Annotated in this window: 105 protein-coding genes and 2 pseudogenes (1 of these 107 running past the window's edge); 53 read left to right on the forward strand and 54 right to left on the reverse strand. The window is 42.7% G+C overall.

Annotated features, from left to right (window positions below; genetic code table 11):
- The 15 genes from MSI_RS14620 to MSI_RS00075 all read left to right on the forward strand — a co-directional run.
- On the forward strand, positions 1 to 440 hold a 440-nt coding region (locus tag MSI_RS14620; RefSeq protein WP_039923766.1), incomplete at its 5' end, for a hypothetical protein.
- Complete coding sequence (locus MSI_RS00010; RefSeq protein ID WP_009102305.1) at positions 430 to 2,133, forward strand: S1C family serine protease; 1,704 nt, start codon at positions 430 to 432, stop codon at positions 2,131 to 2,133. The genes MSI_RS14620 and MSI_RS00010, both read left to right, overlap by 11 nt.
- A gap of 35 nt (positions 2,134 to 2,168) precedes the next feature.
- The gene (gene lepA, locus MSI_RS00015; RefSeq protein WP_009102308.1) at positions 2,169 to 3,974 is read left to right on the forward strand and encodes a translation elongation factor 4; all 1,806 of its coding nucleotides are present in this window, start codon (positions 2,169 to 2,171) and stop codon (positions 3,972 to 3,974) included.
- 110 nt (positions 3,975 to 4,084) lie between these two features.
- Positions 4,085 to 4,798 (forward strand): hypothetical protein, encoded by a 714-nt coding sequence (locus MSI_RS00020; protein ID WP_009102310.1) that lies wholly within the window; start codon positions 4,085 to 4,087, stop codon positions 4,796 to 4,798.
- Between the two features lie 12 nt (positions 4,799 to 4,810).
- A complete protein-coding gene (locus MSI_RS00025; protein WP_009102311.1) occupies positions 4,811 to 5,410 on the forward strand; it encodes a hypothetical protein in 600 nt (199 codons plus the stop codon).
- A gap of 152 nt (positions 5,411 to 5,562) precedes the next feature.
- Positions 5,563 to 6,966, forward strand: a complete 1,404-nt coding sequence (locus tag MSI_RS00030) for a hypothetical protein (RefSeq protein ID WP_039923770.1) — start codon at positions 5,563 to 5,565, stop codon at positions 6,964 to 6,966.
- On the forward strand, positions 6,954 to 8,024 hold the full coding sequence (locus tag MSI_RS00035; RefSeq protein ID WP_009102317.1) for an LPP20 family lipoprotein: 1,071 nt from the start codon (positions 6,954 to 6,956) through the stop codon (positions 8,022 to 8,024). The genes MSI_RS00030 and MSI_RS00035 overlap by 13 nt, the downstream gene beginning before the upstream one ends.
- Positions 8,021 to 8,389 carry a hypothetical protein gene (locus tag MSI_RS00040; RefSeq protein ID WP_009102320.1) on the forward strand — a complete coding sequence of 123 codons (369 nt, stop codon included), beginning with the start codon at positions 8,021 to 8,023 and terminating at the stop codon, positions 8,387 to 8,389. The genes MSI_RS00035 and MSI_RS00040 overlap by 4 nt, the downstream gene beginning before the upstream one ends.
- A gap of 173 nt (positions 8,390 to 8,562) precedes the next feature.
- A complete protein-coding gene (gene panB / locus MSI_RS00045; protein WP_009102322.1) occupies positions 8,563 to 9,345 on the forward strand; it encodes a 3-methyl-2-oxobutanoate hydroxymethyltransferase in 783 nt (260 codons plus the stop codon).
- 109 nt (positions 9,346 to 9,454) lie between these two features.
- The gene (panC, locus tag MSI_RS00050) at positions 9,455 to 10,210 is read left to right on the forward strand and encodes a pantoate--beta-alanine ligase (RefSeq protein WP_009102324.1); all 756 of its coding nucleotides are present in this window, start codon (positions 9,455 to 9,457) and stop codon (positions 10,208 to 10,210) included.
- Positions 10,211 to 10,407: 197 nt separating this feature from the next.
- Positions 10,408 to 10,947 (forward strand): flavoprotein, encoded by a 540-nt coding sequence (locus tag MSI_RS00055; protein ID WP_009102326.1) that lies wholly within the window; start codon positions 10,408 to 10,410, stop codon positions 10,945 to 10,947.
- 194 nt (positions 10,948 to 11,141) lie between these two features.
- A complete protein-coding gene (locus tag MSI_RS00060; protein WP_009102328.1) occupies positions 11,142 to 11,819 on the forward strand; it encodes a phosphopantothenoylcysteine decarboxylase in 678 nt (225 codons plus the stop codon).
- Entirely contained in the window at positions 11,816 to 12,583 is a 768-nt protein-coding gene (locus tag MSI_RS00065; RefSeq protein ID WP_009102330.1) for a type III pantothenate kinase, read from the forward strand. The genes MSI_RS00060 and MSI_RS00065 overlap by 4 nt, the downstream gene beginning before the upstream one ends.
- A gap of 101 nt (positions 12,584 to 12,684) precedes the next feature.
- The gene (gene panD / locus MSI_RS00070) at positions 12,685 to 13,038 is read left to right on the forward strand and encodes an aspartate 1-decarboxylase (protein WP_009102331.1); all 354 of its coding nucleotides are present in this window, start codon (positions 12,685 to 12,687) and stop codon (positions 13,036 to 13,038) included.
- 16 nt (positions 13,039 to 13,054) lie between these two features.
- Positions 13,055 to 13,765 carry a DNA alkylation repair protein gene (locus MSI_RS00075; RefSeq protein ID WP_009102332.1) on the forward strand — a complete coding sequence of 237 codons (711 nt, stop codon included), beginning with the start codon at positions 13,055 to 13,057 and terminating at the stop codon, positions 13,763 to 13,765.
- A gap of 4 nt (positions 13,766 to 13,769) precedes the next feature.
- Here MSI_RS00075 and MSI_RS00080 read toward each other — a convergent pair whose 3' ends face one another.
- The 7 genes from MSI_RS00080 to MSI_RS00110 all read right to left on the reverse strand — a co-directional run bounded on the left by MSI_RS00080 (position 13,770) and on the right by MSI_RS00110 (position 20,733).
- Positions 13,770 to 14,393, reverse strand: a complete 624-nt coding sequence (locus MSI_RS00080) for a DUF2271 domain-containing protein (RefSeq protein WP_009102334.1) — start codon at positions 14,391 to 14,393, stop codon at positions 13,770 to 13,772.
- A complete protein-coding gene (locus MSI_RS00085; protein ID WP_009102336.1) occupies positions 14,390 to 14,944 on the reverse strand; it encodes a flavodoxin family protein in 555 nt (184 codons plus the stop codon). The genes MSI_RS00080 and MSI_RS00085 overlap by 4 nt, the downstream gene beginning before the upstream one ends.
- Complete coding sequence (locus tag MSI_RS00090; protein WP_009102338.1) at positions 14,941 to 15,531, reverse strand: TetR/AcrR family transcriptional regulator; 591 nt, start codon at positions 15,529 to 15,531, stop codon at positions 14,941 to 14,943. The genes MSI_RS00085 and MSI_RS00090 overlap by 4 nt, the downstream gene beginning before the upstream one ends.
- 99 nt (positions 15,532 to 15,630) lie before the next feature.
- Positions 15,631 to 17,433, reverse strand: coding sequence for an MATE family efflux transporter (locus MSI_RS00095; RefSeq protein ID WP_039923773.1), 1,803 nt, complete (start codon positions 17,431 to 17,433; stop codon positions 15,631 to 15,633).
- An 85-nt stretch (positions 17,434 to 17,518) separates the two neighbouring features.
- Positions 17,519 to 18,415, reverse strand: coding sequence for a prephenate dehydrogenase (locus MSI_RS00100; RefSeq protein WP_009102343.1), 897 nt, complete (start codon positions 18,413 to 18,415; stop codon positions 17,519 to 17,521).
- A 191-nt stretch (positions 18,416 to 18,606) separates the two neighbouring features.
- Positions 18,607 to 19,641, reverse strand: a complete 1,035-nt coding sequence (gene aroF / locus MSI_RS00105; protein ID WP_009102346.1) for a 3-deoxy-7-phosphoheptulonate synthase — start codon at positions 19,639 to 19,641, stop codon at positions 18,607 to 18,609.
- A 351-nt stretch (positions 19,642 to 19,992) separates the two neighbouring features.
- Positions 19,993 to 20,733 carry an RNA methyltransferase gene (locus tag MSI_RS00110; protein WP_009102348.1) on the reverse strand — a complete coding sequence of 247 codons (741 nt, stop codon included), beginning with the start codon at positions 20,731 to 20,733 and terminating at the stop codon, positions 19,993 to 19,995.
- A 51-nt stretch (positions 20,734 to 20,784) separates the two neighbouring features.
- On the opposite strand from MSI_RS00110, the gene MSI_RS00115 reads away from it, so the two are divergent.
- Positions 20,785 to 22,101: a PP2C family protein-serine/threonine phosphatase gene (locus MSI_RS00115; RefSeq protein WP_009102349.1), complete on the forward strand. Its 1,317-nt coding sequence runs from the start codon at positions 20,785 to 20,787 to the stop codon at positions 22,099 to 22,101.
- 24 nt (positions 22,102 to 22,125) lie between these two features.
- Here the strand turns inward: MSI_RS00115 and MSI_RS00120 are convergent, their stop codons facing one another.
- The 7 genes from MSI_RS00120 to MSI_RS00150 are packed head-to-tail and all read right to left on the reverse strand — an operon-like array spanning position 22,126 to position 27,853.
- A complete protein-coding gene (locus MSI_RS00120; RefSeq protein WP_009102350.1) occupies positions 22,126 to 22,788 on the reverse strand; it encodes a P-II family nitrogen regulator in 663 nt (220 codons plus the stop codon).
- On the reverse strand, positions 22,781 to 24,346 hold the full coding sequence (locus MSI_RS00125; RefSeq protein WP_009102351.1) for a DUF1538 domain-containing protein: 1,566 nt from the start codon (positions 24,344 to 24,346) through the stop codon (positions 22,781 to 22,783). The genes MSI_RS00120 and MSI_RS00125 overlap by 8 nt, the downstream gene beginning before the upstream one ends.
- A gap of 8 nt (positions 24,347 to 24,354) precedes the next feature.
- Positions 24,355 to 25,056 carry a 5'-methylthioadenosine/adenosylhomocysteine nucleosidase gene (locus MSI_RS00130; protein ID WP_009102352.1) on the reverse strand — a complete coding sequence of 234 codons (702 nt, stop codon included), beginning with the start codon at positions 25,054 to 25,056 and terminating at the stop codon, positions 24,355 to 24,357.
- 9 nt (positions 25,057 to 25,065) lie between these two features.
- A complete protein-coding gene (locus MSI_RS00135) occupies positions 25,066 to 25,443 on the reverse strand; it encodes a hypothetical protein (RefSeq protein WP_009102354.1) in 378 nt (125 codons plus the stop codon).
- Complete coding sequence (gene lspA / locus MSI_RS00140) at positions 25,444 to 25,968, reverse strand: signal peptidase II (protein ID WP_009102355.1); 525 nt, start codon at positions 25,966 to 25,968, stop codon at positions 25,444 to 25,446.
- Positions 25,969 to 25,998: 30 nt separating this feature from the next.
- Positions 25,999 to 26,772, reverse strand: coding sequence for a Nif3-like dinuclear metal center hexameric protein (locus MSI_RS00145; RefSeq protein ID WP_009102356.1), 774 nt, complete (start codon positions 26,770 to 26,772; stop codon positions 25,999 to 26,001).
- The gene (locus MSI_RS00150) at positions 26,750 to 27,853 is read right to left on the reverse strand and encodes a hypothetical protein (RefSeq protein ID WP_009102357.1); all 1,104 of its coding nucleotides are present in this window, start codon (positions 27,851 to 27,853) and stop codon (positions 26,750 to 26,752) included. Before MSI_RS00150 ends, MSI_RS00145 begins: the two co-directional genes overlap by 23 nt.
- A gap of 245 nt (positions 27,854 to 28,098) precedes the next feature.
- Here MSI_RS00150 and dnaX point away from each other — a divergent pair, with 245 nt between their 5' ends.
- The 7 genes from dnaX to mmsB all read left to right on the forward strand — a co-directional run bounded on the left by dnaX (position 28,099) and on the right by mmsB (position 36,010).
- Positions 28,099 to 30,312 (forward strand): DNA polymerase III subunit gamma/tau, encoded by a 2,214-nt coding sequence (gene dnaX / locus MSI_RS00155; RefSeq protein WP_009102358.1) that lies wholly within the window; start codon positions 28,099 to 28,101, stop codon positions 30,310 to 30,312.
- Positions 30,313 to 30,329: 17 nt separating this feature from the next.
- A complete protein-coding gene (locus tag MSI_RS00160; protein ID WP_009102359.1) occupies positions 30,330 to 30,641 on the forward strand; it encodes a YbaB/EbfC family nucleoid-associated protein in 312 nt (103 codons plus the stop codon).
- Positions 30,641 to 31,258, forward strand: a complete 618-nt coding sequence (gene recR / locus MSI_RS00165; RefSeq protein WP_009102360.1) for a recombination mediator RecR — start codon at positions 30,641 to 30,643, stop codon at positions 31,256 to 31,258. The genes MSI_RS00160 and recR overlap by 1 nt, the downstream gene beginning before the upstream one ends.
- A gap of 70 nt (positions 31,259 to 31,328) precedes the next feature.
- Positions 31,329 to 31,886 carry an STAS domain-containing protein gene (locus tag MSI_RS00170; RefSeq protein ID WP_009102362.1) on the forward strand — a complete coding sequence of 186 codons (558 nt, stop codon included), beginning with the start codon at positions 31,329 to 31,331 and terminating at the stop codon, positions 31,884 to 31,886.
- A gap of 201 nt (positions 31,887 to 32,087) precedes the next feature.
- Positions 32,088 to 33,170 carry a sugar-binding protein gene (locus tag MSI_RS00175; RefSeq protein ID WP_009102363.1) on the forward strand — a complete coding sequence of 361 codons (1,083 nt, stop codon included), beginning with the start codon at positions 32,088 to 32,090 and terminating at the stop codon, positions 33,168 to 33,170.
- 111 nt (positions 33,171 to 33,281) lie between these two features.
- A complete protein-coding gene (gene mmsA, locus MSI_RS00180; RefSeq protein WP_009102365.1) occupies positions 33,282 to 34,826 on the forward strand; it encodes a multiple monosaccharide ABC transporter ATP-binding protein in 1,545 nt (514 codons plus the stop codon).
- Positions 34,827 to 34,843: 17 nt separating this feature from the next.
- Positions 34,844 to 36,010, forward strand: a complete 1,167-nt coding sequence (mmsB, locus tag MSI_RS00185) for a multiple monosaccharide ABC transporter permease (protein ID WP_009102368.1) — start codon at positions 34,844 to 34,846, stop codon at positions 36,008 to 36,010.
- Positions 36,011 to 36,182: 172 nt separating this feature from the next.
- Here mmsB and MSI_RS00190 read toward each other — a convergent pair whose 3' ends face one another.
- The 7 genes from MSI_RS00190 to MSI_RS13675 all read right to left on the reverse strand — a co-directional run bounded on the left by MSI_RS00190 (position 36,183) and on the right by MSI_RS13675 (position 47,330).
- Positions 36,183 to 36,887, reverse strand: coding sequence for an FAD-dependent thymidylate synthase (locus MSI_RS00190; RefSeq protein ID WP_009102370.1), 705 nt, complete (start codon positions 36,885 to 36,887; stop codon positions 36,183 to 36,185).
- Positions 36,888 to 36,959: 72 nt separating this feature from the next.
- Positions 36,960 to 37,622 (reverse strand): hypothetical protein, encoded by a 663-nt coding sequence (locus tag MSI_RS00195; RefSeq protein ID WP_009102371.1) that lies wholly within the window; start codon positions 37,620 to 37,622, stop codon positions 36,960 to 36,962.
- A gap of 65 nt (positions 37,623 to 37,687) precedes the next feature.
- Positions 37,688 to 38,662: an SAM-dependent methyltransferase gene (locus tag MSI_RS00200; protein WP_009102373.1), complete on the reverse strand. Its 975-nt coding sequence runs from the start codon at positions 38,660 to 38,662 to the stop codon at positions 37,688 to 37,690.
- 4 nt (positions 38,663 to 38,666) lie between these two features.
- The gene (locus MSI_RS00205) at positions 38,667 to 39,023 is read right to left on the reverse strand and encodes a PilZ domain-containing protein (RefSeq protein ID WP_009102376.1); all 357 of its coding nucleotides are present in this window, start codon (positions 39,021 to 39,023) and stop codon (positions 38,667 to 38,669) included.
- Positions 39,024 to 39,054: 31 nt separating this feature from the next.
- Entirely contained in the window at positions 39,055 to 46,212 is a 7,158-nt protein-coding gene (locus MSI_RS00210) for a FlgD immunoglobulin-like domain containing protein (RefSeq protein ID WP_039923785.1), read from the reverse strand.
- A gap of 157 nt (positions 46,213 to 46,369) precedes the next feature.
- Positions 46,370 to 46,801: a PIN domain-containing protein gene (locus MSI_RS00215; RefSeq protein ID WP_009102383.1), complete on the reverse strand. Its 432-nt coding sequence runs from the start codon at positions 46,799 to 46,801 to the stop codon at positions 46,370 to 46,372.
- On the reverse strand, positions 46,779 to 47,330 hold the full coding sequence (locus tag MSI_RS13675) for a helix-turn-helix transcriptional regulator (protein WP_009102384.1): 552 nt from the start codon (positions 47,328 to 47,330) through the stop codon (positions 46,779 to 46,781). Before MSI_RS13675 ends, MSI_RS00215 begins: the two co-directional genes overlap by 23 nt.
- A gap of 222 nt (positions 47,331 to 47,552) precedes the next feature.
- Between MSI_RS13675 and MSI_RS00225 the strand changes: the two genes are divergently transcribed.
- The 13 genes from MSI_RS00225 (at position 47,553) to MSI_RS00285 (ending at position 60,123) form a co-directional block, all read left to right on the forward strand.
- On the forward strand, positions 47,553 to 49,181 hold the full coding sequence (locus tag MSI_RS00225; protein WP_155815444.1) for a family 43 glycosylhydrolase: 1,629 nt from the start codon (positions 47,553 to 47,555) through the stop codon (positions 49,179 to 49,181).
- Positions 49,182 to 49,319: 138 nt separating this feature from the next.
- Positions 49,320 to 49,940, forward strand: coding sequence for an ATP-dependent Clp protease proteolytic subunit (locus MSI_RS00230; RefSeq protein ID WP_009102388.1), 621 nt, complete (start codon positions 49,320 to 49,322; stop codon positions 49,938 to 49,940).
- A 2-nt stretch (positions 49,941 to 49,942) separates the two neighbouring features.
- Positions 49,943 to 50,839, forward strand: coding sequence for a GNAT family N-acetyltransferase (locus MSI_RS00235; RefSeq protein WP_009102390.1), 897 nt, complete (start codon positions 49,943 to 49,945; stop codon positions 50,837 to 50,839).
- 51 nt (positions 50,840 to 50,890) lie between these two features.
- A complete protein-coding gene (locus MSI_RS00240; RefSeq protein WP_009102393.1) occupies positions 50,891 to 51,715 on the forward strand; it encodes a DbpA RNA binding domain-containing protein in 825 nt (274 codons plus the stop codon).
- A gap of 144 nt (positions 51,716 to 51,859) precedes the next feature.
- The gene (locus MSI_RS13680) at positions 51,860 to 52,543 is read left to right on the forward strand and encodes an MBL fold metallo-hydrolase (protein ID WP_009102397.1); all 684 of its coding nucleotides are present in this window, start codon (positions 51,860 to 51,862) and stop codon (positions 52,541 to 52,543) included.
- Between the two features lie 9 nt (positions 52,544 to 52,552).
- Positions 52,553 to 53,509: an ABC transporter ATP-binding protein gene (locus tag MSI_RS00250; protein ID WP_009102399.1), complete on the forward strand. Its 957-nt coding sequence runs from the start codon at positions 52,553 to 52,555 to the stop codon at positions 53,507 to 53,509.
- A 15-nt stretch (positions 53,510 to 53,524) separates the two neighbouring features.
- Positions 53,525 to 54,247, forward strand: coding sequence for an ABC transporter permease (locus MSI_RS00255; RefSeq protein ID WP_009102402.1), 723 nt, complete (start codon positions 53,525 to 53,527; stop codon positions 54,245 to 54,247).
- A 1-nt stretch (position 54,248) separates the two neighbouring features.
- Positions 54,249 to 56,360 carry a GldG family protein gene (locus tag MSI_RS00260; RefSeq protein ID WP_009102404.1) on the forward strand — a complete coding sequence of 704 codons (2,112 nt, stop codon included), beginning with the start codon at positions 54,249 to 54,251 and terminating at the stop codon, positions 56,358 to 56,360.
- Positions 56,361 to 57,287 carry a DUF4340 domain-containing protein gene (locus MSI_RS00265; RefSeq protein WP_009102406.1) on the forward strand — a complete coding sequence of 309 codons (927 nt, stop codon included), beginning with the start codon at positions 56,361 to 56,363 and terminating at the stop codon, positions 57,285 to 57,287.
- Positions 57,284 to 57,940 carry an aminoacyl-tRNA hydrolase gene (gene pth, locus MSI_RS00270; protein ID WP_009102408.1) on the forward strand — a complete coding sequence of 219 codons (657 nt, stop codon included), beginning with the start codon at positions 57,284 to 57,286 and terminating at the stop codon, positions 57,938 to 57,940. The genes MSI_RS00265 and pth overlap by 4 nt, the downstream gene beginning before the upstream one ends.
- Before the next feature lie 91 nt (positions 57,941 to 58,031).
- Entirely contained in the window at positions 58,032 to 58,436 is a 405-nt protein-coding gene (locus tag MSI_RS00275) for an Rrf2 family transcriptional regulator (protein WP_009102410.1), read from the forward strand.
- A gap of 15 nt (positions 58,437 to 58,451) precedes the next feature.
- Positions 58,452 to 59,624: a tRNA 2-thiouridine(34) synthase MnmA gene (gene mnmA / locus MSI_RS00280; protein WP_009102414.1), complete on the forward strand. Its 1,173-nt coding sequence runs from the start codon at positions 58,452 to 58,454 to the stop codon at positions 59,622 to 59,624.
- A 70-nt stretch (positions 59,625 to 59,694) separates the two neighbouring features.
- Positions 59,695 to 60,123 carry a hypothetical protein gene (locus MSI_RS00285; RefSeq protein ID WP_009102416.1) on the forward strand — a complete coding sequence of 143 codons (429 nt, stop codon included), beginning with the start codon at positions 59,695 to 59,697 and terminating at the stop codon, positions 60,121 to 60,123.
- Positions 60,124 to 60,204: 81 nt separating this feature from the next.
- On the opposite strand, the gene MSI_RS00290 is transcribed toward MSI_RS00285, so the two are convergent.
- Genes MSI_RS00290 through MSI_RS00305 form a run of 4 tightly spaced genes read right to left on the reverse strand, consistent with a single transcriptional unit; the run spans position 60,205 to position 64,212 of the window.
- Positions 60,205 to 61,089, reverse strand: coding sequence for an alpha/beta hydrolase (locus MSI_RS00290; protein WP_009102418.1), 885 nt, complete (start codon positions 61,087 to 61,089; stop codon positions 60,205 to 60,207).
- Positions 61,089 to 61,769 carry a beta-ketoacyl synthase chain length factor gene (locus MSI_RS13685; RefSeq protein ID WP_009102420.1) on the reverse strand — a complete coding sequence of 227 codons (681 nt, stop codon included), beginning with the start codon at positions 61,767 to 61,769 and terminating at the stop codon, positions 61,089 to 61,091. The genes MSI_RS00290 and MSI_RS13685 overlap by 1 nt, the downstream gene beginning before the upstream one ends.
- A gap of 16 nt (positions 61,770 to 61,785) precedes the next feature.
- The gene (locus tag MSI_RS00300; protein WP_009102422.1) at positions 61,786 to 62,925 is read right to left on the reverse strand and encodes a methyltransferase; all 1,140 of its coding nucleotides are present in this window, start codon (positions 62,923 to 62,925) and stop codon (positions 61,786 to 61,788) included.
- A gap of 9 nt (positions 62,926 to 62,934) precedes the next feature.
- Entirely contained in the window at positions 62,935 to 64,212 is a 1,278-nt protein-coding gene (locus MSI_RS00305; protein WP_009102425.1) for a beta-ketoacyl synthase N-terminal-like domain-containing protein, read from the reverse strand.
- 67 nt (positions 64,213 to 64,279) lie between these two features.
- On the opposite strand from MSI_RS00305, the gene MSI_RS00310 reads away from it, so the two are divergent.
- The gene (locus MSI_RS00310) at positions 64,280 to 65,359 is read left to right on the forward strand and encodes a M15 family metallopeptidase (RefSeq protein WP_009102427.1); all 1,080 of its coding nucleotides are present in this window, start codon (positions 64,280 to 64,282) and stop codon (positions 65,357 to 65,359) included.
- Between the two features lie 172 nt (positions 65,360 to 65,531).
- Here MSI_RS00310 and MSI_RS00315 read toward each other — a convergent pair whose 3' ends face one another.
- Genes MSI_RS00315 through hisIE form a run of 8 tightly spaced genes read right to left on the reverse strand, consistent with a single transcriptional unit; the run spans position 65,532 to position 74,561 of the window.
- Entirely contained in the window at positions 65,532 to 66,884 is a 1,353-nt protein-coding gene (locus MSI_RS00315; protein ID WP_009102429.1) for an RluA family pseudouridine synthase, read from the reverse strand.
- 3 nt (positions 66,885 to 66,887) lie between these two features.
- On the reverse strand, positions 66,888 to 67,610 hold the full coding sequence (rpiA, locus tag MSI_RS00320; RefSeq protein WP_009102432.1) for a ribose-5-phosphate isomerase RpiA: 723 nt from the start codon (positions 67,608 to 67,610) through the stop codon (positions 66,888 to 66,890).
- Entirely contained in the window at positions 67,610 to 69,106 is a 1,497-nt protein-coding gene (locus MSI_RS00325; protein ID WP_009102434.1) for a type I 3-dehydroquinate dehydratase, read from the reverse strand. The genes rpiA and MSI_RS00325 overlap by 1 nt, the downstream gene beginning before the upstream one ends.
- Positions 69,106 to 70,287: a PASTA domain-containing protein gene (locus MSI_RS00330; RefSeq protein WP_009102435.1), complete on the reverse strand. Its 1,182-nt coding sequence runs from the start codon at positions 70,285 to 70,287 to the stop codon at positions 69,106 to 69,108. Before MSI_RS00330 ends, MSI_RS00325 begins: the two co-directional genes overlap by 1 nt.
- Before the next feature lie 42 nt (positions 70,288 to 70,329).
- Positions 70,330 to 71,283, reverse strand: a complete 954-nt coding sequence (fmt, locus tag MSI_RS00335) for a methionyl-tRNA formyltransferase (protein ID WP_009102436.1) — start codon at positions 71,281 to 71,283, stop codon at positions 70,330 to 70,332.
- Between the two features lie 9 nt (positions 71,284 to 71,292).
- Positions 71,293 to 71,868 carry a peptide deformylase gene (gene def / locus MSI_RS00340; RefSeq protein ID WP_009102438.1) on the reverse strand — a complete coding sequence of 192 codons (576 nt, stop codon included), beginning with the start codon at positions 71,866 to 71,868 and terminating at the stop codon, positions 71,293 to 71,295.
- Positions 71,869 to 71,877: 9 nt separating this feature from the next.
- Complete coding sequence (hisD, locus tag MSI_RS00345; protein WP_009102440.1) at positions 71,878 to 73,248, reverse strand: histidinol dehydrogenase; 1,371 nt, start codon at positions 73,246 to 73,248, stop codon at positions 71,878 to 71,880.
- A gap of 20 nt (positions 73,249 to 73,268) precedes the next feature.
- Complete coding sequence (gene hisIE, locus MSI_RS00350) at positions 73,269 to 74,561, reverse strand: bifunctional phosphoribosyl-AMP cyclohydrolase/phosphoribosyl-ATP diphosphatase HisIE (protein ID WP_009102442.1); 1,293 nt, start codon at positions 74,559 to 74,561, stop codon at positions 73,269 to 73,271.
- Positions 74,562 to 74,660: 99 nt separating this feature from the next.
- On the opposite strand from hisIE, the gene MSI_RS00355 reads away from it, so the two are divergent.
- Together MSI_RS00355 and MSI_RS00360 are read left to right on the forward strand one after the other, a co-directional pair.
- Positions 74,661 to 76,040, forward strand: coding sequence for an MATE family efflux transporter (locus MSI_RS00355; RefSeq protein WP_009102444.1), 1,380 nt, complete (start codon positions 74,661 to 74,663; stop codon positions 76,038 to 76,040).
- Between the two features lie 105 nt (positions 76,041 to 76,145).
- A complete protein-coding gene (locus MSI_RS00360) occupies positions 76,146 to 76,610 on the forward strand; it encodes a low molecular weight protein-tyrosine-phosphatase (RefSeq protein WP_009102446.1) in 465 nt (154 codons plus the stop codon).
- 241 nt (positions 76,611 to 76,851) lie between these two features.
- Here MSI_RS00360 and MSI_RS15165 read toward each other — a convergent pair whose 3' ends face one another.
- Positions 76,852 to 77,223: a homoserine O-succinyltransferase gene (locus MSI_RS15165; protein ID WP_369759155.1), complete on the reverse strand. Its 372-nt coding sequence runs from the start codon at positions 77,221 to 77,223 to the stop codon at positions 76,852 to 76,854.
- Positions 77,210 to 77,761 carry a homoserine O-succinyltransferase gene (locus MSI_RS15170; RefSeq protein WP_009102451.1) on the reverse strand — a complete coding sequence of 184 codons (552 nt, stop codon included), beginning with the start codon at positions 77,759 to 77,761 and terminating at the stop codon, positions 77,210 to 77,212. Before MSI_RS15170 ends, MSI_RS15165 begins: the two co-directional genes overlap by 14 nt.
- A gap of 67 nt (positions 77,762 to 77,828) precedes the next feature.
- Between MSI_RS15170 and MSI_RS00370 the strand changes: the two genes are divergently transcribed.
- Genes MSI_RS00370 through MSI_RS00385 form a run of 4 tightly spaced genes read left to right on the forward strand, consistent with a single transcriptional unit; the run spans position 77,829 to position 82,004 of the window.
- Complete coding sequence (locus tag MSI_RS00370; protein WP_009102453.1) at positions 77,829 to 78,842, forward strand: alpha/beta hydrolase; 1,014 nt, start codon at positions 77,829 to 77,831, stop codon at positions 78,840 to 78,842.
- 28 nt (positions 78,843 to 78,870) lie between these two features.
- Positions 78,871 to 80,385 carry a peptidase U32 family protein gene (locus tag MSI_RS00375; RefSeq protein ID WP_039923791.1) on the forward strand — a complete coding sequence of 505 codons (1,515 nt, stop codon included), beginning with the start codon at positions 78,871 to 78,873 and terminating at the stop codon, positions 80,383 to 80,385.
- A gap of 3 nt (positions 80,386 to 80,388) precedes the next feature.
- Complete coding sequence (locus MSI_RS00380; RefSeq protein WP_009102457.1) at positions 80,389 to 81,123, forward strand: hypothetical protein; 735 nt, start codon at positions 80,389 to 80,391, stop codon at positions 81,121 to 81,123.
- Between the two features lie 8 nt (positions 81,124 to 81,131).
- Positions 81,132 to 82,004: a metallophosphoesterase gene (locus tag MSI_RS00385; protein WP_050983870.1), complete on the forward strand. Its 873-nt coding sequence runs from the start codon at positions 81,132 to 81,134 to the stop codon at positions 82,002 to 82,004.
- A 76-nt stretch (positions 82,005 to 82,080) separates the two neighbouring features.
- Here the strand turns inward: MSI_RS00385 and MSI_RS14940 are convergent, their stop codons facing one another.
- From MSI_RS14940 to MSI_RS14950, 3 genes and pseudogenes are all read right to left on the reverse strand, one after another.
- A complete protein-coding gene (locus tag MSI_RS14940) occupies positions 82,081 to 82,458 on the reverse strand; it encodes a bifunctional (p)ppGpp synthetase/guanosine-3',5'-bis(diphosphate) 3'-pyrophosphohydrolase (RefSeq protein WP_009102461.1) in 378 nt (125 codons plus the stop codon).
- Between the two features lie 141 nt (positions 82,459 to 82,599).
- Positions 82,600 to 82,710: pseudogene (locus tag MSI_RS15175) on the reverse strand (TGS domain-containing protein); the annotation flags it as partial.
- Positions 82,711 to 82,901: 191 nt separating this feature from the next.
- A pseudogene (locus tag MSI_RS14950) lies at positions 82,902 to 83,936 on the reverse strand (HD domain-containing protein); the annotation flags it as partial.
- Between the two features lie 117 nt (positions 83,937 to 84,053).
- Between MSI_RS14950 and MSI_RS00395 the strand changes: the two are divergent.
- The 4 genes from MSI_RS00395 to MSI_RS00410 are packed head-to-tail and all read left to right on the forward strand — an operon-like array spanning position 84,054 to position 89,828.
- Positions 84,054 to 85,349, forward strand: coding sequence for a TolC family protein (locus MSI_RS00395; RefSeq protein WP_009102464.1), 1,296 nt, complete (start codon positions 84,054 to 84,056; stop codon positions 85,347 to 85,349).
- A 20-nt stretch (positions 85,350 to 85,369) separates the two neighbouring features.
- The gene (locus MSI_RS00400; protein WP_009102466.1) at positions 85,370 to 86,407 is read left to right on the forward strand and encodes an efflux RND transporter periplasmic adaptor subunit; all 1,038 of its coding nucleotides are present in this window, start codon (positions 85,370 to 85,372) and stop codon (positions 86,405 to 86,407) included.
- Positions 86,404 to 89,520 carry an efflux RND transporter permease subunit gene (locus MSI_RS00405; RefSeq protein WP_009102468.1) on the forward strand — a complete coding sequence of 1,039 codons (3,117 nt, stop codon included), beginning with the start codon at positions 86,404 to 86,406 and terminating at the stop codon, positions 89,518 to 89,520. Before MSI_RS00400 ends, MSI_RS00405 begins: the two co-directional genes overlap by 4 nt.
- Before the next feature lie 2 nt (positions 89,521 to 89,522).
- Entirely contained in the window at positions 89,523 to 89,828 is a 306-nt protein-coding gene (locus MSI_RS00410; RefSeq protein WP_009102471.1) for a PG0541 family transporter-associated protein, read from the forward strand.
- 5 nt (positions 89,829 to 89,833) lie between these two features.
- On the opposite strand, the gene prmC is transcribed toward MSI_RS00410, so the two are convergent.
- On the reverse strand, positions 89,834 to 90,784 hold the full coding sequence (gene prmC, locus MSI_RS00415; RefSeq protein ID WP_009102473.1) for a peptide chain release factor N(5)-glutamine methyltransferase: 951 nt from the start codon (positions 90,782 to 90,784) through the stop codon (positions 89,834 to 89,836).
- A gap of 140 nt (positions 90,785 to 90,924) precedes the next feature.
- Positions 90,925 to 92,007: a peptide chain release factor 1 gene (prfA, locus tag MSI_RS00420; RefSeq protein WP_009102477.1), complete on the reverse strand. Its 1,083-nt coding sequence runs from the start codon at positions 92,005 to 92,007 to the stop codon at positions 90,925 to 90,927.
- Positions 92,008 to 92,368: 361 nt separating this feature from the next.
- On the opposite strand from prfA, the gene MSI_RS00425 reads away from it, so the two are divergent.
- Positions 92,369 to 92,980 carry a hypothetical protein gene (locus tag MSI_RS00425; protein WP_009102479.1) on the forward strand — a complete coding sequence of 204 codons (612 nt, stop codon included), beginning with the start codon at positions 92,369 to 92,371 and terminating at the stop codon, positions 92,978 to 92,980.
- A 221-nt stretch (positions 92,981 to 93,201) separates the two neighbouring features.
- Positions 93,202 to 94,743, forward strand: coding sequence for a DUF4832 domain-containing protein (locus tag MSI_RS00430; RefSeq protein WP_039923795.1), 1,542 nt, complete (start codon positions 93,202 to 93,204; stop codon positions 94,741 to 94,743).
- Here the strand turns inward: MSI_RS00430 and MSI_RS00435 are convergent.
- The 3 genes from MSI_RS00435 to MSI_RS00445 form a co-directional block, all read right to left on the reverse strand.
- Positions 94,740 to 95,549, reverse strand: coding sequence for a PGAP1-like protein (locus MSI_RS00435; protein WP_009102483.1), 810 nt, complete (start codon positions 95,547 to 95,549; stop codon positions 94,740 to 94,742). The genes MSI_RS00430 and MSI_RS00435 overlap by 4 nt on opposite strands.
- 192 nt (positions 95,550 to 95,741) lie before the next feature.
- Positions 95,742 to 96,407, reverse strand: coding sequence for an HAD family hydrolase (locus MSI_RS00440; RefSeq protein ID WP_009102486.1), 666 nt, complete (start codon positions 96,405 to 96,407; stop codon positions 95,742 to 95,744).
- 11 nt (positions 96,408 to 96,418) lie between these two features.
- Complete coding sequence (locus tag MSI_RS00445) at positions 96,419 to 97,894, reverse strand: 4Fe-4S dicluster domain-containing protein (RefSeq protein ID WP_009102488.1); 1,476 nt, start codon at positions 97,892 to 97,894, stop codon at positions 96,419 to 96,421.
- 122 nt (positions 97,895 to 98,016) lie between these two features.
- Between MSI_RS00445 and MSI_RS13690 the strand changes: the two genes are divergently transcribed.
- From MSI_RS13690 to MSI_RS00460, 3 genes are all read left to right on the forward strand, one after another.
- Complete coding sequence (locus MSI_RS13690; RefSeq protein ID WP_050983871.1) at positions 98,017 to 99,858, forward strand: diguanylate cyclase domain-containing protein; 1,842 nt, start codon at positions 98,017 to 98,019, stop codon at positions 99,856 to 99,858.
- Positions 99,859 to 99,889: 31 nt separating this feature from the next.
- Positions 99,890 to 101,980, forward strand: coding sequence for a tRNA uridine-5-carboxymethylaminomethyl(34) synthesis enzyme MnmG (locus MSI_RS00455; RefSeq protein ID WP_009102493.1), 2,091 nt, complete (start codon positions 99,890 to 99,892; stop codon positions 101,978 to 101,980).
- A 100-nt stretch (positions 101,981 to 102,080) separates the two neighbouring features.
- On the forward strand, positions 102,081 to 102,644 hold the full coding sequence (locus tag MSI_RS00460) for an anti-sigma factor antagonist (RefSeq protein ID WP_009102495.1): 564 nt from the start codon (positions 102,081 to 102,083) through the stop codon (positions 102,642 to 102,644).
- On the opposite strand, the gene MSI_RS00465 is transcribed toward MSI_RS00460, so the two are convergent.
- The 9 genes from MSI_RS00465 to MSI_RS00505 form a co-directional block, all read right to left on the reverse strand.
- Positions 102,604 to 103,656, reverse strand: a complete 1,053-nt coding sequence (locus MSI_RS00465) for a Gfo/Idh/MocA family protein (RefSeq protein WP_009102498.1) — start codon at positions 103,654 to 103,656, stop codon at positions 102,604 to 102,606. The two genes, MSI_RS00460 and MSI_RS00465, sit on opposite strands and share 41 nt — an antisense overlap.
- Positions 103,653 to 104,435 carry a class I SAM-dependent methyltransferase gene (locus MSI_RS00470; protein WP_009102502.1) on the reverse strand — a complete coding sequence of 261 codons (783 nt, stop codon included), beginning with the start codon at positions 104,433 to 104,435 and terminating at the stop codon, positions 103,653 to 103,655. Before MSI_RS00470 ends, MSI_RS00465 begins: the two co-directional genes overlap by 4 nt.
- A gap of 26 nt (positions 104,436 to 104,461) precedes the next feature.
- Complete coding sequence (gene add / locus MSI_RS00475) at positions 104,462 to 105,490, reverse strand: adenosine deaminase (protein WP_009102505.1); 1,029 nt, start codon at positions 105,488 to 105,490, stop codon at positions 104,462 to 104,464.
- 58 nt (positions 105,491 to 105,548) lie between these two features.
- Positions 105,549 to 107,351 (reverse strand): oligoendopeptidase F, encoded by a 1,803-nt coding sequence (gene pepF, locus MSI_RS00480; RefSeq protein WP_009102507.1) that lies wholly within the window; start codon positions 107,349 to 107,351, stop codon positions 105,549 to 105,551.
- A 69-nt stretch (positions 107,352 to 107,420) separates the two neighbouring features.
- Positions 107,421 to 108,233 (reverse strand): ABC transporter permease, encoded by an 813-nt coding sequence (locus tag MSI_RS00485; protein ID WP_009102509.1) that lies wholly within the window; start codon positions 108,231 to 108,233, stop codon positions 107,421 to 107,423.
- Positions 108,220 to 109,131 carry an ABC transporter permease gene (locus MSI_RS00490; RefSeq protein ID WP_009102511.1) on the reverse strand — a complete coding sequence of 304 codons (912 nt, stop codon included), beginning with the start codon at positions 109,129 to 109,131 and terminating at the stop codon, positions 108,220 to 108,222. Before MSI_RS00490 ends, MSI_RS00485 begins: the two co-directional genes overlap by 14 nt.
- Positions 109,128 to 110,543 (reverse strand): ATP-binding cassette domain-containing protein, encoded by a 1,416-nt coding sequence (locus tag MSI_RS00495; protein ID WP_009102513.1) that lies wholly within the window; start codon positions 110,541 to 110,543, stop codon positions 109,128 to 109,130. The genes MSI_RS00490 and MSI_RS00495 overlap by 4 nt, the downstream gene beginning before the upstream one ends.
- A complete protein-coding gene (locus MSI_RS00500; RefSeq protein WP_009102521.1) occupies positions 110,543 to 111,544 on the reverse strand; it encodes a BMP family ABC transporter substrate-binding protein in 1,002 nt (333 codons plus the stop codon). The genes MSI_RS00495 and MSI_RS00500 overlap by 1 nt, the downstream gene beginning before the upstream one ends.
- A 37-nt stretch (positions 111,545 to 111,581) precedes the next feature.
- A complete protein-coding gene (locus MSI_RS00505) occupies positions 111,582 to 112,019 on the reverse strand; it encodes a MarR family winged helix-turn-helix transcriptional regulator (protein WP_009102525.1) in 438 nt (145 codons plus the stop codon).
- Between the two features lie 68 nt (positions 112,020 to 112,087).
- Here MSI_RS00505 and MSI_RS00510 point away from each other — a divergent pair, with 68 nt between their 5' ends.
- Positions 112,088 to 112,879 carry a hypothetical protein gene (locus tag MSI_RS00510; RefSeq protein WP_009102527.1) on the forward strand — a complete coding sequence of 264 codons (792 nt, stop codon included), beginning with the start codon at positions 112,088 to 112,090 and terminating at the stop codon, positions 112,877 to 112,879.
- 178 nt (positions 112,880 to 113,057) lie between these two features.
- Here the strand turns inward: MSI_RS00510 and MSI_RS00515 are convergent, their stop codons facing one another.
- Positions 113,058 to 113,720, reverse strand: coding sequence for a circadian clock protein KaiC (locus MSI_RS00515; protein WP_009102529.1), 663 nt, complete (start codon positions 113,718 to 113,720; stop codon positions 113,058 to 113,060).
- 156 nt (positions 113,721 to 113,876) lie between these two features.
- A protein-coding gene (fusA, locus tag MSI_RS00520) for an elongation factor G (RefSeq protein ID WP_009102531.1) crosses the window boundary here: on the reverse strand, positions 113,877 to 115,343 show its 3' portion. The gene runs 630 nt beyond the window's last position; 1,467 of the gene's 2,097 nt are visible here — the last part of the coding sequence; its start codon lies beyond the right edge, outside the window; it ends in the stop codon at positions 113,877 to 113,879.

The following is a 115,343-nucleotide window of genomic DNA, read 5'->3' on the forward strand; positions in this document are numbered from 1 at the left end:
ATGATGAAAACGGGGATATTACTACTGTCTGGGATTCAAATGATGACGGCGTAACTGACTGCAAATTTGTAAAATATGCTCCAGAAGAGGGAGAAGCGGTAAAAGACCTTACAGTTTATTATGATAAGAAGGGCAGGGAAACTATTTCCATGATCTGTCTGGATGATATTCCTGTAAAGCTGACAGAAAATCAGAATCATGAACTGATTATTTATGCCGGAAAATTTGGTGAAGTATACTGGATTGAAAATCAGGGTGAAGAAGAACTTGAATCAAAAATCCTTGATAAGCTTGGACAGGAATTCGGTACGGAAATTACACAGGGTAAAACCTTCCTTTTGCAGATGGACGAGACAAGAGTTTCTGTTATTAGAGTTGGAAGTAAGCTCTTTTTCAGAATTGTACCTGAAGAGGATTTGGTGAAGAAAAATGAAAATTAATATAGAAAGAAAATGTTTTTTTAAGGCTTTTACGGCTCTGCTTTTTTGCGGGGCTTTTTCTGCTTCACTTCTGACTTCCTGCAGAAGCCTTCAGCAGCCGGATAATATTGAAGGTCCTATTGATTATTCTAACTATGATGTTGTAGAAGCGGAAATTAAGCGAATCCGTGATTTTATGGAAGAGGAACCTGTTAGGGCTCTCTGGCGGGCTGAACTTTTGGGACGCGAAGATGTAAAGGCTGAATGCCTGGACGAGGTTTATAAGAAATTTAAGGTAGCCTTGTACGACAAAAATACACTTCTTGCTTCTAAATATTATACAAGTCTGAAGTCGGCAAAGCATACTTTTACAAGGGAAGAGGAAGTAAAGTATAAGGAAATCTATCTTTCTTCTGTTCCGGGGCTTAGCGGAAAAAATTCTAAGGCGCCTAAGACAGTTTCTGACTGTATGCATGCAACTGTTACAATCTGGGTTGACCGGGGAATTAAGGTTCGCAATGGTGCCGGTTATCCTGATATCATCATTGGTTCGGGCTTTTTTATTGACGAGCGGGGATATCTTGTAACAAATCATCATGTAATTGAGTCCATGGTGGATTCAAAATATGAGGGCTATTCGCGTCTTTACGTTAAGTTGCTTTCAGATCCTGATACAAAGATTCCTGCCAAGGTTATCGGTTATGATTCAGTTCTGGATCTGGCATTGCTTAAGGTTGAAATTGAGCCGGATTTTGTTCTTAGTCTTGGTTCCAGCAGTGATTTGAGCATTGGTGATAAGGTAAGCGCAATTGGTACTCCAATCGGACTTGAAGGAACTTTGACTTCAGGAATTATTTCTTCTACAGACCGAAAGCTTGAAACTCTTGGAAATGTATTTCAGATTGATGCGGCTGTAAACTCTGGAAACAGCGGTGGTCCTTTAATTGACCAGAATATGAAGGTTCAGGCTATTGTTTTTGCCGGAATGCTTCAGTATCAGGGACTGAACTTTGCAATTCCTGTTGAATATTTAAAACTTCTTCTTCCTTATATGTATCGTCCGGAAGTTCCAAAGGATGAAAAGCAGCTTGAAGACGAACCTGAATCACTGCAGGTTATGCATCCCTGGATTTGTGCTTATGGACATACAATGCGGGTTGGAAATAAAAAGACAGGTCTTGAGGTTCAGTATGTAATGCCGGGTGGTTCTGCGGCACTCAGCGGTCTTAAAATGGGAGATGTAATTACAGAAATTGACGGAAATCCAATCAAAACTATAGAAGATTTCCAGCTTTATGAGATTTCTGCCCAGCCAGGAACTATGGTTTCCTGTAAATATAAAACTCAGGGGGCAGAGGGCGATAGTGAAGAAAAATCCTGTCTGCTCCTTTTTGAAGAACGCCCTGAATCACCTCTTACTTTGATTTATAAGAGTGATTTTGTGGACAATTCTTTTATTCCGATTTATGGTATGCAGGTTACCCGCGCTTCTTCAGAAAGCAAGAAGATTTACAAAATCACTAAGGTTATCCGCGGAACTGTTGCTGATGAAATGAGTTTTTCTGAAAATGATCAGCTGGGACTTTACGGTGTTAAATTTGATAATGAAAATAAATTTATTATGACTCAAATTATGATTCAGAGAAAAAAGAAGGGATTGATTGATGTGGGAATGGTGCTGACTGCCCCTTATGATAATCCTTATTATTTTTAATGTGCCGTCTGCCGGTGCTCTAGGAGAATTAAATTATGGATATGAAATATAAGCGCAACTTCTGTATTGTTGCACATATTGACCACGGAAAGTCTACTCTTTCTGACCGCCTTATTCAGAAGGCTAAAATCATCGATGACAGAAAGATGATGAACCAGATTCTTGATAACATGGATATTGAACGCGAACGCGGAATTACAATCAAGAGTCAGGCAGTAACAATTCCTTATCACGCAAAAGACGGAAACGACTACGAACTGAACTTTGTAGATACTCCGGGCCACGTAGACTTTTCTTACGAAGTAAGTCGCGCTATTGCTTCCTGCGAAGGTGCCCTGCTTTTGATAGATGCTACTCAGGGGGTTGAAAGCCAGACGGTTTCTAATATGTATATGGCGCTGGAACAGGATTTAAGAATTGTTCCGGTAATCAATAAAATTGACCTTGCTTCGGCAGATATTCCTTCCTGCAAGCACCAGATTGATAAAGAACTTGGCCTTGATTCAGAGGAGACTCAGCTTGTTTCTGCCAAAACAGGAGAAGGAATTGATGAACTTCTGGAAGCTATTGTAACAAAGTTCCCCGCTCCTACCGGCGACCCAAGCGGAAAACTTGCTGCCCTTATTTTTGACTGCCACTACGATGCCTACCGCGGTGTAATTGTGCACGTGCGAATGAAGGAAGGTACTGTAAAAACCGGCGACGTTATCAAAATGATGAGTTCCGGCGCTGAATATAAGGTAGAGCAGTGCGGTGTATTTAAGATTAATTACGAAGAAACCGGAAAGCTAGAAGCCGGCGATGTCGGTTACATTATTGCGGGAATTAAAACTGTAAGCGACGTTCGCGTTGGTGATACTATTACCAGTGCGGTAGACGGCCTTGAAGAACCTCTTCCTGGATTTAAGGAAGTTAAACCTGTTGTTTATTCTTCTATCTATCCTATGGATTCAAACGACTACGAAGAGCTTAAAGTCAGCATGGAAAAACTTAAGCTTAACGATGCCAGCCTTATTTACGAAAAGGATAATTCCCTTGCCCTTGGTAACGGTTTCCGCTGTGGTTTTTTGGGACTTTTACATCTGGAAATTATTCAGGAACGTCTGGAGCGCGACTTTGACCAGGCTGTAATTTTTACAGCGCCTTCTGTTCGTTACAAGCTGGAATTGACGACTGGTGAAGAGACTTACATTGATAATCCGTCTGAATACCCTCAGGGACGAATCCGCTCTGCAGAAGAGCCTTACATTAAGGCAAGCGTAATTACTCCTGCAGAATATATTGGTTCAATCATGTCTCTTTGTACAGAAAAACGCGGAATGCAGACCAACATGCAGTATCTTGATGAAAAACGCGTTGAACTTACTTACGAAATGCCGCTTGCCGAAGTTCTTTTTGATTTTTACGACAAGCTTAAGAGTTATAGCCGTGGTTATGCTTCTTTTGATTACGAAGTTATCGGTTACCGTCCTACAGAACTTGTAAAGGTTGATATTCTTTTGAACGGAAAAATGGTCGATGCCCTTTCTCAGCTTACCTTTAAGCAGAATGCCGTTGACCGTGCCCGCAAATTCTGTGAGCGTTTAAAGGACGAAATCAGCCGCCAGCAGTTTAAGGTTGCAATTCAGGGTGCAATTGGAAGTCAGATTATTGCCCGCGAGACAGTAAATCCTGTTCGTAAGGATGTTCTTGCAAAGTGTTACGGTGGTGATATTACCCGTAAACGCAAGCTTCTTGAAAAACAGAAGGAAGGTAAAAAGAAGATGAAGATGATTGGTGACGTTGAACTTCCTCAGAGCGCCTTCCTTGCAGTTCTGAAAGACCGCGAAGATGAAAAATAGGCTTGAGTTCTGCGATGATAAATAATTTGCTTTTATGCTGAAGTGAAATTATAATCATTTAAATAACATTTATTTATTGATTGATGTTTTATGCATCATTGGAGGATTTTATGAAAAGAAAACTAATTGCTGTCTCTGCGCTTCTTGCGCTTTGTCTGACATCAAATGTTTTTGCAGCTAAGGCAAAGCAGGCAAAGGTGAAGATTGAGATAGTAAACCGTCCTGGAATGGCTTTGGGTACAGATATTCCAAACTGGGTACAGGCTGTTTTGGAAGGTGACAATAAAACTATTGCTAAATCTCTTAAAATTGATTTAAAAGAGCATCAGATTTTTGTTTTCTCTAATCAGGGAACTGATCTCGAATTTTTGAAGACATGGACTGATCAGGTTGATGTACAGCGTCAGGTTGCAAACTCCTTCTCTCTTGCAGTAGGACAGTCTGCAAATGCTGTATTCCAGGGTTCTTCTGGGGAAGAAAATAAAAAGCAGATGGCAATTGATCAGACAATCAAGGCTCTTTCTGCTATTGAAATCAACGGACTTCTTAAAGAATCTCAGTATTGGATTCAGTTCAGAAAGCCAAAACAGGGTGTAAAAATTACTAAAAAATCACCTGACAGCGCTTATGAATATTACTATGAATACTATGTTGTATTTACAATGAGCCGTGACATTTACGATGCTCAGCTTGATGCTGCTTTGAATGGTATTGAAGACAATGCTTCTGAAACTGCCATTTTGAAGAAAGCTTTGAGCGAAAATCTTCGTGCGCCTTTGCTTGATAAGGCTGCTGACGAAAGTGTTGAATATGTAGAAGAATAATCAGGGGGATATATGAAAAAAATTATTATTTGTTTACTTGCTGCTCTTACAATCTGCAGTTCTGCATTTTCAAAAGCTGTAAAACGTGGTGGAGCCGGAGATCTTACTCCTTATTTGAGCGAAACTGATAGCCGTGAAATCAGTAAGGATATCGTGGATCAGATTATTAAAAATCCTAGAGTTGCAAAATTTGAGGATAAAAACGGACGTCCTCCTGTAGTTACAATCGGAAAGATTAAAGATGAAACAGGTGAGTTCTTTGATACTCAGATTATTGCAAACAGTTTGAAAACTGCGGTTTTGAACAGCGGCGTTCTTGAGTTTATGGCTAACTCAGATGTTCGTGAGCAGATGCGCGATGAAGTAATCATGCAGCAGGATCATTCTGCTGAAGAGCTTGCAAAAACTCTTGATATTGAAGATGCTGCGGACTATATGATTACAGGTTCTGTAAAACTTATGGTTCAGAATAACGGCAAAAAGCAGGAGCGAACTTACATTGTAAATATCGAACTTACAGATTTGCAGACACATAGAACTGTGGCAATGTTTGAACCTTCAGAAGAAACAAAGGATTTCTTAAAGAAAACTGCTTCTGTTAAGAGCAGATAGTTTTTCTTTATTATTGATGGCTGTCCTGTGAAAAATTCTTTTTCCGGGGCAGCTGTTTTTTTTAGGAGTATTTATGAAAAAACTAATCAGAGGTCTTGCAGCTTCTTTTCTGCTTGTAAGTCTCTTTGCAGCCTGTGCCACAACTTCTGCTGTTGATAACGAAGCCGCTGAAAAAAACAGAGAAAACTGAAACTCAGGAGAAGAAAAAGCCTGTATCCAAAAACAAAAAAAAGAAATTTGATCAGGAAGCCTATAATTCAGCCTTTGAATCGGGTGATTATGAAACCTGTATTTCCATGCTGAATGAAAAAAATGCAAAAAAGGAACTGAAAAATACAGTTCGAAATGAACTTGATATAGATATGCTTATCTATTTATCAAAGGATTATACTGGGGCCGGAAAAGCTTTTCTTGATACCTACTATCAGATGCAGCAGCTGAGCGCAAATATGACTGTCGGTGATATAATGAAGGCTTCTCTTGTAAGCGAAAATTCTGTTACCTATTCAGGTGCAGAATACGAACGCTATTTAGTCTGGTCTATGCGCCTTTCGTCAGCCCTGAATACAAATCAGAATGATGTTGCCTACGGTATTATGAAAGATTACGTCGGAACATTTATGGATGAAATTCAGGCTTTGCGTCAAAAGAATAAAGAACTTGCCGAAGCATCTGCAAAAAAACTTGATAGTGATGAATTTGCAGATGCAAAATCATCTCTTGCAGAAGCTGGGGCAAACTTCAATTTTGGAGAAAAACCAAAAATCACCGGTAAAACAAGTTATGAAAATTCACCTTTCTTTAATTATCTTGGAACTCTTGCTTATGCTGTAAATAATGATTTTGATCACGCTTACGAATTTGCTTCAACTTACAGAGTTAATAACGTAAAAGATGTGATTAACGTTCCTGAAGGAAAAGGCCGCCTTGAAGTTGTTGCTCTTTCCGGCATAATCGGAAAACGAAGCGATGCTGGCGAAGGAGTTGAGCCTATTGGAATTCATATTCCGATTAATGGAAACCTCTTCTCTATTTATGGTAAGGTTGCTTATCCTGTTTTTAATCCTCCTGAGCATTTGATTAATAATGTTCGCGTAACTCTTTCTGACGGAAGCTGGGCAAGTGCCCTTCTTATTGAAGATTTTGATGAGGCTGTCAAAATTGACGTTAATCAGAAGGCTCCGGGAGCTTTCAGCCGTTCGGTATTCCGAAATATCGTAAAGAATTCTGTTTCTGTTGGTAGTGTAATTGCGGCTAGTGAAAGTTTGAAGCATGCTGATGGTAATCCTATTGCCCTTGCGGCAGCCAGAATCAGTTTTAATGTTGCAGTTGATATTGCGGCAAAAGCTGTTATAAAAGCTGAAAAAGCTGATATCAGACAGGGAGAACTTTTTCCTCATAAGGCAAGTGCAGCAGGCTTTTCTTTAGCGCCAGGTTCCTATACTGTACAAATTGATTACTGTCATGATAATACGGTTATAGAATCTAAGACTATTGAAAATGTTCTTGTAAAAGCTGGAAAAGTAAGCGTGGCGGTATCACAATGCGAAAAATAAAAAAAGGATTTATTAAAGCTCTTTGCTGTCTGCTTGTAATTCAGGCAGGCGGCATGGTAATGGCTGCTTCAAAAAAATCTTCCTCAAAAAAGAAGGCTATGCCGGAATGGGTAACTCAGCCTTCTGCGGTTTATCCGAATCCTTCATATATTACATATGTTGGAAATGGAGCAGACAGAAATATAAGTGAAATAAATGCGCTTCAGGGCTTGGCTTCGGTTTTCGGGCAGTCAATAAAGTCTGATTCAACAGCTTCCAGCAGACTGACTCAGGCAAAAGAAAATGGACTGGTTGCAAATACCAATACTCAGGTTTTTAGTCAGGAAGTAAAACGCAAGGTTGATGTTGATTCATTAATAGGTGTTGAGGTAAAAGAATTCTGGTTTGATGATAAGGATACCTGGTATGCAATTGCAGTTCTTGATAAATCAAAGGCAACAGAGCTTTATTCAGACATGATTAAGAAAAATGCTGCTGCCATTGAAACTGTAATTAAGAACGGTGAAAAAGATTTATATTCCTTCGACGGTTTTGGTGCATATGATTTTGCAGAAGATATAGCCCTGGAGAATGAAAATCATCTTAAGAAACTTGCTGTAATAAATCCGCCGGTCGTGGATGATTTAAAATCTTTCTGTCCTTCATCAAAGAAATTGCATGCAAAAAAGATGGAAATTGCAAAGCAGATTCCAATTTGTATTCAGACTTCTAATGATGAAAATGGCAGATATAAGGATGCATTTAGTCAGGCAGTGGCAGAAGCCGGATTTAAGGCAACTGCTGATACTTCTGCGCGATACCAGCTTCTTGCAAAATTTGACTTTGAACGTTCTGATACTAGTGACAAAAAGACGGTTCGCTGTCGTTACAATGCTGAAAGCTACATCCTAGATAACAAAACATCTCATCAATTAGTTCCATTTTCAATAAAAGGCCGCGAGGCTCATGTAGATTATGATGAAGCAAAGCATAAAGCAGAGACTTCCCTGACAAACAAAATCAAAAAAGATTTTTCCAAAGCCTTTTATGATTATATAAGGTCGTCTGTAACAGAATGAAGAAAATAACTCTTTTTACAATCGTTAGTTTTCTCATTTCATTCCATGCCTTTTCAGAAATTGTAAAATGGAAAGGTATGGAAATGGGACTGCCTCAGAATCCAAAGTGGCTTGAAACCTATATTTTAAACCATAATGAAAAGCTATTACGAAAGAAATTGGGTATAGCAAAAGACGAATGTGTTCTTGTTGGAGTTGGATGTGCCGCTGATTTAGAAACTGCAAGAAGTCTTTCTCAGCTGGATGGGCAAAATAAAGCTTCTGACTTACAAAAAGACAAAAAAAATCGCCTTGTTCCCGTGTATGAATACTGGGAAGAAGACGATGAAAAGGGCTTTAGCGTTTATTCTGTTTACACTTATTAAAAACCCATTTTTTTGTAAAAAATTCCTAGTTATTGCACAATTTTCCACATAATTCTATTATATAGTAACGAACTTAGACCTTTGCGGCTGAGATTTGTGTGGCTTGGTCAAATTGCACCAGGTATTTCTTTCTTATCATTAATATAGACGTGATCCAATGGAGGACAGGTACTATGACTACTCTTGATTTCCCTAAGTGGAAAAGTGAAAATCGTAAAATTTCTATGGTGACTTGTTATGATTCGACTTTTGCGCGGATTATTAACGATTCTGACATTGACTGTATTTTGATTGGCGACAGCTGTTCTATGGTTATGCACGGCGAAAAGACTACTGTGCCTGCAAAAATGGAATGGATGGTTGAGCATACCAGAAGCGTTCGCAACGGGGCGCCGGACAAGTACATTGTTGCTGATATGCCATTTTTGACTACCCGCAAGGGAATTGAATATGCAACTGACTGCGCTGGTCAGCTTCTGGTTGCGGGTGCTAACTCTGTAAAAATTGAAGGTATGTACGGGCAGGAAGATGTTGTTGCCCACATCGTTCAGAGCGGTATTCCTGTTATGGCTCATCTGGGCTTGACTCCGCAGTTTTATAACGCATTCGGCGGCCACAAGATGCAGGGTAAAACTGAAGAAGCTGCTGAAAAAATAATTGAAGAAGCAAAAATTGCGGAAAAGCTTGGCTGCTATGCTATCGTTCTGGAATGTATTCCGGCGGCTCTTGCGGCAAAAATCACTAAGGCGGTTTCGATTCCGACTATTGGAATTGGAGCGGGCGTAGAGTGTGATGGTCAGGTGCTGGTTCTGTTTGATATGCTTGGCATGAGCGGATTTAAGATTCGCTTTGTTCGCCAGTATTTGAACGGACTTGAATTGATTAAGGGCGCCCTGAATCAGTACAGTGCGGATGTACATTCGGGAGAGTTCCCTAAGGGCGACGAAATAAAGTAATAACGGGGCGTTGCGGGGTGTCCCCGCAGAGAGGGTGGTGGAAGACTGCGAAGCAGGCTGGAACCAGGGGGAGACTTCCCCCTCCCAATTAAATATATCGAGGCGAAATATGAAAATTATTAAGACGGTTGAAGAATTTAAGGAAATTAGAAAAACTTTTGGCGATAAGAGCGTGGGTTTTGTGCCGACTATGGGCGGACTTCATAAGGGGCATTTATCGCTGATGAAGAGGGCGATTGCGGAAAACGACATCAGCGTGGCCAGCGTTTATCTGAATCCGACTCAGTTTAACGACAAGAAGGATCTGGAAACTTACCCTGCTAACTTTGCAGATGACTGCGCGCTTTTGGAAAAGGCCGGCGTGGACTATCTTTTTGCGCCGACTTACCCGGTTATGTACCCGGATGACTATGCTTACATGCTGACAGAAAAGCGTTTCAGCAAGGAATTGTGCGGTGCTAAACGACCGGGACATTTTGACGGCGTTTTGACTGTTGTAATGAAGTTTTTCAATATTGTGCGTCCGACCCGCGCTTATTTTGGCGAAAAGGACTTCCAGCAGTATAAGCTTCTGGACGGAATGGTTAAGGCTTTCTTTATGGATATTGAGCTTATTCCTTGTCCGATTGTTCGCGAAGATAACGGCCTTGCAATTTCAAGCCGTAACAGAAAATTGAGCCCAGCTGGTCTTGCCCTTGCTCCTAAGTTCCATGAGATTCTTGCGGGCGGCGGTTCGGAAGAAGAAATTGCGGCTAAGCTTGAGGCTGCTGGATTTAAGGTAGATTACGTTACTAAGAAGGATGACAGACTGTATGCAGCTGTGTTCTTAGAGGAAGTAAGACTTATTGATAATGTGGCAATTTAAGTTGTAAAGCAAAAATGACGCGAGGGAGCGGTGCGTGGTGCGAAAACACTCTGATTGTTGTGACCGCTTGAGCGGTCAAATCTATAGTTACTTTGCAACAATCAGCGTGTAGCGCGATATCGCGCGGTTTCGCATCACACACCGCGACCGGAAGTCTTTTTTGCTTTGGAAGGTTGATTTCTACAGGAGTATAAATTATGGGAAAGAATATATTACTTCATGTAACCGGCAGTATCAGCTGTTATAAGGCTTGTGCGCTTACGAGTCTGCTGACTAAAAACGGTTATAATGTGCGCGTTATTGCAAGCGAGGATGCGCTGAAGTTTGTGGGGGCCGCAAGTTTTGAAGGACTTAGCCATAACAAGCTAGAAACTTCTATGTTTGGAAACGACGACCCGATTCCTCACATTCATCTTGCGCAGAACTGGGCTGATTTGATTATTTCTTACCCTTGCAGTGCAAATACAATTAACCGATTGGCTGCCGGCCTTGCTGATGATTTGTTTGGCGCTGTCTGTCTTGCAAATAATTTCCAGAAGCCGCTTTTGATTGCCCCTGCTATGAATACAAATATGTTCCGTCATCCGTCTGTTCAGGAAGGCTTGAAAAAGCTGGAAGGCTGGGGAGCAAAGATTCTTCCTTGCGGGGAAGGTGAACTTGCCTGCGGTACTACAGGAGTTGGAAGACTGCTTGAGCCGGCGGAGGCATTGGAATATATAGAAAAAGCTATTTCATAAGGAAAAGACATAGCAAAAAAAGGCGTGAGGGAGCAGGGCGTTTGGCAAAAACATTCTATTTTTGTCTGCCGCGCTAGCGGCGCATTTAATAGTTTCAATACAAAAATAGCATGTAGCGCCTTATGGCGCGGTTTTGACAAATGCCCTGCGACCGGAAGCCTTTTTTAGGTGAACTCGTTTATTAATGAGGTTTTATGAAGATTTTAATTACTGGCGGCGGTTCGGAAGAGCCTATTGATAACGTGCGCGCTGTCTGCAATTTTTCTACCGGGCGTACTTCGGCTTTTCTGGCGGATTTTTTTGCGGATGTAGGGCACGAAGTAACGGAAATTGTTTCTGAGCGTGCGGTAAAGGCCCAGAAAGCCCGCCTTCTGACCTATAAAACTTTTGCCCAGCTGGCTTCTGCTTTGGAAAGTGAATGCCGTAACGGCGCTTATGATTTGATTGTTCATGCGGCGGCTGTGAGCGACTACTCGCCTTATCAGATTATAGTTGACGGAAAAGAATACGAGTGCGGTTCGGTAAGCAAAGTGCCTGCCGGTGTAGAACTTGTGGTAAAGATGAAGAAGAATCCCAAGCTGGTAGATAGTCTGAAGTTTTGGAGTGGAGATAAGACAAGAGTTATCGCTTTTAAGCTGACTTCAAATGCGAGCGTGGGCGAGCGGAAGGTGGCGGTGAAAAAGGTGTTTGACGCTAACGAAAATTATCTTTTATCTCCTGATTTTGTGGTGTCGAACGATTTGAGCGAGATTAAGGGAGCTGTCCATCCCTGTGTGATTTACGGACGGGCAATGGAAGAAGCGGCGAGGGCAGGCGACCTTGCGGGGCTTGGTAAGGCGATTTTGAATCTGGCAGGAGAAAGTGAAAAATGATATTAACAGTTGATGTTGGAAATACACAGATTACGGGCGGTCTTTTTGAGGACGGAAAGCTTGTGCTTCAGTTCCGCCAGACGACCAGTGCTAAGACGACTTCGGATGAAATCGGGCTTTTTTTCCGCTCGGTGATTCGCGAGAATGGCTTTCGCTGGCAGAAGGTTGAGAGAATCGGTGTCTGCTCGGTTGTTCCTTCTATTAATTATTCGCTTTCAAGCGCTTTTACAAAATATTTTAATCAGAAGGCGCTTTTTATTCAGGCGGGAATTAAGACCGGTTTGAAATTGAAGTATGCCAATCCTAAGGAAATCGGTGCTGACCGAATTGCGGCTGCCATTGGTGCCATGTCGCTGCATCCGGGAAAAAATCTGATTGTAATTGATATGGGAACGGCTACGACGATTGATGTTGTGACCAGCGGAAAAGAGTATCTTGGCGGTGCCATTATGCCGGGTATGAAAATCAGTGTGGAAGCACTGGCTAGTGGTACGGCAAAGCTTCCGATTGTAGAAATTGTCCGCCCGGAACATGCCTGCGGAACTTCTACAATTGAGGCGATTCAGTCGGGCTTGTATTGGGGAAATCTTGGTGCTGTCAAGGAACTGACCCGCCAGTACGAGCGCACTATTTTCAAAGGTGAAAAACCTTATATAATTGGAACCGGCGGATTTTCGCGCATTTTTGACGGCGAGTCCCTTTTTGACGAAATGTGCCCGGAGCTGGTGCTTCTGGGAATTAAATGCGCATTGGATATGAACTAAAACGGGGCGTTGCGGGGTGTCCCCGCAGAAGGGGTGGCGAGCAACAAAGTGCGAGCCAGGGGAAGGCTTTCCCCTCCTGAAATAGATTTTTGAGGTGAAATATGGATATTACAGTTTTGAAGGCTAAATTACACAGAGCGACTGTTACGGACGCTAATTTGAATTACGAGGGGTCAATCAGCATTGATACTGAACTTTGTAAGGCGGCTGGAATGCACAACTGGGAAAAAGTTGACATTCTGAACGTAAATAACGGCGAGCGCTTTTCGACTTACATCATTCCAGGAAAAAAAGGCGAGATTTGTCTGAACGGGGCCGCTGCCCGCAAAGCCTGCGTGGGAGACAAGGTGATTATTGTAACTTACACCACGATTGAGGAAAAAGACGCCGACAGCTGGCAGCCGAAGGTTGTGCTGCTCGGGGAAGACAATTCAATAAAAGCTGTGAAAAACTAAGTCCCCAGGAGGGCCTATGACAAAAGAAGAAATCACTGGGCGGCTTTTTGAGCTTCAGGATACAAAATACCGCGACTTTCAGGCTAAGCTGATTCCTAACATCGCTGCTGACAGCGTGATTGGGGTAAGGACTCCGGCTCTTAAGGCTTTTGCAAAAGAATTGCACAAGGCCGCCTCCAGCGACGAAAAGGCAGCCCTGGCAGTCAGCGATTTTCTTTCTTCTCTCCCCCACAAATATTTTGACCAGAATCAGCTTCACGCCTTTTTAATCAACGAAGAAAAGGATTTTGAAAAGTGTATTTCCCAGGTAGAAGCTTTTTTGCCTTATGTTGATAACTGGGCGACCTGCGACCAGGCTTCTACAAAGGCTTTTCAGAAGCATAAAAATGAACTTTTGCCTTACATCTTCCGCTGGATAAAATCTGAACACACTTACACCGTGCGTTTTGCAATCGGAAAACTTATGCAGCTTTTCCTGGACGAGGATTTTAAGCCGGAATATCTGGAAATGGTTGCCGCCGTCCACTCGGAAGAATATTACATCAACATGATGATTGCCTGGTATTTTGCCACCGCCCTTGCCAAGCAGTACGAGGCCACCCTCCCTTACATAGAAAAAAATCGCCTTGAAAAATGGACTCACAATAAGGCCATCCAGAAGGCGATTGAAAGTTACCGAATTACTGATGAGCAGAAAGCGTATTTGAGGACGTTAAAGATAAAGTAAGCCTTTAGTTTAACTTTACCGTAACCGCCTTTACAATCTTCTTTGCCGTCGTAAGATTTTCCGTGCTTTTATTGATTTTGCCGTCTTCGCCTGTCAGCGAGCCGGTGCCTTCAAATTCCAGTGTGATTTCCTGCCCGGGCGCAAGTTCTGCCGGGATTTTTGCAGTGTAAACTACCGAGGGCTGGCCGTTTACGCCGGAAGTTTTCTTGGTGTAAAAATCGTTGTAGTCAAAGCTGTTGTTGAATTCGGCTTTTATGATGTAGTCACGGACTTCGATTTGCGCGGTAAGAGTAAGGGCGGATTTTGGAGTGGCCCCTGTGACGGCATCGAGATTGTGGGACACTGTCACTTTGTCAGATGCACTTTCATTTTTAGACGCCCCATACCAAACCGGCAGAGACTCCGGTCTTCCTTCCTTAGGACCAAAAATCCAGCTTTTGTGACTGGCTCGTTCAGTAACATAAAGCGTGCGTATATAATTTCCCTTTTCATCTTCCAGCCAGACAGCCACCTGAGGCTCCCGTTTTTCCTTCCAGTGTTCGCCCGGACTTACCTTTACCGAAATCTCCTTTGCAAAGGCCCCCGCAAAGCTAAATAAAATTAAAATAGCGCTGATAAATTTTTTCATAATCCTCTCCGTTTCGTATTTGATATATTCACCTTTCTAACAACCTTAAATCCCGAAGATTTCAGAATTTCCTTCACCGCGCGAACTGCCCCTATAGACTGTCCGCAAATGTAATTAAAAGGAAAGGGCGTTGTACAGCTGGTAACGATTACCGCCTTTTTCCCCTTGTGAATCGGGCGAGGAATCCCCATTTTTGATTCAGCCATCATAACGCCAACAAGCCTGTCAAAAAGCGATTTTAATTTTCCGTTCATGTTGCCCCAGTAAACAGGCGTTCCCACAAAAATCATATCGCAGTTTTTGATTTCGCAGGCGATTTTGTGAGCGTCATCAAGCTGCATAACACAGTCAGATTTCGACCGGCAGGCCATACAGCCCTTACAAAAATCAAAAGACAAATCGCAAACGTCTTCCCAAATCACCTGACAACCGCCCTCATTTGAGTCTGTGCCGGCAGCCACACTAGCAGTAAGCTTTTCCAGCTGCCGTCGCAGAGTCTTAGCCACATTTCCATTTTTCCGCGGGCTGCCATTCAAAACTAAAATATTCATTCAGTGAAAATCCCCTTACACCACAAGTCAACAAAGCGTCCGGTAAAATCCTTCCTGTTTTCCCAGTATTCTGGTTCACTTTTTTTCAGAAGCACCGCCTCGATGCAGCCCCAAAGCCCCGACACAAGAATATCGATATCAAGCCGCACGTTATCCGATTTTGCCAGCCCCAGACTCACAGCCCGCGACAAAAGCTCTCCGCCCGTTCGGTTACACACATAAAAGGCTTCAATCATTTCCTCGCTCGCGTCGTCCGCCGATTTTATTCCCTGCATAACAAGCAGAGCCCGCCGCGGATTTTCAAAACACCAGTCCTCAAAAGTGCCGATTGCGTTCAGAATATCTTCCCTGATATCCCCGCCTTTGACACTCTCCTTAATCCGCCCGTTCAGCTCATTAAGACAATCCAACGACACCGCCTGAAAAAGCCTGTCCTTATCCTTGTAGTAATGATATATATTCGTCGCCGTAATCCCGCATTCCGCCGCAATATCCCTCATCCCGATCTGCTCCGGATTTTTTTTCATCAAAAGCCCCAGCGTCTTTTCTTTGATAAGCGCTGTAATCTGCGTATTCGGATTTCGCATAATTCCCCCGTGGAAAATAATATCTAACAGTGATATTTTAACAGTGTTATATTATAAAGTCAAGAAGAATAAAAAAAAGAGGGGGAATCCTCCCCCTGCCTATTCCTTCTTAATCTCAAACTCCATAAAAATAGTATTAGTTTCAAAAGAATAAACGTATTTGAAATTATCTGTCAGCTTTAGGGCAACCCAGGTTCCAAGATTTGCAAGTTTGTCTGCCTCTTTAGATTTATTTAGAGCCGCAATTCGTTTTCCTACATCATATTTAGGGCAGTTATCCTGCAGGCGGATAATCAGTTTATTATCAGAAAAGACAGCACGAACATCTATCAGAGGAGTTCGCTTTCTTTGCAGAGGAAATCCGTGCTTGACCGTATTAGAAGCCATTTCTTCAAAGCAGACAGCCGCCCGGTTGGCAATTTTTTCATCAAGCTTGTGACCGATGCAAAAAGCACTCAGCATTTCTGATGTTAAAGCAACATCTTCCATATTCCTTATATCCAGGGCAATAATGTCTCCCGGCGGAATCTGAAAGTCATCAGGCAGATTAAGATAATCTTCTGCCTTTGGCCTGAAATGGCGCTGCTTAATTACATAATAAAGCCAGATGCTTACAAGCGAAAGCAAATCGCTTAGAGTGTAACAGAGCAAAACTCCGTAAACTCCAAAGAAAAATCCAAGAAGAAGGCTGCTTACAATAGGGAAGACCACAGTAGATGTGATAATCATAATTCTCATGTTACCCATCTGCTGAACCCTCTGTAAGTAGCTGATTCTGGAGCGGACAAGCGCCTGTAAAGGAGTCTGCAGGGCAACGCCGATTATCGTAATCCAGATAAAATGAGTAACCTGACCGCCCTCCGGCGAATAGAAAACCGAAATCGGCCATGAAAGCAGCAGCAGAATGATGCTGACGGCACCGCAGAAAATTCCGCAGGTAGTATGAACTTTTTTTCCAAGTATAAGCTCGGCCTCTGAATTTTTCTCGCCGTAGTAAATTCCTGCCAGCAGCCCCACAGTATCGGCAAGACCAACCGCAAAAATCTCAGAAAGCTCACAGAGATTTGCGCGGACAGACATAGCTGTCATGGCCATCGTACCGCCGTAAAACAAAACAAGCTTATTTACAAATACCGGCCTGATAACATTTCCCAGCCTGCGCCAGGCCTTTTCTGTTCCATAAGAAAGCCAGTGAAAAAATTCAGAGAAATTTGTTTTGAGCGCAACAAAATGCAGATAATGAGACTTTCCAAGAAAATGAAGCATAAGAATTATCAGTCGTACATATCTTGCAGCCGACGATGCCAGACCTATTCCAAAAAGTCCCAGTCCCATTTTGACCGCAGCAAAGTCCAGAATGATATCAAGAACAGCATCTACGTTTGATGAAATTACCACGCGTCTGCGTCCGTTATCAATCTGAAGTGCCGGAGCCAGCACCGCACAAAGAATAAAGGCTGGTATGCCGATTCCGATTCCCCGGATATAATCCGAAGCTCCGGCAAGTAGAACGACATCATTTCCCGAAGCTCCAAAAGCTGTCGCAACCCCTTTTGAATAAATCACGACCCCCGCCATCGAAATCAGCGAAAAAATACCGGAAATATAAAATACCGTGCAGAAAATCCGGTTGTATTCCCCAACATTACCCCGTCCCAGTTCCTGAGAACAGATAGTAGACATTCCGGTCGCAAAAAGCCCAAAGAAAATCGCAATAATACTGAAAATCGGTTGTGCAATACCAAAAGAAGCCATTGCCTGCGCAGACATCAAGCGGCTTACAACAATACCGTCAATCAGCATGCTTCCTACCGCTGACAGCTCAATAAAAGACGCCGCGAGAAAGTTATCCATAAAAATCTTGTTTATAATATTCCAGCGGTTATAGCCATTGTTTTTCATTATCCTGCTTACCCTTATCATGTTAATTTTATCCTATTTATCAGAGTAAACAAGAGAATTTTTTTAGGAAGGAATAAAGTAAAATTTATTTTACAACCGTTCTAATGCTTCCCATCTTCATGCGCTTCTCGCGGGTGTCTTCCAGGAGAGCCTTGAGAGTTTCGGCGTCTTCGTTCTGGATGGCGGTGCGGAAGCTGGTCATCATTTTCTGGAAGTTGTCGATGTGCTGAACAAGTTTTTCTTTGTTGCTGATGAAAAGCTCGGTCCAGAGAGGGGCGTTTATCATGGCGATGCGGGTCAGGTCTTCGAAGCTGCCGCCGCCGAAGGCTGTGATTCCTTCATCCTGGGCGCTTTCTACAAGGGCGCTGGCAATTACGTGGCAGAGCTGGCTGGTAAATCCGATTTTGTAGTCGTGGGTATCGCAGGTAGTTTCGGTGATTCTTGTAAAGCCCATCAGGGTGATGAGGTTTCTCATTACATCAAGATTTTCGGGCTTGTTGTAGTCTTGCGGAATCAAAATGTAGTTGTGGTTTACGAAAAACTGGGCAGATGAGTGAGCGTAGCCTTCTTTTTCGCCGCCGGCCATAGGGTGACCGATGATAAAATCTACATCCGGGCGGAGAATGTCCGGCATGGATTTTTCAAAAATGCCTTTTACACCGCTGATATCGGTGATGATTGAACCTGATTTGAAGTAGTCGCGGTTGTCGCGGATAAAATCCAGGGTGGCGTGAGGGTAAAGGCAGATAAAAAGTACGTCGCAGAGGGGAAGCATTTCCTTTACTTCATCGGAGGTGTAGATGCCGTCTACAATGCCATCGGCGGTTGCCTGGGCAAGGCAGGCTGTACTTCGGTTGCAGGCGAGTATCTGGCCCTGAGAGCCGTTCTGCCAGAGGATGTTCTGACGGATGGCTTTAGCAATTGAGCCTCCCATAATGCCGAGGCCGACAATGCCGTATGTAAGTGTGTTTAATGCTTTCATAAAAATTCCCCTTAGGAAAAATGCTCCCGCAAGGAACCGTCATTTACTCCGCCGAGAACGAGGTAAGGTATTTTATTATACCGCAAGCCTGCTTACAGCAGCCTTGCTCTTCCCTCGTTCAATGCTCCGCAAATGACGAACCCTTGCTCCGCATTTTTCAAAAACTTTATCTTCCTAAATCATTATTCAAACTACAGCGTGCGTCCTTCTACTGCAGCGTACTTTCTCATCTTATCCATGAGCTCTTCGAAGAGGGCTGGTGTAAGCTGCTGGCTGGCGTCGCTCAGGGCTTTTTCCGGGTTGCAGTGAACTTCGATTTCCAGACCATCGGCGCCGGCTGCAATTGAAGAGCAGGCGAGGGTGCCTACCATCCAGCGGATTCCGCAGGCATGGCTTGGGTCCAGCACTACCGGAAGGTGTGTGTATTTGTGGAGGTATGGAACGGCGCTTACGTCCAGGCAGTTACGGGTGTAGCCGTCGAAGGTGCGGATTCCGCGTTCGCAGAGGATTACGTTTTCATTGCCGTTTGCCATGATGTATTCGGCGCTCATCAAAAGTTCCTGGATTGTGCCGGAAAGACCGCGTTTAAGGAGAACTGGCTTGTGTGTTTTTCCAACTTCCTTAAGAAGGTCGAAGTTCTGGAAGTTGCGGGCACCAATCTGAATCATATCTACGTTTTCAAAGTATTTGAGTTCGCTGGCGCTCATAAGCTCTGTGCAGATTGGAAGTCCTGTTTCGGCTTTGGCTTTTTCAAGGAGCTTGATTCCTTCTGCGCCCAGACCCTGGAAGCTGTAAGGAGAAGTGCGTGGCTTGTAAGCGCCTCCGCGGAGAATTGTTGCGCCTGCTTTTTTTACGGCGCGGGCAGCGTCCATAATCTGCTCTTCGTTTTCTACAGAACAAGGACCGGCGATAATTACAACTGATTTTCCGTCGCCGATTGTGCATGGTGTTACACCTGCCTGACCGCCACCAACTTCGATTACAGTGTTATGCGGGTGGAAGGCGCGGCTTGCCATTTTATAAGGAGCCGATACGCGTTCAGCTTTTTCTACAATGTCCATACCCAAAAAGTCATCAGGGTCAACTTTTGAAGTGTCGCCCAGCAGACCCAAGATGGTCATGCTTTCACCTTTTGAAACGTGGACTCCAAAGCCTTTTTCCTTGAGGCTGGCAATAAGTCCGTCTGTCTGTGCCTGTGTGGCTTCCTTTTTCAATGTGATAATCATAAAATGCTCCTGTGTAAGCGAGCCGGTCAGAGCTCGCGGTGTGCAATAGCAAAGCGTTAAGAAAAATTGCGATGCAGCAATTTTTTAGCTTTACCACATATATATAAAAAAAGGGAACTCTTTTTAGAGTTCCCTTGTATTTACCTTAATTTAATGAAGTTTCATTTATATTAACGGCACATACCAAAGAACCCAGAAGAGAAGAAATAATACCAGTAATAGTAAAAGTAAGCCAGCTTTGTGCCGTATTTCTGAGAAGTCTGAAATGTGAAGTTTAAGTTTGCCTTCATATTTTTAATATATATTAAGTTCAAAAATTATGCAAGTGTTTTTATGCATAGAAACACTTATTTATTCTTGGGAATTCGTATTTACCCCGTTTCGTGCTGCCAAGCCAGCCATTTTTGTAAAGGTTTTTTCTATATATTGTGCCTCGCTTTCGGAGAGGGCAGCACGGGCCAGAAGACTGCGCCAGAAGCGTTCCATATCCGGGCGGCCTGCAAGCTTAAAAAAGCCGATTTTCTGAAGGTTATCGGTAATGTTTGCAACGGTTTTGTCCAGGCGTGAGAGCGAAAGCGGAGTATAGCCTGCGTCAGTTTTTCCGCTGGCCTTCATATTCTGGCGGAAAAGATGATAGCAGATAATCTGAACGGCGTGAGAAAGATTAAGAGAGCCAAACTCCTTCGAGGATGGAATTGCAACTCCCAGTGTGCACATATCAAGCTGCTCGTCTGTAAGACCGGTTCTTTCGTTTCCAAAGATTATGGCAACCTTGCCGCTTTCTGCAATCTCTGCAAATTCTTCAGGCAGTAAAAGTTTTCCCTTGCGGTTTTTTCCCCGGCGTCGGGTAGTTCCGGCACTCAAAGAGCAGTCTGCGGTGGCGGCATTTATATCCTCATAAAACTTAGCCTTATCAAAAATATAGGCCGCGTGAATTGCCAGTACGTGAACTTTTTCCACATCATAATCTTCACGCTTTCCTACAATTCGCAGTTCCTTAATGTCATTATTAGCCATGGCACGGCAGGCGGCCCCGATATTTCTGGCTTCATCAGGATGATCCAAAACAATAACAATATTTTCCAAATTCATGCAATAATTTTATCGTTTTATTTAAAAAATGTGTTAAAATATTCAGGCTAAATGTTTTTTAATTTAATAAATCATGAAAAATTGACTACTTCTCACGGGCGTTCTGAACTCATTGCCTTTTTTACAACGCTTTGTGCCCTTATCTATCATGCAGGGGTTCTGGTAGTTTTTGGAATTCTTCGTGTTTATCCTATGTTCTTTTTCAACATTTTTAGCGTCAGTCTTTTTACAGTTCTTCTGATTTTAATTCCCCGCCATCATTCTTATGTGCTACTTTATCTTATTGCTTCGGTTGAAGTTACAGTTCATCAGATTTTTGCCGAATACTGTCTTGGTTCCTATACAAACTTTAAATTTTTCGTCTTTTTGATGGGAACCCTTCCATATCTGGTTTTTGAAGAGAATTTTAAGATTTCAGCGATCTTCACTTCTATAACAACCACAATTTTCTTTGCCTTGAATTTTATAAATTTTAAGAGCCGCTTTATTCTTCATCCTAATGCTCTTTTGACCTTCCGAATGGTGAATATCATTTTGAGCCTTACGATGATTATTCTGGTTATCTTGATTTATACCTATGTCGTCCATTCGGTAGAGGTCGAACTGAAGCAGCACGGCGAAAATCTTGAAAAGGAAATCCGTCTGGCTGCCTTTATCCAGCAGAATTTCTACCGTCATGATTCTGTTGTAATTCCCGGCTGGGATGTTGCCTATTACAACCGTCCTCTTGCGGGAGTTTCCGGCGACCTTTATGATTTTTATAATACCCCGGACGGTACAAACGGAGTGGGACTTTTTGATGTTTCGGGGCACGGAATTTCCAGCGGTCTTGTAACTATGCTGGTAAAAAACATTATCCAGCAGGAGTTTACAAATCAGCAGGATTATGAACTTTGGGAAATAATGAATATCATTAATGACCGCGTTATTACGGAAAAGGGTAAGATTCAGAATTATCTTACAGGTATTTTAATGCGCATTAAGGATAGTGAAATTGAAATTGTAAATGCAGGTCATCCTTATCCTATTATTTACAGAAAGGATTCCGGAATATCTGCCTTTTTAGAAAAGTCTGGAGAATTTGCCGGCGGTTCAATTGGTATTTCCGGTTTCCCGGCTTATTATTATTCCCAGTTTGTTCATTTTGACCGGGGTGATGAAATCGTTCTTTATACTGATGGAATTTCTGATTGTGAAAATTTTGAAGGCGAGCGTTTTATAACAAGAGCCTTTATGGAACAGGTAAATAACTGCGCAAATCTTCCTCTGCAAGAGCAGATAAAGCAAATTAATCGATATCTTAAGCAGTTCCGTGCAGACGGTGAAATTAAAGACGATATGACTATGATTATTCTGAGGAAAAAATAGGGAAAGTCATGCTGACCCCAGGCCTTATTTTTTTCCAAGCAGAGTAAAGTCGTGGGCTTTGCTGCAGAAAATAATTCCGCTTCCGGCCTTCTGCATGCATGGAAGTTCCTTTATTGCCTGAACAACCTGATCTGCATTTTCAGCCGGTACAACAATCATCAAAAGGTCTTTTTCCGGCACAATTTCCATTCCTAAGAATTTTGCATCGCCTTCTTTTGCAGTTCCGCGGGCACTTAAAATTGTTCCGCCACCGGCACCTGCCTTTCTTGCTGCTGCCATTGCGTCGTCTGCATAGCCTTTATTTACGATTACGTTTATTACAGTGTATTTCATTTCTTCTCCTTCCTTGTCCTTGTTGACTGTTTTTTCTGTGGACGCTGAATCTTCTGTATGGCCAGCCTTAATAAAGTCCCCTATGTTTATGCTGAAAAGAACGCCAAAGCTTTTTTTCTTGTTTTCTGTGGCGGAAATTATTTCTTTGCGCACATCATCATAAATTGAATCATCTACAATTACGTAGGCAATATCCTTAGAGGTGTCGCCAAGTCCCAGAAGCTGAATGATATTGCTTTGTGCGGTTCCGCGCGCCATCATGATTGTTCCGCCGCCAGCGCCTTTTGCCGCCGCTGCGCCTGTAATCAGTTCGCCGCAGTCATGCGGAACAATGCTTACTATCAGTTTAAACATGCTCAACTTCTCCTTCTGTTTTTTTCTGCTTCATCTTAAAGACAATTCCCATAATCTGAATTGCAATCAAAGGCATCATGGCAACCAGTGCAATTACTCCGAAAGATTCACTGCCGCCCGAACCTCCGCTCGCAGCTCCAATCGTAAAGGAAAGTACAAAAGTGGAGGTAAGAGGCCCCGATGCAACTCCGCCTGAATCAAAAGCAATTCCTGAAAACATAGCCGGGCAGAAAAGCATTAAAAGCATGGCAAGAAGGTAGCCCGGAATAAGCACAGACTTCAGGCTAAAGCCGCTGACAGCCCGCCAGAGGGCAATTCCAATTGCAATTGCCGTTCCCACCGAAAGAAAGACCAGCAGCATTTTTCGCTTGATTGTACCACCCGAAACCTGCTCCACCTGTTCGCTTAAAACCCAGACCGCAGGCTCAGCGCAGACAATAATGGCGCCGAGAATTAAACCTGTTACAATCAAAAGTAAGTACCAGGCTCCTCCTGCGCTCAGTGCCTTCTGCCCAAGAATGCGTCCAAGTTCCGCTCCCGCATCAGAAAATCCGCCGTGAACTCCCAGCAGAAAAATTATCAGGCCGGTAAAAGAATAAATAAAACCAATTACAATTCTTGTAACCTGTCTGGCAGTCATTTTCAAAAGCCAGATCTGAAAAATTACAAAAAGAGCAAAAATCGGAAGAATAGAAAAAAGCGCCTCGTGGAAAATTTCTCCAAATACGCTTGCAAAAGGCTTAAAAAGATTTCCTGTCAAAGATGATTCGGTGGCGGCTGCAAAATCAAGTGCCGTACAGTCACCCGCAATTTCCACACCACTTTCTGCAAGGGAAGCAGCCGCCCCCGCTGCCGCCTCCGAGCCTGCGGAAGATGTAAAGCTTACAATTCCATAAATTAAAACCGCAAGAACAGGTCCTATGCTTGCAATTCCTGTAAGTCCAAAGCTGGAGTTTTCATCTTTAGAAGTCATTACGCGGGCAACACCAATTCCCAGTGACATAATGAAAGGAACTGTCATTGGTCCTGTTGTTGCTCCTCCCGAGTCAAAAGCGATTCCTATAAAGGCATTTGGAACAAAAAAGGAAACTGCAAAAAGAATTATGTAGGAAATTAAAAGGGTTATTTTAAGTGGCAGTTTTAAAACCGTGCGTAAGAGGCCAATCATAATAAAAATGCCTACGCCGACTGCAATTGCAAAGGTGAAGCTGGTTTTATTTACAAAATGAAATACGCTTTTTACCTGGCTTCCGAATACCTGAATATCAGGTTCAGCGGCTGTTACAATAAAACCAATTACAAAGGCTGTTATCAAAAGAAGGGGAAGGCTTTTTTTTGCTGTAAGTGCCGCGCCGGAACGCTCTCCCATGGGCTGAATGCTAAGGTCTACGCCAAGCAAAAAGAGGGTTAGCCCGAAAATCAAAAGAAGGCCGCTTATTACAAAGCGAAGCAGAAAAATTTTTTCCAGGGGGGCAACAGTAAGTCCCAGTGCCAGTACAATCAGAATGACCGGCAGAACTGAGACTGCTGTTTCTTTGAATTTGAATAATATATTCATCTATTAAATTAAATGAGTTTGATAAGCTCCAGAACAAGCTGAGCACTTGCTTCTGCTGCAGAATCCTCGTTGAAGTTGTAAGTATTTTCGCCTGCATCATCAGCCATGTCGCTCATACAGCGTAGAATAAGGAAAGGTACTTTGTTAAGAGTGCAGGCATGGGCAATAGCGGCTCCTTCCATTTCTACACAAAGAGGATTGAAAACTTCCTTAATATGATTTTTTACGGCTGAATCAGAAATAAACTGATCGCCGGAAGCAATTCTTCCCTGAAGAATTTTATGCTCGGCTGCGAATTTTGTATTTGCAAAGGCTTTTACAGCGGCGTCTGCCATTGTCTTGTCTGCTGTAAAAAATGGTTCCATTCCCGGAACCTGACCAGGTTTATAGCCAAAGAATTCAATATTCAGGTCGTGGTAAACAGCTTCTGTAGAGGCAACAAAGTCAAAAATCTTAAGTCCGCCGCCTGTTGCTCCGGCAATACCAGTATTGATGATTTTAGCAACACCGAATTTAAGGGCAAGTGCCTGAGCACAGAGAGCAGCGTTTACCTTTCCAACGCCACTTCTTACAATCACAAGATTCTTGCCGTTTATAGTGCCTTCAAAAAAAGTAAGTCCTGCAAAATCTGTACTTACCGGGTTTTCAAGTTTTGAACGGAGCATTTTTACTTCTGTTTCCATTGCTCCGATAATTCCAATTTTTGACATCTGAAACTCCTACTTCTTTCTTTTGATGAATTTATAGTGTTCAATAGTAGTATCAAGCAGTTTTCCGCTTAAGTCAAACTTTGTTACAATAAATTTCATTGTGTATTTGTAGGCAAAAAATCCAAGTACAAGGCCGACAAAAAATAAAATGAAGAAAGAAAGCTGAAGAATTGTTGGGCCGCTTTCGTCATTAATCTTTATAACCTTGAACATAATCATCAGGTCTGACCAGAGAAGAATACAAAGAATAATCAAAGTTTCAATAATCTGGATTAAAGTTGAAGCAAGAATAAAAATATTTGATGCCCGCTGCTTTTTGCGGTATTCAATTTTATCGTGCTTACGGCGTTCAAGTTCTTCCGGTGAAAAATCTGCGTTTTCAATCATTTAGGCTGTCTCCTGTGTTTTCTTTTTTTCATTAAAAATAAATGATGCAAAAAGTAAAATTCCGCATACTACAACGGCAGCATCTGCAACGTTAAAGGTTGGCCAGCGTTCTAAGCCGAAAAGTCCGTAGAATTTTACATCAATAAAATCTACAACGCCTTCCGGGCGGAAAATGCGGTCAATAATGTTACCAAGGCCACCGCCTACAATTCCCATGATTGTCCAGCGCTGAAGCTGAGTAAAATCCTTGTTGCGGAAATAAACGCGGACAACAATTATTACCACTAAAAGCGGCATGAGGGAAAATACAAGCTGACGAAGGCGCTGTCCCCAGCTGGCACCCAGACTGAAGGCTACACCCTTATTTGAAACATGAATTATGCGGAGAAAATCTCCGAAAAACTGAGCTCCGATTGTGTAAGGGGGAATATTTTTTACAATCAGTATCTTTGTAATCTGGTCTAAAATAATTACAAGCAGGGCAAGTGATACAGGAATAAGCTTATTTTTTAATTCTTTTGTCATAAGTTTAATATAACCTCTTTTTGCTTTACTTTAAAGTTTTGTCGGTAAATCAATAAAAATACATTCAATGTCAGTCTCTTTTTCAAGTTTTTCTTTTACAAGATTTACTCCAAGAGTTTCTGTCTGGTAGTGGCCGCCTGAAATCATGTTGATTCCACATTCTTCAACATAGTGGTAGAGTTCGTGGCTTGTTTCGCCAGTGATGTAGGCGTCAAGGCCAAGTTGGATTGCTGCCTCAACGTCTTCTGTGGCACCGCCAGAACAAACTCCAACCGTGCGGATTTCTTTTTTTCCAAAAGGAAGGATTGCCAGAGGTTTTTCTCCCGGCGCCAGGGCTTTTTTTGCCAGCTCTTCAACGGACACAGGAGCAGGAAGCTCTCCCCAGAGTCCTATTTCCATCCCGAGCCATTCAGCGAATCTTTGAACCTTTTCCAGATCCAGTCCGATACGCGCCGCAAGGCCGGCATTGTTTCCGTAAGGAATGTTTGCGTCCAGGGGAATGTGGTAGGCAATAAGGGCTAAATCATTGTTTATAAAAGTAGAAATACGCTTGTAAAAGCTTCCTGTGATTGTCTGACAGCCGCCCCAGAAAAGTCCGTGGTGAACAAAAAGAGCATCGGCTCCCGCTTCTGCAGCAAGGCGGGCAGTAGCTTCGCAGGCATCAACTGCAAAGGCAACTTTCTTTATTTCTTTTTTATCAGGTTCTTTATTCTGAATCTGGATTCCGTTCAGCGAAACGTCACGGCTGAACTCTTCCTCTTTTAAAAATGCGTTGAAATAATCATTCAGCTGATTTAAGGTCATCAAGTTTCTCCTTTGTTAAAATTGCAGCACGCTTTGAATTATCGCCGCTTTTATCCCGGTCAATTTCAAAAACTGCTGCCAGAAGAGGATCTGTGTAGTCTACAAAACCGTAGCCAGCTGTCTTGTAAACTGATGAATCAAGTTCATTCATATAGAAAAGACCTGCAATTTCTTCCGGGTGGGTTTTCTGATAATCCTGAATTGCAGTATTTGCCATAAAATCACTGGCAAGAATGTATTTTGTTTCTGGCGGGAATTTCTCCTTTAATAGCTTTAAAACGGCCTCGCATTCAAGGGAATAATTGTAGGTGTAAAATTCTGCCTGTGAATTGAAGTAAAACTTGTCGCGCAGGCTTGCCACTATCATTCCAAAGCGGCGGAAAGACTTTTTATCAAAGAAATTGTGGAGCCAGAGACTGTCTTTGGTGTTTATGTCCGAGCTGATAACTGTATAACCAAGTTGAGCCAGCTGCAGGAGATAGGGTATATAATGGTAAGTTTCTGCCCTTTTATCCGGAAAGAATACAAAAACCGGCGTTTGTAAGAGATTTTGCGAGTTAATGACTGAATAATCCCCCGGCGCCGAAGGCGTTTTTTCATCCTTTATAAAAGTATGAAGTGCCAGATTTGTCTTCTGCAGGGGAGATGCTTCTGTAAAGCCGCTTCTGAAATCACCGGTATAACGTTCTGTGCTTATTTTGATGTTGGGTGCGCTTGTGTTTACGTGGCGGTTTGTAAGCGGAGTTGAAGGGGCAAAATAAATCAAAAATACAAGACTTGCGGCGCTTATAAGGGTTGTTGAAATTGCCCATATGTACATTCTTACGGTGTAGTGGTCAACGTAGAGGCGTTCAAAATAGCGGTAAAGGGCGTGGAAGTTGGAAAGCAAAACCAGAAGGGCGAGCACGAACCCCAGGCCTGTAAAAATATCAAAGCCCCAGGAAACAATCTGAAAAATGGAAAGGATAAAGGCGACTGGTGAAAGCAGTACGATGGAGTCTTTGCGCTGTTCTACAAAAAAAACGCGGCCGTTGGTTATAAGCAATAGTAAGAAGATAAGGAATTCACCGGAAGTTTTCATAAGTACATAATATAGTAAATGATTAAAAGCGACTACTAAAAATGCTTCCGGTCGCAGAGCCTGCTTCAAAACCGCGCAATAATGCGCTACACGTTGTTTGTGGTTTAGAAACTATTTGACTGGCCGCTTTCGCGACCGCCACAAACAAAGTGTTTTTGAATCACGCTCTGCTCCCTTGCGCATTTTTTGCCTACATATTTATTACTTCTCTTTGCACCTTTCAGAAATTCCTCTATAATAAATTCATGTCTTACGAAGTAACAGCTACAAGAAGGAGGCCGCAGAAACTTGGCGATTTGGTTGGTCAGGAATTTGTTGCCGAAACTTTAAGAAATTCAATACTGTCCGGAAAAATTGCTCATGCTTATCTCTTTTCCGGCCCGCGCGGATGTGGAAAAACTTCTACTGCGCGTATCCTTGCAAAGGCTCTTAACTGCCAGAACGGACCTACTCCAGATCCTTGCTGCCAGTGTTCGGCTTGTCAGGAAATTACAAAAGGTTCAAGCCTTGATGTTATAGAAATCGATGGTGCGTCAAACACCAGTGTAGAAAATATCCGTCAGATTAAGGATGAAGTTCTCTTCCCTCCAAGCAACTGCCGTTATAAGATTTACATAATCGACGAAGTCCACATGCTTTCGACTTCGGCATTTAACGCGCTGCTTAAAACTATTGAAGAGCCGCCTCCATACGTAATCTTTATTTTTGCTACTACTGAACTTCAGAAGGTTCCGGCTACAATTAAGTCCCGCTGCCAGCAGTTCAACTTCCGCCTTGTTGCAATCGACAAGGTAAAGGAATGCCTTGCACAGGCTGCCGCAGAACTTAATATTCAGGCTGATGACGAAGCCCTTTTCTGGATTGCCCGCGAATCTACCGGCTCAATGCGCGACGCCTACACTTTGTTCGACCAGGTTGTTGCCTTCAGTGACGGTCACATTACTTACGAAAAAATCCGCGATAAGCTTGGCCTTGTTGGAATTGAGCGCCTTAATAGTCTTTTTGAAGCCTGCGCAAAAAATCAGGCAGATGCTGTAATTAATCTTCTTGATGAATTCTTGCAGGGCGGTATTTCTATTGAGCAGCTTATTTCTAACTGTGCAGATTATCTTCGCTCCCTTCTTTTGATTAAGAGCGGAGTTACTAAAGAATCTCTTTTGGGAAATTCTCCTGAGCGTTACAGCCGCGAGGTGCTTACAGCCTGGAACAATATTCAGATTGAGCGCGCCCTCAGCATTTTCCTTCAGCTTTACCGCGATATCCGCTATTCTCTTAGTCCTCGTTACGAGCTTGAACTTGCCTTCAGCCGTCTCTGCTGGATTGGTCAGTATGTTTCTAACATGGAAGTAAAAAAGGCAATTGATGCGGCACAGGCTCTTTTAGCAGGTGCTCCTCTTGCATCTTCCCCTGTGAATGTTCAGCCTTCTCAGACCAATCAGCAGAAGATGATGAGTTTTGCACAGCCGCAGGTGCCTTCCCAGGCTGCTGCGGCTCCACAAACTCCAGTTCAGCCTGCTCAGGCTCAAACTCAAGCGGCTGCGCAAAATTTTCAGAACGCGCAGGGCAGTCAGCCTGTAAATGGCAGCGGCTCTTCAATTCCGCACGGGCTTCCACGCCTTTCCATGCTGGATAATGCACCGGAAGAAGATTATCCGGAGGATGATACCGGCGGGGGCGGGGCTCCAGAGGGAGAGCAAAACCCTTTTTCTAATGGCGGTTTTAGTTCATTGCCGCCTGAACAAACAATGGACAAGGCAGATGAACAGCCAAAAGAGCTTGATGAGCGCTTAAAAATTAACGTTTCTTCTCAAACAATTCAGATTCAGCCGGATCAGGTTATTTCTGCGGCAGAGTCTGAAGGCAATTTTGGCTATTCTTTTAATCCTGACGACCCTAACGATGCTCAGCTTGATGCAGAAGCAGAGCTTGGTGATGATAACTGGTCCAATGTGGACGAGCCGCCACCAGAAGCCTATTACGGCGAAGAATTTGACGAGGGCCCGGGGGCAGGTTTTGCCCCGCAGAATCCTTTTGGGCCTCAGACTGTGGCTGCAAGCGGAACTGGGGCAGCGGGCAATAATCAGATTGTTACGGCTTCCGGACCGGTAGCGCTTTCTAACTTCCGCGAAAACGTGATTCAGAGCCTTTCGACCAGGGACGGTTTTGCTGCATCGACTTTGCAGAAGACCTCGGACTGGAGATTGGGGAACTCTCAGGGTAGCGGCGACCGCAGCGTAATCATCATTCAGGCTGATTTGTATTCTGAGTATGATATTTCGATTTTTAAGCAGAAAGAAGCAGTTATTAATGCGGAACTTTCCTCAGCTGCGGGTTCTTCTGTTGTACTCCAGGTTGAGCTAAAAAAAATGGAGACAGCCGCTGCTCAGGTAAAAAAGGAAATTCCACCTCAGGTAAAACTTTTAGTAGATATTTTTAAGGGAACTTTAATAGGGCGCTAAGGCCCAGGAAGGTAAAAATGAATCCATTTGATATTTTGAAAAACGCAGGTCAGATTAAACAGCAGGGCGAAAAGCTTCAACAGGAGCTTGCCCAGATTACAGCTGAAGGTTCATCCGGCGGAAGAATGGTAACCATCACTTTGAACGGAAAGTTTGAAATGAAGGGCATTAAGCTTGATCCGATTTGTGTTGATAACCGCGATGTGGGCATGCTGGAAGATTTGATTGTAGCGGCTCATAAAAACGCAATGGATAATATTCAGGAACAGATTAAAGAAAGAACATCTTCTCTGCTTGGCGGCCTTGATTTAGGCGCTTTGGGATTATAATGAGCACTTTTGACGACTTAACAAATAATTTTTCGCGTCTTCCGGGAATCGGAAAAAAATCTGCAGTACGCATTGTAAACTGGCTTTTGAAGCAGGATGGCGCTTACGTGCAGAAGTTTGCCCAGAATCTTGGAGTGCTGCAGGAGAGGGTTAAGCCCTGTAGGCTCTGCGGCACCTGGACGGAATCTGATACCTGCCCGATTTGTTCAGACCCGCTTAGAGATTCTTCCATTATTTGTGTTGTTGAGCAGCCCCAGGATGTTTCTACAATAGAAGCTTACGGGGAATTTAAGGGGCTCTATCACGTGCTGGGCGGTTTGATTAAGCCGCTGGAGGGAATCGGGCCTGCTCAGCTGGCAATTGCACCCCTTCTGGACAGAATCCGCGATGGAAGTGTCAGCGAAGTTATTGTGGCAACAAATCCGACGGTGGAAGGAGATACAACTGCCCTTTATCTGAATAAACTGATTATGGAGCTGGGAGTTTTACCTGCTGGCGGTGGACGTGATAAAATTAAAGTAACCCGCCTTGCTACCGGAATTCCTGTTGGCGGCGACCTTGAATACATCGATAAGAGAACATTATCTTTAAGTTTTAGGGGACGAAGCGAATTTTAGCGAAAAATAATTTGCTTTAACAGATTTTTCTTATTATAATTTTAAATACAAAAATTCGGAAGGAAAATTTATGGATACAAACGATTCTTTAGTTCCAGGCTTTGATTCGGAAAAAGATGATTCGATTCAGTTTTCGTTGCAGAAAATAGAATCAGTAGATAATGGATGTTTAATTTCACTTTATGGATTTGTTGATACCTATAATTCAACTTTCTTTCAAAATCAGATAACAAAGATTATTACAGCCGGATATATCAATTTGATTATTGACTGTTCAATGGTTACAACTATTGCTTCAACAGGTCTTGGTGTTTTAACTAACCTTTTGAAGATGGTTCGCGCTATGGGCGGTAACATTATTCTGGCAGAAGTTCAGGAAAATATTTACGATACCTTTGAGCTTTTGGGTTTTGTTCAGTTCTTTAATATCAAATCAACTGTTGATGAAGCATTTGCATATTTGACAGGCCGCACAAAGAGTGAGACTGTAGCTTCATTCCCAAAAATTGTAACTTGTCCTAGCTGCGGAAAAAATCTTAAGGCGCCTCATGCAGGACGCTTCCGCTGTCTTGAATGCCGTTCTGTTCTTGTAGTAGCGGAAAACGGCCTTGTTACAAGAGAAGAATAGGAATTATACGAATACGTAAAAAGTTAACTTTTTTACGTATTTTTTTTAACCTTTTATCCTTTTAACAATCCTTTCAGGAAATCGGTTTCATTTAATCAAAAAGAAAACGTAAGTAATTCCGAAAATTCTGTATTTAATTATGGTAAATCGGGTTTATAATAAACCTAAGAAAATTTTCAGTTGTTCGATTAGGAGGAAACAATGAAAAAAATGTTAAAAGTTGTTGCCGCTATGGCTTTGGCTTCGACTGTGCTCTTCACATCTTGCGGTGGAAGTAAAGGAAGTGGAAAAAAGACTGTTGGTGTTGCAATGCCTACTCAGTCATCTGAGCGCTGGATTAACGACGGTGCTAACATGAAAAAACAGCTTGAAGCTGCAGGTTATGCTGTTGAATTGCAGTATGCAGAAGACGATGTTCAGATGCAGGTTTCTCAGCTTGAGAACTTGATTGCTAAACAGGTAAACTGCCTTGTTGTTGCAGCTATTGACTCAACAGCTTTGGTAAATGTACTTGCTACAGCTAAACAGAACAATATTCCTGTAATTGCTTATGACCGTTTGTTGATGGATACAGACGCAGTTTCTTACTACGCTACATTCGATAACAAGGGTGTTGGTACAGCAATTGCTAAATACATCGAAACAGCTAAGTCTCTTAAGACAGCTAAAGATGAAGGTCGTTCATATACAATCGAATTCTTCATGGGTTCTCCAGATGATAACAACGCTTTGTTCCTTTACAACGGTGTTATGGAAGTTCTTAAACAGTACCTTGATAACGGTGTTCTTAAATGTAAGACAGGCCGTACATCATTCGAAAAAACTTGTATTCTCCGCTGGTCTCAGGAAACTGCTCAGCAGTGGTGTGAAAACTACCTTTCAGGTTTCTATGCTAACGAAAAACTCGACATTGCTTGTACAGCATTCGACGGATTCGCTTATGGTGTAAAAGCTGCTTGTGAAGGTGCAGGATACAAAGTTGGTGTTGACTGGCCACTTATCACAGGTCAGGATGCTGAACTTATGGCTACAAAGAACATCATCGCTGGTTCACAGACATGTTCTATCTACAAAGACACACGTCTTTTGGCTTCAAAATGTGTAACAATGGTTGAAGCAGTTCTTAAGGGAACTCAGCCAGAAATCAACGACCGCACACAGTACAACAACGGTAAACTGGTTGTTCCATCTTACCTCTGTACTCCAGTTGCAGTTGATAAATACAACGTTGATGAAGTTATCGTTGGCGGTGGCTATTATACAAAAGAGCAGCTTGGTCTCTAATTAAATACCAGGTCTGGGGCTTTCGGGCTCCAGGAATCGGATAAAAGCCAGCTTTAGAGCAAAAGCTTTAAACTGGCTTTTTTTTTGGAAGAACTAAAAAAAGGGAAAAAAATGGCATCAGAATACATTCTGGAAATGAACAACATCACAAAAGAGTTTCCTGGAGTAAAAGCACTTGATGACGTTAATCTTAAAGTAAAGCGGGGAGAAATCCATGCGCTTTGCGGTGAAAACGGAGCTGGTAAATCTACTCTAATGAATCTCCTGTCTGGTAACTATCCATTTGGTTCATATTCAGGCGATATTATTTATAAGGGTGAACTTTGTAAATTTCATGATATTAAAGCCGGCGAAAAAAAAGGTATTGTAATTATTCACCAGGAACTGGCGCTCAGCCCGTATCTTTCGGTTGCTGAAAATATTTTTATGGGTAACGAACAGCTAACCTGCCGTGGCGTAATCGACTGGGATAAAACCCGCGTTAATGCCAAAAAAATGCTGGAAAAAGTAGGACTTGGAGACGAAAACATCAACGTTCCTGTAAATACACTTGGTGTTGGAAAACAGCAGCTTATTGAAATTGCTAAGGCTCTTAGCAAGAACGTTGAGCTTCTGATTCTGGACGAGCCTACAGCATCTTTGAATGATGAAGAAAGTGCTCACTTGCTGGATATCTTGCGTGGGCTTAAAGAGCAGGGAATCACAAGTATTATGATTTCCCATAAATTAAACGAAATTAATGCAATTGCCGATTCAATTACAATTATCCGTGATGGAAAGACAATTGAAACACTTATTAAGGGACAGGATGATATGTCGGAAGACCGTATCATCAAGGGAATGGTTGGTCGTGAAATGTCTAACCGCTATCCTCCTCGCGAAAACATCAAAAAAGGCGATGTAATTCTTGAAGTTAAGAACTGGAATGTATTCCATCCGGAAGATGAAAACCGCCAGATGATTAAGAATGTAAACTTTAATGTTCACGCCGGTGAAGTTGTTGGATTTGCAGGTCTTATGGGTGCCGGTCGTACAGAACTTGCCATGAGTATTTTTGGTAAGAGTTATGGTCAGAAGATTTCCGGTGAAATCTACATGCACGGCAAAAAAGTTACTATTAATAACGTAAAGGATGCCGTTAATGCGGGAATTGCCTATACTTCGGAAGACCGCAAGAACTACGGTTTGAACCTGATTGCCGATGTTAAGACTAACATGACTATGGCTGCATTGCGAAACTACTATGCCCGCAAAGGTGTTGTAGACAGCAATAAAGAGATTCTGGATTCAGAAGATTTCCGTAAGAAAATCAACGTAAAGACTCCATCTGTAAACCAGGTTGTAGGAACTCTTTCTGGTGGTAACCAGCAGAAGGTTGTACTTGCAAAATGGATGATGACTTTGCCTGATGTTCTTATTCTTGATGAACCTACCCGCGGTATCGACGTTGGTGCTAAGTACGAAATCTACTGCGTAATCAACGAGCTTGCAAAAGCAGGAAAGGCCGTAATCGTAATTTCATCAGAAATGCCAGAAGTAATTGGTACCTGTGATCGTGTCTATGTAATCAGCGAAGGTGAAATTGCCGGAGAATTACAGAAAGACCAGCTTTCTCAGGAAAACATTATGAAGTGCATTGTAAGCCATAATTCTTAAAAAAGAGAGGAAATAAAATGAGTGATGTAAAACTTACTAAACATTATGAAAACATCAACATAAAACAATACGGAATGGTTATTGCTCTTGTTGCAATCTTCCTTTTGTTCAACCTTTTCACCGGCGGAAAGAATGCTTCGCCAATGAATATCAACAACCTTGTAATGCAGAACGGCTACGTTGTTATTATGGCAACTGGTATGCTTTTGTGTGTACTTACAGGTAACGTTGACCTTGGTGTAGGTTCTATTGTAGCGCTTACAGGTGCTATTTCTGCAATCTGTGTTGTAGATTTGCACTTCCCGATTTTACTCGCCTTCCTTACAGCTCTTCTGGTTGGTATTGCTTGTGGTGCTTTTGCAGGTTTCTTTATTGCAAAACTGGGTATTCCGCCTTTCGTTGTAACTCTTGCTACAATGCTTATGGGGCGCGGTCTTACTTACACAATGCTTAAGGCTCAGACAAAAGGTCCTACACCTCAGGCTTATAACTGGATTGGAGCAGGCTTCCTTCCAACAATCAGGATGGGAAAGATTGACCTTGTTACAATTGTGATTGCTGCTGTTGCAACAGTATTCATCATCCTTGGTGATATTAAGGCTAACCGCACTAAACTTAAGTACAACTTCAACGTAAACCCACTCTGGCAGCGTGTAATTAAGCTTATCGTAATCATCTTTATCTTGTGGTTCCTCTTCCTTAAGCTTGCACAGAACAACGGTGTACCTATCGTTCTTGTATTGTGTGGAATTATCGTAGCAATCTACAACTTCATTACAAGCCGTACAGTTGCCGGTCGTCAGATTTATGCTCTTGGTGGTAACGAAAAGGCAGCACGTCTTTCTGGTATAAACACACGCAGCGTATTCTTCTGGGTTTATACAAACATGGGATTCTTAGCCGCTGTAGCAGGTATCGTTCTTTCTGCCCGCAACGGTTCTGCAACTCCAAAAGCTGGTGATGGTTTTGAAATGGATGCCATTGCTTCCTGCTACATTGGTGGTGCTGCAACTGCCGGTGGTATTGGTACAATTATTGGTGCTGTTGTTGGTGCGTTTGTAATGGGCGTTTTGAACAATGGTATGTCTTTGATTGGTTGGTCTACTGATATTCAGAAGATTGTTAAGGGTGCCGTATTGCTGGGTGCAGTAGTATTTGACCTGGTTTCTAAAAAGAGAAAGTAAATATAAAATTGGGAGCAAAAAATGCTCCCGGTCGTGTAGCGCAAGTCAAAACCGCGCGATATCGCGCTACACGCTGATTGTGGGAAAGAAACTATAAAAATGGCCGCTCTCGCGGCCGTCACAATCAGAGTGTTTTTGCCCCGCGCTACACTCCCTCGCGCATTTTTCCTTCCTACTTATTATTCTGTTTATATTCTTCAATTATCTTTTCTTTAAGCCCGTCTAACCCCTTAGGCATGAGTCCACAGCATTTTTCTTCGGTGCAGTAGCCGATGGATTTGCAGGTTGGGACGAAGTAGTTGTCGCAGATCCATTTCCATTCTTCGGAGTAGGCGCTGAGTTTGGTTTTGATTTCGCCTGCAAGGGTGCGGATTTCTTTTAGAGCACGGTTGCAGAGGCGCATGTTCATAAAGTGGATAAGGCCGCGCAGGTTGATTTTCCATACGATTTTTGTGTGCATGCCCAGCGGCAGAATGTTTGCACAGTCTTCTTTTTTCATTCCAAGTTCCAGGAGTTTTCCGTAATTTTCAGAAATGTCGCCCATGGTTTTTGCAATCTGTTCTTTCTGTTCTTCTGTGCTGCCAGGATTGTAGTAGGCAAAATCTTCAAAATTGATGTAGCGGGTTGAATCCTGAAGGCGGGTAACGCCAATAATATGGGTATAAAGTTCGCGGATACAGCGGGCAGAGTAGCCTTCTATAATCATTTCTACGGTTGGATATTCTGCGGTGCGTAAATGTCCGCTCTGGATGCAGGATTTTCCGCGTTTAATATTTTTTTCTACGTCTGTAATGTCTGAATTCCAGCATACGCCGGCATTTTCCCCGATATGTGCAAGAGGGTCTTTTTCAGTTCGTTTTTCAATAATTGTAATCATGAGTTTATTTTAGCGGAAGTGCAAAAAAAAAGCACGCTGAAAAGCAGCGTGCCTCATCATAAAAAGAAAAGTCTAGAACTTCCAGCAGATTCCTACAGTCGGAATGACTTTTACGCCGCCGCGGGAAAGTGTTTTATCTTCAGTTTTCTGGTCGCCATCTTCAGTTTCATAGTGAATATAAGTTGGACAGTTATATCCTAAAGTTGCACTTGCGAAAAGAGAAAATCTGTTTACAGGTGTCCATGCAAATGTTGCGTTTAATGCAGGGAGGAAAGAAGCATAGTAAACTGTCTGTCTGAATTTAGGATCTTTTGAGTTGAAAGCTGTTGAATCATAAGTAAGTACAGTAAAATCATAACCAATCATTCCGTAGAAACCGAAGAAGAACATATCAGTTCTGATTGGTGCCCATCCGGCTCCTATAAGAAGGTCCTGGTTAATACCAATCAAGTAACTGATTTCTGAACCTGCAGGTGTATCAACATTACTGTTTGAAAAGTTTGTGTCTACAAGTGCGCGAACAGAAAAACCGTTCGACATAAGAACACCTGTGTAAGAAACATCAATACCTGTCTGAACTGACATTTTCAGGTTTTCAAAATCCTGCTTTTCAGCATACATTTTTGAAGAAGTTGGAAGTCTCCAGCCGAAGCCAAGGAAGTTTTTCCATGCTTCACCAGCAAATGCAGAAGTACTTAAAAGAAGTGACGCTGCGATGACCAAAATTTTTTTCATAGTTTTTCTCCTGAGAAATTTTTAATAGGAAAATAATAATGAATTGTTATATTAAATGCAAGATTTCAGGCAGGAATATGAATCCAGGTCAGTTCGTGCTTGTTGTAGTTTAAGTGAAGGATGCGGCTGTGAGGAATATCGGCGAATTTCTGAATTAAAGGCCAGTCAATTTCGCCCTGCATTTTGATTGTACAGATCATTTTTAAGTTGGGATTGTATTCAAGCCACATAGTAATCCACTGAAGCAGGCGTTCCGGGTAGCAGATTACGTCGCTGAAAATCCAGTCAAAAGGCCCGATTTCTTCCGGCTTAAAGGTAAATGCGTCGTGAGCCTGGAAGGTAATCAGAGGATTATTCATCAAGGAGTCGGCAAGAGGGGCGCGGTCAACGGCAAATACGTTTGCGCCAAGTCCTGCTAGAACCCAGGTCCAGCCTCCTGGACAGGCTCCTGCTTCAAAACAGCGGTCGCCAGCCTTTGGAAGTTCGCAGCCGGTAAAAAGACGTGCCATAGTAAGGCTTTCCTGAATTTTAAGGTAAGCCCGGCTAGGCGGATTTTCGTGGTCTTCTATAAAATGAAGCGTACCTGCCGGCAGATTGCTTGAAGTTTCTGCACTTGCAATAATCGTATGTTCATCAATCAGAGTGTAAAGCCCGATTGGAGAAGAAGGGATTTCTACCGGGAAGTTTCTGTCCTTAAGATTTATGTAGGGAAGTTTTTCCTGAATCAGGTTTGCGCGGCGGAAACAGGTGTACTGATATGGCGCCCAGTTGCGCTGGATTTTTTTAAGCTCTCCTGCTGCCTCTCCAATTGAATCAAAGGTCAGAAGAAAAGGCTTTATCATTGTACAGCGGGCCCAGTAGGGAAATCCTGATGAAAAATCCTCTGCTGTCAGATTTTCAAAATAAAATAAATCACCGTAGCGGGCTGTCGGCTTATCATTAAGAGAAAAACGTTTTTTAAGTTCAGAAAGCAGCATTTCTGTCTGTTCCGGGAAGGGAAGAAATGCAAGACCTGAAAGTTCTTTGATTTTTGTACTCATTGATTTACTTTATCTGCGGAAGCTGGTCTTCGGAAAGCTGTTCCAGATGATCTATGAACTCATTGAGACGGTTTGCATCAGGCGAGTATAAAATCTTAAAGCCGATATAGGTGCTGCCGTCCTGTTCATTTGCCCACTGTGGAAGACATTTCAATTTTAATGGAATAGGATTTTTTGCGTTTGAAGGAAGAATTTCAACTTCGTATTCATTTTCAAGTTCAACTACAACTGGAAAAGCATAATGCATTTTAAGCCCGCCTGCACTGATGTCGTCTAGAACACCCGGCAGAGCGCAAAGTTCGTGGCATGTGATTTTTCCAATTTCTCTATAGCGAGTATCGCTTCTTTTCTCAAAATCCATCTTATAAATATTAATTATACGGAAAGCAGAATTATTTTACAACCATCACCTTTCGGGTTTCGTCTATTCCAGCTGCCTTGATTATTACAAAATACATTCCACGTGCACATGGAGATCCGGCATTATTTTTTCCATCCCAGTAGTAAAAATGTTCTCCGGCCGATGCACTGCCGCGGTTCAGGTATTTTACGATATTTCCGTCCAGCGTCATAACGATTACATCAAGATTTCCGCTGGAAGGCATGTTTACTTTGACAACGGTTTTTTCTCCGTTTAGCGAATTAATTACGTTGTTTAAGATTGTTACTCCACCTCTCTGTTCATTGATAGATTTAAGAGTCATGTACCATGGGGTCAGACTGAGAAGGTCTGCCGGGTTTGAAAGGGTGAAGGCAAAGAGCGGATTTGGATTTGTTAATGTGTAAGTGTCGTGCTCATAATCGCATTGTGGTGAAAGATAATGAGGAATAAAAGCCCCGGCTGAATCGCAAAGCATGTAGAGGAAGTCTGTTTGTGAGCCAGGTCGAAATCCTTTTACCTTTTCTTGAGGAATCTTAATGATGTAACCGTTTAAAGGTGAGTCATTTATAAATCTACTTTTTTCTAAATCATGTAAGAAGTGAGAATTAAAATCCGGAGTGTAGCTGTGGAAATCCATAATTGAAGCGCCGGAATTGTCTGGCAGCCAGGCTTCAGAAGTTTTATCATAATTTGTATTAAGGGTTGGGAAAACTGAAGCTGAATCCGGACTATCTGTGATAAAGAGTTTTAAGACAGGAGGATAATCGCTTTCTGCTGCTGAGTCATTTCCCGTGTTTACTTTTGATACAATAGAGATTTCCTGGCCGTATGGCAAAGTTCCGTAGTTTTTCTGTGATTTAGAAAAATCGTGAACGGCTTCTGAATTTTCACTGTAGATGTTTTTAAAGAAATCCTGATCAGCCCCCTCCGCTGTGCTTACTGCTGAAAGATATGCATAAGAAGGGCTTACAGCACCAAGTGCAAAGTCGGATATAGTATGGGCAGTTTTTAGAATCATACAGTTTTCGCCGTCTTCGAGGTGATCTTTGTCGGTTTCCTGAATGAAAGAAACATATACGCCTTTTTCTTCTGTTACGTGGTCATAGTTTGTAGGAGGGTATAGGTTACTTCCATCATCTTTTTTAGGGTGAACAAGGCGGATGTAAAGGTTTTGTATGTCTGCCAGGGTGACGTTTCTGGTAAGTTTTAGAGTTACAATTTCTAAACCACTTGAAGTGTTTTCTATTGTAGCAGTCTGGCTCTTATCAATTTGAAGATCAGAAGAGACAGGATTTCCTGAAGCATCAATAGAAATAAGTTCAAAGCAACGAGGGAAAATCTCTTTCATTGGCTGGGTGATTGTTTCTCTTGTAACTACCATTGTTGATTCATTTAAATAGTAATAAGAAATTTTATTATTATCTGTAACAATAGGTTTAGAGAAGGTTAGAGAAATTTTATTTCCCCCGATTGCACTAAGAACTGCGCTGAAAGATGGCGGAATGCGGGGAGTTTTTTCTGATTCCGGGATTCCGTCTGTTACGGCGGTAAAAGATCTGTCGCTGTAATCATCAGGATCATAAGTATAATTTTTTAGTCGTTTACCCCATTTATCTGTAAGAAGATAGCCGCTGATAATGATGAATTCTTGATTGTTTTCATCATAATCAAAAATATATTGAGGAATGTAGAGACTTGTTTTTACCCGCTTAAAATGACCTGTTGAGTCTGTGTATCTTCCGCTACCTACATAGGTTCCGCTTGCGTCAGTGTTCCAGGTTGTACTTGAAACAATGTAGATTGCTGTAGGATTTGCAGCAGGAAGACCTGTTCCACTTTTAGAATTGTAAACCGCAGTTACCTTACCGTAAATAGACATTGAGTCTCCAATATTGATTTCATTTATCAAATTGGAATCTGCAAGTTCGCTGTTTGTGTTGCGCAGGGGGCGTTTTTTATTGTCGAACTCAAGGTGGATGCGGTTATCGGTTACGGTATAAGCCTTTGTAATTTCAAAATCTTCGTAGTCAAAGTTTTTACAGGTGGTGAGAGTGCAGTCTTCTGCCGGAATCTGGGCCTTTGAGCCGTTGGAAGAGCCATCCTCGCATTGAACGGTTATGTTTGAAATATTTGAATTTATTGCTTCTGCACAGAAATTCTCGGGACTGTCATTCTGAGGAATGATGATACTTGAGTCTGCCCCGCCAGTCAGGCTGGCTCCGTTTATGTAGAAGTTTCCTTTTTTATCACTGCTGTTTCCGGCCTTTAGGGCTGCGTTATCAGAAAGAAGCAGGCTTGCATTTAAGTCGGCCTTATCAATGACTGTGCCGTCAGGCAGGGCCAGCAAATCAGATACAGGAATGTTTACGTCAGTCCAGCCGGCCGGACGGGTAGCAAAATGATCGTAGGTGAAAGTTGAGTTCTGGTAGTTTGTACCCAGAATAATCAGGTCATTCAGGGCTGAAAGGGTTTTGTTTACTGTAAGAGAGCCTGAATAAACGATTATGTTTTTTGCAGAAATATCAAAATTAAAGGTCTGAGCTTCTTCTGTTTTTATATAAAAATTACCCGGAATTGCAGAATCCTTTTTGAAATCAACGCTGGCAAAAAGATAAAGGTCATTTGTAAGGGGGAAATCCCTGTATTCAAAAGTACCAGATTTAATCTTAAGGTCATAAAAACTTGACAGTTCCGGCTGAGAAGAAGAAAAAGACGGGTTAATGATTGTCTGTGTGCTTTCGTCTGTGAGCTTTTCAAAAATGACGGTTCCGCTGCCTGCTTCAAAAATACCCGGCTGATCAGAGTCAGTTTTTTTATCAGTAAGTTCTATCCTGTTTATGGTAAGGTTTCCGCCTGTCATCGTGAGTTTGGCATTTTCTGTAATCTTGAGGGATTTTACTTCATATGAGCCAGAATCAGCTGTAAAAAGCGGCTGGTTAGCTGCAGCAGGGATAGTAATGTCAAAGGTTTTTAGACAGTCTTCAAAGGTCTTTGTTGAGTATGAAAAATACCAGTTATCTTCGTTTTCCCATTTTTCGTCAGCAACACCTGTCCATTTATATTCCCGAGGAACACCGTCTGTTACGTCTGTGTAGGCTGAAGAAAGAGGAGAATAGGCTTTTAATCTTTTTCCCCATTTGTCTGTTATCAGATATCCGCAGATTAAATTACCGCTTGAATCAGAAACATATTGAGGAATGGTAAGGCTTGGAATATTTTCACTTCTGATGCCTGTGTGGTTTGTGTAGTCATCACCTCCTGCAGAAGTTCCAGTAGCGTCCATGTTCCAGCAGGTTTGGTCGGTGTAAAGATATACGTGTGATTTTAATGCAGGCGGTACATCACTTCCGTTTTCTGAATAGTACTCCGCTGTAAAGCCTTTTCCGTCAGAAGTGGTGATTGCATTAAGATCTATGATTTTTCTGATTTCGCGAGGAAATTTCAGATAAATGCGGTTGTCGTATACTGTGTGAGCTTCTTCGATATTTAATTCGTCGCTGTCGAAATTCTTACAATTATCAAGTGCTATAGTTCCACTGTAAGGAATCTGGGCTTTTGAACCATCAGATGAATTGTCGGAAAGGCATTTTACTGTGCAGTTTGTTATTGTAGCTTCTATTGCTTCGGTACAGAAGGTTTCCGGGGTGTCATTCTGAGGAATTGAAATAAACCATTCTCCTGTTCCGGTCAGGCTTGTTCCGTTAATGTAAAGGTTTCCGTTTCCTCCGGAAGCTGACAAAGCAGCAGTTCCGGCAGAAAGGGTTGCTCCTGCGGTGGCTGTAATTTTTGCTGAAAATGTTTGGAGTTTGCTTTCGTCCGGCAATTTGCCTATATCAGAAACCGGGATATTTACACTTGTCCAGCCGTCAGGTCTAGCAGCAAAATGATTATAATTGAATTTACTGAGGTCACTCTCATCTGGTTTATATTCTGTTCCTAAAATTATAAAATCCTTCTCCGCTGCAAGAAGTGATGTTGCTGTGCTAAGGTTTATTGTTCCGCCATATGCCAAAATATATTCTGAACTTATAGAATCAGCTATATCTGTTGTACCAGACAGGAAGTATATGTTTTTTGCAGAATAGTTTTCTGCAAGGTTTAGGCTGCCTGCCTGTGCATTAATCAGAAGATTTGTAGTTGTTAATGGATTTGTAGCTGTAGAAATTGTCAGGTTATCATTAAGTATTAAATTAGTTACAGAAACCGGGCTTTCGAGACTTAATGCGGTTCCAGATAATACTTCCATACTTTTGATACTTGTGACTGCATCCGTACCATATTTTATTTTTGCAGTTGCTCCTGAAAGCTGAAGCATACCGCCAGTTTGAGTGAAGCTTCCGTTATTTGTGAATGAGCCTGCATTTAACATTCCCATGTTTTCTATTGTCAAAGAAGCCCCAGCTTCAATTGTCATTGATTTTACCTGCCAGCTTTGGTTAGAAGCTGCCCTTGTTGAGATTACCGGAGAATTTGCTGTAGGTTTTATTGTGATATCATTTTCCTGAAGGTTTTGTTCAAGAGATTTATCTTTGTGCAGATTGTACCAGTTCCTTTTTATTGCCCATGAAGTGTCAGCCTGACCTGACCATGTTGGTGTTTTATCGGTACCGTCGCTTGTTCCTGTATAAGGACTGTAAGGCTCTAGGTGTTTGCCCCATTTATCTGTGATGGTAAAGCCGTAGTCTGATGTTTGTGGAATTGTGAGGCATGGAACAACAGAACGCCATTCTGATTTTGAATCTGTGTAATTACAGGCGACTATAACAGCCTGAGGATCTGAAGGATCCATATTACCTGTGGCATCCATATTCCAGGTGGTTTTATCTGTTTCTATGTAGAATACTGTAGGACGGAGTGGGTCCGGGTTGATGGATGTGTCTTGCGGAACTTCAGTACTGGTAAAATAATTTCCGTCTGAAACTGTTATTGCATTTATGATTTTTTGATCACTAAGTTCTCCCTGGGTGTTTCGGGTTTCCCGGTTCATGGTGATTTTGATTTTGTTGTCGAATACGGTTTCGGCACTTTCGATGATGAAATTTTCTTTGTCAAAATTATGACAGGTGTTATCAACGGAGCCTCCACCTACAGGAATTTGTGCTTTTGAACCGTCCTCACTGCCGTCTGAGCAGGCAACCGTAATGTTTCTTATTGTTGAAAAAATTGAATAGGCACAAAAATGTTCAGCAGAATCATTTTGAGGGATAATTATTTTATTGCCGCCAGAAGAGCCGTAGAGGTTTGCCCCGTCTATAAAAAAGTTACCCTCTCCGCTTGTTCCTGCCTTAATGTCTGCTCCTGCTGAAAGATAAAATGTTGAAGAGTCGGACCATGGATCATTGGGATTTATGTCCAGAGAGACAGGTGTGAAGCTATCAATCCATCCATCCGGTCTGTTTGTAAATTGTTCATATGTATAGATTGTATATTTATAATTTGCGCCGCCTATTATGAAATCTTTTTTTGCAGAAAGAGTTTTTTCTGCGGTAATGTTTCCGTCACGCAAAAGAATGATTATGCTGTTTGCTTCAAAATCTTCGGTGAGGGTGATGTTTTTATTTGTGACAGGTGAGTAACTGGCGGTTTGAACTTGAAGCCAGCCTAAAGTTAATTTTTTCTTTGGATCTGTTCCTTTTGAAAATGAAGAGCCTGAGTTTAAAGTTAGCATTGTCAAATTCATATCAAAAGGCATTGTAAAACTTGCATCTTGTCCTATGGAAAGATTACCAAGTGTTATTGAGTCAGAAAAGGCACGAATGAGAGTTGGGTTAGATTGGGAGTTGTTAAGTTTTGCTAATTCAAGAGTACCATCATAAGTTCCATAGGCATTTTTTTCTGAAATAAATTTTCCTGTACCTGTGGTTACTATTTTATTTGTTGAAAGCTGGCCACTTTTATGTGTTACTTTAGAACCTCCTGTTATGGTAAGGCTACCAACAGAAATATTACTTTCGATAACAGGCTGTCTTGAACTTGATTGCTCAGAAATTACAATATCATATTCGCCAAGATTTGAAGGGTCAAAACCTGCAATTCCAGAATAGGACCAATTATTTTTGTTTGTCCATTTATGATCTTCTGCACCTGTCCAGGTTGGGCTTTTATAATGCCATGATAAACGACCAATTTCCATAAAACTTTCTTCAGGTTGTTTTCCATCTGGACTATAAAATTTAATTGTTATTCCATTTTTCTTTGTTGTAATTGAATCACTGCAAGAAAGTTTGTATGTAGTAGAAACTTTATTATTAACTATTGGGTGTGTTGTATCTGTTGGTCTTGCATAAATAATTGAATCTCCTGAAGAAATATTTCCTGTTCCTATTTCTCCATCTACCAGAACTTTGGAATTTGTTGTATTTCCTACTTCCGTTATGGTGTATTCTTCATCACCAGCAATTTCTACTTTATAAGGAAAATTTAAATTCCATTCTCCTGAGTCAAAATAACGGCGCGTAAATGTAATTGTTGCATCAGAAGTGGGAAAGTTATCTGGAATTGTTATATTGCAAGAATAGGCTGGTGTTACACCTTCACCTTCGTAAGGTAAACGCTTTTCAGCGTTTATTAAGTATTTTATATTTGCAGGTCCCCAGTTTACGATTCCACCACCATTTGGCATATAAAGATAGCCGTCTCCTTGAAATGTTAGTGTTCCATTACTGTTTGCCCATAAAGTTTCGGTTATGATTAGTTTTGTAGTTTGATCAGCGATAGTAAGTGTGTGTGTGCCACTACTTGGAAAGTCTAGTGTGTTGGCTTGAAATGTTCCTGAACCAATAATATCTACGTTTGCATTTATAGAATGGGCATTATTTTCGGCTATAAGCATTAATTTTACAGTACAGATTATTGTAAAAGAGCTTAAATTTATTGTAATTTTGTTACTACCTTTAGTATTTAGGTATAAATCATGTATTACAATACTCTTATCAAGTGTGATAGTTGTTACTGCTTCTCCTGTTACAAAAGCAGCATCAGTATCAGTATGTGGATATTCATTTTCTCCAGTAGCAGTCCAATCAGTGTCTTCGCTTCTTCCTATTGTTTCTGGAACAGTTGATGAACCGGTATATTTTTCCCAGTTAGCATAATTCGACCAGTTTGTATTGTTTCCATTTCCACTCCAGCGGTAAGCAGTTTGCGAAAAAAAATTCTGTGTATTCAATAGTAATAGACAAAATACAATCGTTTTGAGAAGCTTTTTAAAATGTCGGAAGCTCAGAAATCCTTTCATATAATATAGAATATTATCACGCAGAAAGAAGGAATTTTCAAATTTTTAGGAAAATCATTGCCGGAATTTGTAAGTTTTTTTTGTGGACTTAAATATTAACTTCAGGGCTTAGTTTTAAAAATTCTTCCGGCATTAGAACTTTGATTTTTGAGCTCTTGAAGCCATCTGTATCACGCGTGATTATGTAATCACATTTAAAAGACTGGGCACACTGATCCTGGAGGCAGTCTTCAAAATCTTTGAAAGAGGAATTTTCTAAAGCAGATAGAATTTTTGTTTTATCTATGCTTTCTATTTCAAAAACAGAAATTAGAGAAATAAGCAGCCTTCTTAATTTGGCATCATCATATTTTTTTCTGGCTATATACCAGATGTTGTTAAAACTGTGGGCTGCTATTACACCTTGCAGCTCTCCATTCAGGCAGGCCTGGAAAATTCTGTTTGAATTGTAATAAAAAGGTTCTCGTTTTAGGAAAACATCCAGCAAAATATTTGTATCAATTAAGATTGTATTTTTCATTCAAAGCATCCTCTAAAGCTTTTTTGTAGTAAGGATCATCGGAATCTGAATAGCAGGGAGTTACTTCAGCTAAAATTGCCTGTATGTTTTTCACGGCTTCCTTTCTTCTTTTTAATTCTTCGCTTTCATCCTCGATATAATATCTGATATGTTGTCCTGCTTTTAATTTTGATTTCAGTCGTGAATCCAGAATCTTTATGGAATCTCCGTCAAAAATTCCATCGTAAACTTTTCGAGGTGTAGTTCCATATTGGATTTGTGGTTCTGCAAAAGTAAGCGGGGATGCTTCTTTTGTTTTATACAGAAAAGCTTCATGATTTGTTTTTTCAAGTGAAGGTATTTTGTTTTCTATTATGAAAGATTCTTTTACAGAATAAAGTTTTGCAAGTTCTGAAAGTGTATGCGTATTAGGAATGACACTTCCTTTTTCATATTTTATATAAGATTGACGTGAAATACCCAGTTTCTGAGCCACTTCTTCCTGTGAAAGAGAATTTAATTGTCTTAGGTATTTTAGTATTTCTTTCATAGTTTTATTGTAGTATAAATTTACAGAATGTCAATTAAATTTGAAGTATATATTTACAAGATGTAAATTACTGGGGGTTTTTAAGGGGGTAAGCAAGTTCTTGCGTCCCCCTTAGGCGAAGGGGTGGGCGAAGACCGCAGGGCTGAGCCCAGGGGAAGGCTTTCCCCTCCTTCCTCTTACTTTTTTCTATTCCCTGGCCTTTATTTGCTGTATAATATCCCTATGAGTTACCGAATTATCAATCCAGTTTTGTCGGGGTTTTATCCTTCGCCTAGTATTTGTGCGGCGGGAGGGAAGTTTTTTATGACGGCGGCTTCCTATACTTATTTTCCGGGGCTGCCGCTTTTTTCCAGTAAGAACGGGGTTTCGTGGGCGCAGATTGGAAATATTATTTCTTCCGGGGCGCAGCTGGATATGAGCGGGCGTGGAATTGAAAAAAGACTGATGACGCCGACTATCCGTTTTGATCCGAACTATGGTGAAAAGGGGCGTTTTTACTGCGTGGCAAATCAGGCGGATGGAATGGGAATTTTTCTTTGCTTTAGTGATTCGCCTGCTGAATGGTGGTCTAATCCCATCCATATTGACGGTGCTCACGGTTATGATCCTTCGATTTTTTTTGATGATGATGATAGTGTCTGGTACTGCGGAGTTCGGGAAGCAACTGAAGATAAATTTTACGACAGTCAGAGTGAGGTTTTTCTTCAGCGTATAGACCTTGAAAGTGCCCGGCTTTTTGGCGAGCAGAAAATCATTTTGAAAAGTGATTCGCGCCGGACTGGCTGGATTGAAGGGCCTCATATTTTTAAGTACGACGGCATTTATTATCTTCTTTTCAGCGAAGGTGGATTTACCCTTAATCACGGGGTTAGTATTGCCCGTTCTGCTAAGATTGACCAGGACTGGCAGATAAAAGATACCAATCCGATTTTTACTCACCGCAACATGGGTAAGCAGGCAAAAATCATAAACATTGGTCATGGGGATATTTACTGTGATAAGGACGGGCGCTGGTGGCTTGCTGTCAGTGGATGCCGCCCTTATGGTGATAAGCAGTCGCGTTTTATCAATATGGACAGGGAAACTTTTATTCTGCCTGTGCGCTGGGAAGATGGCTGGCCTTTAATTGCGCCTGAAACGGGTAAGGTTGAAAATGCCTATAGTTTGAGCGGCCTTGTGGTTAAACGTGCTGATGATGATGCGGATGCGGTTATCACTCCTGTAATTGATGACTTTAATGAGGGGGCGCCGAATCCTTACTGGCTTACTAACCGGGCTTTCTGCGAAAATCTGATTAAGTGGGATGAGGTTTCTGGAATGTTGAGGCTTTACGGGGGCGCTGCAATTCAGTCGGAAGAAAATCTTGCTATGGTTGTGCGTCGTCAGACTGCTTTTTGTTATGAGGCCTGTACACAGCTTACCTGTCATTTTGTAAATCAGGGGGACTGCGCGGGTATTATCTGCTATCAGAATGAAAAATATAATCTGAGGTTGCAGTTTAAGTACCTGGGCATGGTGATTGCGATTCAGTTTATCCGTACGATTGACGGCAATGACGAGGTGGTAAAGGAAGAAATTATTGGCGGCGGTACTAACGAGTTCAATGGTATTTTCCGTATTGTTGCTGAAAAGCAGCTTTTGAAGTTTGAATTTGGTGCTGATGAGCGCAGTATGATGATTTTTGCGGCTGATGTTGATTCGAGTTTTTTGTCGCCTGATAAGTCGGGTGGCCGTTCGGGGGTAACTCTTGGCATGTTTGCCATTGCGGGCGGCGATTTTAATCAGAAGCAGTTTTATGCTGATTTTGACTGGTTTAAGTATGAGAACATTACAAGAGAATTCGTGTCCTAAATGCACTTAAGCCGTCAGGCTTAAGTGATAGCCGGTGCGGAAGATTAATAGTTGTAGTGCAGATTACGACCGGCGCATTGAAAATGAGCAATATTTTTATTATATTTATAGAAAGTATATTCACAGAGGAATAAAAAAATGAAATCACTTTACGCATCTCCTCTTTTTGATGATGAAGACGAGGAAGAGAAAAAAAAGGCACCAGAGATGCCTGATCCGCTTACTGAAAAATTCTTAAAAACACGTCAGATTATCCTTTCGGGCGAAATCAATAAAGACCTGGCAGATAAGATTGTCCGCCAGCTTCTTGTTCTTGAAGCAGATGATGCTAAAAAAACAATCTACATGTACATTGATTCTCCTGGTGGTGATGTTGATGCCGGCTTTGCAATTTTTGATATGATCCGCTTTATCAAATGTCCTGTTGTTCTTGTTGGTATGGGTCTTATTGCCAGCGCTGCAACTCTTGTTCTTCTTGCTGTTCCAAAAGAAAAACGTCTTGGACTTCCAAACAGCCGCTACCTTATTCACCAGCCGATGAGCGGAATGAAGGGTGTTGCAACTGATATTGAAATCCACGCAAAGGAAATGGAAAAAACTAAGGCTTTGCTTAACAAGCTGATTGCTGATGAAACAGGAACTCCGCTTGAGCAGGTTACTCAGGATACAAACCGCGATTACTGGCTTGATTCTGAAGAAGCTGTAAAATACGGTCTTATCAGCAAGATTGTTACAAAACGCACAGATTTGCCTAAATAACTATGACATTTACTTTAAACGACGGCCTTATAGAACAGATAATTTCCGCTATGGAAAATCAGGAAAGAAGCTTCGTACTGAGTGCTGATTCCTCTTCCCTGCTGGAAAAAACTGCCGACGTTAAAGCTGATGATAATCTTTTTTACGAACTGCCTGAATGGAATCCATCAGATGGTTTTGAACTTAGAGAAGCGTTTGTAGATCAGCTTCACATTCCTCAGGTAAAAAAGGAATTGAAGGAGGTTCTGCATTCGGGAAGGGGGGTATTTAAGAATTTTAGAAATGTTCTGAAAAATTATCCCGACGCTGATAAACGATGGCATATTTTTAAACACAAGTTTATGTCGGCACGTATCAACGACTGGTATAATTCTTTGCGAGAGGTGTGGGGACTAGAAAAGTTAGATTATTTTTCGGAAACCGATGAAGATTTAGTTCATGATGATTTTTCATTTGAAGAGTATAAGTCGGGCGAAAATCAAAAGGAAGTCCTTCAGCAAACCTGCGCTTTTTTGACAGACGATAGTTCGGAATTACCGGACGATTTTAGAAAATCATACTACACTTTGCTTGAAGACAGATTCAAAACTTACGACCTTGTAGGACAAAAAGGAGTTTTGTGCCGTTCTCAGGCAGATGAATTTGCGGGTTGTATTACCGCAGCTGTTATGGTTGGAAATCAGGAAAAAACGATGGTTATGACAAGTTTTTTTGTTCCTGAAAACTTCCGTGGACTTGGAATTGGTACGGAGTTAGTAAATTTACTTCTTAATCAGCTGAGAGTTCAGGGAAAAAAATGGATTTTACTGCCAAATATTTTTATTCCGTCTTTTTTTGAACCGTTATTAATACGCAGAGGTTTCAGAAAAATCAGAAACGGATTTGTTGCAGAAATCTAATTTATTTTTAGCGCACAGCGCAGTTTACATTTATTTAATTAGGAGTTTCACATGGCTTACAGACACGATAATCGTGAATTTGAAATTAACGAAGAACAGGTTGCAGATTTTCTTCAGAATGCAGTAGAAAAGGTTCGTACATCTGAAGATGTTGATGTTCTTGCTCAGCTTAGCAAGCTTTTTAAGAAAAATGTTTCTCTTACAGTACGCAAATATGTTATTGCCCTTATGCTTAAGGAATCTTTGAAACATTACCGCTTCTTTGGAAATAAAGTTAGAAATGATAAATTCTCTCGTACAGACAGAAACGACAGAAATGACCGCCGTGACAATCATTCAAGAAACGAATATAAAACTTCTTTCCGTCAGGAAAAAACAGAGGATGAAGCAGCTGCTGAAACTACAGAAGAAAGACCTCGTCATCCACGCGTAGAAATCCCAGAAGCTGATGCAATTTCTATCTTCATCAGCATTGGTAAAAACCGTCGTGTTTACCCACGTGATTTAGTTGGTATTCTTATTGCAATTGCTGGTCTTGACCGCGAACGCATTGGTGACATCAAGGTTCTTGCTAACTACTCTTTTGTTCAGCTTTACAAGGATGATGCTCAGCAGGCTATCGATAAATTGAACGGTTATGACTACCGCGGACGCAAGCTTGCTGTAAGCTATTCTCGCCAGAAGTCTGAAGGTGAGGATGCTGAAGCTGATTACGCACAGGACGCTGGTTCAGAAACTGTTTCTGACAAAATTGATTCAGGTTACGAAGCACCTGCAAGCATGACAGAGCAGGATATGGCAGCAGAAGATGCAGCAGCACTTGCAGCGGCAGAAAAGGCTGCGGATAATGAGCCATTTGGTGAGAGAAGAGTCTAAGACTCTTCCTGATTGATAGCAGACCGTTAAGAAAATTGCGTGAGCAATTTTTAGGTCTACCTGCTTGAATTTTTAAGTAGGAGTTTGGGCTAAAATATGACCTTCTGCCATTGAGCGGGGGTCATTTTTTTTGAGTTTGTGAAAATGGATAAGTTTTATTGCTTACAGACCGGCGTGTTCGGTGTAAATACTTATATTGTTCCGCTTGAAGAAAAGGGGAGCGGGGATAGCGACCTGCGTCCCGCGCTTGTAGTGGACCCTGCGGCCTGCATGCTTACAGGAGACGCTTCTAAAATCACAGGTTTTCTGGCTCAGAAAAAGCTTACCTGCCGGGCAATTCTTCTTACGCACAGCCATTTTGACCACATTATGGGAATCAGCGTGATTAAAAAGGCCTTCCCGGACGCTAAGGTTTACGTGCACAAGGCTGAGGCTGGGGAGCTAGGTTGTGCTGAGCGGGGTGAGGCCGGCGGCATTATAAACCGCAGCATTCTTTCTTCTTTTGAGATGGAAGCGGTTCTGGAGGGCGTTGCAAACCAGCCGGAGGCGGATGTCCTGCTCAACGGTGGGGAAGTGCTTTTTAACGACTGGAAGGTAATTCACACGCCGGGGCATTCGCCTGGTTCTGTATGTTACTACAGCGAAAAAGCAGGGCTTCTTCTTAGTGGCGATACTATGTTTTACCACAGCTGGGGAAGAACTGATATGCAGGGTGGTAACGAGGCTCAGATTTACGCAAGCCTTTCTTTGCTGAAAAAAACTGTAAAAGCCGGGACTTTAGTGTTACCTGGCCACGACCATTTTGGTTTTAAAATAGAAGAAAATTAGGAGGTTTTTATGATAGATGTATCCCACGTTTCCCGAAACTTCGGGGATTTTCGTGCGGTAAGTGACGTTAGTTTTTCTATTCCTAAAGGTCAAATTGTTGGTCTTTTGGGTCCTAACGGAGCCGGAAAAACTACGACAATGCGAATGATTACGGGCTTTTTAGCTCCTTCAGCCGGCGAAATATTTATTGATGGAAGAAATATCCAGGAGTCGCCGGTAGAAGCAAAGCAGAAAATCGGTTATATGCCGGAAAGTGCGCCTTTGTATGGCGACATGATTGTTGAAGATTATCTGCGCTACATTGCAGAGATTCAGGGTGAAAATCCTGAAGAAAAGCTTCCGCTTTTGTGTAAGGAATGCGGTCTTAAAGAAGTAATGAGCAAAAATATCAGCGAGCTTAGCCGTGGTAACCGACAGCGAGTTGCTCTTGCTCATGCACTTATGCACGACCCAGAAATTCTGATTCTGGATGAGCCTACTTCCGGTCTGGACCCTAACCAGGTTGAAGACGTTCGCGCAATTATCCGTGAGATTGGTAAAACCCGAACTGTAATTGTTTCTACCCATATTTTGAGCGAAGTTGAAACCTTGTGTTCCCGCGCAATCATCATAAGCGGTGGTAAGCTTGTTGCGGATTCTTCTATAGAAGAACTTAAGGAACGCTTTGGACACGAGCTTTCTGTAAAAATTACGGTGGGCGGCTCTTTTGAAGACGTAAGCGCAAAACTTAAGGGCCTAGCCGGCGTTGCAAATGTTACTCTGCTTGGTAGCGAAAATGTGAATGGTCCTGCTGCGTCGGAGACAGCCTTGAACAACATTCTCATCAGCGTGAGCGGTAACGAAGAAATCCGTCCGGCTGTGGCTAAGACCTGTGTTGAAAACGGCTTTAATCTTTACGAAATATCAGTTCAGAAAAACAGTCTTGAGGACGTATTCCACGCCCTTACAGAAAAGGCTGAAAAGTAGTGGGGTGGCGCAAAAATGAAATCAAATAGAAAAAATCCTGCGCTGATAATTTTTACGCGCGAATTTAAATCATATTTTACAAGCCCTGTGGCTTACATTGTTACAGGTCTCTTTTTAATCATCTCTGGAATTATGTTCTTTTCTACATTCTTCCTTAATAACCGTGCAGAAATGCGTCAGTTCTTTGGACTTCTTCCAATCATGCTGAGCTTTTTTGTTCCGGCTCTTACAATGCGTCTTTTTGCAGAAGAAAAACGCAGCGGTTCGCTTGAAACTTTGATGACCCTGCCGGTTACCGAAGTTGACGTTGTTACCGGAAAGTATTTTGCAAGTCTTGCAGGCACTTTGATTATGCTGGTGCCAAGTCTTTTTTATGTAATCACCCTTGAGATTTTTGGTGCTCCGGATTACGGCCCGATTATCGGCGGTTACATCGGCGCAATCTTTTTGAGTGCAAGCTTTACTGCAATCGGAATTTTTGCTTCATCAGTCACAAAAAATCAGATTATCGCTTTCTTTACAGGCTTTATCATCTGTATTGTTTTGACTTTGATTGATGTATTCCTGGTTTTGCTTCCGGCTCCGCTTGTAAGCTTTTTGAGCTTTATTTCGGCAAGCTCTCACTTTACTTCAATTTCGCGCGGAATTATTGATACCCGCGATTTGCTTTATTTTATTTCGCTGACATCACTTTTCTTTGTAATTACTGTAAAAGTTCAGCAGCAGGAGAGTAAGTAAGATGAAAAAATTCTTGAAATGGTTAAAAAGTCCTGCCAGTGACTTTGCGCTTTTTATTCTTCTATTAATTCTGGCAAATTTGGCTGCCCACAATGCCTTCCTCCGCTTTGATTTGACAGCTCCAAAATCTTATTCGCTGTCTAAGGCCAGCCGTTCAATTGTAAAAAATATTGAAGAGCCTTTGAATGTGCGCGTTTTCTTTGCTGATAACCTTCCGGCTCCTTACAACGGGGTTGCTCAGTACGTAAAGGATATTCTTGTAGAGTATAAGGGCGCTGCCAACTCAAAATTCAGCGTAAACTACATGGATATGTCTAAGCCTGAAAATGAAAAGATTGCCCGCGAATACGGACTTCATCAGATTCAGATTCAGGAAGTAAAAAACAACGAAGTAGGCTTTAAGCAGGCTTATATGGGAATTGTTGTTTCTTACGGAGACAGCATTGAGCTGATGGACGGAATTACTTCTGTTGACGGCTTTGAATATTCTTTGACAACAAAGATTTCCAAAATGATTAGCCTTTCTGACACTCTTGCAGGACTTGCCGGCGGAGAGAAAATTACTTTGACTCTCTATACAAGTGATGCACTTTCAAGCTTTAGAGGTCAGGCAGAAGATGCTTTGAGAGAAGGCGTTGCTGCGGCTAATAAGAAGAACCTTGACCGTCTTGCCTTCCGCGTTGTTAGCCCGGCTGCCGGTGAGGTTGACGGACTTTGTGAAAAATATGGACTTCCTCGTTTGAACGTTCAGGGAAAGACCGGAGCTGTAGAAACTGCCGTTTTTGGCGCTGTTCTTGAATATGGAGAAAAGTTTGCCCTTCTTCCTGTTCAGATCCGCCGTTCTTTGTTCGGTTATGGTGTTGGCGGCCTTGATGATGTAGAAGGCACAGTTTCTTCTGCCCTTGAATCGCTTCTTTCTAAGACTACAAAAATCGGTTACATCACAGGACACGGAGAAGTTTCGCGAGAGGCTCAGGCAAATCCTTATGGTCAGCAGGATATGAATAACGCTGCTAACTTTGAAGCAATTCTTTCTGATATGTACGAGCTTTCGGATATCGACTTGAGTAAGGATGAAATTCCTGTTGATATGGGACTTGTAATTGTAAACGGCCCTAAAGCTGACTTCAGCGAGACAGAACTTTACAAGCTCGACCAGTTTATCATGAAGGGCGGAAACGTGCTTTTCTTTGTTGACGGTGTAGTTCCAGGTCAGCAGGATTATTACGGAAACGTAAGTTTTACTCCAAACGAGGTGAACATTGACCGCCTGCTTGAAAAATACGGGGTAAGTCGTGGAAAGAACCTTGTTCTTGATAAAAACTGCTACACACAGAGCGACCGCCAGACTGGAAAAATGAACCTTTACTGGGTTCCTGTTTTGCAGAAAAACTCTCTGGCTAAAAAGAACGTAATCACAAAAAATCTTGGTTACGTAATCATGCTGATGAACTCTTCTCTTGATGTGACTGGGGCTGAGGCTAACAAAAATCTTCGTACTACAGTTCTTGCTAAGTCTTCTGAAAATTCCTGGACAATGGACAAGAACATTATGCTTAATCCAAACCTTATGATGCCGCCGGCAGAAAAAGATAAGATTAAGGCTCAGAATCTTGCAGTTCTGCTTGAAGGTAAGTTTGACTCTGCCTTTGAAAGTGCACCGGAGCTTCCGGAAAGTGAAGAAAGTGAGGATGCAGGTGCAAGTGCCGTTAACGACGCTGCTTCAACAGATTTTTCAAAAATCGAAAGTAACGCCCATCTTAAAGCTGGTGTTCAGAGCGGAAAAATCATTGTTTTCTCTTCTTCGAACATTACAACAGCTCAGGTTATGGACGGGAATGCCAGCGGTAACCCGATTGCAATGTTCCTTTTGAATGCGGTTGATTACCTCAACGGTAATGAAGACTTCTGTACAATGCGTACAAAGGGACTTTCAATTAATACCCTGACTGTGAAATCTGCAGCTTTTGCAAAAATCATGCAGTATTTTAATCAGTTTGGTCTTGTTGCTCTTGTTGCCGTATGTGGTCTTGTAATTCTTAAGAAACGCAGTGCCCGCCGAAAGCAGATTGATGAAAAATATAATCCTGATGATGAAAGGAGAATTAAATAAATGCAGAAAAGAAAAATATTTTTACTTAGCGCCTGCGCTCTTTTGCTTTTAATATGTATTTTGCAGGCAGTTTTACTGAATAAATCTTCGGTTAAAACTTTTACCCTTAAGGAAGAGCCGGACAGACTTACAATTGAAAATGGCGGAAATACAATCCTGCTTGCTAAGTCTGGCGACGAATGGGTAGTGGGAGATTCAAAATATCCTGCCAACTCCGCTAACGTTGATTCTGTTGTGAATGCAGTAAAATCTGTTAAGGTTCTGGACCGCGTGGGAAGTGCTTCCAGCGAAGCTTCAAAAATCCGCTATGATTTGACAGACAGCAAAAAAGTCACAGTTACAGCTTTTGCGGGGGATAAAGAACTTCGTAAAATCACTGTGGGAAAGGCTTCTTCAACAGGTTCTCAGGGTTATATTATGATTGACGGAAGTAACGATGTTTATCTTGCTTCTGGTAACCTGAACAGCATCTTTGGAAAGTCTATTTCTGATTTGCGCAGTAACAGTGTTTGGACTCTGGAAAAGAATATGATTGGTTCCGTTTCTATTAAAAAGGCAGACGGAACTGAATGGAAGGTTTCGCGTGAAGGTCAGGCAGAAAACATGACCTGGAAAATCGACGGACATGGAATTGTTACCGGCGAAGTTGACGGACAGAAGGCTGAAAGCTGGTTCGGCGAGTTTGCAACTTTGACTGCCAGCAGCTGGGAAGAGGACTCTGCAAGTCCTGCAGGAACTTATCTTCTTACTTGTGAAGTAGAGGCAGGCGGAAAAACTGTAGCTCTCGACTTGTTCCAGACAAAAGAAGAAAAGGATGATCAGCCGGCTGAATACAGCGCATCTTCTACAGAAACTCCTTATACCTTTGATCTGGCTTCATATTCAGCAAGAAAATTCTTAAAGAATCCGGAAGAGCTTTTAAAATGATTAAATTAGTAGCATTTTTAGGAAACTACGGAAAAGAATATGAAAAGACCCGTCATAACGTAAGCTGGTTTTTTGAAGACTCGCTTCCTTTCGTGGGCCGCCTGAACTGGCAGAGCAAGTTTAAGGGGGAAATTGCAAGTTTTACCCCGGCTGAGCTTAGCCAGTGGGCCTGCGATTACAAAATAGCTTCTAAAAAGGACGGCTCACCTGTTCTTGTCCCGGAAGAAGCACCGGCTCACATTTACTTCTTAAAGCCTATGACTTACATGAACCTTAGCGGCGAAAGTATTATTGAAGTTGCAAACTTTTATAAGATCAAGCCGGAGGAAATCATGGTGGTTCATGATGAACTGGAACTTGCTCCTGGTTTTGTAAGTTTTAAGTGGAGCGGCGGTCTTGGCGGTCACAACGGTCTTCGTTCAACAAAAGCCGTTCTGAATACTCCGGATTTCTTCCGCCTTCGCTTTGGAATCGGACGTCCGACTTTACCAAATCAGGGAGTTGCTGACTACGTTCTCAGCCACTTTACTGCAGAAGAGGAGCCTTTGATGCAGAATGTTTTTAGTCAGACAAATCTGCTTCTGGTAAAAGCCCTGCTTTCAAAAGAGCCTAAGGATCTGGTTCAGGCCTGGGGAAAAAAGAATTTACTATAAAATACGACTGACTGCAGGTCAAATATATTCCTGATACTTATTTGCTTTTTTTCAACCTTTTGATATACTAGGATAATAGGTTGAGGTGAATATGATAGTTTCTACACGCGGAAGATATGCGCTCAGGGTTATGATTGACCTTGCAGAACAGCACGAAGACTCATTTACTCCGCTCAAAGACGTTTCGGCAAGACAGAACATTTCTCAAAAATATATTGAAGCAATCATGACTATGCTTTCTAAGGCTGGTTTTGTTGACGGAGCACACGGAAAGGGCGGCGGTTATAAGCTGAACCGTAAGCCGGAAGAGTATCGCGTGGGCGAGATTTTGCGTCTTACAGAGGGCACTCTGGCTCCGGTTGCCTGTCTTGAAAATGCTGATTATAAGTGTGACCGCAAGGCGGAATGCCGTACCCTTCCAATGTGGACAAAACTTGACGAACTGATTGAAGGCTACCTGGACAGCGTCACCCTCAAAGATCTGATGAAAAAATAAATCCAAGGAAAATTTATGACTTATACCAATCTTGATATGCCAAAGGCAGGGGACACTGTGCTTGTTGGAATGAGCGGCGGTGTCGATTCAACTTTGACTGCTCTGATGCTCAAGCAGAAGGGCTGCCGCGTTATCGGTATTACAATGTCTTTGTGGGACGGAAAACTGCCGGAAGTAAAATCTGACAAGCCCATGAAGGAAGCTTGCTACGGTCCTGGTGAAGAAGAAAATATTGAAGAATGTCAGAAGTTTTGCAGCGAGCATGATATTGAATACCACGTTGTTGATGTAAAAGAGCAGTATCAGAAAAAGGTTCTGGAATATTTTAAGAATGAATATCGCAGCGGAAGAACTCCAAACCCTTGCATTATGTGTAACAGAAACATTAAGTTTGGTGCCATGCTGGAAGCTGCTAGCGCAAGCGGAATTACTTTTGACTACTTCTGTACCGGTCACTATGCGCGCATTGTCCGCCCGGACGAAGGCCTTTACGGCACTGACAAGCGTCCTTGTATGATTGCCGGTGCAACTGATGTTTCAAAAGACCAGACTTACTTTTTGTACAGAATCCCAAGTTCTGTGCTTGAAACAGTCCGCTATCCTCTTGCCGTTATGAAAAAGAGCGAGGTTTTTGAGCTTGCCCGTCAGGCAAATCTTGATGCCGCAAACCGTGCAGAAAGCCAGGACTTTGTTGGCGAAGAATACTTTGACATGATTTTCAGTGATAAGCCAAGTGTTCCGGGTGATATTATTGACCTGGACGGACATATTCTGGGCCGCCACCGGGGAATTGAACACTACACCGTTGGTCAGCGCCGCGGTCTTGGAGTTTCTGCAAAATATCCTGTTTACGTTCATTCGATTGACGCTAAAAACAATCTGATTGTTCTTGCTCCGAATGATGCCCTTAATTCCGGCGCCCTGATTGCTGATGATTTTGTCTGGCCTGGTGATGTAGAACCGCCTGAGGGAAGTGTGATTGAAGCGCTGGTAAAAATCAGACTGGCTTCTAAACCGGTACCTTGCAAGGTGGAACGCTACCAGCCTGCAGAAGGGGAAGAATTTACCGGTCAGCCATGGAAAATCACTTTTGATCAGCCACAGAGAGCTGTCGCTCCAGGACAGTCGGCAGTTTTGTATAAAGACGGCGTGATTATCGGCGGCGGAATAATTTCTAAGACTGTTTAAGCTCTGGGTAAACCTTTTGAAGCGAAAACTTTTTCTTTCTTTTATAATCGCAGTTTTTCTTCTTTTTAGAATGAGTGCAGGTGGAATAGGTGCCGGCGCTACGGCTGCATATGATGGAGACTTTTGTCCCCTTGCAGGAGCTCGCCTGGATTATGCGGCTGATACAATTCCCTTTGTTTTTACAGCTGACCTTTACTTTTCTGATTATAAGGTGGAAGCTGCACTTGGCGGTATAGAATTTCTTGCAGAAAATATTCATTTATTCAAAGCGGTGAATTTCTTTTATGCACCTGAACTTTGTGCGGGTTATAATTTTATTGATAATAAAATTATTATAGAAAATGCCTTTTATCTGGGACTGAACGGATTCTGTACTTCACATCTGCAGCTTTTTGTGCAGGGGGGCTGGGCACCTCAGCTGCTTTTTACGACAGACAGTCTGAAGCTGAAACTTGCTAACTTTCCTTTGCGGGCAGGTTTTAGGGTCTGGAATAAGTAAAAGGGGGGGGCGTTGCGGGGGCTCCCCCGCTGAAGGGGTAGGGCGCAACGAAGTGCGTCCGCAGGGGAAGGCTTTCCCCTCCTACAGAAAATTTCTTTCTTTCAGCCAGTCCAATAGTCTTTCGTTCCATTTAAAGGTGCGTAAAAACTTACACTTTTTCATGCCAAAGCCGTGACCGCCCCAGGGGTAGTCTGTAAAGGTAAAGTCAGTGGCAGCTGCTTCCAGTGCCCGGGCAAGGCGTTCAGAGTTTTCGTAAATTACAACCGGGTCATCGTGGCAGGCTACCAGGTAGGTTGGCGGCATATCAGGGGGAATCTGCTTTTCCATGCTGAATTGCAGACGCTTTTCGGCAGGCGGATTTTTTCCGATAAGGCTTTTTCTTGACCAGCGGTGGCCTATATATTCTTCCATTGTAACGACCGGGTAAACTGGAATTACGAAATCGGGCTGCAGATTTGCCCCGCCCCAGGTTACAAGGTGGCCTCCCGCGCTGTACCCAATCAAACCAAGCTTCAAAGTCTCGTCTGTCGCGCCGTAATTTTCCGGGGACTTGCGGACAAGTTCCACCATGCGGCTAAGGTCTTCCATCATGGCAGGGGCGTGGTAGCCCCGGTTTGCTGTCCTGTAGCGAAGAATTATTGCCGTAGCCCCCTGCTGGTTGAACCACTTTTGGGTTGGGATTCCCTCGTTGAGAATATCAAGATGGTGGTAGCTTCCGCCCGGGCAGATAATTACAACTGTTCCCTTAGGATTTTTTGGAATGCTGACCTGGGCAAGAACGCGGTGGTAATACATTCCGCGAACGCCCTTCCAAATGTATTGATTGTAGAGGCCGGCCTGGTTAACGGCACTTTTACTTGTCCCGGAGGCACTAACACTTGCTTCAACGGCACTTTTACTTCGCCCAACTGCACTTGCATTAAAGAGACAAAAACTTAAAAAAATCGCTGTCAGAATTTTTTTCATTAAAGGATTTCCCGTAACAAAGCCTGAGCTGAAGATAAATCGCTTTTTTCCAGATTAATTTCCCTGCCGCAGGTCTGGCTTTTTTTGCCCGAAATTACAGCTGCAAAAACAAAAGGTTCGTTCAGATCTGTACCGTCCGCAGTTTTTGCCGGGAAGTGCCCACTATATTCTTCAGGAATAAGTTCGTTTCCAAAAACAAAAATCTGGGCTTCTTCATCACCGCAGAGAAGGGGTGCTGCTGCTGTCAGAAAGGCATCCTTAAACTGGTTTTCTGCGGGAAAAAGCACCGAATAGCCGCTTTTCAACTTACAGGCAAGGGAGGCAAGGCCAATAGGCGCATTAAAAACCGAATAAGAAAAGGAAGCCGGTAAGATTTCCTTATCAATCAGAGTCTGTCGGCTCACATCCAGCTGGCGTTTTATGTCGCCGTAAGTTGAAACAAAGGTTTGTTTTATGTCGCCACAGCCGCTTTCTTCAATAATATCATGAACTGCCTGAATGACCATTTTGCAAAGCTGACTCAAACGGCGGCGGAAAAGTGGCGGGGTAAAGGAAATTGCAGGAGCCTCTGTCGTTTTCAAAATTGAGCGGCTGCCATTTTTCCATTCCTGCCATTCTTCTGCACTTGTAACTCCAGGCGCCCAGCAGAAAGGTTTTGATATATAAATCTTTTTGTCCATAAAATCACCCGTGCACTTATTTGCTGAATTCCAAAAGCGTATAATTATTTGAGCCCAGATTATGATGTGCCGTCTTTAATTTCAGGCCGCTTTCTTCAATAGCCTGAACCAGCTCTCCGTATCTGTACATCTTGCTGTTTCCGTTTGCCATGCAGGTAAAATAAAGGGAAGTTGCCTGCAAAGAATAGGAACTTGCCATAAATCTCTGTTTATCCCAGAGAGGTTCAAGAACGTAAACGCTGCACTTATTATCCACACAGGCATAAATCTTTTTTGCAATCTTTGTAATCTGATGAAGAGAAAAGCAGTCCAAAAACTGGCTCATCCAGACAGCGTCAGCACCTGCTGGCAGCAGATCACTCTGATCTAAAATATTTCCTGCCTGGGTAGAAATCCTCTTTGCAAAACCTGCAGCCTCAGCATTCTTTTCTGCAACTGAAGTCTGACCCGGTAAATCCATAATCGTAACGTGAACGTCCGGATCGTATTTGCAGCAGGAAATTGCCCATTTTGCAGTATTTCCCCCGATATCTACAAGATGGGCAGGCTTTTTTGCAAAAACAATCGGAAGGGCATCAGGGAAAGCAATGTCAGAATAAAAATGATCAAAATCAAACCAGCTTTTCTTTGCGCGTTCCGGGAGAGAGGACAGGGCTTCGTAAATTGTAGTCCATTTGTCTCCAAAAACTTTCAGACCTTCAGGCTTTCCGCTTTTTATAGAAGCGAGTAAATCCCAGGCTCCCTGATAGCAGATGTCATTTGTAAACCAGAAATTAGCCTTTGTCAAATCATCTTCCAGAAGCATCCAGCCGGTTTTTCCAAGCACGTAGCGCTCGTCACTTTCAAAAGTACTGTCACTGGAAAGTTTGATAACTCCCATTCCAAGGGCAATTTCGCAAAGGAGATTTATGCCATAGAGACTAACGCCAGACTTTTCTGCAAGCTGGTTTGCCTTAATTCCACTGTCGCCGGCATCTTCAATCAGCTGTAAAATCCCAAGTTCCAGCATTGCACGTACGGCCTGAAAGGTCATAGGCGAAAAAGCAATTTCCTGAGCATGAGTTTTTGCGTCAACTGCACGAATATCATCTTCTTTAAGGCTTTCCGGCGTAAAAATCGCCTTGTCCTGTCCCTTGTTTTCAGTTTTTTTATACATTTTTTCCTCTTATTCCTTTTTTATTATCAAAGAAGCGTTTGAACCGCCAAAGGCAAAGCTGTTGCTCATACAGGCTCTGACTTCTCCCTTTTTTCCGCAGCTTCCTGCACTTACAAAGTTCAATGCAGGCAATTCTTCGTCCCGAATTCCGTCCCAGCTTTGAGCAGGAAGAAGGAAAGATGAAGTGTCATCGGGCGCAATGGTCGGAATGCAGTTTGAATGGCTGTTTCCCCTGCCACTTTCTGCAAGGAGAGCGCCCGCTGCCATTTGTAAAGTTTCAAAACAAATTGCCAGCTCTAAAGCGGCTGCAGCACCAAGTGTGTGTCCCGTTGAGCCTTTTGTTGAACTGCAGGGAACCTTATAGTCTCCAAAAATCCTGTCTACAGCCTTAGATTCCATGCTGTCGTTGAATTTTGTTCCTGTTCCATGGAGGTTCAGATAGCCTATATCTTTTGCAGAAAGACCTGCTGATTTAAGAGCCCTTTCCATAGCGGCTGCCGCTCCCTTTCCTTCCGGATCAGGGCTTGTCATGTGGTAGGCGTCGGCAGATTCTCCATAGCCTGCAAGAATAATTCCTGTCTTGTCTAAATCTTCGCGGCATAGAAGGAAAAAAGCTGCTGCTTCACCCATAGTAATGCCCTTTCTGTTTTTACTGAAAGGATTTGTCGGCTCAGAAGATATTGCTTCCAGAGAACCAAAGCCCATCAGTGCAGTATCACTTGCAATATCTGCGCCCCCTGCAATTACTGCATCGCAGATTCCGGCCTTAATAAGCTGAGCTGCCTTTATGATTGCAACTGCGCTTGAAGAACAGGCGGTACTGAAAGCATTTGCAGGACCTTTTAAACCAAATCTTTCCTTAATAAAACGGGCAACATATTGAGCGCTCTGTTTTTCTATAGAATAGTCTTTAAAATCTCCCTCTGTAAAAAACTTAAGATGAGAAGGGCCTGAAAGTTCTGTCAGGTTGTCGCAGGAACCTATGCAGACTCCAATTTTTTCTGCACCGAATTTCTGTAGGGCAAGTTTTACGGTATTTACAATCTGATTTAATGCCGCATTTTCCATACGGACAATTTTTGAATCAAACTGAGAAGTGGCTTTATCGCCGCCTGTGATTTCCTCAAAATCATCTTTGTTTACGGAAGCTGCAAAATAATCCTCTCCACTTCCGACTTTTCGTTTTTTTATAGAAGAATTATCTGCCCGGCAGACTGCCTCAAAAAGCTGGCCGGAAGATTTTCCTGCCGCACAAATTACGCCAGGTTTGCTAAGAAAAATTTTCATAATTACTACTATTATAAAGCATTTTTTGTATTTTGTATTTGTGCTTTTTTGAGTTATAATTTTTTAAATGAAATTTCCTCTTCTCTGGTTTTGTGCAGCATTTTTACTTTTTTCAATTTTCGCTAAGGGTTTTATTAAAACTAATCGCCTTTCATCAGAAACAGAAAGTCTGAATACAGAAATTATTGAGCCGGAGGAAGAAAAAGCTTCCGTTGAAGTTCCTGCCGAACCTTCTCAAGTTCTTGAAATCAAAAACTTTATGACTTTTTATCCGGATCTTGATTATGAAATTTCATTTGATGAAAAATATAATGACTGGAAAATAAAAATTACTGCCAGCACTTATCTGAATCGTGAAGATAAATCTGCGTCAGAAAAAGCTTTGAAAAAATCTGCCGACTTTTATTGGGCTGATGGCCGCCTGCTGCCTGAAAATCAGCTTGCACACAAGGATGATTACTGGGTCTTGCAGTATAAGTATTCAAATGAGTTGAGGGATCCAAAAACTTTTACAGAAGAAGAGCTTGAAAACATCAGAAAATTCGGCTCCAGCGAAAACCGGAAAAGTGACGGCGGCACTCCGATGTTCTTTTTTGACTTTCTTTATGCGGCAAAGTCCAGACCTGTGATTGAAGAGCATATTGTCCGAAGCCGCTTTCTTGGAAAAACTACTAAGGTTCATGAAAGAATTTTGCCGGCCCTAAAGCGGGTTGAAGCAGAAATCTGTCTGGAAGCGGGAATCTCGGTTGAAAATCTAAGTTCGCCAGAAAAAATTGCCAAAATTGATACAAAAAGCCAGGGGCTTACTCCTCAGCAAAAAGAAATCCGGGAATTTATCGTAAGTCTGCGTTCTGCCGATGCCTACCACTGGCGGGAAATTGCGGAAACAAACAGGAAATCCTTTCATAGTTACGGAATTGCGATTGACCTTTTGCCCCGCCGTCTTGCCGGTCGCTCCATTTACTGGGGCTGGGAAAAAGAACGCAGCGGTGACAACTGGATGCTGGTTCCTCTAAAAGGCCGCTGGATGCCGCCGGAAGCTGTTATAAAGATTTTTGAAGCAGAAGGTTTTATCTGGGGCGGTTACTGGATTATTTTTGACAACATGCATTTTGAATATCATCCGGAACTTGTTGGAAATATGTAAGCTGGCAAAAAGGGCTTCCGGTCGAAAAGCGTATGTCAAAACCGCGCGATATCGCGCTACACGCTGATTGTGGCAAAGAAACTATTGTCATGGCCGCTCTCGCGGCCACCACAATCAGAGTGTTTTTGCCACACGCTTTTCTCCCTCACGCCCTTTTTGCTGTTTGAAATTTCTAAAATTCCGGTTGGCATATAAAATGCATCTTTTCATGTGTGGTCGGGTGGGTAAAGGTAATTTCCTGGGCGTGGAGCATTAGGCGTTCTCCGGGCAGGCAAGTGCCGTAGAGGGTGTCGCCTATAATTGGAAGGTGGAAACCGTGGATGTCGCTTGAATGAAGGCGCAGCTGGTGGGTGCGGCCGGTCTGGGGTATAAAGAGTACTCTTGTTGCTTTTTTTGTGCTTCCGTCTGGGGCTCGGTAGGTCACCTGACCAAGATTTTCCCAGTCTGTAATTCCAAGTTTTCCAAATTCTTCGTCGTAAATCTGGTGAGGACGATTGTCCGGATCAAGACGGAATTTTAATTCAATTCTTCCAGTTTTTTCTCCCTGTTTTGGAGCTGCCTCTCCGTCTGCTTTTTGAAGAACTCCATCCAGCAGGGCTATGTATTTTTTATGAACTTCCTTGGCTTCAAACTGGCGGTTAAGTTCGCGGTGGGCTTCTTTTGTAAAGGCCAGAATCATAATTCCCGAGGTTTCCATATCAAGGCGGTGAACAGCCGGCTGATTAAGCTGGTTTGTAAAAGGGAAGAGAGCCTTCATGCGGCTTTCAATGCAGTCCTGTTTGTCGGGAGTGCGGCCTGGAACTGAAAGCAGCCCCGACTGCTTGTTTACCACGAGGATCGCGTCATCACGGTAGAGGATTTCAAGTCCCAGAATTGAAGGAAGAATGTAGCCGCAGCGTTCGTCGCAGGGCGGGTAAGAGCTGCCGCATTTTTTGTTTGGGCTGTCTTTTCCGTAAAAAACTTCATCCATGCTGAATGGAATAAGATTGTTCTCAAAAGCGTAGGAAAGAAGTTTTGGCGCACAGCAGTCGCCGGTTCCTGTCGGGGGAAGTCGGCCTCCGTGTCGGGCGATTATTTCATTAAGAGAGATTTTCTTTCCGTCAAAGCGGGTAAAAGTATAGAGATCAAAAACTCTCTGAAGTGATTGGGTGGTCAGGGCTGTTCGGGCGGCGGAAAGTTCTTTTTCGCCGGCATTTATGCGCGCTGTCAGCTCGTGGATTGCAGCGTCGTTGGCGGCCAGGGCGGCTTCTATCTGGGAAGGGGATGCCAGCGGTGGAACGACGATTTGCGGCTGGGAAGAAGATGGAAGTTGCAGCTGCATGCTGATTCCCGACACTGCATGCAAAATAACTTCTTCCCCTGTTTCAACTTTTTTACAGATTAAGGTGCCCAGCATAAGACCGTGCCCCTTACGTTCCTCGCTTTCTTTTGTAAGCTGAAGGAGTTTTGCTTCTCCCTTTTCCAGAAGCGAAATCAATTCAAGATTTTTTTGATGTGCCTGCTCGCAAGGAAAGGGAGGAAACATTATTTAGTCCAGATTTCTGATTTCAACTTTGCCGTCGTCAGTTCCAAGGAAAACGATAGGCTTTTTCTTGCTGAAAAGACCAACTTCTACAACACCTGTAAAGGAGTTTATTTTGTCTTCCATGGCTGGAACGTCAATTGGTTTTTCCCAGGTGCAGTCAAGAATCCAGTTGTTGTTATCTGTAATTACAGGACCGCATTTGCGAACTCCCTCGCGGAGAACAGGTTTTGCGCCTGTTGCTTCAAGTTGGCGGGTAACGCTTGCTCTTGCTTCCGGAATTACTTCTACTGGAACCGGGAATTTTGTTCCGATTGTATCTACGCGTTTTGTTGAGTCTGCGACTACAACAAAGATTTTTGAGTTATATTCTACCAGCTTTTCGCGGACGTGGGCTGCTCCACCGCCTTTAATCAGGTTGCAGTCAGGGTCAACTTCATCTGCTCCGTCAAAAGTAAGGTCAAGTTCTCCGTTAATAGCCGGGTGATTCATAGAATAAACCGGGATTCCGTATTCAAGGCAGGCATTCTGAGCCTGGAAACTTGTAACAACGGCTTTTACATCTTTAATGCTGCCTTTTTTAAGGTGTTCTGCCAGGCGGGTTATAGCCGGCATTGCTGTAGAACCTGTTCCAAGTCCAATCTTCATTCCGCTGAAAATCAGCCCCTTTTCAATCAGCGTATCAATCGCTGTGTTTGCTACCATTACTTTCTGTTCTGACTGTGTCATTAGTAGTCAACTCCTGTGAATAATTTAAACTGTTCGTATGCCTGATATTCGAGCATCTTATAACCGTTGCAGACCTTACAGCCCGCGGCAGACGCGCGTCTCATCACCGGTGTAGAAGCCGGTACATAAACTATATCAAACACCTTTTCAGTTCCACGGAATTTATAAAAATAAATAGGGTCGTTTTCAGGAGAAATTGGCCCTTCGGCATTCATGCCAACAGAAGTTGTCTGAATAATAAGAGAAGAGTATTCATCCAGAATCATGGCAGAAGTTTCATCAAGTTTGGCAGCCATAAAATCATATTTTTCTGCAAGCTTCTGAGCAGTTTCAAGAGTTCTGTTGAAAATGCAGGCTTTCATGCCGAGTTTTTTTACAGTATAGGCAATTGCCTTTGCGGCTCCACCTGCACCGATAATCGAAACCTTCATCTTCTTGGTTTTTACATTGCTTCCAAGAAATTCCAGAAGGGCACGTTCAAAACCTGTACAGTCTGTATTGTAGCCGATCCACTTATAATTTTTGCGGACTACTGTGTTGCAGGCGCCAATCTGCATAACTTCTGGAGAAAGTTCATGCAGATAGTAAAGTACAGATTCTTTGAAAGGAATTGTAACACTCATTCCCTTTACGTCCAGCTGCTCTGCAAAGTTCAGGGATTCAGAAATCAGCTGAGAACGGATTGGGAAATAAACTGCATCAATCCCGTGATGGCGGTAACCCATATTATGAATTTCAGGACTTGAGGTTTTTACAAGAGGCCAGCCTGTAATTCCAAAAAGCTGGGTAGATTTAGATATTCCCTTGAAGTTATAAAGGTCGTTCAGGACAACCGGGTCAATGTGGCCGATTGAGGCAGTTTTATCTGCTGTTTCCTGAGGCGAGGTATAAGTCATGTAGGAGTTTGAAATGCTTGTAAGAATGCGGGACGGCATTCCTTCTGCGCCCATTGCAACAAGAATATGGTCGTAGTTTGTCATCAGAGAACTTTCATGAAAAAGATTTACTACGTCCGAAAGGGTTTTAGGCATGAAGGCAATTTTAGGAATTTCATAGCCTGTTTTTCTCATTGCATCGCAGCGTTTTCTAAGATTATGAATCGGCTCAGTCATATTGTGGCAGCTTCGGATAATCCTTACACCAAAGGCCATTGCCGCATCCTGAATGCTAGGAATATGATAGTCTTCCTCAAAATCTACATAGGCAAAGTTTCTTTTTTTGTCAGGGTCTGCAAAAGCAAGGGCTCTTCCAAAAAGATTTGTTCTTGAAAAGTCGTTTCCTGTCCAAAGTCCTCCATCGGAATCCCGGCGGATTGTAAGGATACAAGGCTTTTTTACAAGAGCAGGAAATTTTCTGATTAAAAGCTGTTCATTTTCATCCAGATGATCAGCCCGAAGTTCAAGTACATCGCAGAATTTTTCGTATTTCTGTGAAAGTTTTATATCTTCCTCAATAGTTTTTCCTGTCAATGTCATACAGATTAAAGGCTGTCCCATCAGTTCACCACCTTTCTGCTTGCTACTTTGTCTACAACGTAAAGTGTAAGTGTTGTTCCCTTTGGAACAGCATAAGGAATTGTAAGCTCTCCACCCGGATGGCTGAAGCTGATGATTGTATAGGCATCGCCTTCTGAAGGAGTTGCTTCAAGTCTCATAGGAACAGGATATGGATAAACCTGAAGAGTCTGAGAGTAAATTCCGTAAATATTGTCATCAATAGCGCTCTTTGGAAGTGCCATTTCAACTTTCATTCGAGTGTAGTTTGGAACGAATTCATCTTCAAATTCTTCCTGACTTACAACAGTTCCAGGTGTTTCTCCGTCTTCAGCCTTATGACCTGTAATGTCAAAAACAATCTTATGACGGGTGATAGATTGAAGAAGGTCGTTTACGCTCTGGCCGATAAGGCGAGGAGGGCGGGTATTTTCAAAGTTAGGGCCGCGGCTTACAACAAGCTGAACTGTAACCGGTTCAGAAATGCTTGTTCCTGCCGGTGGATCCTGTTCAAGAATTGTACCTGCGTCACTTGTATCAGGTTTGAATTCCGGTTTCGCAAGAACGATAAGAGGTTTTGTCTGACCTGCAAAGAGGGTCTGGATTTTAAGCTGAACTTCATCAAGTGACTGGCCGACATAATCATCAACCTTATCAACGATAACACCGCGGCTTACAACAAGAGAAATACGGCTGTAACCCTTAGTGATTGAGCCAGCCTGAGGTGACTGGTCAAGGATTGTTCCTTCATCACCCGGAGTATCCGAATAGCGCAGGTTGATTTTTGGATAAAGCTCCTTTACCTGAAGTTCCAGCAGGGCGTCTTCAAGTGATTTTCCGATAACGTCCGGCACAAGAACCTTTTCAGGGCCTTTTACAACTGTAAAAAAGATTGCTGTTGCAGAAAGAGCCATAATCACAAGCGCTACAAAACAGGTAAAAAGCATTACCGGCACATTTGATTTTACGGTCTGATATGAATCTTCTACTTTGATATCTATGTTTTTAATGCGGTTAGGAAGGTCTTTTACTTCCTCCTTCATTTTTTTTGCAGCTTTCTTTCCGAAGAGTTTTGCCTTTTCTTTGATGTTTTCAAAATTGTCGCTTTTGCTGCTTTTTTCAACCGGAGTTTGAACTTCTGCTGTCTGATTTTCTTTTGTCTGGGTATTCTCTGTATCGTCCATTTTGACCTCGCTGATTTGGTGATTTTGACTTTTTTCTATATATTATTCCAGTACTGTTCCAATAAATTCTCTTGCACCGTTCATAAAATCCTTGTAGCCCATAGGCTTTTTACCCTGGCGCTGCAGTTCTTTTACGCACAAAAGTCCGTCGCCGGTTTTGATGTAGATGCCTTCTGATTTTACAAACTGAAGCACCTGACCTGCAGGCTCAACTACATAGCCGCTGGCCCTGTCATCAGACTGGGGAATGAAAGTTGCATTCAAAAGGCGGAGAGGTTCTCCGTTTTCAAGACACCAGCAGCCCGGATCCGGATAGTAAGCGCGGATTTTTGCTTCGATTGTAGCGGCGCTTTCATTCCAGTTGATTTTTGCATCTTCCTTTGTGATGATTGATGTATAGCTTGCATCTCCGGTCTGAGGCTTTCCTTCAGGCAGGTGATTTTTGCTCAAAAGATTACAGAAAAGTTCTGCTCCGATTTCTGCTGATTTTAAAAGCAGGAATTCTCCGGTTTCTGTGCCGTCAAGTTCAATGTTCTGCTGGGCTAAAATATTTCCTTCGTCCATTTTAGGGCTTACATACTGAATTGTAGCGGCAGTTTTTTCGTCTCTGTTTAAGATTGCTGCAGGAACGGGGGTACAGCCGCGGTATTTTGGAAGTAGTGAAGGGTGAAGGTTGATTCCGCCCATAGGGAAAAGAGCCATAAACTTTGGCCCGAAAATATGACCGTAGGCAAAAACAACCAGAAGGTCAGCTCCAAGAGGCGCAATCTGCTCCCGGGCAGCGCCGTCTAAATGCTCCGGTGTATATACCGGAAGATTATATTCTTCTGCCAGAGCGGCAACCGGCGTTGGGGTTGGAGTTTTGTGTCTTCCCTTAGCCGTCGGTGGATTTGAAAGAACTCCTGCGATTTCAAAACCGCATTCTTTTTGTCTTTCAATGAGAATCTTTAGTGTTACAGCAGCCGCCTGCGGGCTTCCTGCATAAAGGATTTTCATAAGTGCACCTTATTTATTCTTCTTTGCTTCTTTTGCAGCAATTTTAGCCGCAATCTTTCTTGCCTTAGCTTCCTTTTCCTTGCGTTTCTGTTCTGCGCGTTCCATGCGTTTTTTGAACTGAGCGGTAGTCTTTTCTGCAAATTCCTTATCGCCTCGGTCAATAAATACAATTCCGTCCAGATGATCGTATTCATGCTGAATTATTCTGGCTAAGAGGCCGTCTGCATCAAGTGTAAAGGGCTTGCCGTTTTCATTCAATGCCTGAACTGTTACTTTTACAGGACGGCGGATTGTTTCGTAAACCTGAGGAATACTAAGACAGCCTTCATCGTAGTCACCAAGTTCTTCAGAAGTTTTAATAATCTGAGGATTGATGAAAACGCGGCGAACATCATCGTCTGCCATAAGAACAAACATACGAAGGTTCTTTCCAACCTGAGGGCCTGCAAGACCAACTCCGTCAGCTTCAATCATTGTTTCGAACATATCTTCTGCAAGCTTGCGGATTTCGTCATTTACTTCTGCAACAGGCTCTGCCTTCTGTCTTAAAATGTCTTCTCCAAGTTTTACAATATCTAAAACCATATCAAATTCCTATTTTTCAATTCTTACTCTTGCAGCGCGGGCATGTCCTGCAAGACCTTCTGCGTCACCCATAAAACCTGCGGCAACAGCGCTTCTGTGTGAGCCTGAAGAACCCGGTACAACGCGGAGTGTTGTTACTGTTTTAAGGAACATACGTACGCTGAGGCCGCCTGTAAAGCGTGCTGAGCCTGATGTAGGGAGTGTGTGGTTCAAGCCTGCTGCGTAGTCACCGAATACTTCTGCTGATGCGTGACCAATGAAAAGCGAGCCGTAATTGTGAACAAGGCCTTCTACCTTATCACGTTCCTTTCCTTCTTCCATTGCAAGTTCAAGATGCTCTGGTGCCTTACGGTTTGCAACTTCTGCAGCCTGCTCGTAGCTTTCTGTGATGATGATTTTGCCATAGGTTTCTACGCTCTGGCGGGCAATTTCCTTAGTTGTAAGGGTTTCCAGCTGTTTTTCAATTTCTTCTGATACTGCTTTTGCAAGGGCTTCGTCGCAGGTAACAAGAACCGGCTGGGCAACAATGTCGTGCTCTGCCTGTGCAAGAAGATCTGCGGCAACCCATTCAGGATTTGCGCTCTTGTCTGCAATAATCATAACTTCTGTAGGCCCTGCAATCATATCGATTCCGACAGTTCCGTAAACTTCACGTTTTGCAGCTGCTACGAATTTGTTTCCTGGTCCGACAATAACGTCAACCTTTGGAATGCTTTCTGTTCCGAAGGCCATTGCACCGATTGCCTGTGAACCGCCTACTGCGTAAAGGTGATTTACACCGCAGATATAAGCGGCAGCCATGATTCCTTCATCAGCATATGGTTTTCCGCCTGCAAATGCGTGTCCAGGAACGCCTTCGCCTTTTTTACCGGCTGCATCTTTGTCATCCGGGTGAACGCGAGGAGGTGTACACAAGATTACGTCTTTTACTCCAGCCGCAACAGCAGGAGTTACTGTCATAATTACTGTTGAAACCAGAGGGAAGCGGCCTGCAGGAACATAACAGCCTGCGCGCTCTACAGGAATTGTTTTCTGTCCTGTGATTACGCCGTTTGTAAGTTCTGTTTCAAAATCTGTGAAAGATTCACGCTGTTTTTTTGCAAATTCGAGTGCCAGAGTGTGAGAATAAACTAAGGCATCGTAGAGGTCGCGGTTCTGAATCATCAGTTTTTCGGCTGCGGCCTTAAGTTCTTCCTGTGGTACTTCAAAAACAGAAGGAACTGAAACGTCAAATTTGTGTCCGTAGATGCGGAGGGCAGCGTCGCCCTTTTTCTGTACTTCTTCAAGAACTGATTTTACAGTTTCGCTGGCAGTGTTTTCGAAATCACGGCCTTTATAAAAATTTTCATCAAGCTCGGTATATTTAAGTGTATTAATCAATTGTCTAGTGTCCTTTTGCATTATTTTTTATGACGTTTATCCAATTCGTCATATACATCTTTCCAGGTTACGCCTTCTTTGTACATCAGCACGTTTACAAAGTAGAGTAAATCTGCGGCTTCCCAGATAACGTCATCTTTTGATTCTGCTTCGCAAAGCTCTTCAGCTTCTTCCATAACCTTTTCGCGAACACGTTCGTCGTTCAGGGTTGCTGTGTAAGAACCAGGGCGTGGATTTGCAAAACGGTCTGCAATTACGTCGTAAAGACGTCCCATGTTTGATTTTTCCTGCGGATCTGTTCCAAAACAGGTCCAGCTGCCGGTATGACAGGCAGGTCCATGAGGAATTACAGTTGCAAGAACTGTGTCGCGGTCGCAGTCTGCACGAAGTTTTACAACTTCAAGGAAGTTTCCGCTTGTTTCACCTTTTGTCCAGAGCTTCTGACGCTCGCGGCTGAAGAAGGTAAGCTTTTTAGTTTCAAATGTTTTAGCAAAAGCTTCGGCGTTAGCATAACCTTCCATCATAACTTCGCCGTTTACGCTCTGAGCGATAACAGGAATCAATTTTACTTTTTCAAAATCAAGGCAGCTGATAAAGGCATCAGAAAGATTTACCTTTCCTGTGTACAAAGCCATTCCAAGCTGAACATCACAGTGGAGTTTTTCAAGCTCTGCAATTTCTTCAACAGAAGAAACACCGCCTGCAACTACAACGCGGCAGCTTACTGCAGAACGAAGCTCGCGCACATAATCCATGTTTGTGCCCTGCATGCAGCCTTCTTTTTCTACACAAGTGAACAAAAGTTCCGAACAGAATTTTTCTGCCTGTTTAGCACCCTCAACCAGAGGAATGTTTACAGTTTCTGTCCAGCCTTTTACTGCAATTTTTCCGTTTATAGCATCAACGCTGATGATAATTCTGTCTTTTCCGATTGCTGCGGCAAGTTCGTTCAAAAAGTCTTCGTTCAAAACAGATTGACCTTCAGCAGGATTAGCCTTCCATGCAGCTGAGCCAATGATAACTTTTTCTGCTCCAAGACTGATAAGTTCCTTTGCACGCTTTACAGTGCGGATTCCACCGCCGGTACGTACGTTTCCATGATGGAGTAAAGATTTTAATAAATGGGTGTTTTCTGTATTACCTTTTTCGTCAATGTTTCCCAAAGCCGCATCCAGATCAATAACAGCGACTTCGCCATACATGTCGAACTGTGCAATTAAAGCATCAGCATCATCGCGCTGAAGCACAAGTTCCTTTCCGTTCTTAAGCTGAACAACATGTCCATTTTTTAAATCTATAGAAGAAATTACCATAGAAGAGAGTTTACCAAATTTCCAACTTTTAGGGTAGTAGAGGTGATTTTTATTGATTTTTCCAAATATTCTTATTAGATTTGACTGAACGAGGTTTTTATGAGTTCAAAAATAGTCGACATGACTTGTGGCTCGCCCCTGAAGCATCTTCTGGCTTTTACCTGGCCGCTTTTAATCGGGAACGTTTTCCAGCAGTTTTACAATATGGTGGATTCGGTTATTGTTGGAAACTTTGTCGGACCTGCGGCACTCGCAGCTGTAGGAACCTGCGGCTCTTTTGGATTTCTCTTCTTTTCTCTTGCCGGTGGTCTTGCAACCGGTATTGGAATTCTTGTTTCCCAGTATTTTGGCGCAAAAAATGAGAAGGCCCTGCGTGCAACAATTGCAAATTCCTTTTTTATCCTTACAGTTTCTTCTTTTGCAGTAACGGTTATAGGAGTTTCTCTGTGCCGGGTGATTCTTCGTTTAATCAGCTGTCCGGAATCAATTCTTCCAGATGCGGCGCTTTATCTTCGGCTTACAACCTTTGGAATCATTTTTATTGCTTTTTATAATGGTATTTCTTCTATATTAAGGGCACTTGGCGACTCAAAAACGCCTCTTTACTTTTTGATTCTTGCAAGCCTTGTAAATGTTGTCCTTGATCTGCTTTTTGTTGTTTATTTTGGCTGGGCAGTTCTGGGAGTTGCCCTTGCGACGGTTATTTCTCAGGCGGTAAGTGCGGTAGCCTGTCTTATTTACGCCTTTGCAAAGGTTCCTTATTTCCGTTTTTCTAAGGGCGATTTAAAACCAAACGGCACGATTGTTGCAAAATCCTTCAGAATCGGAATTCCTGTTGCCCTTCAAAGTTCTCTGATTGCAATCTCCTGCATTATGCTTCAGGGAGTTGTAAACTCTTTTGGTGAAATTGTAATGGCAACTTTCACAGTTGCAAGCCGCCTTGAACAGCTGATTCACATGCCTTTCCAGTCGCTTGCAGCCGCAATTACAACCTACGCAGGTCAGAATTACGGGGCTCAGAATATTGAACGTGTTCGCAAGGGCTTACACCGGGGAACCTTCCTTGTTGCCCTCTTCAGCCTGTTATTGGTTCCGGTAGTCTTTGTTTTCGGACGAACCATGATTGCCTTCTTTGTAAAAGACCAGGCAGTAATTGAAATGGGTTATGTTGCCCTTAAACTTACCTGCTTTTTCTACTTCCCTCTGGGAATGATTTACATTCCTCGTGCCAGCCTGAACGGCTGCGGCGATGCAAACTTTGCCATGATGAACGGCCTTGTAGAAGTAGTATGCCGAATCCTTTTTGCCCACGTTCTGGCAAGCATTGCAAGTATAACCGTGTTCGGTCACACCTTCCCAATCGGTTACTGGGGCGTCTGGTTGACCAACTCCTTCACCTGGACTGTAACTGCCATCGTTTGTGTATGGCGCTATAAGTTCGGCAAATGGCGAACTACAATTATGACCGGCGAATTCTAATGTATATTGGAAGATTTGCTTATAAGTAGGAAGAGCAAAAAAATGCGCGACCGGGAGCCATTTTTGCATTTTTATATTTAAACACAATAATAAGGAACGCTATATATGGTAAAAATACTTTTTGTCTGCCACGGCAATATTTGCAGAAGCCCTATGGCCGAATTCGTAATGAAAGATTTTGTCCACAAAGCAGGCCTGGAAGCCCACTTCCAGATTGATTCCGCTGCCACCAGCACCGAAGAAATCGGAAACGGAATGCACCGTGGCACCCTGCAGAAGCTGCGTGAAAACGGCATTTCCTTTACCGACCACCGTGCCCGTCAGATTGCTGCTGCCGATTACGAAAAGTACGACTACTTGATCGGCATGGACGAAGAAAATACTTTTAATATGCAAAGACGCTGGCATGGTGACCCGGAAGGTAAGGTTCACTTGCTGCTGGAATACTGCGGCTGTACTGACGAAGTAGCAGACCCCTGGTACACCGGTAATTTTGATGAAACCTGGGCAGATATAACCGCCGGCTGTGCTGCCATGCTGGAATTTCTTAAGCAGACCGGGCGGGTTTAGGAGGCAGCCGTGCCGAGCGTGGAGGGGAAGTACGGCAACTTGCTTGCCGTACCGAACGTAGTGGAGCCCGGAAGGCGAGTAGGAAGTTGGACTGCACCCATTTTATATGCGAACTTGCGAAGCAAGGGCGTGGTGACGCATAGGTCCACTTTTACTTTTAAATGAAATTGTATGAGCCAGTGCCTTAATCTGCAAACTTGCGGATGCAAGTTTGTGGCAACCCCAGGGCAAACTTGCAATATTAGATAAAATTATAAGGGGTTGCCTGGTAAACGTAGTAGTTCAGCCAGTTTGAGTAGAACAAATGGGCGGTGCTGCGCCAGTAGCTGGTTGGCATGCGGTTTACGTTGTTGAGCGGGAAGTAGTTCTTTGGGAGAGGAACGTCCATGCCTTTTTCGATGTCGCGGTAGTATTCGCCGGCAAGGGTTTCGGTGTCGTATTCAAGGTGGCCGGTCATGAAGATTTCGCGGTTGTCGTTTGATTTGATGATGGAAACGCCGGCTTCTGCGCCCTCTGCAAGAATTGTAAGGTTAGGGTTTTTGAGTACGTCTTCCTTGAGCAGGGTTGTGTGGCGCGACTGAGGAATAGGGAAGGTGTCGTCAAATCCGCGCAAAAGGGGTTCTGCTTCTGTGCAGCGGTGGTTCATGAAGATGCCTGACATTTTTTTTTGCGAGAGGCTGCTTCTGGATTCCGTAAAGGTGATAAAGACCTGCAAAACTTCCCCAGCAGACATAAAGGGTTGAGAAAACGTTTGTTTTTGCGTAATCCATAATGCTGCAAAGTTCTTTCCAGTAATCTACCTGTTCAAATTCAAGCTGCTCGACCGGGGCGCCGGTGATAATCATGCCGTCGTACTTGTGCTTAAAAAGTTCGCTTGATGGAATATAAAATTTTTCAAGATAGCTGTCGTCTGTGTTTTTGCTTTCGTGATTTTCCATGCGGACAAGGGAAATTTCTACCTGAAGAGGGGAGTTTCCCAGGAGTCGGAGGAGCTGGGTTTCTGTAACTTCCTTAGTAGGCATCAGATTTACGATTGCGATTTTAAGCGGACGGATATCCTGGTTAGCGGCACGTTTTTCTGTCATCACGAAGATGTTTTCTTTTTCCAGTGTGCGGACTGCTGGCAAATCTGATTTTACTTTAATTGGCATAGCTACTTCCTTTTTGTATTAATTCATCTTATACCACAAAAGCTCAAAATTTGCTATAATATATACTATGGAAATGGAACATCAGAACGACAGAAAAAATGCCATCAAAAAACTTAAGCTGCTGGCTTATAACGGAAAAGGCGATGTTGAGGCTTTCAGACATAAACTGGACTCGGCTTTTTCTACGGTTTTTCTGCCTAACGGAGTAGAATGTTCAACTCACAAATACGGTACTATTGAATGCGATGTGCTTTCGCCAGAAATTTATGCTTCTAACCGGGTTATGCTTTATATTCACGGCGGCTCTTTTGTGGGTGGAAGTCCTGCGGCTTACAGATCCTTCTGTTCTTCTCTTGCAACCAAATGTTTTTGCCGTGTAGTTGTTCCTCAAATCCGTCTGGCTCCATCTTCTCCATATCCTGCTGCTAATGAAGATATTCAGGCGGTTTTCCGTGCCCTTTATACAGAAGAGCAGATTGCCTGTTCTTTGAATGCTGAAAAGGGAAGTGCTGCTGCCCAGTCTGAAATTATTATTGCTGCTGACGGTTCCGGGGCAAGTATTGCCTGCTCTTTGATTTTTAATCTTCGTGACCGCTATAGGGCAAACATCAAAAATGTGATTTTATTTTCACCCTGGCTTGATATTTCTGCTGATTCTCCGCTTTTGACTTCTAAAAAGCTTAATGATGAAATTCTGACACCGGAAGTTTTCAGAAAAAGCTCTGCGGTTTACACTTTTGAATCTAATTCAGAAACCCTGCATGTTTCACCTCTTTTTGCTTCTGATGATGATTTGAAGAATTTTCCTCCGGTTATAATTCAGCTTGGCGGACGGGAAGTTCTTCTGGAAAATGCAAAGGCTTTTGCAAAACGGCTTGAAGACTGCGGCAACGAATGTATTCTTGATGTCTGGCCGGATATGATGTTTATGTTCCAGATGGCTGATGAGTATCTTTATGAATCGCATCTGGCACTTGATAGAATCGGTAAAATTGTTACGGGCGGAAGTGAGGACGGAAAAAAGAAGCAGCAGTTCGAAAATAAACCAAAGCTTGAGCGCGGTCTTAACAGCGAAGCTTAGTTTTTAGAGGAGAATTAAATTTATGAGTATGGAATTATTGTCTCCGGCGGGAAATGTTGAAAAATTAGCTTATGCCTATGCTTACGGTGCAGATGCTGCCTATATCGGTCTTAAAAAATTTTCTTTGCGAGTAAAAGCAGATAATTTTTATGAAGATGAATATAAGAAGGTTGTAGAACTTAAAAAACTCTACCCTGGAAAACGCCTTCACTGTGCTTTGAATATTTCTTTTCATGATGAAGAAATTGATAATCTTCGTGCAAATATAGATTACTTCCGCCAGTATCCGATTGATGCTTTTATTGTTCAGGATATTGGAATTGTTCCTTTGCTGCAGAAGGAGTTTCCTAATGCGGAACTGCATTTGTCTACTCAGGCAAGCTGCGTAAACTCTGAAGCGGTGAAGATGTATAAATCGATCGGCTTTAAGCGGGTTGTTTTAGGCCGTGAGATTTCCCTTGCCCAGATTAAGCGCATTAAAGACGCAGTTCCTGATATGGAACTGGAAACTTTTGTTCACGGTGCAATGTGTATTGCCTATGCCGGCCGCTGCCTTATGAGTGCCTTCCTTACAGGACGCAGCGCACAGAGCGGTTTTTGCAGCCATACCTGCCGCTGGAATTTCCGCGTGGGAGAAAATGCTTTTGCGGGACTGGCAGACGGGGCTGGCGATGGAAAGCCTCATATCATCACTGCTGAAGAAGCAAAAGCCCTGGCTCAGAGTGGAAATCTTGTGATTGAAGAAGAGCAGCGAAAGGGCGAGTACTTTCCTATTTTTGAAGGCGATGATTTTACGGCAATCCTTTCTTCAAAAGATATCAATATGATTAATCACCTTGCGGATATGCGCGATGCGGGGCTGGATTCCCTTAAAATTGAAGGCCGCATGAAGAGTACCTACTACGTTGCCATGGTTACCCGCGCCTACCGTAAGGCTCTGGATGCTCTGGAAGGAAAAATTACCGCTGAAGAAGCGGCTCCTTATATCGCTGAGCTTGAAAACGTAAGCCACCGCGAAAGTACTACAGGTTTTTACTATAATAAAACTGATGCGGACAAAACTACTTGTGGTGCCAGCGACAGTAAATATCAGCTGGCGGCAGAAATGGGGGCTGAGCTTACCGGCGAGGCTTTTGATGCAATCTACAATGAAGGCCAGAAACGTTACCGCGAAAACGAAGAACTTCTTGCGGGAATGCATCCTGATGCCCGTGAAGCCCGTCTTAAGGATTATGAAATTCATCCTGACCGCCGTATAATTCCTTTTGAAAAGAAAGAGGGCTGGCATTTGTATGAATGTACGGCAATGAACAAGATTAATGCGGCTGATGAGATTGAGTTTGTTTCGCCTTCTTTCTGTAATCTTCTTGTAAAATCTGAAGACTGGGAATTGATTTCCAGCGAAACTGGGCTTAAACTTAACTGGGTGTGCGACAGTCATCCCTGCGTGATTTACACTAAATATGAACTGCCTGCTGCAACGCTTTTGCGTACACTTGATCCGGATTATATTGAAGGAAAGATTCGTGATACAGGACGGTAAAAGATGAAAAAAGCGCTTCTTGCAATTTTAGCAATGTTTTCTTCTCTTGCTTTTGCAAGACCCTTTTCAGTTTCATTTTTTACTCCTGAACGCCCAAAATTTTCTCTTACTCAGTCTTTTGAATACAATTTTCTTTACACAGCAAAATATGAAAATTCCGGCTATGCAACTGTAGCTGTTGTAGATGCCAACGAACTTGTGTTTAAGGGCGGCTTTTACGCAAATACAAAATCTACAGATATAGCTTTGCAGGCTTATTATGCGCCCTGTTTCTGGAATCTTGTGAGCCTTGGTGTCAGCGCAAAGTATCATTACAATAAATTCTGTGATTCGGGAACTGATATGTTTTGTGAGCACAACATTCTGCCCGGGGCTTTTATCAGCTTTAATATAAAAAATATATGGAAGATTTATGTAAATTCCGGAGCTTTAATAAAGTTTTCTATTATAAATGCATGGCCTTCTAATATCCGGGTAACAGATAATACTGTTTTTTTGAATTCCGGCTGTATTTTCCAGCCGACTGACCGCCTGCGCTTTTCTTTTGATGTGGGAAACTATTCCTTTTTTGAAGATACTATAATCGGAAACGTTCAGTTTAATCTTGCTGCACGTTACCGTCTTTTTGAATATATAACTGCGGGTGCTGAAGTTTACTGCAAGTGGGTTGATGCGGCTGTGCCACAGGATAGTTTTGCTCAGGCGGGAGTCCGCATGAACTGGGGAGTTTTGTTCTAGTGAAAAGGATGATAAAAAGAGCCTTACTTCCCTCATTTTTGATTTCTCTTTTTCTTGCATCCTGCAACCTTACTCCGGACGGCTTTTGGAGCGGAGACAGTAATGTTAATCACAGGTTTTCGGGACTAAAAAAACTTTCTGAAAGTGATGCTGAAGTAAAAAGCTGGGATGAAGAAGAAAAATATCAGGTGCTGGTTTTGACCGACGTGCATATTGGGGCAAAATTTTATCATAAAGAAACTGAAGACAGTTTTTTTAACTGGCTCAAAAACTATACAGAGCGTGATAAAATTAAGTTTGCACTTGGACTTGGCGATTTTACAGACGGAGCAAAGGAAGGCGAGTTCAGGTATTATCAGCAGATGACAGAAAAAATTAACGGTTACGGAATTAAGCTTTTGAATGTTGTGGGAAATCACGACCTGTACCGGGCTGACGGCTATGAAAATTATGAAAAATACTGCTATCCCCACTCTTCTTATTATAAGTTTTATACAAAAAACTTAGTCTGGTACGGTCTTGATACGGCTTCGGGAACTCTGGGAAGCAGGCAATTGGCTTCTCTTAAAAGTGCCCTTCCTTCCGAGACAAAGAAACCTGTGATTATTACTCATGTTCCTTTCGCATCCGAAGGAAAAGCTCTGGGAATAATGCCTTTTTGTCTTCGCGACACAACGGAACGTAATATTTTAATAAGTCTTTTTTCTCAGTGTAAAATTGCCGGATATTTTTGCGGACACTATCATCCGGGCGGACTCGAAAGCTTTGGTAATGTAACTCAGTACGGTCTAAAATCATTCGGTGAGTTTGGAAAGTGGTACATTCTGGATGTAGATGAGACTGCAGGTCCGGTAATTACAATCCGCGAGTTTGGAAAATAGGGGGCGTTGCGGGGTCTCCCCGCTGGGTGGGGTAGCGAGCTACGAAGTGCGAGCGCAGGGCGGGGCTCCGCCCTCCTTAATCTTCTTCGTCCCAGGCAACTTCTACGCTGCGCTTTTCTTTTTCCGGAATGCGCTGGTAAATCAGACAGTCGGCGCGGTGAATTGTAACGCCTTTTGTGCGGGTAACATATCCGCAGATTACGTCCGGGTAATATGGATTGCAGCACTGGGCAAAATTGTAAAGAACCCGCTTTTCGCCCTGAACAAGAACAGGCTTTCTTGTGCGGCTTGTCTTTTCGGGATGTTCTTCATCCTTCTTAAAATGTTTTTTTCGCTGCTTTTTCGGGCTGACAGTAACACTGCCTGCCTGAAGAAGTCCTTCGCCTGCTGCCGGAGTGGATTCTGCCGTACTCTGCAGGGCAATTCGCTCGCTGAAGGTAGGGTCATTTGCCATGAGCCAGGAATGAATCTTCTGGTGGGCCTTAGAAGTTTTTACGTTTCCAAGCTGGGTTTCGGTAGGGTGAGCCTGAGGGTTTGTGATGATTTCAATAATCTGAGTATTCTGCAGGGGCTTTGTAATCGGGATGATTTTTCCGTCTGCCTTGGCCGCAACAATTTTTTCACCAATTGCAGAGTGAACCGAGTAGGCAAAATCGATTGCAGTAGCGCCGGCCGGAAGTTTTTTACATCGCCTGCCGGAGTAAATACAAAAATCTCATCGCCCAGAAGTTCGTTTTTCAGGGTTTCAAAATCGGCACCGTTTGTAAGAATGCTTTCTTTAAGAGACTGCAGTTTATTGAAGATTTCCAGCTTATCGGCTTCTACCAGGTCGTGGTTTGTTCCTTTTTTATAAAGCCAGTGAGAAGCAATACCGTGCTCAGCCATGTTGTGCATTTCGTAAGTACGGATCTGGATTTCAAGAGGCTTTCCTTCACAGATTACAGTTGTATGAAGGGACTGGTAGCCGTTGGCTTTTGGAACTGCAATGTAGTCTTTAAAACGACCGTCCATAGGCAGCCAGAGACTGTGAACAATTCCCACAAGCTGATAACATTCAGCATTTGAATTACAGAGTATGCGGAGGGCAAGCAGGTCGTAAAGTTCGCTTGCACTTTTGTTTCGCTTTCGCATTTTCTGGTAAATCGAATAAAAGTGCTTTGCCCGGCTTGTAATTGTAACGCTGATTCCGGCTTTTTCTGCCTTCTGCTGAATCTTTTTTACTGCTGAATTAAGGAACTCGGCGCGTTCTTCCTTTGACTGGGCAACAATTGCTTCAATCTGATTATAGGCCTTTGGATTTGTGTAGCGAAGGCTCAAGTCCTCGAACTCGTTTTTTGCAGTCTGCATACCAAGGCGGTCTGCAAGCGGTGCCCAGATATCGATGATTTCTTCTGCAAGAATACGCTGGCGCTCAGGTTCAAGAGATTTGATATTGCGGATTCGGTCCAGACGGTCTGCAATTTTTACAAGAATGATTCTTACGTCGTCAACCATTGCAAAAATCATCTTGCGGATTGCATCAGCCTGGCGCAGGGTTTTTGAGTTAATAGGCAGGTACATGATTTTGTTTGTGCCCTGCAAAAGCTTTTCAATCTGTTCTCCGAAAGTTTTTCCTATCTCTTCCGGGCTTACTCCAAAATCGCGGATTGTATGTAAAATACCTGTGATTACTGCGTCTGCATCAAGCTTGCTGTCTGCCAGAACTTTTGCCAGTCTTAGCGGATGAAGGTAATAGGGAGTTCCGCAGCTTCGTTTTTTGTCGCCGCATTTTTCGGTCATAAAATACCAGGCTTTTGAAATGCGTTCTCTGTCTTCGTCGTTGAAATAGTCGTATTGAGATAAAAATTCTTTTAGAAGTGCTTCTTTATCATTAATATCAGAACGAAAAATTTCTGCTGATTCCATATTTTCCCACCATTTTAAAAATATCATAAGACGAAAAAGAAAACAATCTGAAAAATCTTATCTTTGTAATAACAAAACTTTCTATTAAATTTACGTACTATTTAGTATCATTTCTTTGTTATAATTATAGATGAGGATTAAACTATGACTAAGAAAATAATTATACCAGTTCTGCTTTTTTGTATGTGCGCAGGACTTTTTTGTCAGGAAAATGATAATGCTGCGGTTTTAAAACTTACTGTTGAGGATGCTGTAAAACTTGCCCTTGAAAACAATGTTTCTGTAAAGAAAAGTGAGCTTGCCCTTAATCTGAAAAAACGGGCTAAGAATTCTTCCTGGAATGCAATCAGCCCGACTCTCACAGTTTCTGGTTCCTTTAATGATGATTTAGAAAAGGATTCTTATTCTACGGGAATCTCCGGCTCGGCTTCAATTTCCCTTTCACCTTCAATTTTTTCTTCCATTAAATCTGCTCTTCTTGCTTATGATGCAGGCGAGCTTTCTTATGAAGAAACAAAAAGAAGCGTAGAATTGAATGTGCGAAAATCCTTCTATAATATTCTCTATCAGAAGGAAAATTTGACTGCACAGGAACGCAGCCTTGAAACTGCCCAGCAGACTTATGATTCAAACCTTGCAAAGTACAACCGTGGTCAGCTTTCTGAACTTGATTTGCTCAACTCTCAGTACAATGTTGAAAGCAAAAAGCCTACAATCACTTCGCTTAAAAATACCTACACCAACGATATTGCAAGCTTTAAGCGGGTTCTGGGAATCGGGCTTTCAATCAATATTGAACTTGACGGCGACCTTGATGATGTAGTGCAGAACATAAAGCTTTCGGAAGAAATTCTTCACAGTGATATTGAAGATCTTCCTTCAGTAAAATCTGCCCAGAACTCAGTGGATTCTGCAAAGGCTAGTCTTCTTTCTACAAGATTTTCGGCTTATGGGCCAAGCCTTACAGCCTCTTACACTTACGGAAAAACAAAGACAAAAAATGTTGATGATCTTTCTACTACAAATCAGCTTTCACTTGGTGTTAAGATTCCTTTAGACGGCTATCTTCCCTGGTCAACAGGCGCCCTCAGCGTTGCAAGCCAGAAAGAATCGCTTGAAGAACTTAAACTCCAGCTGGAAGATGAAAAGACAAGTGCGGAAATCAATGTCCGCAACAGCTACAACACAATTCTTCAGGCTCAGAGCCAGCTGGAAACTTTGGAAAAAAACGTAAACCTTATGCAGCGTTCTTATGATATGACCCGTATTGCCTACAACAACGGATCAAAGGATTTGTTGACATTACAGAAGGCAGAAGATAATCTTTTGACGGCAAAAACTTCTCTCCAGCAGCAGGAGTTTACCCTGATTTCAAATGTTCTGGAACTTGAAAGCACTCTGGGAGTTTCTTTCGGAACTTTTTCTAATGCAAATAATTAATTCATATATAGGATGAAAAAATGGCAGACAAAAAAGGTAAGACAATCATCATCGTTGCGGCGGTAATTCTCGCTACAATCCTTGCAATTTTCCTTATTAATGCGACTAATAAAGCCAAAAAAGGCGGTCGCGGCGGAAAGCCAGGTAAGGGAATGTGGGGAGGCGCAGGTGATACTGTTACTTCTGTAAAAACTGTTGTAGCCGAAAAGACCACCCTTCACGACTATATTCTTACCAACGGCGATGTAGAAACCCAGAGTTCTATTGAAGTTTTCCCTTCAATCGGCGGTAAGGTTGTTCAGACCTTAGTGTCTCTGGGCTCGCAGGTAAAGGCTGGTGATGTTATTGCTTACGTTGACCCTTCTGAGCCGGGAAGCTATTACGCTAAGTCTCCGGTTACCGCTCCAATCAGCGGAAGTATTATTTCAACTCCTATGAAGTCAGGACAGACCGTTTCTACAAGCTCTGTCATTACAAAAATCGGTGATATTGCAAACCTTCAGATTACTGCCTACGTTCCTGAGCGCTACATCGGTGACATCAGGCTGGGACTTAAAGCCGAAGTTACTTTTGAAGCTTATGCCGGTGTTCTTTTTACAGCGACTGTTGTCCGCATTTCTCCTGTTGTTGATGCCGCTACCCGAACAAAGGAAATTGTCCTTCATTTTGACCAGAAGGATGACCGCCTGAATGCGGGAATGTTTGCAAAGGTAAAACTCTACACTGTTGATTATGAAGGTCAGATTGCAATTCAGCAGGATGCCCTTGTTAATTCGAATGATAAATACTATCTCTATGTTACGACTGACGGCGAGACAGTTCAAAAGCGTGAGGTATCTCTTGGCAAAAACGTTGCCAGCTACTATCAGATTTTGAGCGGTGTAAACGAAGGCGAAAAAGTTGTAGTTGAAGGTATGCTTACTCTGGCTGACGGTGGAAAGATTAAAGACATTACGAATGGTGCAACTTCTGTACTTGAGAGTAAGCCTGAAAATATGGAAAATCCACCTGAAGGCGCTCCAAAAGATGCCCCTAAAAAGGGAGGCAAGCCTCAATGAGTTTAAGCCGTAAAACCATGGAGCACCCGATTCTGGTGCTCATTACCTTTGCACTTTTGGGCATCCTGGGCGCTTTTACCTTCAGTAAGATAGCCATTGCCCTTATGCCGGATGTTGATAACCCCTACGTTATGATTATGACAACCTATCAGAACGCGGGACCGGAATCAGTTGAACAGACAGTTACAAAAGTGATTGAAAATGCCGTTGTCAGTGTAAACGGCGTAAAAAAAATCAGTTCGACATCGTCAGAATCTTCTTCTATGGTTCAGATGGAGTTTAATTATGGGACTGATATGGAAGCGGCGGTAAATAACATCCGCGATAAACTGAGCCGAATTACAAACTCCCTGCCGGATAACGCGGGAACTCCAAGCATCATGCGCTTTTCAAGCGATTCCATGCCGATTATGCGTATTCTTGTGCGCGGTAACCGCTCGGTAGACGACATTAAGCAGATTGCTGAAGACAATATTACCGATATTCTTGAACAGGCAGACGGCGTTGCAGAAGCCAGTGTTCGTGGTGGCCGCGCAAAGCAGGTAAATGTTGAGCTTGACCAGAACCGCCTTGCCGCTTACGGCTACACAATTCCGACGGTTGTAAGTGCCCTTGCCAAGCAGAATCTTGAACTTGGCGGTGGTAAGGTTCAGGAAGGTCACAAAAACTATATTGTACGTACAACAGGTCAGTATTCTTCGGTTGATGAAATCAATGACACTGTAATTTCTACTATAAACGGTTATTCGGTAAAACTGCGTGATATCGGAACTGCGACTCTGGGCTATGCGGATGCCAGCTCGGAATCCTACATCAACGGAGAGCGTGGTGTTTATATCAGCGTAACAAAGGTTTCGGGTTCTAACTCCGTTACCGTTGCCAACAACGTTTATAAAAAAATGTCAGAGCTTTCTAATCAGCTTCCTGCTGACATTGCCCTTGAAATCGTATGGGATACAACCGACTCAATCCGCGAGACAATCAACACTCTGATTCAGTCAGCCTGGCAGGGACTTTTACTTGCCGTTCTGATTCTCTTTATCTTTTTGCAGAACTTCAAGAGTACAATCATAATTTCAATTTCCATTCCTCTTTCCATCGTTATCACCCTTTTTGCAATGAGTAACCTTGGAATCACCCTGAATATGATGACTTTGACAGGTTTGATTTTGGGTGTCGGTATGATTGTAGATGCTTCAATCGTTATGATTGATAATATTTACGCCTACCGCCAGCGGGGAACTAAGCCTAAGGTTGCGGCAATCCTTGGAAGCCAGGAAATGCTGATGTCGGTAATTTCCGGTAACCTTACGACAATCTGCGTTTTCATTCCATTTATCTTCTTTATTTCTGATCTTGGAATGATGGGACAGATGTTCAAGGGACTGATTTTTACAATAGTAATTGCCCTTGTTTCATCTCTTCTTGTTGCGATTTTCCTGGTTCCGGTTCTTGCCGGAAAGTTTCTGCCACTTTCTAACCGAACTGAAAAGCCTGTAAGAAATCCTGTTTTGAAACGGCTTTACGGCCTCTTTCAGGGGGGAATGAATAAACTTACTGAATGGTACGGAAAACTTCTGAAGCTTTCGCTCAACAACCGTCTTGTAACTCTTGTTGTGGCTGTCTGCGTGCTTTTCATTTCTTTTGCAATCATCCCGACAATGCAGATTAATATGATGCCTTCGGGAAGTGATGATTCAGTTACCCTTAAACTCACAATGCCTGTGGGAACTCCTCTTGATGAAACCGGAAAAGTGCTTTTAAGCTTTGAAGATATCATCAAAAATGAGGTAAAGGGTTATAAAAATATTACGACGACAATTGGTGCCAGCGGAAGAAACTCTGCCACAAATACCGGTTCCATCGAAATCTCCCTGCCGGAAACAAGCAGGCAGATTGATAATGCCGCAACAATTCAGCAGAAGCTGCGTTCCCACTTTGCAGAATTTTCCGGGGCAACTTTTACCTTTGGTCAGGGTTTCCGCGGTCAGATGATGGGAAGTGATATTGATATTGCAATCCGCTCGGATGACTTGGACAAGGCAATGGATGTTGCAGAAAAAATCGGTGATATTATCGATAACCTTGGAGATACCGGAGAGTCCAGCATCAGTATGAGCCGGGGACTTCCTCAGGTAGAAATCGTAATTGACCGCCAGCGTGCATATTCTTTTGGAGTTGACGTTACTACCGTTGCCAAGGAAATCAACTACGCCATCAACGGAACTACTGCCTGCGTTTTCCGCAATAACGGAAAGGATTATAACGTCGTAGTTTCTTACCGGCCGGAAGACCGCAAGACAATGGACGACCTTGAATCGATTTTCGTAAAGGGAACTAACGGAAAGGTCAGCGTTGCAAACTTTGCCAGCCTGAAAAAAGGTGTAGGCCCGGTTTCCATTGCCCGTGAAAGTCAGACCCGAATCATCCACGTTAAGGCTGATATCCTTACGACTACAAACGCCAACGTCGTAGAAAATATGATTAAGGATAAAATCAACGAAACCTTCATCATTCCTGAAAGCGTTACCGTAAGCTATGAAGGTTCCTGGAAAGATACAACCGAGCAGATGAGACTCTACTTCAAGATTATCGCCATGGCCATTATCCTTGTATTCGGCGTTATGGCGGCAACCTACGAAAGCTTTAAGGCTCCGCTGATAAATCTTGCAACAATTCCATTTATGATTATCGGTGTTGTCTTTATTTATAAGATTATCGGCCAGGCCCTTTCGATTATGTCTATGGTCGGTTTGATTATGCTGGTCGGAATCGTAGTAAACAACGGTATCATCCTTGTTGACTACACAGGTATGCTTCGTGAGCGTGGTGTGTCTTTGAAGGAAGCCTGCTATCAGGCAGGAAAGAGCCGCTTCCGCCCCGTTTTGATGACAACCCTGACAACAATTCTTGGTATGCTTCCAATGTGCTTTGCCAGCGAAGGCCAGTCCATGATGGTTCAGCCGATTGGTATTGCCGTTGTCGGCGGACTTACAAGTAGTACCTTCATCACCCTGCTGGTAATTCCGGTATTGTACAGCTTAGTAATGAGAAAAAAGAATGGACGCAAGAGTAAGGCTAATAAAGAAACTGTAGCCGTGGAGGGTAAATAATTATGGAACTTATAGCAGAATATCGCGCAGAAATTATAAGCAATCAGTCGGTGGAAGACGACATCATCGAGCGCCTTGAAGAAAATATCCCCGACATCCAGTACACAATTCTAAACGACGTTCACGGCAAAGGCCTCAAAACCCGTAAAATGGGTTCTGCCGCCTGGCCAGAGCAGAATTTCATTTTGTATGCCTATGTGGATGCTGAGGATGCTCGTAAAATTTATGCGGTGATAGCAGAGGTAAAGAAAAAATTTCCTAAGGAAGGAATTTCCTTGTTTTTTACAAGGTGTGCGGAGATAGAATAGGGGATTTATTTCTCCCCATATAACACCCTTTCCTGCCCCTCCAGATCTTCAAAGACCTGTGAATTGCGGAAGCCGGCGCGGTAAGCTAAGTTTTCTGCGCCGCGCATGTTGTATTCGCCGGTTTCCATGAGGAAAAAGCCGCCGGGGGCAACGTGTTCGCCAAGCTGGGGCATAAGATTTCTTATTATTTCCAGGCCGTCGTCGCTGTCGGATTTATCGCCGGTGATTGTTACGTCGCCGTCAAGGGCAAGTCGGGGTTCGCTGCGACCGTCTTGAAGAAGTTCTTCTGTGAGTGAAGCCGGAACGTAAGGCGGGTTTGTAAGAACTACATCAAACTGATAGGGCAGCATTTCAAAAAGATTGCTTTGGACGAAACGGATTCGTTCTCGGAGTTTGCTTTTGCTGACTGCGGGTGTGGTAGGTGACGCTTTCTCATTGGTAAGCAGTCTGTCTGCATTTTTTCTTGCAACTTCCAGGGCTGGGGCACTTATATCTACCAGCGTGAACTTTGGCAGGCGTTCAAGTGAAATCTTTTTTTCTTCAAATAAGGCCTTTAATACTGATATTCCGATGCAGCCGCTTCCTGTGCACATATCGCAGACTGTAAGAATGCGGTCTGGATTTGCGCTGATTTTTTCTTCAAGAAATATTATAGCTTTTTCCACCAGAATCTCTGTATCTGGTTTTGGAATCAGAACGTCCGGTGTAACGAAGTAGTCGTAACCGTAAAATTCCTTATGATTTGTAATATAGGCAACAGGTAACCCTGTCTGGCGGCGGGTTAGGGCGTCCTGCAGGAGGGGAAGCTTTTCTTCCGGGATGGCATCATTTTGTTTAAGCAGAATCTGTGTTTTATTCAAGTCTAAAAAATGGGAAAGAAGAATTTCTGCATCTAAGGCTGGTGAAGGGGATTTTACGTTTTTAATGAAGTGATTCTTGTATTCTCGGATTGTCATATTGGGGTGCGTTGTACGTTCGCTACGCTCACTATCGAGTTTTCTAACGAAAACTCGCGGGGTTTTAGGGGCTGCGTAAGCCCCTAGGCGAAGGGGTAGCACGCAACGAAGTGCGGGCGCAGGGGAAGGCTTTCCCCGACCTAGAGTTCTGTAATATCCGCTGCCAGCTGCTCTTCCTTTGCGTAAACGTTGAGGGCGTCGAGCATTTCGTCCATGTTTCCCATCATAAAGCCAGGGAGGTTGTGGAGCGAAAGGTTGATGCGGTGGTCAGTTACGCGGTCCTGAGGGAAGTTGTAGGTGCGGATTTTTTCGGAACGGGCACCAGAACCAACCATGCTTGAGCGGGCTGCGGCACGTTCTTCCTGCTTCTTGCTTTCTTCCAGGTCAAAAAGGCGGGCACGCAAAACGCGGAAGGCCTTTTCCTTGTTCTTAATCTGCGACTTTTCATCCTGCTGAATAACAACAAGACCGGTCGGGATATGAGTAAGACGAACGGCAGAGTCGGTTGTGTTTACACACTGTCCGCCAGGTCCGCCGGCACGCATAACGTCAACGCGAACGTCGCCCGGTTTAATTTCAATTTCAGTTTCTTCGGCTTCAGGCAGAACGGCTACAGTTGCTGTAGAAGTCTGCAAGCGGCCCTGCGATTCTGTCTGAGGAACGCGCTGAACGCGGTGAACGCCGGATTCCCAGCGGAGGGCACCGTAAACAAACTTACCACTGATAGAAGTAACGATTTTGTTAAAACCGCCGACCTCAGTTTCCTGAGCTTCCATGGTTTCAGTTTTCCAGCCCTTGCGCTCAGCAAGGTGAGTGTACATTTCCCAAAGGTCGCGCACAAAAAGCGAAGCCTCGTCACCACCGGCAGCCGAACGGATTTCCAGAATAATGTTCTTTTCATCAAGCGGATCAGGCGGAACCAGCTTAAGCTTAATTTCTTCTTCAAGTTTTGGCTGACGGTCTTCAAGCTCCTTAAGCTCTTCGCGGGCCATTTCCTTCATTTCGGCATCGTCTTCGTTAGTAATCATTTCTTTAGCATCTTTAATGCCCGTGAGGACCTTCTTGTATTCGTCATAAAGTGCGCACACTTCCGTCAAATAACCGTGTTCGCGCATGGTGTCCTTGTACTTTTTGGCATCCTTTACAAGATTCGGATCCATTACCGCTTCGCTCACAACTGCAAAGCGTTTTTCGCATTCGTCAAGTTTCTTGATTAAATCCATAGTAGTACGATTATACAGAATTTAAGGGGGTGTGACAAATGGGGGGCAATGGTCATAATTTTTCTTCGAACTTCCGAATGTATCGAACCATTGCTTAACTTTAGCTTCGCTAAAGTTCTTGGGTATTACTCAGAAGCGGTGCCTTCTACGACCGGCTTTTCGCGGTTTCAGTACGCGTGGGCTACGCCCCCGCGCACAGCCTTCGGCTCCGCTACAATCCGGGCTATGGTGGCATCTTAAATTTTAAGATTTTTATCTCTTTTTATAAATCTATCGTATAATTTAATGGAAGCAAATGAAGCTTGCAAAATCAAAAGAAGATACAGCCAGGACACGGCTGTTCCAGATAAGGAGGTTGGTTATGACAAACGAAGAAATGAAGCTGCTTCTTAAGAAGAATGGTGTAAGTGATGAAAATATCGAAAAGACAAGTGCAAAATATGATGCCGAAAAAATTACGGAAATTGTAGAATCGGCTGCGGATCAGAAAGAAGCAATGATAGCAATTCATAAACTGTATCCTGATCTTGAAATTTCAAGACTGGAAGAATCAATGACCTTTATTCAGGACCAGCTTGAAAGTGCTGTAAAAGAGCAGTATGAACAAGGAAAAATAGAACTTTCCCCGGAAGAACTTGAAAATGTTGCCGGCGGAGGATTTTTTGACGCAGTTGGTTCTTTCTTTAAGAATCACTGGAAGGCAATTCTTATAGGTGCCGCAATTGTTGTCGGTGTTGCTTTAGCAGCCGGAACTCTTGGTGCTGGAGTCGGCTTCCTTGGCGGCCTTGCAGTATTTGCAGAAGGGTCTACAAGCATCATGGGTATGGCTTTGGGTACTTTAGGCTTAGGCGCGACAGCTCTTGGTGGAGGCTTTGTAGGAGCTGCCACCGTTGGCGGTGCAATCTGCGGTGCACTTTTTGGAATCGCCGGTGGCGTTGAAATCCTTAAGAATACAGATGGCTGGAAATCCTAAAAATATAAAGAGAAAAAAAGGGCTGGCTAATAAGTTTCTGTGGTTAAGTCATCCCGAACTTGTTTCGGGATCTTAGCACTACATATATTGTAGATGCTGAATCAAGTTCTGCATGACAGTTCTAATTAGACAGCCCCCGTAAAGTTATCCTAAAAATCTTTTTTCGTTGCATATTTTATTAAATGTTTGTTATAATTCAAAATCTTTTTATGGGTACACATATGAAAAAAATCATCTTCATTTCTTTATCTGCTATTCTCATTTTCTCTGCATGTGCAATGGAAATTAAGTCATCAAAAAAGGCTTCAGAAGATGCTGTAAATGACTCTGAACCTGCTGTAACAGATTCTGAAGCTCAGATTCTGGCAGGCGACTCTGGCCAGATTTTTTTCAATCCTGACATGGGCTTTTACAGCGCGGTAAAAGTTAAAATCGACACAAGAGGAGCCATAACAAACATTGATGATGTATATGATGAAATAAATCATAGTGTTGAAAATGTTTCTTCCTATAGTTCTGGCTATCATTTTAATCTTGTAAATCTTGAAGTTGATTTAAGTGCCTTTTCGGGCAGGGTAAACGAGTCAGAAAAAGATATTGCGCTTACAAAAAATCATCTTAAAGCTCTTGAAGAAGTTTTAGACCAGCTTTTGGAAAATGAAAAAACTACAGTCATCCGTTTTGCCTATGATCCGGACTATAATAATAAGCTTGTTTCCTATACAGAAAATGGAAAATCTTATAAAGCCTGTGAACCTCTGGATTTTCAAAAGATTCTGGATGCGGTTGACCTTATCTGCTCTGTTTTAAAACGTCACCTTGAAGTAATTACTGCCCTTCAGTGCGGAATGCTTGGGCCTTGGGGAGAAATGCACACAACTTTTTATGCAGAAAGTCCGAAAAACGGCAAGCCGCGCGGCTATCTTGTTGAAGTGATGAAACAATTTATGAAAGGCCTTAAAGGCTGTGATCTTCCCCTTCTTGTAAGGCAGCCTCAGTTCATTTACTGCTATCTTACTGACAGTGAAGATTATGATGTGAGTTCTATTCCAGAGTCAAAAACTTTTTCTTATGGTGATGATTTATACCGTCTGGGAATTTATAACGATGCCTATCTTGCTGATGAAGGAGATTCAGGAACCTTTGTAACTGATAATGGCCGCCAGGCAGAAATTGCCTTCCTTGAACCTTACACAAATCACACTCCTTATGGAGGAGAACTAATCGGAACTTACGGCCTTGAAAATGGAATAGAGCAGCTTAAGAATGTTCATCTTTCTTTTTTGAATATTGGCTGGAATGAAACATATCTGAAAAAACTGGATTCGTCTTCCTTTACATATAATGGAGAGACAATTTTCAAATATCTTCTGAAATATATGGGCTACCGCTATGTGATTACATCTTCTACTTTTGATTATTTTGAGGGTGGAAAAAAGATAGGCATAAAGCTTTCTTTCAAAAATGAAGGGCTTGCAAATCTTCCTTATCACAGAAAAAAGGCTGTAAGATTTTATTTTATTCCCTGCGGCTCTGAAATTACTGGAAATGAAAATTATATAGAAGGAAATGGTAATTTATTTACCGGACAGGAAGAAATCAGCTTCAAAGTTGATGTTTCTTCGCTTGCTTCCGGGGATTATGATGTCTATGCAAAATTCTGTAATGAAGAAAGCGGAAAATTTGCCCTTCGCTTTGCAAATGATGGCTGGAATGAAAAGCTCAGGGCAAATAAAATCGGCAGTCTAAGGAATTCTCGTTAGAACAACCAGCTTGGTGATTTATAGAAAGTTTTTGTGTTCAGATTAAGTGTAATCTTTGCTGAACCGTATTTTTTACCAAGAACATCGTATTTGCCCCAGACATCGGTTCGGGCATAACTTTCTGTGTGGGCTGCAAGAAGGTCTGTGCCGTAGCCGCCGTTTTCGCGGTTGAGTCCCAGAATTGCCCATGCAGTGTTATTAAAAAGGCTTCCGCTCAGGTATGGAACTACGTCAGAAGTATCTCCAAGACGTTTTGTTTCACCTTCACGGCTTCCGGCTGCAAGCAGAGGAGAGCCGAAGCAGACTGTATTCAAAACATTGTAGTTTGCCTTGATTGTTGAGTCTGCGGCAACCTGCTGGCAGATCATTCCGCCAAGGCTGTGGCCTGCAAGAATAATATTTGAGTTTTTAGGAATATTTTTATTTACGATGATTACAACGTTTTCAAGATATGCGTTGTTGAGGCAGAAACCGCTCAAAAGGTCTGTAACATAACCTGTCGACTGATTTGCAACATTGTCCGTGCCTGAAAGGGTAATAAGATAAACTGTTTTTGAAGTCCAGCCGCTTTTCAATGTACCCTTTGTAATGATAATAGGGCCTTTTGTTCCTTCGTTGTAGCCTTCGCATACAAGATTAAAGATTTCCGGGCTTTGGGTGTAAGTTACTGTGTTTGAAATTGCGCTGCGTGCTGAACCTTCAGTAGTATCTTCGTCGTCAAGCAAAATGTTTGAACAGCCTGCGAGTGCGCTCCAGAGAGTTGCTATTGCAAGAACTCCCGCAAAAACTTTTAGCAGTTTTTTCATTAAATCCTCCTGTGGAGGCGGGCCGGTCAGAGCCCGCCATGTTCCATAGCAAAGCGTTAAGAAAAATTGCGATGTAGCAATTTTTTAGCTTTACTTACTTGATAGTAAAAATATTATATTGATAGTATTACTATCACATACTTTAATTTTACTACGCTTTTGGAGGAATGCAAGAAAAATTTAAAAAGATTTTTACATCATCAGCTTCAATACATCTGCCGGTTTTTTAGCTATCACTGTAGCGCCTTTTTCGCGCAGGAAGGCTTCGCCGCGGAAGCCCCAGTCGCAGCCGATAAAATCGATGCCGGAATTTTTTCCTGTCATATAATCTACGTCAGAATCCCCGATGTAAACGGCATGAACTTCATCAGCCTGTAAGCCGCGCTCTTCGGCAAAGTTTTTCATGATTTTATGAACACCGTTTGGAGCCGGTTTTACAGGAAGGTCAGGTGTGTTTCCGCAGATAATGTCAAAAAGGTCTTTAAAATAAAGGTCACAGAGTTCTTCTGCCGCTGACTGAATCTTATTTGTATTTACGGCAACTGTAACGCCCTTTTGGCGCAGCTCCCTTAAAAGTTCAGGAATGCCGTCATAAGGGCGGGTTTTATCCGCACAGTGCACGTTATAATATTCAATAAATTCTGCAAGGATTTTAGAAACGGTTGCATCATCAGTGCCGGCAGGGCAGGCACGTTCCATCAGCTTTTTAAGCCCGTTTCCTACCATAAAGCGGATTTCTTCTACAGTGTGCAGGGGCCATCCGTGGCGTTTAAGGATTACATTTGTGCTGTCGCAAAGATCATCCAGGGTACTTAAAATCGTACCGTCCATGTCAAAAATTGCTAAGTTGTATTTCATATATAATGCCTCTATTTTTCCATTCGTCCGTCGCGATACATCGAAAATTTATCCATAGGGTAATTTTTAAGGTTATCCAGAACCTTGCGGCCGTCTGCCCGGCTCAAAAGTGACTCACGTGCGCGGGAAATTTCAGTTTCGGTCTTGTGCTTAGAAGGGCCTCCTACACAGCCGCCCGGGCAAACCATACCTTCAACAAAGTCTTCCTGCAGCTTGCCAACCTTAAGCTGTGCTACCGCCTTCTTACAGTCTGCACCACCGGCGCACTTCAAAAGGGTAATATTGCTTACGTCCTCGCCGCGTTCCTGCATACATTCAAGAACGGCATTTGCAACGCCACCACTGGAAGCAAAACGCTTGCCCCAGACAGAAGCTTCCTGGTATTCATCTGTAACTTCTTCAAAATCAATATCCTTAGAGCGCATCAAAGCACGAAGCTCACCGTAAGTAACCGCGTAATCAGCATTATCAGGAATAGTCGGGTCATTTGCTTCAGATTTTTTAGCAATACAAGGTCCTACAAATACAGTTACACAGCCAGGGTGGGTATATTTCAGATAGCGGGAAATCGCACACATAGGAGAAACTGTATTAGACATATTGTTTTCAAAAACATCAGGATAGTGCTGGCGAAGAAGGTTGATAAAAGCAGGACAGCAGGAAGTTGTCATCTTCTTTCCTTCTTTAAGTGCCTCGCTCCATTCAAGCGATTCATAAGCCGCAGTCATATCACCGCCAAGGCCTACTTCAACCATATCTGCAAAACCAAGCTTTTGAAGCACCTTCTTTACCGCCGCCATAGAAATCTTTTCACCAAACTGACCTTCAGTTGCAGGCGCACACATGGCAATCACTTCTTTTCCAGCAAGAATATCATTGATAATATTTACAAGATAAGTTTTTGAACCAATGGCACCAAAAGGGCAGCTGTGAATACAGTGTCCGCACTGAACGCATTTTTCTTCATTAATACGGCAGAATCCGTACTCATCATAGGTGATGGCGCCAACCGGGCAGGCTTTTTTGCAGGGACGTTCCAGATGAACGATTGCACCGTAAGGGCAGGCCTTGGCACACATTCCGCATTCCTTACACTTTGTCGAATCAATATGCATGCGGACTTCAGCCGGCGAAATAGCATTGAAATGGCAGGAGTTAAAACATGGACGACCCATACAGAAACGGCAGTTATCAGTAACCGAATAAGCCGAAATAGGACAGTCGTCGCAGGCCGCGTTAATCACCTGTACAACGCAGTCAGAAGGCTCCTTGTCTGTAGGACATTCTGCACATGCAAGATTAATTCTCTGCTTTACAATTTCTCTTTCCTTATAAATACAGCAGTAATCACTTTTTGGTCCCGGCACCATAGAATAAACCAGCTTTTCCTTATTTTTAGGAGTAAGCTTTCCCTTCCATGCCAGTCTGCAAACCTCTTCCATGATTTTGTGCTTAAAGTGCACTATGCCCTTATCATTTGTTACCATTTTTTTGCCCTTATTTTAGATATTAATATAGAAAGGATTATAACTTAAGGATTTATAAGGAACAACACCCCGGTTAAGAATTTTCTTGAGAAGGGAAAAATAGCGTGTTATCATTAAATTACGTGAAGAACAATTCTTTTGGATCCAGCAGTTTTAAACGCCGCTTTATCATAGTTTTTGGAGTAACGATTCTTATTTCCATACTTGCGGTAACCTTTGTTTTTCTTAAATTGTACCGTCTTTCCAAAGACAGTATTCTGGCAAAGTGGGATAACCGCACCTACAGCATTGCAAACGAAATGAATTATTACCTCAAGCTTCCTATGGATGCCGTAGTTTTTTCTGCCGTTTCACTTGATCACATGCTTGCTTATAAATTGCCCCACTCTGCAGCACTTGATTATCTTAAACAGCAGACAGATATTTATTGCACTCTTATAAAAGATAATTCAACCGGTATTTATGCTTATTATGAAGGCCGTTATCTTGACGGCAGCGGATGGGAGCCTCCTTCATCTTACATACCTCTTCTCCGTCCCTGGTATATGGATGCAAAAATGGCAGGTGGAGAAATTGCGTTTAGTGAACCTTATTTTGACCTTCAGACTTCTTCGCTTATGCTTTCTGTCAGCAAGCTTTTGCAGGACGGCCGGAGTGTTGTTGCTATGGATGTAAGCCTTGAAGGGCTTAAGGATATGATTCAGGAAAATATTGCAAACGAGTTTGTAAGGGAACTTTTTGTGATGACCAGCAGCGGTGAGGTTATTGCCCATTCTAATAACGTTAAAACCGGAAGGAATTTTTATAATGAAGCTGATGAGTTTGATATAAAGCTTCTTGAACATTTCCGTTCATGCAAAGAAGACTTTTTTTCCATAAAATACAGGAAAAACTCTTATACAACTTTTACAAAGCCTGTAATCAATGACTGGAACGTGGTTTTAGTTCTTAATGATTCAGAGCTTTACAAGCCTCTTTTCCGTATGTATGTGGGCTTTGCCGGAGTAATACTTCTAGTTCTTCTTCTTGTAGGCTTCATTTTTGCCTTCCTGCAGAAAAAATATTCTGAATCCGAGCTTTTGACCCGGGATACCAAGGCAATTTCCGATATTTATACGGCAGTTGTGCGCGTTAATCTTTTAACCGGTGATATGAAGGTGGTTCGCGGAAGTAAAAATCTTGATTATGCCCTTGGCGGTTCTTTTAAGAATTATGGTGGCCGTATTTTGAATTTCGTTGATGTAATTGCTTCGGAAAATTATGCGCCTATTGTAAGGGAGTTTATGGAGCCCCTTACTCTGGAAGCCCGCCTTAGCAAGGTAAAAACCGTTTCCCTTGAGTATATTGACCGCGAGGGAAAATGGATGCGTCTGCGCTACTTTTTAATAGATAGAACTCAGTCAGGTGAACTGCATCACGTAATGGTTGCCTTTGAAAATATTGATGAAGACCGCCGCCAGCAGGAAGCTCTCAGACGTCTTTCTGAAACTGATGCAATGACCGGTATTCATAACCGTGGAAGTGGTGAAGAGAAAATCCGTAAGGCTATGATTGAAGGTAAGCACGGCATGTTCTGTCTGATTGATGTTGATAAGTTTAAATCGATTAATGATAACTACGGTCATCAGGCGGGCGATCTGGCCCTTAAGGCGATTGCAGACAGCCTTAAAGATGTCTTCCGCGAAAGTGATATTGTCTTCCGTCTTGGCGGCGATGAATTTGCCGCTTTTGCAGAAGGTGTTACTACCCACGAAATCGGGGAACGCATTTTGAACCGCGTTTTTGACTTCCTTGAAAAGGTGGATATTCCGGCACTTGGGGACAGAAAGGTTACCATAAGTGTGGGCGCTTCCTTCTATCCAAAATCTAACATAGATACTTTTGAAGCGGTTTACCAGCGGGCCGACGAAGGAACCTACGAAAGTAAAAAGCACGAAGGTAATTTTTTCCACTTTGTTGAATAAAACCCCTTGAATTAATTATAATCATAAGACTATGTCTGGTTTTTATGATTTTTATGATGTTGCCGTTGTAGGTGCCGGTCATGCCGGAACAGAAGCGGCTCTTGCCTGTGCCCGAATGGGACTCAAAACTGTTTTAATCACTCAAACTCCCGATGCCATTGCGCGAATGAGCTGTAATCCATCGATTGGTGGAATTGCCAAGGGAAATATTGTCCGCGAAATTGATGCTCTTGGCGGAGAAATGGCAAAACTTATTGATAAAACAATGATTCAGTTCCGTATGCTCAATAAAAGCCGCGGTCCTGCAGTTCAGGCACCTCGTTCTCAGGCAGATAAAATTGCCTATTCACAGCTGGCCAGACAAACAGTTGAACAGACAGAAAATCTCTACACTCTGATGGATGTAGTAATTGATATCCTTACTACATCTTCCGAAACTCCACTTCCACCTGACAGCGACAGCGCCGCAGAAAAGGGAACAATTCCAGGCGAAAAGCGCAGCGCCTTTGGAAGCAATATTGAAAACGAAAACTACACTACAGAAGCTGCCCGCAGCGGAATGCGTCAGAAGGTAACCGGCGTCGTTACGGAACGCGGCCGCATTATTCCTGTCCGCGCCGTAGTTTTGACAACAGGAACCTTCCTGGGTGGACGTATTTTTATCGGTGAATATGATGCTCCTTGTGGACGAGTAGGGGAACCTGCCGCTTACGGTCTTACCGCAAGTCTTACCCGCCTTGGCTTTACAACCGGCCGTCTTAAGACAGGAACTCCGCCGCGAATCCTCCGTAAGTCTATTGATTTTTCTAAACTTGAATATCAGGAAGGCGACGAAGAAGTTGTACCTTTCTCTTTTGATACAGAAAAAGTTGAACGTCCAATGCAGCCTTGCTACGTTGCTTATACAAACGAAAAAACTCACGAAATTATCCGTGCCAACATTGGCCGCTCTCCTTTGTACTCGGGAAAAATCAGCGGAATTGGTCCCCGTTACTGCCCTTCAATCGAAGATAAGGTTATGCGTTTTGCAGACCGCGACCGCCATCAGATTTTTGTTGAGCCGGAAGGTCTTTCTACAGAAGAAATGTATCTGAACGGTCTTTCATCTTCTTTACCAGAGTGCGTTCAGGATGCATTCCTCCACACAATGCAGGGCTTTGAGCATGCAGTTCAGAGCCGTCCTGGTTATGCCGTTGAATACGACTATGTTGAACCTACCCAGCTTTTTGCCTCACTTGAAACAAAACGTGTTGCAGGTCTTTTTGATGCCGGACAGATTAACGGAACTTCCGGTTACGAAGAAGCAGCCGGACAGGGGTTAGTTGCCGGAATCAATGCTGGACTTTATGCCCGCTCTCACAAGGAAGTATGCGGTCCTCTTGGAAAACTCCCGGAAAGCATGAATGGCGTTCCTTCCAGCATGGAGGCCGGAGCCTTTATGCCAAAGAACAATATGTCTGCCCAGGAACTCCGCGAGTTTGCAAAAATCAGCGAGAGGGAAACAAAGGAACTCAACGAATATATCTCTGGCGTCCAGAAAGACGCCGGATTTGACGCTTTTAAAAAGATTCCTGAATACGAGCCGGTAATTATCGGTCGTGATGAAGGTTACATCGGTGTTTTAATTGATGACCTTGTAACTCTTGGAACAAAAGAGCCTTACCGCATGTTCACAGCCCGTGCTGAATACCGCCTTAAACTCCGACACGATACTGCAGACCGTCGTCTTGCAAAATATGCCCTTCGTGCCGGACTCAAAAGTCAGGCTCAGTATGATAAGGTTGAAGCAAAGTACGCCAAACTTGCAGAAATCGAAGCCCTTCTTCTTAAAAAGCCTGATATGGAAAACCCAGGTTACAGCGAAGAAGAGTGGGAAAGCGCAAAAATTGAAGCTAAATATAAATACTACATCGAAAAGCAGGATAAGCGCGTAGAAAAACTTCATAAAATGGAAAACTGCCGCATCCCTGAAGATTTTGATTACGGTTCAATTCCATCCCTGTCTGCCGAAAGCCGCAATAAGCTGGAAAAAATCCGTCCTATGACTTTAGGCCAGGCAAACCGTATCAGCGGAATCCGTAACAGCGATATTATGCTGCTGATGGTGTATTTAAAGCGATAAGCAGTAGTTAAAACGTTAAAACTTAAAAATTTTTCCTTGAATTCCTTTTATTTTTGAGTGTAAAATATTAGATAAGATAAAAGGGAGAATTTATTAAGAAATGACTAAGAATGATGCTCTGACCGATTTGCGCCTCGACACCATAAAAGCCAGTCCTGTGGTATATGATAATGTAAAGGATGCCTGCTTTGTTACTATCGAAGGTGTTATAGATACCTACAATTCTTCAGATTTTAAGGAAAAATTACTGGAACTTTTTAATGCTGGTTTTCAGAGATTCATTCTGGATTGTGCTGGTGTAAAATACGTTTCATCAACTGGTGTGGGTTGTCTTATTGCCGCACTAAAAGAACTTCGCGCAATCGGCGGAGACCTTGTTCTTTATAAGATTCCGGATGAAGTTTATCAGGTTATTCAGATTCTGGGATTTGCAAAAATCATCAAGAAATTTGAATCAAAAAAAGAGATAGACGAATACTTCGGCGTAAAAAAGGAAGAGCCCTTTACTTTTCCTGCAATTGCAAATTGTCCTGCCTGCCAGAAAAAACTTAAGGTTATGCATGCCGGCCGTTACCGTTGCAGCGAATGTAAAAACATCTTTACAGTTCAGGCAAACGGCGATGTTATTCTGCAAGTTGCCGCTTTATCTCCTGCAAAACAGTAAGAGTATTCATTCCTGTCTGCAGATTAGATTTCAGTTCCGACTTTCCGTCCAGAAAATCCACGGCATTTTGAATCATATTTGAAAAATAGCGGGTCTTTTTAGGACGGCGGATTTTTTTATCACTTTCAAGAGAATAAAATCCCGTGTAGAGCTTTGACTGCTGGCGGTGAGTAAAGTCAAAAATGCCGTTTCCAATTTTTATGCGGCCTTCCGTTCCTATAATATCAACTTCAAAACCAAAATAACGGCTGCGTCCGCTTATACTTACATTTACATCCGGACACTTATCGCTTTCAAAGTGCGCAGTTACGTTACGCACTACGTCAGGCTTTTCTTCGTCCCTGGTGATATTTGTAATCACCATTTTTTTCAGCACTTCTTTTTCGCCGGAATCTTTTTCTAGAAGAAACATGACGATATCGACAAGATGGGTTCCGTCGTGAAGCAGACTGTAGGCCCCGGTAGCTTCCTCTTCCTTTGTGTAGACCCGGAGCCCGGAATCAAGGCGGGCATTAACGCACATGACCTTACCCAGCATTCCGCTGTCTATATAGGCTTTTGCAATCTTATAGTCTTCCGAAAAGCGGCGTTCGTGGTTCACTAAAACAGGAACTCCGTATTTCTCTGCTGCCTGAGTGATTTTATCTCCGTCAGCAGTATTAAGCGCCACAGGTTTTTCTAAAATTATAAGCCGGGGCTGGGCAGCAATAGCCTGCAGGGCCGTATCCAGGTGCGAGTCTTCGTTTACGGCAATTACAATAATGTCGTATTTCTGCGCCTTCAAAAACTGCTCTGCGCTGCTGTAAGTTTTTACATCGCGGTTAAAGCGGCTTACATAACGTTTCCACTGATTAAGGCTGTCTTCAAAAGTATCGCAGCCGGCGACAAGCTTTATGGCTTTGTTTTCCAGAAGCGCCATAGTGTGGCTGGCAGGCTTTTCTCTTTTTTTGTCAAAGCCCAGACTAAAGCCTATGCGTCCCGTTCCGATAATCGCTGCCGTGTATTTTTTCATTTTGTTACCTTCAGAATATCAACAGTGTGGCTTCCCGCACCAACTAAATCCTGTCTTTCGCAGATTGCCAGCTGAAAGTCGCAGAAGGCTTTGAACTCTTCTTCGCTCATTTCGTTGAGTTCCCGGCGCATAAAATCTGCTGCTCCGTCCGCAGAGATAATTTTTATGCGTTGGAGTCCTGCCTTTTCATTCAAACGGTCAATGTCAGAAATGCGGACGTAGTCATAAAGGTCGTCTTCGCTAGCCTTGATGTGAAAGTCAGGAGTAAGTCCTCCTTTTTCTGCAACTTCCGCCCATTTATGCTCCTTAAAACAGTAGGAAATAACGCTGTATTCGTTCATTACGTAGGCTACTAGAATTATTCCCCCGTTTTTTGTGACGCGGCGGGCTTCTTCCAGTGCCTTAAGTTTATTTTCATCGCCGTGAAGGTGGTACATGGGACCAAAAAGAAGGGTTACGTCAAAGCTGTCGCTGTCAAGAAAATGCAGGTCGCGGGCGTCTCCCTGCCAGGTTTTTACGTTTTCGTGTTTTGCGCGAAGTATTTCAAGATTGTGCTTTACAAGTTCTACTGCGGTAACGTCGTAACCTTCCCGGCTAAGGGCAACCGAATAACGGCCGGTGCCCGCTCCAATGTCCAGAATTTTTGTCTGAGGACCAGCGGTCATTTCAATCGCCTGGGCAATATACTTCATTGAGGTCTTAAATTCCACAAGCCCGTGCCGGGTTTCCAGCCGGTGCTCTTCGTGAAATTTATTATAATACTGTTCGAGTTTTGTCATTTTGATTGAGGGCCTAGGCTCTTTTCCTATTTTTCAGGGCAGTTCTTCCAGGCTTCATTTACCTTTGCAAGTAAGGCCTTCTTATCAGAATCCTGCATGAAAGAAGCTGTAAAGCTATATTCTACAAGCGTTTTAATGTCTTCCATGCTCATCTTCAAATCTTTATGGCAGATATAGAATTCATCAAGAAGGGTAGTCTTAAAGAAAACAGGATCATCAGTGTTGATTGTAACAATAATTCCGCGCTTAAAGTAATCAGCAACCGGATGTTCGCTTGCCTTTGTGATTACTTTTTTAGTGAAGGTGTTACTTGTAATACAGATTTCAACCGGAAGCTTTGTCGTAGAAAGCTCTTCCATCAGTTTTTCGTCCTGCATTGCAGTTAAACCGTGACCGATTCTTTCTGAATGAAGGTAGTTTATTGCATCCCAGATAGATTCTGGGCCAACATCCTCGCCTGCATGGGCAACTGCACGGAAGCCGTCTTTGTGTGCCTGTGTGAATACCGGTTCAAATTCCTTTGCAGGACCCTTTGCCTCAGCTCCACCAAGACCAATTCCAATAATATCTTCACATGGACAAGATTTCAGAATGTTGTAATTGTTCATGGCATTTTCGCAGCCAAAGGTTCGGCTAACGTCCATGAGCATTTTGATGATGATACCGCGTTTTTCACGGATTCTTGAGATTTTCTTATGGAAGATTTCTACCATGTCTTCGTATTTAAAGCCCATTTTGAGGAAGGCAGACGGAGCAAAGAAAACTTCTGCATAAACGATTCCGTTTTTTACAAGATATTTTTCCAGCTCATCAAAAACAAGATTGAAATCTTTTACGCTTGAGTAAAAGCCCTGAATTTTCAAAAAGGACTGGATGAAACCGTTCAAATCATTGTAGCTGAACAAGGCTTTCTGTTCATCGGCAGGCATTTCCTTTCCAAATTTATTTTTGTAGAGTTTTTTTACGCCCGCAAGTGAAATAACTGCTTCCAGATGAAGATGAAGCTCAGCCTTTGGTACGCTCTGCAAGAATGATTTAAAATCCGCTTTTTTCATCACAACCCTCTTTTAAATAGAAAATCCTTATTTTATTATCGGCAGAATTTAATAAATTCTACAATAGATTTTTCAGCTGGTCTACAATTTTCTTAAACTCGTCGCAGGCAGCCTGAACCGGTTCTGTCTTTTCCATATCAACGCCGGCAATTTTAAGGCTTTCAATAGGGTAGCGTGAACCGCCGCTCTTGAGGAACTTAAAGTAATCTTCGCGTTCTGCATCTCCACCATTTGTTACGCGGTGGGCAAGAGCCAGGGCAGCGCTGATTCCTGTCGCATATTTGTAAACGTAGAAGGCCGAGTAGAAGTGAGGTATGCGAAGACCTTCCATATCAGAATTGCTTTCAAAGTGCATTTCAGGGCCAAAGTAAAGCTCAAGAAGCTCGCGGTAAGTTTTACGCAGGTTTTCAGCAGTGAGCGGAGTTCCCGATTCAACCATCTGATGTGTCTTATACTCAAATTCAGCAAACATTGTCTGGCGGTGAAGGGTTGCAAGAATATCATCAGCCCGCATTGCAAGAAGATATTTTTTCATATCATCGCTTTCGGCATTTTTCAAAAGATATTCAAAAACAAGCTCTTCGTTGAAGGTCGAGGCAACTTCAGCTTCAAAAATTGTGTATTCGTAGCACATAAAAGGATTGTTGTGAACCGAATACCAGCTGTGCATACTGTGTCCGCCCTCGTGAGCAACGGTGAACAAATCACGGATATTATCTTCTTTATAATTCAAAAGGATGAATGGATCTCCGATATAGCAGCCGGAAGAGAAGGCCCCGCTTCTTTTACCAATGTTTTCGTAGCGGTCAGCCCAGCCATTCAAAAGTCCGTCGCAGAGGCGGTCTGTATATTCCTTTCCAAGAGGAGCCAGAGCCTGTCGGCAGATTTCAACAGCCTTTTCATAAGGTGTGTGAGTTTTTACCGATTTTACAAGCGGAACATAAACGTCGTAGTGGCGGAGTTCCGAAACTCCCAGGGCCTTTTTGCGAAGGCTGTAATATTCATGCAGAGCCGGAAGGTTCTTGTGAATGCAGTCAATCAGATTTGTGTAAACTGATTCCGGTACCTTGTTTCCGTAAAGTGCTGAATCAAGGCTTGATTTATAGCCGCGCGCACGGGAATAGAAAACATCCTGATTTACAGAGCCTGCATAAAGGGATGCAATTGTGTTCTGATTTTCTTCAAACTTCTTGTAATACTGTTTGTAAGCAGCTTCGCGAACAGAGCGGTCATGGTCGTGCATAAAAACAGAGAAGGTTGATTCTGTAAGCTGTTTTTCACCTTCAGACGTTTTTACAGAACCAAAGGTTTTGTTCATATCAACGTTGGTAAGGAAGCTGAAGGCAGTTTCTGCAGTCTGTGCCGACTGACTCTGCAAAGAAATGATTCTCTCTTCTTTTTCACTCAAAATATATTTTTTGAAGTGGAGAGATTTTTCAACAAAGATTTTGTAATCAGCAAATTCCGGTTTTTCAATCCATTCGCGCAAAAGTTTTTCATCAATTGCCTGAAGTTCAGGATCAAAAAAACTGATTTCTGTGGAATAATCAGTATAGGCCATTGTTGCGCGGCCGTAGCGTTCTGTTGCAGCTGAATCATCTTCATCAGCTTCATGATTAAGGGAAGCGTAGTGGTAAACGGTTTCCATTTTTATGTCAGCCGCTTCAAGGGCTTTAAGGGCGCCTAAAAAAGTTTCAGCAGACTGACCTAGCTTTCCCTTGTATTCAAGTACTTTTTTAGTCAAAGAAGGAAGTTCTTTAAGAGCAGCTTCCCATTCATCATCAGATTTAAATATTGAAGACAGGTTCCATTTGTCGCTTGCAGGAACGTCTTTTCGTGCAGGAATTGTATTTTTATTCATATACAAAGTATAAAATTTTAGCGGGTAAAAGTAAATTGTGAAATCTTCAGCCCGGGGAGGTAGGGAGAATTATTTCTTTCCAAGGCCAACTACAAGCAGAATCACCAGATATGGCAGGGCCAGCACGACCGAAGTTGGCAGAGCAGGCAGATAATTTTGAATCTGAGTTGCAAAAAAGTCGGCGGCACAGAAAATCAAAACTGAAAGGCTGATTCTGAGGGGATTTTTCTTACCAAGATAAACCGCTGCAAGAGCCATCCAGCCTCGTCCGCTGGAGATTCCCGGAACAAAAGAAGAAACTCTCATTGCAAGAAGGGCGCCTGAAAGTCCTGCAAAAAAGGCTGCAGCAGCCCAGCTGCTTATGCGGCATAATACGTAATTCACACCCTTTGCCGTAAGAACATCGGAATCAGTTCCCGTAATTCTTATGTAGAGCCCCGCCTTTGTTTTTGAAAGAAATAAAAAGGCAAGGGAAAGAACTATAAGGGTAATGACAATTGTAAGTACTTTTGTCTGAAATACCGGGAAGATAAAGTTCTGACTGGTAAGAACTCCCCGGTTATTAAAGGCAAGTACAGAAAAAAGAGAGGGCAGTGAGGCAAAAAGAAGATTGATTGCAGTTGCCCCGATAAAGGGATTTGCCCTGAGCTTTTCTATTATGATTGCAAAAATCAGAACGCAAAAAAGAGCCGAAAAAGCCGTAAGCAGGCAGCCAAGAAGGGCTGAGCCTGTAGTAACTGTAAAATAAAACATGAGAAAGGCAGAAAAACTTACAAGGCCTTCCAGAAATATTGCAAGAATTCCTGCATAGTCGCTGTAAAGGGCTCCCATGGCACATAAAAGAAGCGGGCAGGAAAAAGAAAGAATATCAATTATCAGCATCTTTTTTCTCCTTTGCCGGCATTCTTACTTTTCCTTTTAAAAATGGAATTGCCACGCAGAACATTATAAGAGCCTGGATTATAGCACCAAGGTCAAAGCCAACATTGTGATGCAGACTGAAGCTGTTTGTAAAAGCCGTAACCCAGCCTAAAAAGAGGCTTGAAAGAATTACAAAAAGCGGATTTGAGGCTCCCAGCATTGCCGCAGAAAGTCCTGTCCAGCCGATTCCTGTGTAAAAGCCTGAATGGCAGGTGTAATAACTTCCCGTAACGATAAAAGCACCGCAAAGTCCGTGAAGAGCCCCGCTTGTAAGTGCGCTTGTAAAAGTAATTGTCTTTTCGCTGAAGCCTGAATAAAGGGCAAACTCCCGGCTTATTCCAAAAATACAGAGTTTTTGTCCCACTTGAGTTCTGAATAAAAAATAAGCGCCCAGCAGGCAGATTATAAGGGCTGCAATAAAACTTAAGTTCAGGGAAGAGGGAGGAAGCAGTCTTGCAAGTCTGAAGGATTTTTCAATAAAGGGAGTTGCAAGCAGGTTTCCAGTGTTTCCACGGAAAGGGCCTGCAATCAGCCCGTTAATCAGAGGTATTACTGCAGAAGAAATTATAAAGCTTGTAAGTAAAAAGCTTGCAGAGCGGTACTTTCGTAAAAGAGCAGAAAGAAAGCAGAGCAGGGCTGAAGTAAAGCTGCCTGCAAGAAGGGCGAGTGGAAGGGCAAGTGCTGCTGGCTGCCCGCTCATTTTTGCAAGAAGTACTGCTGTAACAAAGCCGCCGGCGTAAATCTGTCCCTCTCCGCCAAGGTTAAATTCTCCGCATCTCATGGAAATTGCGGCGCCGGTTCCTGCAACCATATAGAAAGAGGCAAAGTTCAGTATGTTTCCAAGCTCGTAAGAAGTCACGCTTCTGCCTCCCTTAAATTCTTTTTCCCAAGTCTGTATATTTTATCACAAAGCTCCTGAGGAAACTCAGAAGAAGAAAGAACAAGCACAATTTTTCCCTGGTCAGCAATTGTCCGGATTCGGTCGCAGAGTTTTTTACTGCTTATGCTGTCCAGCCCCTGAACAGGTTCACACAAAATCAAAATGTCAGGATTTTTCCCGATTTCACGCTCAAGAATAAGGCGCTGCAGCATTCCGCCGGAAAGACATTCTGCCTTTTCATTCAGACTTATATTTACGTCTGCTTTTTTTATAAGGGAAAGAGCCTGCTGTCTTTTATCCTCAATGCTTGTTTTTCTACCATCAAAAGAACTCAAAAGCTGAAAAATTGTAAGATTAGGATTTGAAGCACGGAAGGTCTTATTAGAAGGAATTATTCCAAAGATAAATGGAGATTTTTCCAGCAGCCGTCGTGTAAAGTTTCCGTTCTTAATAGTAAAAGAAAATTCTTTTTCTCCTGTCTTTATTTCAAACTTTCCGCTTTGTTTTGCACTGCTCATTCCGCAGATTGCGTCCTCAAGACTTTCCCGTCCGTCCTCCGCTTGTCCCAGTATAAGGGTGATTTGACCGCCCCTTGCTGTAAAAGAAAAGTCTCGTATAGCAGGCTTGTCGAAAGGAAGAGAAGTAAGATGATGGAAAGAAAGGGTAAAATCCTCTTCCGCGGGCCTTTCGCTTTTGTTACAAATATCCGCTACGCCTTCGGCTCCGCTCGCCCCCTTCCTCACGAAAAAATCAGGCTTTGGATCGCTTACAAGGCCTTCTTCCAGGTAGGTTACTGTGTCTCCGTATTTTTCAGCCTCATCCATAAAGTGAGTAATCACAATAATGTTCATGCCGTCAGCTGCAAAAACCTTCAGTTTTTCAAATAAAAAATCCCGCTGTTCAGCATCCAGAAGGGCGCTTGGTTCATCAAGAATTAAAATTTCAGGATTTTTAAGAAGCGCGCCAATAAGCGAAGTAAAAAATCTCATGTCTCCGCTGCAGTTTTTTACAAGAGTCCGTCCTGAAACTCCCGGCAGCCAGACTTTTAGCAGGGCCTTAGCCTTTTCTTTATCAAATTTTGCGGCTCCCAGCATCAGGTTTTCCATAATGGTAATGCCGTCCGCAAGCAGAGGCCGCTGGTGAACGCAGACGATCCCCTGTTTTATTGCATCAGCAGGCGATTTTATTTCAGCGTCTATATTGTTTAAAAGAATTTTTCCCCCTGTAGGAAGAATATTCCCGCAGATTATTTTTATGAGGCTTGATTTACCGGCACCATTTTCTCCGATTAAAGCGTGAATCTGGCTATGGGCAAAATCCGCGCTTAATCCTCTTAGTACCGTTTTTTTTGGATATTTTAGAACTATATTTTGAACCGAAAGATTTAGCATCAGAGCTTAATTTCAAGTTCTCCCGAAGTAATTTTTTCTACAAGAGTATCCATCTGTTCCCGGATTTTTGCCGGAACATTACGCAGATAGAATGGGTCGTCGTTTACAAACTGAATATAGCCTTCTTTCATGCCCACAGTCTGAGCGCTTCCCCATGGAGTTTTTCCTTCCAGCCATTCAATAGTAACTTCCTCTGCAAGCTTTTCCTGAAGGTTTTGTGTGCTGGAAATAATTACTTCCGGCGCCTTGCTGAAACCGTTTGAATCAAACCAGGCAATTTTAATTTTGTTGTTACGTGCCGAAGAAATTACTCCCTGAGAGGCTCCACCACAAATCGGAAGAACCACATCAACTCCAGTTTTGCAGACAGCGTCTGTAATTTCAGCGCCCTTAGTTGCATCGTACCAGTTTCCAACAACGCGGTAATCAACCGAAGTTCCGGCTACTGCATCCTGAGCTCCCTTTTTATAGAAAGGGAAAATGATATTGTTCATAACAGGGTAATCCTGGGCAGAAATCAGGGCAACTTTATGATTTTTTGACATAAGTCCTGCGATATAGCCTGTAACATAGCCCTGCTGAGCCTGGTCATAGCATTTTGTCATGATGTTTGGATTTCCTTCGCAAGTAGCATCCAGGAAAATGAATTTCTGATCAGGGAACTGTTCAAGAACCTGAAATGCTAAATCAGGAAGGGAAGGATTAGAAGAAATGATAACGTCGTATTTTCTTTCTGCAGCAAGGGCAGTGAGCTTCTGTGCCCATTCTGCCTGATTTGTTCCTACTTCCATAATGCTCAAAAGAGCCTTTTTGTCATCAGTTTTGTCGATATTATAATTTGTAACACCGTTAATAACGCCGTTTGCAAGTTTTTCATAAGTCGGGCTGTCTGCAATAATTCCCGGAATAAAAACGGCAATCATAGGATTTTTGATTTTTTTCTGTGCACAGCCTGTAAAAAGGACTGCAATTGTAAAAAGCGTGATAAATAATTTCTTCATAGGTCTAGAATATTGGTTTTATATCAAACTTGCAATATTAATCAGCAGAAAAGTTTTTGTTGATTTTTGCCAGCAGATATGAAAACTGATTTTTCTCCTCCTGCGAAAAACCCTGGTAAAAGTGTTCAAGAAGTTCCTTTGAAATTTCACCCGTAATTATATTATAGTTTTTACCTTTATCTGTAAGTGAAACAATCTTCATTCGACCGTCTTCTTCTGAGGAAGTTGTTTTTAAAAAGCCTTCCTTTTCAAGCTTTCTTACAAGAACTGTAGTTGTAGATTTATCTCTGTTTATGATTTTTGAAAGCTCGTTCATTTTCAGACTTTCTGTCCTGCTAAGCTGAAAAAGAATGTTTCCGTGAGAAGAGGCAAAATTTGTAAAACCGTTTTCTGATAATTTTTTCTGTAAAAAATCTGCACTTGCAGAATGAATATGAGAGAGAAGGCTTATGCTGTTGTTTACGTCAAAATCCATACCTTATTTTATCATTTATTTCATTTTTTGCTATTGTTGAAGGCACGTATAATTGATAAATTTACTTCATGTTCGGATTTTTAATTAAGAAAAACTTTTGTGACGGTTGGGATAACCTCTTAAATCTTGTAATTGTAAATGTAGTTTGCCTTTTTTTAGGCTGTACCTTTGCCTTTTTAATTTTTGGAAGCGTGAACTTTTTCTCACTTGCAACCTTTGCAATAATTCTGCTTATGACCACCGTTTTTGGAATTGTTGGTCTTGCCTACGGGCCGGTCGCCGCTGATATTGCAAATTTTAAAGGCGTTCATCTTACTGATTTTTTTAAGAATCTCCGCGGTGCTTTAAAAGACGGTGCCCTCTTCGGACTTCTCTGCGGAGGAATCGGTATTGTTTCCATTGTTGGAATGCGCTTTTATGTAATTCAGCTTCAGTCTCTTTTTGGAATTCTTCTTGCAGCAGTGCTTTTCTGGATAGATATTGTATTTATTCTTTCTTTCCAGTGGTTTATTCCACTTCATACTCTGCAGAATAATGATTTTAAGAAATGCATTAAAAAGTGCTTTTTGATTTTCTTTGATAATACCGGCTTTTCAATTGCAATGGCGCTTTATACTCTTGTAATGCTTTTGCTTTCTGTTTTTTGTGTAGGCTTTGTTCCGTCTTATGCTGGAATTATTCTTGCCCGCACAAATGCCCTTCGCCTTCGTCTTTACAAGTATGATTACTTAGAAGCGCATCCTGAATTAGAAACTCCCCGCCAGCGCAAAAGCATCCCTTGGGAAGAACTGATTTATGAAGACCGCGAAACACTGGGTCCTCATAAATTAAAAACAATCTTTTTCCCTTGGAAGAATTAGTTCTAGAAAAAAGCGTAGCGCGGATGCCTGTTTCGTGTAGTTTAGAGACGCTAGCAGACAGTTTCCCGCAAAAAAAACGCGGTAACGAATAAGGATATCCCATTCATTACCGCTTTCCTGCATCTCTCGGCGGAACGAAACAGGTATCCGCGCGAGAGCTTTTTTTTTAAACTAAGCTTTATTTACTCATGAGCATAGTCTTAGCATCAATTTTAACCTTACCTTCGCCGTTCTTCAAAACAGTAATAGCAAGATCCTTCCCTTCTGATGCAAGGTGTGCCACAGTAGTGAACAAATCAAGTTTATCAGCTGCCATAGTTTCTTTCAGAGTTGTAGCTTCTGAATCTCCGCTGAACCAGGCAGTCATTTTGTTTGATTTTACAAAGTCTGCAAAAGCCTTAAGGTCTGCTGCAGAAACTTTATCAAAATCAAGGCCGTCTACAACAAGGCCGTCAATGCTTGTTCCACCGTCTTTCAAAGATTTTACAGTGTTTACAACCTTTGGAAGGGTAAAGGTTTCCTGATTGAAGTTCAAAACAATGCGGTTCTTTACAATTTCTTCTGTAATTTCACTCATTGTGCTGAAATTCTTTTTCTTTGCAATTTCTGCAAGAACACTTGAATACCATGAAATTACGTTAGATGACTGCTGATCAAAAGAAACGTGAACCAGGCCTTTGTCATTCAAAAGAGTATCAATTCCGAACTGAACAAGAATAGAAGTTTTACCAAGACCTTTTTTTGCTGTGATTAAACCCATCTCTCCAGCCTTAAGCCCAGCATTTGTAGCTGTATCAAACAAACGAACAGGACTGTGTTCGATTAAATCTTTCTTTTCCATAATGGTTCCTCCATAGGTGTGCATCGTTAACTCTGCATGCAAATGCAGCATAATACTATTCTAAACGTCAAACGGATTAAAAGCAAATTTAAAAACAAAAAACCGCCCGATTTCCCGGACGGTTTTATCTAAGCTAAATTAGATTTTTAGTAAGACTTATTTCTTACCTGCTTCTTTTTCAGCCTTGTGTTTAGCGATAAGTTCATCAGCTACAGCGTTAGGAACTTTACCGTATTTTTCGAATTCCATTGTGAATTCACCCTTACCCTGAGTTGAAGAACGGAGGATAGTAGAGAATCCGAACATTTCTGAAAGTGGAACTTCAGCGTTTACAACAGATGTGTTGTTTTCATCAGTTGTATCAACGATTACACCACGGCGCTGGTTGATAAGACCGAACAAGTTACCCTGGAATTCAGAAGGTGCAGACATCTGTACTTTCATGATTGGTTCAAGAATAACTGGTTTTGCCTTGAGGTAACCTTCACGGAAAGCACCAATAGCAGCAATCTGGAATGCGTTATCGTTAGAGTCTACAGGGTGTGACTGACCATCATTGATTGTCATCTTAACACCTACGATAGGAGCTCCAATCAAAGAACCTTCCTTCATAGCTTTCTGGAAACCTTTATCACAAGAAGGGATGAATTCGTTAGGAATTGCACCACCCTTAATTGCGTCTACGAATTCGTAGTCTTTCTCTGAGATTGGTTCCATGAATCCGGCAACACGACCGTACTGACCAGAACCACCAGACTGTTTCTTATGTGTATAGTTGAAGTCACCAGTTGTAGTGATAGATTCGCGGTATGCTACCTGTGGAGCACCTGTTTCTACTTCACAGTTGTATTCGCGCTTCATACGCTCAACGTATACTTCAAGGTGAAGCTCACCCATACCCTTAATGATTGTTTCGTTAGATTCAGGGTCTGTGTATACACGGAATGTTGGGTCTTCTTTTGTAAAGCGGTTAAGAGCTTTAGACATCTGCATTTCAGCCTGTTTGTCCTTTGGTTTTATAGACAAAGAAATTACAGGTTCTGGAACGAACATAGAAGCCATAGAGTAGTTAACACCACCGTTTACGAAAGTATCACCAGAAGCACAGTCAACACCGAACAATGCAACGATATCACCTGCACAACCTTCGTTAATATCTTCCATCTGAGCAGAGTTCATACGAACAAGACGTCCAACCTTGAACTTCTTCTTTGTACGAGTATTGAAGAGTTCCTCACCCTTCTTAATTTTACCCTGGTAAACACGAGTATATGTAAGCTGACCATACTGACCATCATCAAGTTTGAAACCAAGTGCAACACAAGGTTTGTTATCAACTGATTCAAGTTCAACTTCAGCTTCGTTGTTGTCAAGGTCAAGAGCAACGTTGCGAACTTCGTTTGGAGCTGGCAAGTAGCGGAGAACTGCGTCCAACAATGGCTGGATACCTTTGTTTACGTGAGCAGAACCACAGAATACACCTACAAACTGTTCTGCCAAAGTACCCTTACGGATAGCAGCGATGATTTTGTCTTCTGCAACGCCTTCGTATCCATTTTCCATGATTTCTTCCATCAAAGAATCATCGAACATAGAAGCAGCATCCAAAAGCTCTTCACGATA

The sequence above is a fragment of the Treponema sp. JC4 genome (assembly GCF_000260795.1).
Classification (GTDB): Bacteria; Spirochaetota; Spirochaetia; order Treponematales; family Treponemataceae; genus Treponema_D.

Bases quoted from the DNA above. Each gene is read 5' to 3' on its own strand.
- MSI_RS00010 (WP_009102305.1), top strand. From the start codon at position 430: ATGAAAATTAATATAGAAAGAAAATGTTTTTTTAAGGCTTTTACGGCT.
- lepA (WP_009102308.1), top strand. From the start codon at position 2,169: ATGGATATGAAATATAAGCGCAACTTCTGTATTGTTGCACATATTGAC.
- MSI_RS00020 (WP_009102310.1), top strand. From the start codon at position 4,085: ATGAAAAGAAAACTAATTGCTGTCTCTGCGCTTCTTGCGCTTTGTCTG.
- MSI_RS00025 (WP_009102311.1), top strand. From the start codon at position 4,811: ATGAAAAAAATTATTATTTGTTTACTTGCTGCTCTTACAATCTGCAGT.
- MSI_RS00035 (WP_009102317.1), top strand. From the start codon at position 6,954: ATGCGAAAAATAAAAAAAGGATTTATTAAAGCTCTTTGCTGTCTGCTT.
- MSI_RS00040 (WP_009102320.1), top strand. From the start codon at position 8,021: ATGAAGAAAATAACTCTTTTTACAATCGTTAGTTTTCTCATTTCATTC.
- panB (WP_009102322.1), top strand. From the start codon at position 8,563: ATGACTACTCTTGATTTCCCTAAGTGGAAAAGTGAAAATCGTAAAATT.
- panC (WP_009102324.1), top strand. From the start codon at position 9,455: ATGAAAATTATTAAGACGGTTGAAGAATTTAAGGAAATTAGAAAAACT.
- MSI_RS00055 (WP_009102326.1), top strand. From the start codon at position 10,408: ATGGGAAAGAATATATTACTTCATGTAACCGGCAGTATCAGCTGTTAT.
- MSI_RS00060 (WP_009102328.1), top strand. From the start codon at position 11,142: ATGAAGATTTTAATTACTGGCGGCGGTTCGGAAGAGCCTATTGATAAC.
- MSI_RS00065 (WP_009102330.1), top strand. From the start codon at position 11,816: ATGATATTAACAGTTGATGTTGGAAATACACAGATTACGGGCGGTCTT.
- panD (WP_009102331.1), top strand. From the start codon at position 12,685: ATGGATATTACAGTTTTGAAGGCTAAATTACACAGAGCGACTGTTACG.
- MSI_RS00075 (WP_009102332.1), top strand. From the start codon at position 13,055: ATGACAAAAGAAGAAATCACTGGGCGGCTTTTTGAGCTTCAGGATACA.
- MSI_RS00080 (WP_009102334.1), bottom strand. From the start codon at position 14,393: ATGAAAAAATTTATCAGCGCTATTTTAATTTTATTTAGCTTTGCGGGG.
- MSI_RS00085 (WP_009102336.1), bottom strand. From the start codon at position 14,944: ATGAATATTTTAGTTTTGAATGGCAGCCCGCGGAAAAATGGAAATGTG.
- MSI_RS00090 (WP_009102338.1), bottom strand. From the start codon at position 15,531: ATGCGAAATCCGAATACGCAGATTACAGCGCTTATCAAAGAAAAGACG.
- MSI_RS00095 (WP_039923773.1), bottom strand. From the start codon at position 17,433: ATGAAAAACAATGGCTATAACCGCTGGAATATTATAAACAAGATTTTT.
- MSI_RS00100 (WP_009102343.1), bottom strand. From the start codon at position 18,415: ATGAAAGCATTAAACACACTTACATACGGCATTGTCGGCCTCGGCATT.
- aroF (WP_009102346.1), bottom strand. From the start codon at position 19,641: ATGATTATCACATTGAAAAAGGAAGCCACACAGGCACAGACAGACGGA.
- MSI_RS00110 (WP_009102348.1), bottom strand. From the start codon at position 20,733: ATGAATTTGGAAAATATTGTTATTGTTTTGGATCATCCTGATGAAGCC.
- MSI_RS00115 (WP_009102349.1), top strand. From the start codon at position 20,785: ATGTTTTTTAATTTAATAAATCATGAAAAATTGACTACTTCTCACGGG.
- MSI_RS00120 (WP_009102350.1), bottom strand. From the start codon at position 22,788: ATGTTTAAACTGATAGTAAGCATTGTTCCGCATGACTGCGGCGAACTG.
- MSI_RS00125 (WP_009102351.1), bottom strand. From the start codon at position 24,346: ATGAATATATTATTCAAATTCAAAGAAACAGCAGTCTCAGTTCTGCCG.
- MSI_RS00130 (WP_009102352.1), bottom strand. From the start codon at position 25,056: ATGTCAAAAATTGGAATTATCGGAGCAATGGAAACAGAAGTAAAAATG.
- MSI_RS00135 (WP_009102354.1), bottom strand. From the start codon at position 25,443: ATGATTGAAAACGCAGATTTTTCACCGGAAGAACTTGAACGCCGTAAG.
- lspA (WP_009102355.1), bottom strand. From the start codon at position 25,968: ATGACAAAAGAATTAAAAAATAAGCTTATTCCTGTATCACTTGCCCTG.
- MSI_RS00145 (WP_009102356.1), bottom strand. From the start codon at position 26,772: ATGACCTTAAATCAGCTGAATGATTATTTCAACGCATTTTTAAAAGAG.
- MSI_RS00150 (WP_009102357.1), bottom strand. From the start codon at position 27,853: ATGAAAACTTCCGGTGAATTCCTTATCTTCTTACTATTGCTTATAACC.
- dnaX (WP_009102358.1), top strand. From the start codon at position 28,099: ATGTCTTACGAAGTAACAGCTACAAGAAGGAGGCCGCAGAAACTTGGC.
- MSI_RS00160 (WP_009102359.1), top strand. From the start codon at position 30,330: ATGAATCCATTTGATATTTTGAAAAACGCAGGTCAGATTAAACAGCAG.
- recR (WP_009102360.1), top strand. From the start codon at position 30,641: ATGAGCACTTTTGACGACTTAACAAATAATTTTTCGCGTCTTCCGGGA.
- MSI_RS00170 (WP_009102362.1), top strand. From the start codon at position 31,329: ATGGATACAAACGATTCTTTAGTTCCAGGCTTTGATTCGGAAAAAGAT.
- MSI_RS00175 (WP_009102363.1), top strand. From the start codon at position 32,088: ATGAAAAAAATGTTAAAAGTTGTTGCCGCTATGGCTTTGGCTTCGACT.
- mmsA (WP_009102365.1), top strand. From the start codon at position 33,282: ATGGCATCAGAATACATTCTGGAAATGAACAACATCACAAAAGAGTTT.
- mmsB (WP_009102368.1), top strand. From the start codon at position 34,844: ATGAGTGATGTAAAACTTACTAAACATTATGAAAACATCAACATAAAA.
- MSI_RS00190 (WP_009102370.1), bottom strand. From the start codon at position 36,887: ATGATTACAATTATTGAAAAACGAACTGAAAAAGACCCTCTTGCACAT.
- MSI_RS00195 (WP_009102371.1), bottom strand. From the start codon at position 37,622: ATGAAAAAAATTTTGGTCATCGCAGCGTCACTTCTTTTAAGTACTTCT.
- MSI_RS00200 (WP_009102373.1), bottom strand. From the start codon at position 38,662: ATGAGTACAAAAATCAAAGAACTTTCAGGTCTTGCATTTCTTCCCTTC.
- MSI_RS00205 (WP_009102376.1), bottom strand. From the start codon at position 39,023: ATGGATTTTGAGAAAAGAAGCGATACTCGCTATAGAGAAATTGGAAAA.
- MSI_RS00215 (WP_009102383.1), bottom strand. From the start codon at position 46,801: ATGAAAAATACAATCTTAATTGATACAAATATTTTGCTGGATGTTTTC.
- MSI_RS13675 (WP_009102384.1), bottom strand. From the start codon at position 47,330: ATGAAAGAAATACTAAAATACCTAAGACAATTAAATTCTCTTTCACAG.
- MSI_RS00225 (WP_155815444.1), top strand. From the start codon at position 47,553: ATGAGTTACCGAATTATCAATCCAGTTTTGTCGGGGTTTTATCCTTCG.
- MSI_RS00230 (WP_009102388.1), top strand. From the start codon at position 49,320: ATGAAATCACTTTACGCATCTCCTCTTTTTGATGATGAAGACGAGGAA.
- MSI_RS00235 (WP_009102390.1), top strand. From the start codon at position 49,943: ATGACATTTACTTTAAACGACGGCCTTATAGAACAGATAATTTCCGCT.
- MSI_RS00240 (WP_009102393.1), top strand. From the start codon at position 50,891: ATGGCTTACAGACACGATAATCGTGAATTTGAAATTAACGAAGAACAG.
- MSI_RS13680 (WP_009102397.1), top strand. From the start codon at position 51,860: ATGGATAAGTTTTATTGCTTACAGACCGGCGTGTTCGGTGTAAATACT.
- MSI_RS00250 (WP_009102399.1), top strand. From the start codon at position 52,553: ATGATAGATGTATCCCACGTTTCCCGAAACTTCGGGGATTTTCGTGCG.
- MSI_RS00255 (WP_009102402.1), top strand. From the start codon at position 53,525: ATGAAATCAAATAGAAAAAATCCTGCGCTGATAATTTTTACGCGCGAA.
- MSI_RS00260 (WP_009102404.1), top strand. From the start codon at position 54,249: ATGAAAAAATTCTTGAAATGGTTAAAAAGTCCTGCCAGTGACTTTGCG.
- MSI_RS00265 (WP_009102406.1), top strand. From the start codon at position 56,361: ATGCAGAAAAGAAAAATATTTTTACTTAGCGCCTGCGCTCTTTTGCTT.
- pth (WP_009102408.1), top strand. From the start codon at position 57,284: ATGATTAAATTAGTAGCATTTTTAGGAAACTACGGAAAAGAATATGAA.
- MSI_RS00275 (WP_009102410.1), top strand. From the start codon at position 58,032: ATGATAGTTTCTACACGCGGAAGATATGCGCTCAGGGTTATGATTGAC.
- mnmA (WP_009102414.1), top strand. From the start codon at position 58,452: ATGACTTATACCAATCTTGATATGCCAAAGGCAGGGGACACTGTGCTT.
- MSI_RS00285 (WP_009102416.1), top strand. From the start codon at position 59,695: ATGAGTGCAGGTGGAATAGGTGCCGGCGCTACGGCTGCATATGATGGA.
- MSI_RS00290 (WP_009102418.1), bottom strand. From the start codon at position 61,089: ATGAAAAAAATTCTGACAGCGATTTTTTTAAGTTTTTGTCTCTTTAAT.
- MSI_RS13685 (WP_009102420.1), bottom strand. From the start codon at position 61,769: ATGGACAAAAAGATTTATATATCAAAACCTTTCTGCTGGGCGCCTGGA.
- MSI_RS00300 (WP_009102422.1), bottom strand. From the start codon at position 62,925: ATGTATAAAAAAACTGAAAACAAGGGACAGGACAAGGCGATTTTTACG.
- MSI_RS00305 (WP_009102425.1), bottom strand. From the start codon at position 64,212: ATGAAAATTTTTCTTAGCAAACCTGGCGTAATTTGTGCGGCAGGAAAA.
- MSI_RS00310 (WP_009102427.1), top strand. From the start codon at position 64,280: ATGAAATTTCCTCTTCTCTGGTTTTGTGCAGCATTTTTACTTTTTTCA.
- MSI_RS00315 (WP_009102429.1), bottom strand. From the start codon at position 66,884: ATGTTTCCTCCCTTTCCTTGCGAGCAGGCACATCAAAAAAATCTTGAA.
- rpiA (WP_009102432.1), bottom strand. From the start codon at position 67,610: ATGACACAGTCAGAACAGAAAGTAATGGTAGCAAACACAGCGATTGAT.
- MSI_RS00325 (WP_009102434.1), bottom strand. From the start codon at position 69,106: ATGGGACAGCCTTTAATCTGTATGACATTGACAGGAAAAACTATTGAG.
- MSI_RS00330 (WP_009102435.1), bottom strand. From the start codon at position 70,287: ATGGACGATACAGAGAATACCCAGACAAAAGAAAATCAGACAGCAGAA.
- fmt (WP_009102436.1), bottom strand. From the start codon at position 71,283: ATGAAAATCCTTTATGCAGGAAGCCCGCAGGCGGCTGCTGTAACACTA.
- def (WP_009102438.1), bottom strand. From the start codon at position 71,868: ATGGTTTTAGATATTGTAAAACTTGGAGAAGACATTTTAAGACAGAAG.
- hisIE (WP_009102442.1), bottom strand. From the start codon at position 74,561: ATGGTAATTTCTTCTATAGATTTAAAAAATGGACATGTTGTTCAGCTT.
- MSI_RS00355 (WP_009102444.1), top strand. From the start codon at position 74,661: ATGAGTTCAAAAATAGTCGACATGACTTGTGGCTCGCCCCTGAAGCAT.
- MSI_RS00360 (WP_009102446.1), top strand. From the start codon at position 76,146: ATGGTAAAAATACTTTTTGTCTGCCACGGCAATATTTGCAGAAGCCCT.
- MSI_RS15170 (WP_009102451.1), bottom strand. From the start codon at position 77,761: ATGCCAATTAAAGTAAAATCAGATTTGCCAGCAGTCCGCACACTGGAA.
- MSI_RS00370 (WP_009102453.1), top strand. From the start codon at position 77,829: ATGGAAATGGAACATCAGAACGACAGAAAAAATGCCATCAAAAAACTT.
- MSI_RS00375 (WP_039923791.1), top strand. From the start codon at position 78,871: ATGGAATTATTGTCTCCGGCGGGAAATGTTGAAAAATTAGCTTATGCC.
- MSI_RS00380 (WP_009102457.1), top strand. From the start codon at position 80,389: ATGAAAAAAGCGCTTCTTGCAATTTTAGCAATGTTTTCTTCTCTTGCT.
- MSI_RS00385 (WP_050983870.1), top strand. From the start codon at position 81,132: ATGATAAAAAGAGCCTTACTTCCCTCATTTTTGATTTCTCTTTTTCTT.
- MSI_RS14940 (WP_009102461.1), bottom strand. From the start codon at position 82,458: ATGGCAAATGACCCTACCTTCAGCGAGCGAATTGCCCTGCAGAGTACG.
- MSI_RS00395 (WP_009102464.1), top strand. From the start codon at position 84,054: ATGACTAAGAAAATAATTATACCAGTTCTGCTTTTTTGTATGTGCGCA.
- MSI_RS00400 (WP_009102466.1), top strand. From the start codon at position 85,370: ATGGCAGACAAAAAAGGTAAGACAATCATCATCGTTGCGGCGGTAATT.
- MSI_RS00405 (WP_009102468.1), top strand. From the start codon at position 86,404: ATGAGTTTAAGCCGTAAAACCATGGAGCACCCGATTCTGGTGCTCATT.
- MSI_RS00410 (WP_009102471.1), top strand. From the start codon at position 89,523: ATGGAACTTATAGCAGAATATCGCGCAGAAATTATAAGCAATCAGTCG.
- prmC (WP_009102473.1), bottom strand. From the start codon at position 90,784: ATGACAATCCGAGAATACAAGAATCACTTCATTAAAAACGTAAAATCC.
- prfA (WP_009102477.1), bottom strand. From the start codon at position 92,007: ATGGATTTAATCAAGAAACTTGACGAATGCGAAAAACGCTTTGCAGTT.
- MSI_RS00425 (WP_009102479.1), top strand. From the start codon at position 92,369: ATGACAAACGAAGAAATGAAGCTGCTTCTTAAGAAGAATGGTGTAAGT.
- MSI_RS00430 (WP_039923795.1), top strand. From the start codon at position 93,202: ATGAAAAAAATCATCTTCATTTCTTTATCTGCTATTCTCATTTTCTCT.
- MSI_RS00435 (WP_009102483.1), bottom strand. From the start codon at position 95,549: ATGAAAAAACTGCTAAAAGTTTTTGCGGGAGTTCTTGCAATAGCAACT.
- MSI_RS00440 (WP_009102486.1), bottom strand. From the start codon at position 96,407: ATGAAATACAACTTAGCAATTTTTGACATGGACGGTACGATTTTAAGT.
- MSI_RS00445 (WP_009102488.1), bottom strand. From the start codon at position 97,894: ATGGTAACAAATGATAAGGGCATAGTGCACTTTAAGCACAAAATCATG.
- MSI_RS00455 (WP_009102493.1), top strand. From the start codon at position 99,890: ATGTCTGGTTTTTATGATTTTTATGATGTTGCCGTTGTAGGTGCCGGT.
- MSI_RS00460 (WP_009102495.1), top strand. From the start codon at position 102,081: ATGACTAAGAATGATGCTCTGACCGATTTGCGCCTCGACACCATAAAA.
- MSI_RS00465 (WP_009102498.1), bottom strand. From the start codon at position 103,656: ATGAAAAAATACACGGCAGCGATTATCGGAACGGGACGCATAGGCTTT.
- MSI_RS00470 (WP_009102502.1), bottom strand. From the start codon at position 104,435: ATGACAAAACTCGAACAGTATTATAATAAATTTCACGAAGAGCACCGG.
- add (WP_009102505.1), bottom strand. From the start codon at position 105,490: ATGAAAAAAGCGGATTTTAAATCATTCTTGCAGAGCGTACCAAAGGCT.
- pepF (WP_009102507.1), bottom strand. From the start codon at position 107,351: ATGAATAAAAATACAATTCCTGCACGAAAAGACGTTCCTGCAAGCGAC.
- MSI_RS00485 (WP_009102509.1), bottom strand. From the start codon at position 108,233: ATGCTGATAATTGATATTCTTTCTTTTTCCTGCCCGCTTCTTTTATGT.
- MSI_RS00495 (WP_009102513.1), bottom strand. From the start codon at position 110,543: ATGCTAAATCTTTCGGTTCAAAATATAGTTCTAAAATATCCAAAAAAA.
- MSI_RS00500 (WP_009102521.1), bottom strand. From the start codon at position 111,544: ATGAAGAAATTATTTATCACGCTTTTTACAATTGCAGTCCTTTTTACA.
- MSI_RS00505 (WP_009102525.1), bottom strand. From the start codon at position 112,019: ATGGATTTTGACGTAAACAACAGCATAAGCCTTCTCTCTCATATTCAT.
- MSI_RS00510 (WP_009102527.1), top strand. From the start codon at position 112,088: ATGTTCGGATTTTTAATTAAGAAAAACTTTTGTGACGGTTGGGATAAC.
- MSI_RS00515 (WP_009102529.1), bottom strand. From the start codon at position 113,720: ATGGAAAAGAAAGATTTAATCGAACACAGTCCTGTTCGTTTGTTTGAT.